This is a genomic window from Streptomyces daqingensis (assembly GCF_014645895.1).
Classification (GTDB): Bacteria; Actinomycetota; Actinomycetes; order Streptomycetales; family Streptomycetaceae; genus Streptomyces; species Streptomyces daqingensis.
The window spans coordinates 271,557-386,899 of record NZ_BMMP01000003.1 but is presented as its reverse complement, the minus strand read 5'-3'; the positions used below and the strand labels follow the sequence as shown (position 1 = coordinate 386,899).

99 protein-coding genes and 2 pseudogenes (2 of these 101 cut by a window edge) are annotated in these 115,343 nt (G+C 71.4%); 48 read left to right on the top strand and 53 right to left on the bottom strand.

The features are described from left to right. The 4 genes in view from IEY56_RS06720 to argC are tightly spaced (at most 49 nt apart) and all read right to left on the bottom strand, a layout consistent with a single transcriptional unit that may run on beyond the window. Nucleotides 1–1,175: the 5' portion of an acetylornithine transaminase gene (locus IEY56_RS06720; RefSeq protein ID WP_189036135.1), read on the bottom strand. Its footprint begins 88 nt before the window's first position; only the first 1,175 of its 1,263 coding nucleotides appear in the window; the start codon lies at nt 1,173–1,175; the stop codon falls past the left edge of the window. After that, nucleotides 1,172–2,131, bottom strand: coding sequence for an acetylglutamate kinase (gene argB, locus IEY56_RS06715; protein WP_189036134.1), 960 nt, complete (start codon nt 2,129–2,131; stop codon nt 1,172–1,174). Before argB ends, IEY56_RS06720 begins: the two co-directional genes overlap by 4 nt. Continuing rightward, nucleotides 2,128–3,279 (bottom strand): bifunctional glutamate N-acetyltransferase/amino-acid acetyltransferase ArgJ, encoded by a 1,152-nt coding sequence (argJ, locus tag IEY56_RS06710; RefSeq protein ID WP_189036133.1) that lies wholly within the window; start codon nt 3,277–3,279, stop codon nt 2,128–2,130. Before argJ ends, argB begins: the two co-directional genes overlap by 4 nt. Before the next feature lie 49 nt (nt 3,280–3,328). Further along, complete coding sequence (gene argC / locus IEY56_RS06705) at nt 3,329–4,357, bottom strand: N-acetyl-gamma-glutamyl-phosphate reductase (RefSeq protein WP_189036132.1); 1,029 nt, start codon at nt 4,355–4,357, stop codon at nt 3,329–3,331. A gap of 157 nt (nt 4,358–4,514) precedes the next feature. Here argC and IEY56_RS06700 point away from each other — a divergent pair, with 157 nt between their 5' ends. The 3 genes from IEY56_RS06700 (at nt 4,515) to IEY56_RS06690 (ending at nt 6,923) form a co-directional block, all read left to right on the top strand. Then, nucleotides 4,515–5,174, top strand: coding sequence for a HEAT repeat domain-containing protein (locus IEY56_RS06700; RefSeq protein ID WP_189036131.1), 660 nt, complete (start codon nt 4,515–4,517; stop codon nt 5,172–5,174). Nucleotides 5,175–5,190: 16 nt separating this feature from the next. Next, nucleotides 5,191–6,201: a HEAT repeat domain-containing protein gene (locus IEY56_RS06695; protein WP_189036130.1), complete on the top strand. Its 1,011-nt coding sequence runs from the start codon at nt 5,191–5,193 to the stop codon at nt 6,199–6,201. A gap of 203 nt (nt 6,202–6,404) precedes the next feature. Beyond that, entirely contained in the window at nt 6,405–6,923 is a 519-nt protein-coding gene (locus IEY56_RS06690) for a hypothetical protein (protein WP_189036129.1), read from the top strand. A 43-nt stretch (nt 6,924–6,966) separates the two neighbouring features. On the opposite strand, the gene IEY56_RS06685 is transcribed toward IEY56_RS06690, so the two are convergent. Continuing rightward, nucleotides 6,967–7,533, bottom strand: a complete 567-nt coding sequence (locus tag IEY56_RS06685) for a histidine phosphatase family protein (RefSeq protein WP_189036128.1) — start codon at nt 7,531–7,533, stop codon at nt 6,967–6,969. Nucleotides 7,534–7,688: 155 nt separating this feature from the next. Between IEY56_RS06685 and IEY56_RS06680 the strand changes: the two genes are divergently transcribed. Then, complete coding sequence (locus IEY56_RS06680; RefSeq protein ID WP_189036127.1) at nt 7,689–8,678, top strand: hypothetical protein; 990 nt, start codon at nt 7,689–7,691, stop codon at nt 8,676–8,678. A gap of 73 nt (nt 8,679–8,751) precedes the next feature. On the opposite strand, the gene ligD is transcribed toward IEY56_RS06680, so the two are convergent. Continuing rightward, nucleotides 8,752–9,771 (bottom strand): non-homologous end-joining DNA ligase, encoded by a 1,020-nt coding sequence (gene ligD / locus IEY56_RS06675; RefSeq protein WP_189036126.1) that lies wholly within the window; start codon nt 9,769–9,771, stop codon nt 8,752–8,754. Nucleotides 9,772–10,012: 241 nt separating this feature from the next. Here ligD and IEY56_RS28810 point away from each other — a divergent pair, with 241 nt between their 5' ends. Both IEY56_RS28810 and IEY56_RS06670 read left to right on the top strand, forming a co-directional pair. Continuing rightward, nucleotides 10,013–10,141, top strand: coding sequence for an LPFR motif small protein (locus IEY56_RS28810; RefSeq protein ID WP_268241315.1), 129 nt, complete (start codon nt 10,013–10,015; stop codon nt 10,139–10,141). 238 nt (nt 10,142–10,379) lie between these two features. Next, on the top strand, nt 10,380–10,823 hold the full coding sequence (locus IEY56_RS06670; RefSeq protein ID WP_189036125.1) for a hypothetical protein: 444 nt from the start codon (nt 10,380–10,382) through the stop codon (nt 10,821–10,823). A 35-nt stretch (nt 10,824–10,858) separates the two neighbouring features. On the opposite strand, the gene IEY56_RS06665 is transcribed toward IEY56_RS06670, so the two are convergent. Next, the gene (locus tag IEY56_RS06665) at nt 10,859–11,896 is read right to left on the bottom strand and encodes a LacI family DNA-binding transcriptional regulator (protein ID WP_229711663.1); all 1,038 of its coding nucleotides are present in this window, start codon (nt 11,894–11,896) and stop codon (nt 10,859–10,861) included. A gap of 256 nt (nt 11,897–12,152) precedes the next feature. On the opposite strand from IEY56_RS06665, the gene IEY56_RS06660 reads away from it, so the two are divergent. The 4 genes from IEY56_RS06660 (at nt 12,153) to IEY56_RS06645 (ending at nt 16,617) form a co-directional block, all read left to right on the top strand. Next, on the top strand, nt 12,153–13,280 hold the full coding sequence (locus IEY56_RS06660; protein WP_189036124.1) for a mandelate racemase/muconate lactonizing enzyme family protein: 1,128 nt from the start codon (nt 12,153–12,155) through the stop codon (nt 13,278–13,280). Further along, nucleotides 13,277–14,581 (top strand): MFS transporter, encoded by a 1,305-nt coding sequence (locus IEY56_RS06655; protein ID WP_189036123.1) that lies wholly within the window; start codon nt 13,277–13,279, stop codon nt 14,579–14,581. Before IEY56_RS06660 ends, IEY56_RS06655 begins: the two co-directional genes overlap by 4 nt. Nucleotides 14,582–14,722: 141 nt before the next feature. Then, nucleotides 14,723–15,760 carry a zinc-dependent alcohol dehydrogenase gene (locus IEY56_RS06650; RefSeq protein ID WP_189036122.1) on the top strand — a complete coding sequence of 346 codons (1,038 nt, stop codon included), beginning with the start codon at nt 14,723–14,725 and terminating at the stop codon, nt 15,758–15,760. Between the two features lie 71 nt (nt 15,761–15,831). Beyond that, entirely contained in the window at nt 15,832–16,617 is a 786-nt protein-coding gene (locus IEY56_RS06645; protein WP_308424120.1) for an SDR family oxidoreductase, read from the top strand. Nucleotides 16,618–16,704: 87 nt separating this feature from the next. On the opposite strand, the gene IEY56_RS06640 is transcribed toward IEY56_RS06645, so the two are convergent. Next, nucleotides 16,705–18,201, bottom strand: coding sequence for an aminotransferase-like domain-containing protein (locus IEY56_RS06640; RefSeq protein ID WP_189036121.1), 1,497 nt, complete (start codon nt 18,199–18,201; stop codon nt 16,705–16,707). On the opposite strand from IEY56_RS06640, the gene IEY56_RS06635 reads away from it, so the two are divergent. The 3 genes from IEY56_RS06635 to IEY56_RS06625 all read left to right on the top strand — a co-directional run bounded on the left by IEY56_RS06635 (nt 18,200) and on the right by IEY56_RS06625 (nt 20,636). After that, nucleotides 18,200–19,228, top strand: a complete 1,029-nt coding sequence (locus IEY56_RS06635) for a DMT family transporter (RefSeq protein ID WP_189036120.1) — start codon at nt 18,200–18,202, stop codon at nt 19,226–19,228. The genes IEY56_RS06640 and IEY56_RS06635 overlap by 2 nt on opposite strands. A gap of 141 nt (nt 19,229–19,369) precedes the next feature. Next, entirely contained in the window at nt 19,370–19,561 is a 192-nt protein-coding gene (locus IEY56_RS06630) for a DUF1918 domain-containing protein (protein ID WP_189036119.1), read from the top strand. Between the two features lie 241 nt (nt 19,562–19,802). Then, a complete protein-coding gene (locus IEY56_RS06625; RefSeq protein ID WP_189036118.1) occupies nt 19,803–20,636 on the top strand; it encodes an eCIS core domain-containing protein in 834 nt (277 codons plus the stop codon). Between the two features lie 253 nt (nt 20,637–20,889). Here IEY56_RS06625 and IEY56_RS06620 read toward each other — a convergent pair whose 3' ends face one another. Beyond that, nucleotides 20,890–22,218 (bottom strand): COG1470 family protein, encoded by a 1,329-nt coding sequence (locus IEY56_RS06620; protein WP_189036117.1) that lies wholly within the window; start codon nt 22,216–22,218, stop codon nt 20,890–20,892. A gap of 221 nt (nt 22,219–22,439) precedes the next feature. Here IEY56_RS06620 and IEY56_RS06615 point away from each other — a divergent pair, with 221 nt between their 5' ends. The 4 genes from IEY56_RS06615 (at nt 22,440) to IEY56_RS06600 (ending at nt 29,053) form a co-directional block, all read left to right on the top strand. Further along, nucleotides 22,440–23,081, top strand: a complete 642-nt coding sequence (locus IEY56_RS06615) for a helix-turn-helix transcriptional regulator (protein WP_078895817.1) — start codon at nt 22,440–22,442, stop codon at nt 23,079–23,081. A 371-nt stretch (nt 23,082–23,452) separates the two neighbouring features. Continuing rightward, nucleotides 23,453–26,143: a VWA domain-containing protein gene (locus IEY56_RS06610; protein WP_229711662.1), complete on the top strand. Its 2,691-nt coding sequence runs from the start codon at nt 23,453–23,455 to the stop codon at nt 26,141–26,143. A 52-nt stretch (nt 26,144–26,195) separates the two neighbouring features. Continuing rightward, entirely contained in the window at nt 26,196–26,960 is a 765-nt protein-coding gene (locus tag IEY56_RS06605; RefSeq protein ID WP_189036116.1) for a Pvc16 family protein, read from the top strand. Continuing rightward, a complete protein-coding gene (locus tag IEY56_RS06600) occupies nt 26,957–29,053 on the top strand; it encodes an ATP-binding protein (RefSeq protein ID WP_189036115.1) in 2,097 nt (698 codons plus the stop codon). Before IEY56_RS06605 ends, IEY56_RS06600 begins: the two co-directional genes overlap by 4 nt. Nucleotides 29,054–29,097: 44 nt before the next feature. Here IEY56_RS06600 and IEY56_RS06595 read toward each other — a convergent pair whose 3' ends face one another. Both IEY56_RS06595 and IEY56_RS28305 read right to left on the bottom strand, forming a co-directional pair. Next, a complete protein-coding gene (locus IEY56_RS06595) occupies nt 29,098–29,454 on the bottom strand; it encodes a hypothetical protein (protein WP_189036114.1) in 357 nt (118 codons plus the stop codon). Between the two features lie 14 nt (nt 29,455–29,468). Beyond that, entirely contained in the window at nt 29,469–33,050 is a 3,582-nt protein-coding gene (locus tag IEY56_RS28305; protein WP_229711661.1) for a phage tail protein, read from the bottom strand. Nucleotides 33,051–33,321: 271 nt separating this feature from the next. Here IEY56_RS28305 and IEY56_RS06585 point away from each other — a divergent pair, with 271 nt between their 5' ends. The 13 genes from IEY56_RS06585 to IEY56_RS06525 all read left to right on the top strand — a co-directional run bounded on the left by IEY56_RS06585 (nt 33,322) and on the right by IEY56_RS06525 (nt 45,884). Continuing rightward, a complete protein-coding gene (locus IEY56_RS06585) occupies nt 33,322–34,860 on the top strand; it encodes a phage tail sheath family protein (protein WP_189036113.1) in 1,539 nt (512 codons plus the stop codon). A gap of 154 nt (nt 34,861–35,014) precedes the next feature. Beyond that, nucleotides 35,015–35,458 (top strand): phage tail protein, encoded by a 444-nt coding sequence (locus tag IEY56_RS06580; RefSeq protein WP_189036112.1) that lies wholly within the window; start codon nt 35,015–35,017, stop codon nt 35,456–35,458. Beyond that, nucleotides 35,458–35,919, top strand: coding sequence for a hypothetical protein (locus IEY56_RS06575; RefSeq protein ID WP_189036111.1), 462 nt, complete (start codon nt 35,458–35,460; stop codon nt 35,917–35,919). Before IEY56_RS06580 ends, IEY56_RS06575 begins: the two co-directional genes overlap by 1 nt. Beyond that, nucleotides 35,916–36,056, top strand: a complete 141-nt coding sequence (locus tag IEY56_RS06570) for a DUF6760 family protein (RefSeq protein ID WP_175439794.1) — start codon at nt 35,916–35,918, stop codon at nt 36,054–36,056. Before IEY56_RS06575 ends, IEY56_RS06570 begins: the two co-directional genes overlap by 4 nt. Before the next feature lie 178 nt (nt 36,057–36,234). Beyond that, nucleotides 36,235–37,887, top strand: coding sequence for a hypothetical protein (locus tag IEY56_RS06565; RefSeq protein WP_229711660.1), 1,653 nt, complete (start codon nt 36,235–36,237; stop codon nt 37,885–37,887). Between the two features lie 114 nt (nt 37,888–38,001). Continuing rightward, nucleotides 38,002–38,433 carry a phage tail protein gene (locus IEY56_RS06560; RefSeq protein ID WP_045865548.1) on the top strand — a complete coding sequence of 144 codons (432 nt, stop codon included), beginning with the start codon at nt 38,002–38,004 and terminating at the stop codon, nt 38,431–38,433. A 3-nt stretch (nt 38,434–38,436) separates the two neighbouring features. Continuing rightward, entirely contained in the window at nt 38,437–39,339 is a 903-nt protein-coding gene (locus IEY56_RS06555) for a CIS tube protein (RefSeq protein WP_229711659.1), read from the top strand. Between the two features lie 9 nt (nt 39,340–39,348). Further along, nucleotides 39,349–41,292: a VgrG-related protein gene (locus IEY56_RS06550; RefSeq protein ID WP_189036109.1), complete on the top strand. Its 1,944-nt coding sequence runs from the start codon at nt 39,349–39,351 to the stop codon at nt 41,290–41,292. A 92-nt stretch (nt 41,293–41,384) separates the two neighbouring features. Next, a complete protein-coding gene (locus tag IEY56_RS06545; RefSeq protein ID WP_045865545.1) occupies nt 41,385–41,660 on the top strand; it encodes a PAAR domain-containing protein in 276 nt (91 codons plus the stop codon). 1 nt (nt 41,661) lies between these two features. Further along, nucleotides 41,662–42,072 carry a GPW/gp25 family protein gene (locus tag IEY56_RS06540; RefSeq protein WP_189036108.1) on the top strand — a complete coding sequence of 137 codons (411 nt, stop codon included), beginning with the start codon at nt 41,662–41,664 and terminating at the stop codon, nt 42,070–42,072. Further along, nucleotides 42,069–44,063, top strand: a complete 1,995-nt coding sequence (locus IEY56_RS06535) for a putative baseplate assembly protein (RefSeq protein WP_189036107.1) — start codon at nt 42,069–42,071, stop codon at nt 44,061–44,063. The genes IEY56_RS06540 and IEY56_RS06535 overlap by 4 nt, the downstream gene beginning before the upstream one ends. A 1-nt stretch (nt 44,064) precedes the next feature. Then, the gene (locus tag IEY56_RS06530) at nt 44,065–44,622 is read left to right on the top strand and encodes a phage tail protein (RefSeq protein WP_189036106.1); all 558 of its coding nucleotides are present in this window, start codon (nt 44,065–44,067) and stop codon (nt 44,620–44,622) included. 710 nt (nt 44,623–45,332) lie between these two features. Further along, nucleotides 45,333–45,884: an NADase-type glycan-binding domain-containing protein gene (locus IEY56_RS06525; RefSeq protein ID WP_189036105.1), complete on the top strand. Its 552-nt coding sequence runs from the start codon at nt 45,333–45,335 to the stop codon at nt 45,882–45,884. Nucleotides 45,885–45,922: 38 nt separating this feature from the next. On the opposite strand, the gene IEY56_RS06520 is transcribed toward IEY56_RS06525, so the two are convergent. Then, complete coding sequence (locus tag IEY56_RS06520) at nt 45,923–47,185, bottom strand: glycoside hydrolase family 10-like protein (RefSeq protein WP_189036104.1); 1,263 nt, start codon at nt 47,183–47,185, stop codon at nt 45,923–45,925. Between the two features lie 258 nt (nt 47,186–47,443). On the opposite strand from IEY56_RS06520, the gene IEY56_RS06515 reads away from it, so the two are divergent. Then, entirely contained in the window at nt 47,444–48,304 is an 861-nt protein-coding gene (locus IEY56_RS06515; protein WP_189036103.1) for a 3-hydroxybutyryl-CoA dehydrogenase, read from the top strand. On the opposite strand, the gene IEY56_RS06510 is transcribed toward IEY56_RS06515, so the two are convergent. The 8 genes from IEY56_RS06510 to infC all read right to left on the bottom strand — a co-directional run bounded on the left by IEY56_RS06510 (nt 48,295) and on the right by infC (nt 57,901). After that, entirely contained in the window at nt 48,295–49,671 is a 1,377-nt protein-coding gene (locus IEY56_RS06510) for a PP2C family protein-serine/threonine phosphatase (RefSeq protein ID WP_189036102.1), read from the bottom strand. The genes IEY56_RS06515 and IEY56_RS06510 overlap by 10 nt on opposite strands. 470 nt (nt 49,672–50,141) lie before the next feature. Then, on the bottom strand, nt 50,142–52,706 hold the full coding sequence (gene pheT / locus IEY56_RS06505; RefSeq protein ID WP_189036101.1) for a phenylalanine--tRNA ligase subunit beta: 2,565 nt from the start codon (nt 52,704–52,706) through the stop codon (nt 50,142–50,144). Beyond that, entirely contained in the window at nt 52,706–53,860 is a 1,155-nt protein-coding gene (gene pheS, locus IEY56_RS06500; protein ID WP_189036100.1) for a phenylalanine--tRNA ligase subunit alpha, read from the bottom strand. Before pheS ends, pheT begins: the two co-directional genes overlap by 1 nt. 171 nt (nt 53,861–54,031) lie before the next feature. Next, a complete protein-coding gene (locus IEY56_RS06495) occupies nt 54,032–55,252 on the bottom strand; it encodes a sensor histidine kinase (protein WP_189036099.1) in 1,221 nt (406 codons plus the stop codon). Between the two features lie 159 nt (nt 55,253–55,411). Beyond that, complete coding sequence (locus IEY56_RS06490; protein WP_189036098.1) at nt 55,412–56,305, bottom strand: TrmH family RNA methyltransferase; 894 nt, start codon at nt 56,303–56,305, stop codon at nt 55,412–55,414. Nucleotides 56,306–56,462: 157 nt separating this feature from the next. Then, nucleotides 56,463–56,846: a 50S ribosomal protein L20 gene (gene rplT, locus IEY56_RS06485; RefSeq protein WP_189036097.1), complete on the bottom strand. Its 384-nt coding sequence runs from the start codon at nt 56,844–56,846 to the stop codon at nt 56,463–56,465. Between the two features lie 81 nt (nt 56,847–56,927). Further along, complete coding sequence (rpmI, locus tag IEY56_RS06480) at nt 56,928–57,122, bottom strand: 50S ribosomal protein L35 (protein ID WP_045865535.1); 195 nt, start codon at nt 57,120–57,122, stop codon at nt 56,928–56,930. A gap of 107 nt (nt 57,123–57,229) precedes the next feature. Continuing rightward, a complete protein-coding gene (gene infC, locus IEY56_RS06475; RefSeq protein WP_189036251.1) occupies nt 57,230–57,901 on the bottom strand; it encodes a translation initiation factor IF-3 in 672 nt (223 codons plus the stop codon). A gap of 272 nt (nt 57,902–58,173) precedes the next feature. On the opposite strand from infC, the gene IEY56_RS06470 reads away from it, so the two are divergent. Further along, nucleotides 58,174–58,572, top strand: a complete 399-nt coding sequence (locus tag IEY56_RS06470; RefSeq protein WP_189036096.1) for a DUF1844 domain-containing protein — start codon at nt 58,174–58,176, stop codon at nt 58,570–58,572. Nucleotides 58,573–58,607: 35 nt separating this feature from the next. Here IEY56_RS06470 and IEY56_RS06465 read toward each other — a convergent pair whose 3' ends face one another. From IEY56_RS06465 to IEY56_RS28300, 4 genes are all read right to left on the bottom strand, one after another. Next, nucleotides 58,608–59,345: an MIP family channel protein gene (locus IEY56_RS06465; protein ID WP_229711658.1), complete on the bottom strand. Its 738-nt coding sequence runs from the start codon at nt 59,343–59,345 to the stop codon at nt 58,608–58,610. A gap of 110 nt (nt 59,346–59,455) precedes the next feature. Beyond that, on the bottom strand, nt 59,456–60,202 hold the full coding sequence (locus IEY56_RS06460) for an SseB family protein (protein WP_189036095.1): 747 nt from the start codon (nt 60,200–60,202) through the stop codon (nt 59,456–59,458). Nucleotides 60,203–60,284: 82 nt separating this feature from the next. Further along, nucleotides 60,285–61,439: a type VII secretion-associated serine protease mycosin gene (mycP, locus tag IEY56_RS06455; protein ID WP_189036249.1), complete on the bottom strand. Its 1,155-nt coding sequence runs from the start codon at nt 61,437–61,439 to the stop codon at nt 60,285–60,287. A 182-nt stretch (nt 61,440–61,621) separates the two neighbouring features. Continuing rightward, a complete protein-coding gene (locus tag IEY56_RS28300) occupies nt 61,622–62,758 on the bottom strand; it encodes a hypothetical protein (RefSeq protein WP_229711657.1) in 1,137 nt (378 codons plus the stop codon). A gap of 452 nt (nt 62,759–63,210) precedes the next feature. Here IEY56_RS28300 and IEY56_RS06445 point away from each other — a divergent pair, with 452 nt between their 5' ends. Further along, on the top strand, nt 63,211–64,425 hold the full coding sequence (locus IEY56_RS06445; protein ID WP_189036094.1) for an amino acid deaminase/aldolase: 1,215 nt from the start codon (nt 63,211–63,213) through the stop codon (nt 64,423–64,425). An 87-nt stretch (nt 64,426–64,512) separates the two neighbouring features. On the opposite strand, the gene IEY56_RS06440 is transcribed toward IEY56_RS06445, so the two are convergent. The 4 genes from IEY56_RS06440 to IEY56_RS06425 form a co-directional block, all read right to left on the bottom strand. Beyond that, on the bottom strand, nt 64,513–65,355 hold the full coding sequence (locus IEY56_RS06440; protein WP_229711686.1) for a DUF2510 domain-containing protein: 843 nt from the start codon (nt 65,353–65,355) through the stop codon (nt 64,513–64,515). A gap of 120 nt (nt 65,356–65,475) precedes the next feature. Further along, nucleotides 65,476–66,282, bottom strand: a complete 807-nt coding sequence (locus IEY56_RS06435; protein ID WP_189036092.1) for a 3-oxoacyl-ACP reductase — start codon at nt 66,280–66,282, stop codon at nt 65,476–65,478. Continuing rightward, nucleotides 66,279–67,664 (bottom strand): aldehyde dehydrogenase family protein, encoded by a 1,386-nt coding sequence (locus tag IEY56_RS06430; RefSeq protein WP_189036091.1) that lies wholly within the window; start codon nt 67,662–67,664, stop codon nt 66,279–66,281. Before IEY56_RS06430 ends, IEY56_RS06435 begins: the two co-directional genes overlap by 4 nt. Nucleotides 67,665–67,674: 10 nt before the next feature. Continuing rightward, on the bottom strand, nt 67,675–69,042 hold the full coding sequence (locus IEY56_RS06425) for a glutamine synthetase family protein (RefSeq protein WP_189036090.1): 1,368 nt from the start codon (nt 69,040–69,042) through the stop codon (nt 67,675–67,677). 85 nt (nt 69,043–69,127) lie between these two features. Here IEY56_RS06425 and IEY56_RS06420 point away from each other — a divergent pair, with 85 nt between their 5' ends. The 3 genes from IEY56_RS06420 to IEY56_RS06410 all read left to right on the top strand — a co-directional run bounded on the left by IEY56_RS06420 (nt 69,128) and on the right by IEY56_RS06410 (nt 72,460). Continuing rightward, nucleotides 69,128–69,904 carry a FadR/GntR family transcriptional regulator gene (locus IEY56_RS06420; RefSeq protein WP_189036089.1) on the top strand — a complete coding sequence of 259 codons (777 nt, stop codon included), beginning with the start codon at nt 69,128–69,130 and terminating at the stop codon, nt 69,902–69,904. A 162-nt stretch (nt 69,905–70,066) separates the two neighbouring features. Next, complete coding sequence (eat, locus tag IEY56_RS06415) at nt 70,067–71,578, top strand: ethanolamine permease (protein ID WP_189036088.1); 1,512 nt, start codon at nt 70,067–70,069, stop codon at nt 71,576–71,578. 141 nt (nt 71,579–71,719) lie between these two features. After that, complete coding sequence (locus IEY56_RS06410) at nt 71,720–72,460, top strand: gamma-glutamyl-gamma-aminobutyrate hydrolase family protein (protein WP_189036087.1); 741 nt, start codon at nt 71,720–71,722, stop codon at nt 72,458–72,460. 64 nt (nt 72,461–72,524) lie between these two features. On the opposite strand, the gene IEY56_RS06405 is transcribed toward IEY56_RS06410, so the two are convergent. After that, nucleotides 72,525–73,751 (bottom strand): MFS transporter, encoded by a 1,227-nt coding sequence (locus tag IEY56_RS06405; protein WP_189036086.1) that lies wholly within the window; start codon nt 73,749–73,751, stop codon nt 72,525–72,527. Nucleotides 73,752–73,804: 53 nt separating this feature from the next. Here IEY56_RS06405 and IEY56_RS06400 point away from each other — a divergent pair, with 53 nt between their 5' ends. Beyond that, on the top strand, nt 73,805–74,551 hold the full coding sequence (locus tag IEY56_RS06400; RefSeq protein ID WP_189036085.1) for an AraC family transcriptional regulator: 747 nt from the start codon (nt 73,805–73,807) through the stop codon (nt 74,549–74,551). A 71-nt stretch (nt 74,552–74,622) separates the two neighbouring features. Here the strand turns inward: IEY56_RS06400 and IEY56_RS06395 are convergent, their stop codons facing one another. Further along, entirely contained in the window at nt 74,623–75,369 is a 747-nt protein-coding gene (locus IEY56_RS06395) for a helical backbone metal receptor (RefSeq protein WP_189036084.1), read from the bottom strand. Between the two features lie 391 nt (nt 75,370–75,760). Here IEY56_RS06395 and IEY56_RS06390 point away from each other — a divergent pair, with 391 nt between their 5' ends. Together IEY56_RS06390 and IEY56_RS06385 are read left to right on the top strand one after the other, a co-directional pair. Continuing rightward, nucleotides 75,761–76,690, top strand: coding sequence for a 5'-3' exonuclease (locus tag IEY56_RS06390; protein WP_189036247.1), 930 nt, complete (start codon nt 75,761–75,763; stop codon nt 76,688–76,690). A gap of 77 nt (nt 76,691–76,767) precedes the next feature. Further along, nucleotides 76,768–77,625, top strand: a complete 858-nt coding sequence (locus IEY56_RS06385; RefSeq protein ID WP_189036083.1) for a siderophore-interacting protein — start codon at nt 76,768–76,770, stop codon at nt 77,623–77,625. Between the two features lie 114 nt (nt 77,626–77,739). On the opposite strand, the gene IEY56_RS06380 is transcribed toward IEY56_RS06385, so the two are convergent. From IEY56_RS06380 to IEY56_RS06325, 12 genes are all read right to left on the bottom strand, one after another. Then, a complete protein-coding gene (locus IEY56_RS06380) occupies nt 77,740–78,924 on the bottom strand; it encodes a phosphatidylinositol-specific phospholipase C1-like protein (RefSeq protein ID WP_229711656.1) in 1,185 nt (394 codons plus the stop codon). Nucleotides 78,925–79,239: 315 nt separating this feature from the next. Continuing rightward, the gene (locus tag IEY56_RS06375; RefSeq protein WP_189036082.1) at nt 79,240–82,050 is read right to left on the bottom strand and encodes a DEAD/DEAH box helicase; all 2,811 of its coding nucleotides are present in this window, start codon (nt 82,048–82,050) and stop codon (nt 79,240–79,242) included. A 45-nt stretch (nt 82,051–82,095) separates the two neighbouring features. Then, nucleotides 82,096–82,989, bottom strand: a complete 894-nt coding sequence (locus IEY56_RS06370; protein WP_189036081.1) for a diacylglycerol kinase — start codon at nt 82,987–82,989, stop codon at nt 82,096–82,098. A 17-nt stretch (nt 82,990–83,006) separates the two neighbouring features. Then, on the bottom strand, nt 83,007–83,996 hold the full coding sequence (gene tatC / locus IEY56_RS06365; RefSeq protein WP_189036080.1) for a twin-arginine translocase subunit TatC: 990 nt from the start codon (nt 83,994–83,996) through the stop codon (nt 83,007–83,009). Between the two features lie 68 nt (nt 83,997–84,064). After that, on the bottom strand, nt 84,065–84,352 hold the full coding sequence (gene tatA / locus IEY56_RS06360) for a Sec-independent protein translocase subunit TatA (protein WP_045865516.1): 288 nt from the start codon (nt 84,350–84,352) through the stop codon (nt 84,065–84,067). 223 nt (nt 84,353–84,575) lie between these two features. Then, nucleotides 84,576–84,851 (bottom strand): hypothetical protein, encoded by a 276-nt coding sequence (locus tag IEY56_RS06355; protein ID WP_229711655.1) that lies wholly within the window; start codon nt 84,849–84,851, stop codon nt 84,576–84,578. A 104-nt stretch (nt 84,852–84,955) separates the two neighbouring features. Then, nucleotides 84,956–85,918 (bottom strand): helix-turn-helix transcriptional regulator, encoded by a 963-nt coding sequence (locus IEY56_RS06350; RefSeq protein WP_045865514.1) that lies wholly within the window; start codon nt 85,916–85,918, stop codon nt 84,956–84,958. Nucleotides 85,919–85,934: 16 nt separating this feature from the next. Further along, the gene (locus IEY56_RS06345) at nt 85,935–86,909 is read right to left on the bottom strand and encodes a helix-turn-helix transcriptional regulator (protein ID WP_189036079.1); all 975 of its coding nucleotides are present in this window, start codon (nt 86,907–86,909) and stop codon (nt 85,935–85,937) included. Nucleotides 86,910–87,070: 161 nt separating this feature from the next. Continuing rightward, a complete protein-coding gene (locus IEY56_RS06340; RefSeq protein ID WP_045865512.1) occupies nt 87,071–87,445 on the bottom strand; it encodes an FKBP-type peptidyl-prolyl cis-trans isomerase in 375 nt (124 codons plus the stop codon). A 62-nt stretch (nt 87,446–87,507) separates the two neighbouring features. After that, nucleotides 87,508–88,470 carry an FKBP-type peptidyl-prolyl cis-trans isomerase gene (locus tag IEY56_RS06335; RefSeq protein ID WP_189036078.1) on the bottom strand — a complete coding sequence of 321 codons (963 nt, stop codon included), beginning with the start codon at nt 88,468–88,470 and terminating at the stop codon, nt 87,508–87,510. Nucleotides 88,471–88,558: 88 nt separating this feature from the next. Then, nucleotides 88,559–89,920 carry a Pup--protein ligase gene (gene pafA / locus IEY56_RS06330; RefSeq protein ID WP_189036077.1) on the bottom strand — a complete coding sequence of 454 codons (1,362 nt, stop codon included), beginning with the start codon at nt 89,918–89,920 and terminating at the stop codon, nt 88,559–88,561. Nucleotides 89,921–89,929: 9 nt separating this feature from the next. Next, nucleotides 89,930–91,237: an MFS transporter gene (locus IEY56_RS06325; RefSeq protein ID WP_189036076.1), complete on the bottom strand. Its 1,308-nt coding sequence runs from the start codon at nt 91,235–91,237 to the stop codon at nt 89,930–89,932. 124 nt (nt 91,238–91,361) lie between these two features. Between IEY56_RS06325 and IEY56_RS06320 the strand changes: the two genes are divergently transcribed. Further along, nucleotides 91,362–92,465, top strand: coding sequence for a LacI family DNA-binding transcriptional regulator (locus tag IEY56_RS06320; RefSeq protein ID WP_189036075.1), 1,104 nt, complete (start codon nt 91,362–91,364; stop codon nt 92,463–92,465). 144 nt (nt 92,466–92,609) lie between these two features. Here IEY56_RS06320 and prcA read toward each other — a convergent pair whose 3' ends face one another. The 5 genes from prcA to arc form a co-directional block, all read right to left on the bottom strand. Further along, on the bottom strand, nt 92,610–93,386 hold the full coding sequence (gene prcA / locus IEY56_RS06315; protein WP_189036074.1) for a proteasome subunit alpha: 777 nt from the start codon (nt 93,384–93,386) through the stop codon (nt 92,610–92,612). 53 nt (nt 93,387–93,439) lie between these two features. Then, entirely contained in the window at nt 93,440–94,285 is an 846-nt protein-coding gene (prcB, locus tag IEY56_RS06310; protein WP_189036073.1) for a proteasome subunit beta, read from the bottom strand. A gap of 132 nt (nt 94,286–94,417) precedes the next feature. Next, complete coding sequence (locus tag IEY56_RS06305) at nt 94,418–94,636, bottom strand: ubiquitin-like protein Pup (RefSeq protein WP_045865506.1); 219 nt, start codon at nt 94,634–94,636, stop codon at nt 94,418–94,420. Between the two features lie 141 nt (nt 94,637–94,777). Further along, nucleotides 94,778–96,289: a depupylase/deamidase Dop gene (dop, locus tag IEY56_RS06300; protein WP_189036072.1), complete on the bottom strand. Its 1,512-nt coding sequence runs from the start codon at nt 96,287–96,289 to the stop codon at nt 94,778–94,780. 259 nt (nt 96,290–96,548) lie between these two features. Continuing rightward, nucleotides 96,549–98,315, bottom strand: a complete 1,767-nt coding sequence (arc, locus tag IEY56_RS06295; RefSeq protein ID WP_189036071.1) for a proteasome ATPase — start codon at nt 98,313–98,315, stop codon at nt 96,549–96,551. 243 nt (nt 98,316–98,558) lie between these two features. Between arc and IEY56_RS06290 the strand changes: the two genes are divergently transcribed. Next, a complete protein-coding gene (locus tag IEY56_RS06290) occupies nt 98,559–98,858 on the top strand; it encodes a ferredoxin (protein ID WP_189036070.1) in 300 nt (99 codons plus the stop codon). Between the two features lie 55 nt (nt 98,859–98,913). On the opposite strand, the gene IEY56_RS06285 is transcribed toward IEY56_RS06290, so the two are convergent. The 3 genes from IEY56_RS06285 to IEY56_RS06275 all read right to left on the bottom strand — a co-directional run bounded on the left by IEY56_RS06285 (nt 98,914) and on the right by IEY56_RS06275 (nt 102,219). Then, complete coding sequence (locus IEY56_RS06285) at nt 98,914–99,483, bottom strand: hypothetical protein (RefSeq protein ID WP_189036069.1); 570 nt, start codon at nt 99,481–99,483, stop codon at nt 98,914–98,916. 181 nt (nt 99,484–99,664) lie between these two features. Then, nucleotides 99,665–100,597: a tRNA (adenine-N1)-methyltransferase gene (locus IEY56_RS06280; protein ID WP_189036068.1), complete on the bottom strand. Its 933-nt coding sequence runs from the start codon at nt 100,595–100,597 to the stop codon at nt 99,665–99,667. A 32-nt stretch (nt 100,598–100,629) separates the two neighbouring features. Further along, on the bottom strand, nt 100,630–102,219 hold the full coding sequence (locus IEY56_RS06275) for a site-2 protease family protein (RefSeq protein WP_189036067.1): 1,590 nt from the start codon (nt 102,217–102,219) through the stop codon (nt 100,630–100,632). A gap of 122 nt (nt 102,220–102,341) precedes the next feature. Here IEY56_RS06275 and IEY56_RS06270 point away from each other — a divergent pair, with 122 nt between their 5' ends. Then, a complete protein-coding gene (locus IEY56_RS06270; protein ID WP_189036066.1) occupies nt 102,342–103,271 on the top strand; it encodes a RecB family exonuclease in 930 nt (309 codons plus the stop codon). A 45-nt stretch (nt 103,272–103,316) separates the two neighbouring features. After that, on the top strand, nt 103,317–103,985 hold the full coding sequence (locus IEY56_RS06265; RefSeq protein WP_045865498.1) for a response regulator: 669 nt from the start codon (nt 103,317–103,319) through the stop codon (nt 103,983–103,985). Between the two features lie 91 nt (nt 103,986–104,076). Here IEY56_RS06265 and IEY56_RS06260 read toward each other — a convergent pair whose 3' ends face one another. The 3 genes from IEY56_RS06260 to metH form a co-directional block, all read right to left on the bottom strand. Continuing rightward, nucleotides 104,077–105,669 carry an ABC transporter substrate-binding protein gene (locus tag IEY56_RS06260; RefSeq protein WP_189036065.1) on the bottom strand — a complete coding sequence of 531 codons (1,593 nt, stop codon included), beginning with the start codon at nt 105,667–105,669 and terminating at the stop codon, nt 104,077–104,079. A gap of 342 nt (nt 105,670–106,011) precedes the next feature. After that, on the bottom strand, nt 106,012–106,713 hold the full coding sequence (locus IEY56_RS06255) for an HAD family hydrolase (RefSeq protein WP_189036064.1): 702 nt from the start codon (nt 106,711–106,713) through the stop codon (nt 106,012–106,014). Between the two features lie 105 nt (nt 106,714–106,818). Then, nucleotides 106,819–110,346 carry a methionine synthase gene (gene metH, locus IEY56_RS06250; RefSeq protein WP_189036063.1) on the bottom strand — a complete coding sequence of 1,176 codons (3,528 nt, stop codon included), beginning with the start codon at nt 110,344–110,346 and terminating at the stop codon, nt 106,819–106,821. A 277-nt stretch (nt 110,347–110,623) separates the two neighbouring features. On the opposite strand from metH, the pseudogene IEY56_RS06245 reads away from it, so the two are divergent. The 5 genes and pseudogenes from IEY56_RS06245 to IEY56_RS06230 form a co-directional block, all read left to right on the top strand. Beyond that, a pseudogene (locus IEY56_RS06245) lies at nt 110,624–111,295 on the top strand (IclR family transcriptional regulator); the annotation flags it as partial. Nucleotides 111,296–111,388: 93 nt separating this feature from the next. Next, a pseudogene (locus IEY56_RS29045) lies at nt 111,389–111,472 on the top strand (IclR family transcriptional regulator); the annotation flags it as partial. A 242-nt stretch (nt 111,473–111,714) separates the two neighbouring features. Then, a complete protein-coding gene (locus IEY56_RS06240; RefSeq protein ID WP_189036061.1) occupies nt 111,715–112,470 on the top strand; it encodes an MIP/aquaporin family protein in 756 nt (251 codons plus the stop codon). A 113-nt stretch (nt 112,471–112,583) separates the two neighbouring features. Next, entirely contained in the window at nt 112,584–114,134 is a 1,551-nt protein-coding gene (gene glpK / locus IEY56_RS06235) for a glycerol kinase GlpK (RefSeq protein WP_189036060.1), read from the top strand. Nucleotides 114,135–114,139: 5 nt separating this feature from the next. Then, on the top strand, nt 114,140–115,343 hold the 5' portion of the coding sequence (locus IEY56_RS06230) for a glycerol-3-phosphate dehydrogenase/oxidase (protein WP_189036059.1). It continues 413 nt past the right edge of the window; 1,204 of the gene's 1,617 nt are visible here — the first part of the coding sequence; the start codon lies at nt 114,140–114,142; its stop codon lies beyond the right edge, outside the window.

Here is a 115,343-nt window from a genome sequence, read left to right as displayed (position 1 = left end):
AGCGGCGGAGCGAGCCGTACGACGTCCGGCGCGACCGCGTTGACCAGGAATCCCGCATCCTGAGCCGCTTGTTGCACTCCGGGTGCGACGGGCTCGGTGAGCACGATACCCAGCAGCAGTCCCGCCCCGCGGACCCGCTCTACGAGCGGGTGCCCGAGCGACCAGATCGCGTCACGCAGCCGTGCCCCCAACCGCAGTGCGTGTGCTGGGAGTTCGTCCTCGGCGAGGGTGTCGAGCACGGCGAGGGCGGCGGCGCATGCGACGGGGTTGCCGCCGAAGGTGGAGCCGTGCTGACCCGGGGTCAGCAGCTGCGCCGCCTCCCCGAAGAGCATCGTCGCCCCCAGGGGCAGCCCGCCGCCGAGGCCCTTGGCGAGGGTGATGACGTCCGGTTCCACGCCCTGGGCCTGGCACGCGAACCAGTGGCCGGTACGTCCGATACCTGTCTGGATCTCGTCCACGACGAGGAGCGTGCCGGTCTCGCGGGTGATGTCGCGGGCCGCCGCGAGATAGCCCTCGGGCGGGACGACGACGCCGTTCTCGCCCTGCACCGGTTCCAGCACGAGGAGGGCCGTGTCCGTGGTGACGGCGGCGCGGAGGGCGTCCACGTCCCCGTAGGGAACGTGCGTGACGTCGCCGGGCAGCGGCTCGAACGGCTGCTGCTTCGCGGGCTGCCCCGTCAGCGCCAGGGCGCCCATCGTGCGGCCGTGGAAGCCGCCTTCGGCCGCGACCATGTGCGTACGGCCTGTCCGCCGCCCCGCCTTGACGGCCGCTTCGACGGCCTCCGCACCCGAGTTGCAGAAGTAGACGCGCCCGTCCCTGCCCGCCAGTTCGAGGAGCCGCTCGGCCAGCGCCACCGGGGGCTCGGCGACGAAGAGGTTCGAGACGTGCCCGAGGGTGGCGATCTGCTCGGACACGGCCCGAACGACGGCCGGGTGCGCGGTGCCGAGCGCGTTGACGGCGATACCGCCGACGAAGTCGGTGTAGGCCTTGCCCTCGGCGTCCCAGAACGTGGCGCCCCGCCCGTGGGTGAGGGGCACGCGCGGGGTGCCGTAGTTGTCCAGCAGCGAGGACTGCCAGCGCCTGGTGAGCGCGGAGTTGGCGGTGCCGTCCGCGCCGTCGCGGACCGCGCCCGCCGCTGCGGTGGTGGTGCTTCCCGCTCCGCTCGCGGTGCTCATGGTGTGGGCTTCCCTTCGCGCTTGTCCGGTACGACCATCGTCCCGATGCCCTCGTCGGTGAAGATCTCCAGCAGGATCGAGTGCTGCACGCGGCCGTCCAGCACCCGGGCCGTGCGGACGCCGTTGCGTACGGCGTGCAGGCAGCCCTCCATCTTGGGGACCATGCCGCTCGCCAGCCCCGGGAGCAGCTCTTCCAGCTCGGCGGCCGTGAGTTCGCTGACGACCTCGTCGCTGTTCGGCCAGTCCGCGTACAGGCCCTCGACGTCGGTGAGCACCATCAGCGTCTCCGCGCCGAGAGCGGCGGCGAGCGCGGCGGCCGCCGTGTCGGCGTTGACGTTGTAGACGCCTCCGCCGGGGCCGCCGTCCTCGTCGTCGGTGCTGCGGGCGATGGAGGAGATGACGGGGATGCGGCCGTCGTCGAGCAGGGCCTGGATCGCGCCGGTCTCGATGCTCGCGATGTCGCCGACGCGGCCGATGTCGACCGGGTGCCCGTCGACCGTGGCGTAGCGCTTCGTCGCCGCCATGATGTGCGCGTCCTCGCCGGTCATCCCCACCGCCAGGGGACCGTGCTGGTTGAGCAGGTTGACCAGCTCGCGCTGCACCTGGCCCGCGAGGACCATCCGTACGACGTCCATCGTCTCGGGCGTCGTCACGCGCAGTCCCGCCTTGAACTCCGATTCCAGGCCCAGCTTTTCGAGCTGGGCGCTGATCTGGGGTCCTCCGCCGTGCACCACGACGGGGCGCAGCCCGGCCTGCCGCAGGAAGACGACGTCCTGGGCGAAGGCGGCCTTGAGCTCCTCGTCGACCATCGCGTTGCCGCCGAACTTGATGACGACGGTCCTGCCGTTGTGCCGGGTGAGCCAGGGAAGCGCCTCGATGAGGGTGCGGGCCTTGGGGAGGGCGGTGTGCTTGCGTGCGGCGGGGACGGACGCGGCGGGTGTCGTCGGTGTGCTCATGAGCTGTAGGCGCTGTTCTCGTGCACGTAGTCGGCGGTCAGGTCGTTCGTCCAGATCACGGCGGACGAGGAGCCGGCGGCGAGGTCGGCGGTGATGGCGACCTCGCGGTAGCGCATGTCGACCTTGTCCCGGTCCTCCCCCACGGCGCCGTTCTTGCAGACCCACACGCCGTTGATGGCGACGTTCAGCCGGTCGGGGTCGAAGACGGCGTCGGTGGTGCCGATCGCGGAGAGCACCCGGCCCCAGTTGGGGTCCTCGCCGTGCACGGCGCACTTGAGCAGGTTGTTGCGGGCGACGGACCGCCCGGCCAGTACCGCGTCCTCCTCGCTCGCCGCGCCGACGACCTCGATGCGGATGTCCTTCGAGGCGCCTTCCGCGTCGCGGACGAGCTGCTGGGCGAGGTCGGCGCAGACGGCGCGGACCCCTTCGGTGAACTCCGCCTCGTCCGGGACTGCTTGGGACGCACCCGAGGCGAGCAGCAGCACAGTGTCGTTGGTGGACATGCAGCCGTCGGAGTCGACGCGGTCGAAGGTCGTACGCGTCGACTCCCGCAGGGCCCTGTCGAGCACGGGGGCTTCGAGGTCGGCGTCCGTGGTGAGGACGACCAGCATGGTGGCGAGTCCGGGGGCGAGCATTCCCGCGCCCTTGGCCATGCCGCCGACCGTCCAGCCGTCGCCCTCGTGCACCGCCGTCTTGTGGACCGTGTCGGTGGTCTTGATGGCGATGGCCGCCTTCTCACCGCCGTGGGGACTCAGCTGCCCGGCGGCCTCGGCGACGCCCGGCAGCAGCCGGTCCATGGGGAGACGCGTGCCGATCAGACCGGTCGAGGCGACGGCGATCTCGCCCGCGCTGTCCTCCAGCGCCAGGGCCGCCGCCTCCGCTGTCGCGTGGGTGTCCTGGAAGCCCTCGGGGCCGGTGCAGGCGTTCGCGCCACCGGAGTTGAGGACGACGGCGCCCACCTGCCCGCCCTTGAGCACCTGCTCGGACCAGAGCACCGGCGCCGCCTTGACGCGGTTGGAGGTGAAGACGCCCGCCGCCGCGCGGCGCGGTCCCGCGTTGACGACGAGCGCCAGGTCCAGGCCGCCGCTGTCCTTGATGCCGGCGGCGACACCGGCCGCGGTGAAACCTTTCGCCGCTGTCACACTCACTCTGCTTCTCCGTTCGCTTCGCCGCCGGCCGTACGGTCGCCCCGGGCGTTCACGGGGCGAGCCCGGCAGCGGGCAGCCCGAGCGCCTCCGGGAGTCCGAGGGCGATGTTCATGCTCTGCACCGCGCCGCCAGCGGTGCCCTTGGTGAGGTTGTCGACCGCGGCGACGACCACGATCCGGCCGGCGTCCGCGTCGACGGCGGTCTGGAGGTGGACGTTGTTCGAGCCGGTCACCGCGCCCGTGGCGGGCCAGTGGCCCTCGGGAAGCACCGTGACGAACGGCTCGTCCTGGTACGCCTTCTCGTACACGGCGCGTACGGGCTCGTCCCCGGCTCCCGGGAGCGCCTTCGCGCTGCACGTGGCGAGGATGCCGCGGGGCATGGGCGCGAGCGTGGGCGTGAAGGAGACGCTCACGGGACCCCCTGCCGCCGCGCTGAGGTTCTGGACCATCTCCGGTGTGTGGCGGTGCACGCCGCCCACTCCGTAGGGACTCATCGAGCCCATCACCTCGCTGCCCAGCAGGTGCGGCTTGAGCGCCTTGCCGGCGCCGGAGGTCCCCGTCGCCGCCACGACGACCGCTTCCGGCTCGGCGAGCCCGGCCGCGTAGGCGGGGGCGAGGGCGAGCGAGACGGCCGTCGGATAGCAGCCCGGGACGGCGATACGGGTGGCTCCCCGCAACGCGTCGCGCGCTCCGGGCAGTTCGGGGAGCCCGTACGGCCATGTCCCCGCGTGGGGCGTGCCGTAGAAGCGTTGCCAGGCGGAGGCGTCGGAGAGGCGGAAGTCCGCGCCGCAGTCCACGACGAGGACGTCCTCGTCCAGTGCCTCGGCGACAGCGCCCGACTGGCCGTGGGGCAGTGCGAGAAAGACGACGTCGTGCCCTTCGAGCACGGAGGGCGTGGTCTCCTCCAGCACGCGGTCCGCGTACGGCGTCAGGTGCGGCTGGAGCGAACCCAGCCGCGAGCCCGCGTTGGAACCGGCCGTGAGCGCTCCCACCTCGACCTCGGGATGAGCGGCCAGCAGGCGCAGGATCTCCCCGCCCGCATATCCGCTCGCCCCCGCGACCGCTGCTCGCACTGCCATCTGACCTCCTCCTCGATAGCATGACTATACGCAGTACGGCAGTTTTATGCAAAGAGGGGGTAAGAGGTCCCCGCGCGGGCGGGGGCGGCGGTCGCGCGGTGGCCGCTTGACCTTGACACCGTGGCAAGGCATTCACTGACGGTCAGGAGGTGCCTCGATGACGATCTCGGAATGGGACGCGGACGCGGTACGGGCGCTGCGAGGGCTGGAGGACGACCGGCCGTCCGTACGGCTGCGGGCCGCTCTGGCCGCCGGCACCGCGCCCGACGCGCGCTTCGTCGGCAAGCTCGTCGAGCGGTGCGCGGTCGAGCCGGAGTTCTTCGTCCGCGACATGCTGACCTGGGCGCTCACCCGCCACTCCGTCGGACTGACGCTCCCGGCGCTGCTGCGCGAAGTCCGTTCGGGGTCCGGTCAGGCACGCAGCCAGGCCCTGCACACGCTGTCCAAGATCGAAGACCCGCGGGCCTGGCCGGCTATCACGCAGGCCCTGCTGACCGACGCCGACGAGGAGGTGGCGCGCAGCGCCTGGCGGGCGGCGGCCGTGCTCGTCCCGGACGGCGAGCGGTCCGCGCTGGCCGCGGTGCTGGTGGGGCAACTCGGGCGCGGCGGGCGGGAGATGCAGCTGAGTCTCAGCCGGGCACTCGTGTCGCTGGGTGATGTGATCGAGCCGGCGCTCGAAGCCACGGCGGCGGCGCCGGATCCGCGGGTGCGCGCCCACGCGCTCGCCACACAGCGGCTCCTGTGGGAGCCGGACGCCGGGTTCGAGTCCGCGGTCGAGGAGGCCAAGCGCATCGTGGCCCTCGGTGGGTCCGGTTGAGGAGGGACGGCAGGACGTGCTGATCGGTGAGGTGGCGCGACGGTCCGGGGTCAGTGCCCGCATGCTCAGGCACTACGAGTCGCTCGGCCTGGTACGGCCCTCGGGCCGCACGGGCTCCGGCTACCGGGAGTACTCCGAGGACGACATCAGGCGGATCTTCCACGTGGAGAGCCTGCGGACGCTGGGATTGTCGCTGCGCGAGATCGCTCGCGCGCTGGAGGACCCCGGCTTCACGCCTTCGGCGCTCGTCGGCGACCTCGTCCGCCGGACGCGCGAGCGCATCGCCGCCGAGACCGAACTGCTCACGCGGCTGCGCCGGATCGACGCCGCGGAACCGGGCGGCTGGGACGACGTTCTGCGCACCGTTTCGCTCCTCCAGGCGCTGGGATCGGAGAGCGCCGGCATGCGGCAGCGCGCTGCCCTGTCCGCGGACGAACCTCCCGTGCCCGTCGAAGCCCTGGCCGAGGCGGCGCTGCGCGAGACGGACCCGAACGTCGCCGGAGCCCTCAGATGGGCGCTGGCGCGTTCCGGCGGCCGGGGCGCGGAGCTGCTGGCGGAGGGCCTCGGCTCGACTGCGGCGGCGGTGCGGGAGCGCGCCGTACGGGCCCTGGCCGAGATTCCCGGCGAGGAGGCGGCCGGGCGGCTGCGTGACGCCCTCGCGAGCCCGGACACGCAGGTCCGCGGGCAGGCTGCCCTGGCGCTCGGGTCGCGCGGGGAGGCGGACGGGATCCCGGTACTGATCGACATGATCGCGGAGGGAAGGAACGACACCGACGCGGCCGATGCCCTGAGCGTCCTGGCCGGCGTGGACGCCACGGCGGAGGAGATCGCGGGCCGGCTCGCCGGGCGCCTCGCCGGCGCCTCCGTCGGAGCGGCGGCCCGCGGACGGCTGACCCAGGCGCTCGCGGACATCCCCGGCCCGACGGCCTCCCGCGCGCTGGTGGAGCTGTCGCACGACGAGGACCGCGCCGTCGCGCTGACAGCCGCATACCTGCTCCAGCTGCGCGGCCACGACGGCGGTTCCTGACCGGGCCGGGAGGCCGGTCAGGCGGTGAGCGGGCGCGCTCGGACGTGCGAAGCGGGCAACGAGCGCGGTCCGAACGTTGCCGGAGACCGGACATGCCCCTCCCGCCGGGGACAACGAGGATTCTGCTTGCGACAGAACGGGACGTAACGGCGGCAGCAGAGCCGGCCGCGCTGCAGGTCCCGGCCGAGTAGAAGCGAAGTGAAGTGGCACGTCACAAGAGCGCGAACCCGAGCGGCGCCGCGTCGCACCGTCTCCCCCGGATCCGTTCCACGGACTACGAGGACGCGCCGTCCCGCCGGATCGACCAGGCGCCGCTCACCCGCCTCCTAACCTCGTGGGAGACCGGAGGGGCCGCGGGCCCGGCGGCAGCCGACGAGGCCGCACGGCTGCTGGCCGACGACGAGGAGGACGGCCCCATACACCTCGTGCGGGTCCTCGCCGCGATCGAATCGGCGGCCCGCCGGACCGGCGGCAGCCTCTCCCACCTCACCGACACCCGGGACGTGACGGCCGCCTGCGGCGGAACGCTCCACCACCTCGTCGAAGTGCTCCACGCCGGCGGGCTGCGCGCGGCCACCTCCGCGGCCCGCGCCCTCGACGCCCGCTCCCGGTACCTGGTGCTGACCGCGCTGCGCCCGCACTGGCACGGACCGCTGCACGCCATCACCGGACGGCTCCGCGACAGGGACGTCATGCCTCCCAGGAGCCCCTGGCGGGCGTGACCCGGCAGGCGGCGCCCCACCGCTCCGGCTTCCGCCCCCGGACTCAGGACTGGAGGCTCAGGCTCCACTCGCCCGCACGGCCCGAGAGCGTCGCGGCGGCGAGCGGCTTCACGTCGACGTGCCAGAACGAGTGCGGCGGCGCCTTCAGGGCGTAGCACAGCGCGGCACGCAGCACGCCCGGCTCGACGACCGCGACCACCCAGCCGTCGCCGACCGGGCGGGTGTCGATCCACGCGCCGATGCGCTGGATGAAGGCGACGAGCGACTCGCCGCCGTGCGGTGTCATGCGGGGGTCGGTCATCCATGCGTTCACGGCCCGGGGTTCGCGGGCGGTGACCTGCTGGAGCGTGGAACCGTTCCACCGGCCCATGTCGCAGTCGCGCAGCGCGGGCTGGGCGAGAGGCGCCAGGCCGAGGGAGACCGCGGTCTCCCGGCAGCGGGTCGACGGCGAGCAGTACCGCAGCTCGGCGGCGGCCAGGTAGGACAGCGCCGGCTTCGCCCTGCGCACCTCGTGCCACCCCGCCGGGTCGAGCGGGCGGCTGTCCGCGAACCGCGCGTCGAGCACCGACGCACTGCGGCTTGCGGCCAGCAGTGTGAGGCGAAGGGACATCCGGCGATCGTAGAGCGAGCGGCGGCCTTGTTCGACAGATCGTCCACAGGGAGCACGAGTGCGCTGGTCGGCGCCCCGTGGGACGGCGCGCACTTCAGGTGGTGAAATCGAGGTGAGCGTCGCGAAACAGGATGTACCGGTCACGGGAGGCCCGTGTGGACCTGGACGAGGTAGCGGACGAGCTGTACGGGCTGCTTCCGGAGGAGTTCACCGCGGCCCGGGACGACCGCGCGCGGCAGGCACGGGCCGCGGGGCAGCGGGACCTGGCCGGTGAGATCCGCGGCCTGCGGCGCCCCACCCTCGCCGCGTGGGCGAGCAACCTCCTCGTGCGCGAGCAGCAGGAGGACGTCGCCCCGCTGCTGCGGCTCGGCGAACAGCTGCGCGACGCCCACCGCGACCTTGACGGGCAGGAACTGCGTGCCCTCTCCCACAAGCAGCACCAGCTCGTGGCCGCCCTGGCCCGGCAGGCGGCGCGGCTCGCCTCGGAGGCCGGGCAGCCCCTCGGCCCGCAGGCCCAGCAGGAGGTGGCGCGGACGCTGCAGGCGGTGCTGTCCGACCCGGGCGCCGCGCGGGAGTGGGCCGGCGGGAGACTTGCGAAGCCCCTGTCCGTCGCCGTCGGGTTCGACGCCGCCGCCGAGGCCGCGGGCCCGCAGAGCCGCACAGGGGACGGACGCGCACGCAAGCGGAAGCCCTCCTCCGCCGGAACCGCGTCGTCCTCCGCGAAGAGCGCGCGGCGCTCGGACAGCACCGCGCCCACAGCGAAGGACAAGGGCGGGTCACGAGCGGACGAGGAGGCCCGTCAGGCCGGGGAGCGCGCCCGCCGAGAGGCCGAGGAGGCCGCCGTCCGGGCGGACGAGCTGTGGCGGGAGGCGGACGCAGCCGACGGCGACGCGGAGGCGGCACGGTCGGCGCGGGAGGAGGCCGAGGAGAGAGTGGAGCGGCTGCGCGAGGAACTCCGTGAGGCCGAACGGGAGCACACACGTTGCCGCAAGAGCGAACGGGAGGCCGGCCGGACGGCGCGGGAGGCACGCCGCCGCGCGGAGGACGCCGGGAAACGCGCGAAGCAGCTGTCCGAAGCGGCCCCCTCGGCGGGACGAGGACGCAGCGGCAAGGCCGCCTCCCGCGGCGAACACCGGGGACGCTGAGCCACACCGCACGGCGGTCCCGCTCGCGGACCGTCTCACGGGACCCGCGGTCGCCGGGACGGCCTGCCCGTCGTCACGCCTGCCGCGGCTCCTCGCGGACGACTTCCCGCGGGTCCTTGTCGTCCCGGAGGCCGAGGAAGCGCGGGTGGCGCAGCTTGCCGTCCCGCGTCCACTCGGTGAAGCCGATCTGCGCGACGAGCTCCGGCGACGCCCACCGGGCGCCCCGCTCCCGTACGGGATCCGCGAACGGCGAGCGCGCGACGGCCAGTTCGTCGAGGCGGCGGCGGAGAGAGACCAGTGTCGCGTTGTCGTAGCCGGTGCCCACTTTCCCGGCGTAGCGCAGCTTCCCCTCCTGGTGGTAGCCGATCAGCAGCGCTCCGAAGCCGACGCGGCTGCCGGAGGGTTCGGTGCAGCCGCCGATGACGAACTCCTGGCCCGCCTCGCACTTCAGCTTCAGCCAGTCCGGCGAGCGGCGGGTGACGTACCGCCCGTCGGCCACCTTGGCGATCAGCCCCTCCCAGCCGCGGCGGCATGCGTCGTCGAGGAGCTGCCGGCCGCCCTGGTTGCGGTGCGAGGTGAAGCGCAGCGGGGCCCTGAAGTGAAGGGCGCCGCGCAGCAGTTGCTTGCGTGTCCGCAGCGGGAGGGCCCTGACGTCGGCCCCGTCGAGGCGCAGCAGGTCGAAGAGGTAGTAGGTGACGGCGACGCCCGTGGCGCGGGCCTGGCGCGGGTCCGTCAGCTGCATGCGCTGCTGCAGCCGCTCGAAGGAGGTGCGGCCGCCGGCGAAGGCCACGATCTCGCCGTCGGCTGTGAAGTCGTCGCAGTCCTGCGCGGCGAGGGCGTCGACGATCTCCGGATAGCTGCCGTTGAGGGGCTTCCCGGTGCGCGACAGCAGGCGGACGTCGTCGCCCTCCCGTACGGCGAGGACGCGGATGCCGTCCAGCTTCCGTTCGAAGAGCCACCGGCCGCCTTCGAAGTCCCGCCTGTCGCTGAGGGTGGCGAGCATCGGGCGGGCCGCCAGGTCCCTGCCGGGGGGCGCGTCACGGAGGCGGGCGCGGTGCTCTTCGGGGAGGGCGTCCAGCAGGGAGTGGTCCATGGTGCGTCCTCTGTGCCGGTGGGGGGCTGAGCGCGGTGTTCCCGGAGCGTCGGGGACGTCGCGCGTACCCCCGTGAGCGGTCGCCATGCCGGGATGCGCGGGACGGGCCGGGGCCTGCGGGCCCGAGCGCTAATGAATCAAATCCGCCCCGTTTCCCCCCGGATACGCGGGGCAAGCGGGGACCACGGCAGAACACATCGCAACACACCGGCCCGCTGACGGGCCGGAACGGAGGTTCACCATGCTGAAGGCGATTGCAGACGTGCTGCGGACCATCGGCGGCGCCGTGGCCACCGTCGTGACTCTGCCCTTCCGCCTCGTGGCCAGGCTCTTCGGCGGCGCTTCCGACACCGCCCACGGCCGCCACTGACGGCCCGGCGAAGACCTGTCCGGTTCAGGACCGGACGGGCGTGTGGGGGACGGAACGACCGCGCCCGCCGCGAGGTGACGACCGCGGCGGGCGCGGCGCTGTCTCCGAACGTCGCGCTCCGGGCGCCGCCCCGGCCCGGATGCTTCCCGGGACTGGTCCCCGGTCGCTCCCGAGACGCCCCTCCCCCGCGTCTCGTACGCAGGAGGCGGGACGGCTCGCCAGGCTAGGGTCCTGCCCCATGACCGACCGAGCAACTAACCGGACCCTTACGTGCGTTGGGTTCTCCACCGCCTTCGCGCTCGGAGCGCTCCTCCTCTTCACCGTCGGACCGGACGTGGAGTACGCCGGGACCTCCGGCAGCACGGAGTACCAGCTGGAAGCCGAGTGCGCGTCCCTCGCCGCCATCGGCTGGGGCGACGGCCACCTGGATCTGGACGGGACCCGGGCCGGCTACACCTTCACGATGGACCCGGACGACTCCGACGTGCTCGGAAAGCTGGAGACGGCGCAGGAAGGCGGCAGCGCGAAGGCGAACGAGCAGATAGCCACCGACTGCGACCGCAAGCGCACCAGGAACGCCGCCCTCATGAGCGTCCTGCTGGCCCCCGCGGCCGTCTTCGCGAGCGTGAGCGCACGCGGCGCGGGGCGCCGGAAGCGGGAGGACGGTCCGTCAGCTCCCTGACGTCAGACGACGCCGTTCCTTGTGGACAGGGCCGGTCAGTCCCGTGAGGGCGGCGGCCCCACCGAAGCGCGGGTGATGACCCGGGGCTCGGCCGGAACGCGGAAGTCGCGCGGCGGCTTGCCCTCCAGCTGCTCCAGGAGGGCGTCGACCGCCGTGGCGCCGACCTCCTGCAGCGGCATGGCGAGGGTCGTGAGAGGCGGTTCGAGGTAGGCGGCCATCGGCAGCTCGTCGTAGGTGAGCACCGAGAGGTCGCCGGGGACGCTGCGGCCCGCGGCCCGTGCGGCGTGCAGGACCCCGATGGCCTGGCCGAGGGTGCTCACGTAGAGCGCGGTGAGTTCCGGGTGCTCGCCGAGGAGGGACGTCGCCGCCTTCGCCCCGCCCTCCTCGCTGAAGGTGCCGTGCGCGACGGGCGCCGCGGCGAGGCCGAGGCGCTTCGCCTCGGCGAGGAAGCCGCGCTGCCGTGCCGTCGACGAGGCGACCCGTTCGGGGCCGGCGATGTGGCCGATGTGCCGGTGGCCGTGGTCGGCGAGATGGCGCACGGCGACGGCGCTGCCCCCTGCCAGGTCGGTGGTGACGTTGCGCTTGCTGCCGCGCACCTCGCGGTTGACGAAGACGTGCGGCACGGACGCGAGCGCGGTGCCCCGCAGCCACCGTCCGCCTGAGCGGGCCGAAGCGATGAGCAGGCCGTCGACGCGGCCGGAGCTGATCAGGTCGAGCAGCATCTCGCCGGCCTTGCGTTCGGGGCCGTCCTCGACGAGGAGGACGACGTAGCCCAGTTCAAGGGCGCGCTGGTAGGCGCCGCGGATGATCCGGGAGAACACCGGGTTGGTCAGATCGGGGATCAGCAGCGCGATCGCGCGGGCCTGGGCGCGGGCCAGCGCGCGGGCGCCGGCGTGGGGCTGGTAGCCGAGCGCCGAGGCGGCGTCCCGGACGCGCTGCCGGGTCTCCTCGCGGGCGGAGAGCGTCGGGTCGCCGTTGAGGACGCGGGACGCCACGGACTTGGTCACACCCGCGCGCTCGGCGACGTCGACGAGCCGTACCCGGTCCGCACGTACCCCGGCTCGCTCCACCACTTCGCCTTCCACCGCCCGCTGTTGACTCTTCCCCGTCTCCCGGCCCCAGAGCCTACCGCGCGCGGAAAACCGGTGTTCTCCTGCGGCGTCCCGACGGACTACTCATGCGGAACCCCTTGACACGGGACGGACGGCCAGGCGTAGCGTCCCTCCGAAGAAAACCGGTTTTTCAGCCGGACACGAGTCCCTGGCGTGCGGCCGCGACTGCTTCGGCAAGGACTCCTCCCCCGCCGCGCTCGTCCCTGAGGAGGTCTCGATGGCGAGAATCGACGCCGTACACACCGGTCTGTACCGGGTACCGCTCCCGGCTGTTCTGACGGACAGCACGCACGGTGCCATGAGCGACTTCGAGCTGATCACCGTCCGCGTGCAGGACGCCGACGGCGCCGAAGGCCTCGGCTACACCTACACCGTCAACCACGGCGGCTCCGCCGTGCACGCCATGATCGAACGCGATCTCGCCCCCGTGCTGACCGGCCAGGAGGCCGACGCGGTCGAGGCGTGCTGGCAGAAGATGTGGTGGACGCTGCACTACGGCGGACGCGGCGGCCACGCCACCTCCGCGATCTCCGCACTCGACATCGCCCTGTGGGACCTGAAGGGCCGGAAGGCGGGACTGCCGCTGTGGCGGCTCTTCGGCGGGTACGACCCGGCCGTGCCGGTCTACGCCGGCGGCATCGATCTGGAGCTGCCCGTGGCCCGGCTGCTGGAGCAGGCCGACGACTTCCGGAAACAGGGCTTCCGGGCGATCAAGATGAAGGTCGGCCGTCCTCGTCTCCGCGACGACGTCCAGCGCGTCGCGGCCATGCGCGAGCACCTCGGCGAGGACTTCCCGCTGATGGTGGACGCCAACATGCGGTGGTCAGCCGACGAGGCGCTGCGGGCCGCGCGCGCCCTCGCGCCGTTCGATCTGGTGTGGATCGAGGAGCCCACCATCCCCGACGACGTGGCCGGCCACGCCCGCATCGTCAGCCAGGGCGGGCAGCCCGTCGCCACCGGCGAGAACCTACACACGCTCTACGAGTTCCAGCAGATGATCGCCGCGGGCGGCGTCACCTTCCCCGAACCGGACGTGAGCAACTGCGGCGGCTACACCGTCTTCCGCAAGATCTGCGCCCTCGCCGAGGCGGCCAATCTGCCGGTCACCTCGCACGGTGTGCACGAGCTGACCGTCCACGCGCTCGCCGCGGCCCCCCACCGCAGCTACATGGAGGCGCACGGCTTCGGCCTCGACGCCTACATGCTCAATCCGCCGCTCCTGCCGGACGATTCGGCGGGCGGTCACGTCATCGCGCCCGAACGTCCGGGCCACGGCGTGGACTTGGACTTCGACAAGCTCCAGGCGATCCGCACACCCGGCACGACGGGGACGGTGACAGCATGAGCGCCCCCGCCGAAGTGAAGGAGACCCGCACCGGGCGCACCGGGCCCGGGGTCCGCTGGAGGGTCCTGTCGGCCAACGCCGTGGTGCTGATCGTCAACTACGGAGATCGTGCGGCCCTCGGGGTCGCGGCACCCTTCATCGTCAAGGAGTTCGGCTTCAGCCCGAGCACCATGGGCATTCTGATGAGCGCCTTCGCCTTCACCTACGCGCCGGCAGCCTTCTTCGGCGGCGCACTCGCCGACCGGTACGGGCCGCGCAAGGTGATGACGGCCGCGGTGGTCTGGTGGTCTCTGTTCACCGCTGCGGCCGCACTGTGCTTCAACACTGTGACCTTCCTGCTGCAGCGCCTCCTGTTCGGCCTCGGCGAGGGCCCGCAGGGTTCGGTGACCGCGCGGACGATGAGCAACTGGTTCCCACGCCGCGAGTACGCCACCGCCGTGGGTCTCTCCTTCGCCGCCAACCCGCTGGGCGCGGCCATCGGCACTCCCGTGGTGGCGGGCCTGCTGGTCTGGAGCGGCAACAACTGGCGGGTGCCGTTCCTGGTGCTCGGGGCCGTCGGCGTGCTGGTTGCGGGGCTGTGGTGGTGGGTCGTACGCGACCGGCCCGAACAACACCCGTCGGTGCGTCAGAAGGAACTGGACCACATCGCCGGCGGCGAACTGGCCCGCCCGGACGACGCCTCCGCCGAGGCGCCTTCTGTCGGCTACTACCTGCGCCGCCCCGCTGTGCTGGCCGCCGCGCTGGCCTTCTTCGGATTCAACTGGATCACCTTCCTCTTCCTGTCCTGGTACCCCACCTACCTGGTGGAGGAGCGCGGCATCGAACTGGAGGAGCTGGCGTGGGCCGGCTCGCTGCCCTGGATCGCGGGCGCCGTGGGCACAGCACTCGGCGGCATCGTCTCCGACCGCCTCGCCAAGCGCCTCAACGCTCCCTACACGGTGCGCAAATGGGCCGCGATCCTGGGCCTCTCGGTCAGCGGGCTGCTGTGCTTCGCGCTCACCTCGGTTGCCGGCACGGTGCTGGCCGTGGGCCTGTTCACCGTCACGATGCTCCTGCTCTACACGAGCAACGCCCAGTTCTGGGCGCTGGTGCAGGAGTGCGTCCACCCGGCGCGGGTCGGCGCTGTCAGTGGATTCGTGCACTTCTGCGCCAATCTCGCCGCGATCCTCGCCCCCGCCGCCACCGGCTTCCTCGTCGAGGACCTGGGTTCCTGGAACGCCGCGTTCTCCCTTGCGGCCGGACTGGCGGTGCTCGGAGCCGTAGTGCTCGCCGTGGTACGCCGCCCGGCTCCGGCGCGGTAGCGCCGCGCGGCACATCTCCCGTCCGTCAGCAGGCCCCGCCCCGGTCCGGCGCACCGTGCCGGACCGGGCCCGCCGGACGACCGCCGCTGTCACACGACCGACCCCACCTGCACACGCCTGAGCGGAAGCGAGCGAACCCTCATGACCCACACCACTGCCGCCTTCTACACCGGCGGGCGCACCGTCACCGCGGGCGAGGCCCCGGTGGCGGCGCCCGGCCCGGGTGAAGTCACCGTCGACGTCGCCTACACCGGCATCTGCGGCACCGACCTGCACATATTCCACGGCGACATGGACTCCCGGGTCGCCCTGCCGGCGATCATCGGGCACGAGATGTCCGGGCGGATCTCCGCGACGGGCGAGGGCGTCGAGGGCTGGGCGCCCGGGGACGCCGTCACCGTGATGCCGCTGCGCTGGTGCGGCGACTGCCCGGCCTGCCACGCGGGGAACAGCCACATCTGCCACCGGCTCGACTTCGTCGGCATCGACTCGCCCGGCTCGCTGCGCGGCCGGTGGACCGTCCCGGCCGGACTCCTCGTCCGCCTCCCGCGGGACCTGCCGCTGGACCGGGCAGCTCTGGTCGAGCCCACCGCCGTGGCGGTGCACGACGTGCGACGGGGCGGGGTCGCCGCCGGGGAGAAGGTCCTGGTCGTCGGAGGCGGGCCGGTCGGGCTGCTCATCGCGTCGGTGGCCGCCGGTGCGGGCGCCGACGTGCTCCTCGCCGAACTCGACCCGCGACGCCGGGCGTTCGCCGCGGAGCTGGGCCTGCGCACCGTCGACGCGGCGGGCGACGTGGCCGCCCGCGTCCAGGAGTGGAGCGGCGGCGCCGGTGCGGACGTCGCCTTCGAGGTCTCCGGCGCGGCCGACGGCATGACCACCGCGGTGGAGGCGCTGTCCGTACGCGGACGGCTGGTGCTGGTGGCCATCCACGGCCGGCCTCGCACCGTCGACCTGCACCGCTTCTTCTGGCGGGAGCTGACCCTCGTCGGCGCCCGCCTCTACGACCGCTCCGACTTCGAGCGCGCCGTGGAGCTGGTCGCCGAAGAAGCCGTCCCGGCGGCCCGGTTGATCTCCACCGTCGTCCCGCTGGCCGAGGCGGCCTCGGGCTTCGCGGCGCTGGAGGGCGGCGGCGCGGGCGAGATGAAGGTGCTCGTCGACTGCACCGCTTCGGGCGCCTGACCGGCACCGCTCCGCCCTACCCGCACCCCACGCGAAACCGGCAACACCCCGCAAGAGAAGGAGAGTTCACTGTGCCGTCCCTCCCGCCCGCCGTTTCTCAGCTGTTCGACCTGTCCGGCTGCCGTGCCGTCGTCACCGGATGCCGCCGCGGCATCGGCCTCGCCATGGCCGAGGCCCTCGCGGAGGCCGGAGCCGACATCGTCGGTGCCAGCGCCCGGCTCGAAGCCCACGGCAGCGACGTGGAGCACGCGGTCACCCGGCACGGCCGCGCCTTCAGCGGCTACCGCGTCGACTTCGCCGACCGGCAGGCCGTCGCACGCTTCGCCGAGGACGTGGAGAGGGACCACGGTCCCGTCGACATCCTCGTCAACAACGCCGGGACGATCGCCCGCCACCCTGCTGCCGAATACCCGGACGAGGCGTGGGACCACGTCGTCCAGGTCGACCTGAACAGCCAGTTCGTGCTCAGCCGTGAACTCGGCAGGCGCATGGTGGAACGGGGCCGGGGGAAGATCGTCTTCACGGCCTCGCTGCTCAGCTTCCAGGGCGGCGTCTTCGTCCCGGCCTACGCCGCCGCCAAGTCCGGAATCGCCGGACTCACCAAGGCCCTCGCCAACGAGTGGGCGGCGTCCGGCGTCTCGGTCAACGCGATCGCGCCCGGCTACATCGTCACCGACAACACCAAGGCGCTGTACGAGGACGCCGACCGCAGCACCGCGATCTCCGACCGCATCCCCGCGGGCCGCTGGGGCCGGCCCCAGGACCTCGCCGGCGCCACCGTCTTCCTCGCCTCGCGGGCGTCGGACTACGTGCACGGCGTCGTGCTCCCCGTGGACGGCGGCTGGCTCGGCCGGTGACCTCGCAGCCGGCCGCGGGGCTGCCGTCCCGAGGCACCGCGAGGAAGGGGTCGTACGGGGAAGGAAGCGCCCAGGCAGATGGGTGCTTCACTCCCGCGCGGCCGGGCCGGCCGCACCGCTTCCGGACGGTGACGCACTGCGGCCGCCAGTCTCCTCGAAAGCGTCGCGCAGCCGCCGTACGCCCTCCACCAGGTCGGCCTCTCCGCTCGCCGGTGCGAAGCTGATCCGCAGATGCGGCGCCGGTGATTCGGCGGGGAAGTACGGGCGTCCAGCGGCGACGGACACCCCGGCCCGCAGCGCGGCACCCACGAGCGCCGCCTCGCCCGTGCCGGCGGGCAGGCGCGCCCAGAGATGGAAGCCGCCGCGGGGGGCACGGACGGGCACCAGGTCGGGCAGCCGGCGGGCCAGCGCCGTGAGCATGACCTCCCGTCTGCTCCTCAACTCCCCCGCCACCGTGCGCAGATGACGCTGCCAGGCGGGCGCTCCGACGAGTTCGAGCGCGGCCTCCTGCAACGGCCTCGAGACGAAGAAGCTGTCCACTGTCTGCACGGCCCGCAGCCGCTCCAGCACCGGCCCGCGCGCCGCGAGCGCCCCCACGCGCAGGCTCGGCGACGTGATCTTCGTCAGGGAGCGCAGATGGACGACCCGGCCGTCCGCGTCCTCCGAGCACAGCGGGGGCGGCAGCGGGCCGGCGTCCTCGTGGGCGAGGCAGCGGGCGAAGTCGTCCTCGACGACGAATGCCCCGACCTGCGCGGCGGCCGCGAGGACGGCCTCCCTCCGCTCTGCCGCCAGTACGGCGCCGGTGGGGTTCTGGAAGAGGGGCTGGCAGACGAAGACGCGCGCTCCGCTGGCGCGGAACGCCTCGGCGAGCAGCTCCGGCCGGACCCCGTCCGCGTCGACGGGCACGGGAACGGGCCGCAGCCCGGAGGCCCGCGCCGCCGCGAGCAGCCCCGGGTAGGTCGGGGACTCCACGAGGATCGCCGCCCCGGGTGCCGCGAGCCCGCGCAGGGCGGTCGTGATGGCGCTCTGGCCGGCCGAGGTGACGAGCACGTCCGCGGCCGAGACGCTTCCCGAGGGGCCGCCGATGTCCCTCGCGAACCAGTCCCGCAGCTCCTCGACACCCTCCACCGGCGGCCGGGACCACGCCCCGGGGCGCCTCCCCGCCCTCGCGAGCGCCGCCGACAGCGCGCGCTCGGGGCGCAGGTTCGCGGGCAGGTACCCGCCGCTGAGTTCGACGGCGCCGGAGGGCGGCACCGCCAGCGTCGCCAGCACTCCCCCGGCGTCCACGCTGCGCGGCACCTGGTCGGCGGAGGCGTCCGCGCTGAGCGCGACCTCCTGCCAGGAGGTGTCGCCCTTCACCGCCGGCGCCGTCCGCGACTCCGCACGGAAGGCCCCGGCGCCGGGGCGGGTGACGACGAGCCCTTCGGCGGCGAGGCGGGCGAGTGCGCGGGAGACGGTCACGGGACTCACGCGATGAGCCTCGACGAGCTCCCGGCTCGACGGCAGCTTCTCACCTGGCAAGTAGCGGTTCAGATCCGCACGGAGAGTTTTCGCCAGTTCAGCGACGCTGCTACGCTCATGCATGAGAGACAACGATAGCGCTATTGGCTCGCAGGGAGTAGCGGTTCCCCCTTGCGGAGCGGAGCCCGACGCGACGGACGCACAGTCGCAGCGCCACCCCGCGGCATCCGCACCGGCGGCCCCCGCAGCTGCCGCACCGGCAGCGCGGACCGCCCAGAGCGCACCCCGGGCGGGTGGCCGGGGGCTGCTGCTCGCCGCGCTGGGCGTCGTCTGCTTCTCCCTCACCTTCCCCGCCACCGCCTGGTCGCTGGAGGGCTTCGGTCCCTGGTCGGCGACCTTCCTGCGGCTGCTGCTGGCGGCCGTCCTCGCGAGCGTCCTGGTCGCCGCCTTCCGCGTCCCCGTGCCGGCGCGGCGCCACTGGCCGTGGCTGGCCGTCGCGGCGTCGGGCGTCATGGTGGGGTTTCCGCTGCTGACGACGCTCGCCCTGCAGACGTCCACCACCGCGCACGCCGCCGTCGTCGTCGGCCTGCTCCCGCTGACGACCGCCCTGTACTCCTCGCTGCGCACCGGGGCACGGCCCTCCCGCGTCTTCTGGGGAGCCGCCCTCGCGGGGGCGGCGGCCGTCATCGCCTTCGCCCTGCACGAGTCCGGCGGTGCCCCCACCACCGGCGACCTCTTCCTGGGCGTCGCACTGCTGCTGTGCGCCGCCGGGTACGCGGAGGGCGCGCGCCTGGTGGGCGAGCTGACCGGGACACAGGTGGTCGGGTGGTCGCTCGTGGGGTGCCTGCCGCTCGCCGTGCCGGGAGCCGCTGTCGCCCTCGCCCTGGAGCCCTCCGGCGGGCCGACCGTGCACGCGGTCCTCGGACTGCTGTGGGTGGCCGCCGGGTCGCAGCTGCTCGGGCTGACGCTCTGGTACCGCGGGCTGAGCGTCGCGGGAGTGGCCAGGGCCAGCCAGACGCAGCTCGCGCAGCCGCTGCTCACACTCGGCTGGTCGGTTCTACTGCTGGGAGAGGACCTCTCCGCGGCAGCGCCTCTGACGGCGGTGGCGGTGCTGGTCTGCATAGCCGTCGTACGCCGGAGCCGTACCTGACGGGCCTCGCGGGCCGCACCTGACGGGCCTCAGCCCGGGCGCAGTTCACCGCTCCGCCGTAGACTTATCGGTACGGAAAGGTACAAGTGCGGACTGCACGGAACCCTCCGTGCACACCCTGCGAACAGGAGGGTCCTCCTGATGCGAGCGAAGACGGGCGACAGCCTGCTGGTGCACGGACGGGTCGTGGGCGACCACGACCGCGTCGCGGAGATCGTCGAAGTACTGGGCACGGACGGCGAACCGCCCTACCGGGTGCGTTTCGACGACGGCCACGAGGCCGTCATGTCACCGGGGCCCGACACCGTGGTGCGGGAGCGCAAGAAGGCCTGACGGCCCCCTCGGACGTACGCCGGGCGGCGGTCGCGCGTGAGCGTGCGGCCGCCGCTCACGCGCAACCGGACCTCCCCGGCACCGGCGCTCCCCGCCCCAGATCGGGCCGTTTTTCCCGAAAGGGCAAGCGGAAGTGCACCTCCGGTGCCGCTGTACGTCCTTTACGCTCTGCCCCCGCCCCGTCACGCTGGGCCCCCGTAACGACGTTCGTACGCGGCGGAGTTCGAGGGGGAGCGGCACGATGCGCGCACACGAGCACGACCGGGAGCACGGCCACGAACACGACGAGGTGCTGAGCCGGGACGGCACGCCGGGTGACACGCACGCTCAGGCGGAGCTGCCGCATCTGCTGCGCGCCGCCGCCTCCGGCAGGACGGACGTCGTCGGCCGGTCCGGCATGGGAACCCTGCAACGGACGGTGGGCAACAGCGCCGTGACGTCGATGGTGCAGCGGGAGGGCGCCGGGGACGGGCGCGAGCAGGAGGAAGGCGCCGGGCAGCCCGCTGCCAGGTCCTCCGTGCACGACGTGATCTCCTCCTCCGACGGGCAGTCCCTGGACCAGGACACGCGGACCGACATGGAGGGCAGGCTCGGCGCCGACTTCTCCGACGTACGGGTCCACACCGGTTCCGCCGCGCACGACTCCGCGAAGGACGTCGGCGCCCGCGCCTACACGGTCGGCAGCAACGTCGTCTTCCAGCGCGACGCCTACGACCCCTCGTCCCACGAGGGCCGCACCACCCTCGCCCACGAGCTGACCCACGTCATCCAGCAGCGCAGCGGGCCCGTCGAAGGGACCGAGGCGCCGGGCGGCATCCGCGTGAGCGAACCGTCCGACCGGTTCGAGCAGGAGGCCAGCGCCAACGCCGAACGCGTCATGGCGCAGCCCTCACCCGCGTCCGGCACGGCTTCCGGTCCCGCGGCGGAGGCGACGTCCGCCCCCTCCCCGGCCGCCGCCGTTCAGCGACAGGCCGAGGACGAGGAGGAGGAACCGGCGGACGTGCAGGGCTCGTTCGTGCAGCGCGCCGCCGGCGACGCGAAAGCCGAAGAGGAGGAGGAGCCACCTCCCGAGTGAGCCGCCGCGCTCCTGTGGGGGCGGGCTCTGCCCACGCGGGGACCAGCAGGGCGGAGATGCACGCGGTCCGGACCCCCGGACCGCCGGGCCGCCCTGCCTGCCCCCGGCTGTCTGCGGCGCGCGAACTCGTCGGCCTCGCACGGGTCTTGAGGACGACGCCTCGTGGTGGACGCACGCCGTCCGGACGAAGGAGGCGCGTACGGCGTGCGGCCGTACGCGCCCCGGAAGTGGGAACCCCGGCCCGGCGTGCTCGTCAGCCGCCCTTCGCGTCGCTCAACGAGCCGCCGAGGAACAGCGATTCGCTGCACTGGGACGGCTTGGGCGCCTTCACTGGCTTGCCCACCTGACGGCAGGTGATGGAGATGGTGATCTTGCCGCCGGCCGAGACCTCGATCGGAGTCACGAAGTGGTAGTCGGAGTCGCGGAAGTTCTCCAGCGCGAGGTCGAGCACCTGCCCGTCCTCGCTGGAGACGACGACAGTGCCCGAGTCGCCCTGCGGGTTCTGCACGACGATGTCGGTGAGCGAGAAGACCTTGCCGCTCTCGACCGTGTACGCGGTCTTGTCCGTCGCACCGCCGCCGACGGAGTCCTTGACCTGCACACGCGCGCTCTTCGGCGCGCCGCCTCCACCACCACCGCCCGCCCCACCGGAGCCGTTCGCGCCACCGCCGTTGCGGCCGCTGCTCTGCCCGCCCGAGCCGCTCGCGCCGCTGTTCGCGCCGCCACCCGCGCCCTTCCCACCCGCGGCCGCGTTCTTCGCGCGTTCGGCCTCCGCAGAGTTGATGGCCTCCGGCGTGATGGCCTCCTTGGCCGCCGACCGCACCGTCGGCCTCAGCAGCCCGTACCAGAGCCCGGCCAGCAGCCCCACCAGCAGCACCGCGGCGATGAGCACGCGGGGCAGCCAGCGCGGCAGGATGGCCTCCTGCTCGTACGTGCCGTCCAGCACCACGGGCATGGCGGGCTCGGCGCCGTCCCCCAACGGCCGCTGGGCGACGAGGACTTGGAAGGGATGGGTGACGGGCGCGCCGCGCCACACGCGCTGCACCGGCCGCACCCTCAGCTTCGCGAACTTCGCCTCTCCCGGCGGCACGTCCAGCTGCGCCGGCTCGAAGACCAGCCGCGCGCGCTCGGTCTCCTCCCGCGCCTCCAGGTCGAAAGAGGCATGCGTGTTGCCCCTGTTGTCGACGGCGACCTCGTGACGTCCCCTCCACGCGCTGTGCGAGGCGCGGGGAACGATCTCGGAGGTGACGTCGCTGAACGGCAGTATCTCGACGGAGCGTTCGGGAACCACCGTCTGCGCAGGGTCACTTGTGGGGATGACGCGCAGGCCCAGCGGCGTCTCGCCCGGCATGACCGACGAACTGCGCGGCGGGTGCAGCGTGATCGTCGCGGTACCGGACGCGCCGGGGTAGAGCGACAGGCTCTCGGGCTCGACAGCGGCCCAGCCCGCGCAGGGCCCGACCACCTCGAAGCGGACTTCCTCGACCGTGGTGCCCGAGTTGAGCACCTGGACGGGTAGGGCCGCCTCGCTGCCGGGCTCCAGGCTGACGGTGGACTCGTCGAGGCTCGCCGAAACACTCATGGCGCGCACCGTACGTTCACACCGGCATTACGAGCAGCGGCCGGACAGGAACGCTTTCGGGCAAATGCGGGTTCTCTCTGAGCCATCGTGTTGTGCCCTCTTTCGCACCGTACGGACGGCAGGGAAGCCTTCTGCCGCACAGAACGGCAGCGACTGGAAGAGAGACCGATTGCACATAGGCAGGCGCACCGGCGCCTGACTGAGGGGGAGGGAAGCACGGGATGAACCAGCACACTTCCGTGGACCGCGTGACCGTCGACGTACGGGCCCAGGACCCGATCTCGCAGGCGGGTCTGGCCAGCCATCTGCGGACGCGGCCCGAAGTGCGGCTCGTGGACCAGGACGCGGAGGAACCGCCCGAAGTGGTGGTCGTCGTCGCGGACGCCGTCGACGAATCGGTGTTACGGGCGTTACGGCAGATCCACCGGACCAGCGCCGCGCGGGGGGTGCTGGTCACGACGCACATCGACGAGCAGCAGCTGCTCAGCGCGGCCGAATGCGGCTTCGTGGGGATCGTACGGCGGGCCGACGCCACGCCGGAGCGCCTGGTGAAGGTCATCAAGGCCGTGGCCAACGGGGAGGGCCATGTGCCGCCGGACCTGCTCGGCACGCTCCTCGAACAGGTGGGCAAGCTCCAGGGGGAGGTGCTGGGGCCGCGCGGACTGAACTTCACGGGCCTCGCCACGCGGGAGATCGAGGTGCTGCGGCTCGTCGCGGAGGGGTGCGACACGGCCGACATCGCCCTCAAGCTCGCCTATTCGGAGCGGACCATCAAGAACGTGCTGCACGCGGTGATGACGCGGCTCAACCTGCGGAACCGCTCGCACGCGGTGGCGTACGCGCTGCGGCAGGGGCTGATCTGAGCCCAGAGCTCGGCCCTGGGGCCCTGAGCACGAGGTGACGGGGAGCGTCTGTCCGCTGCGGCGGCGGGCGCTGGCCCCGGTCCCGACACGTGTGTGAGAGGCGCGAGTTACGGGACCAGGAGGGGCGGTGGAGGTACAGAGGGGGCACCCGCCGGACTCTCTGCGACACGCATCCGGCCTCGATGCACGTTCGGGCACGGGCCCGTACCCGAAGGGTTGGCTCCCTTCCGCTCTCCACCGGCGGGGCTCGCGGGCCAGGGTGAAGCGCGCATCTGCGGACCACAAGGGGGGCTTCTGTGCGGGGTGTTCAGCGCCTTCGACGACCCGGCGCGGCGGGACGGCGCACCGCGGCAGACTCCGTCAAACGGCTGTTGACCGGGACTGCCGCACTGCACATCGGCGCACTGACACTGGTACTGGTCCTGGCGATCAGCTTCCTGCCCGGTGTCGTGGCGTGGTCCAAGCCAGGCGACCGCGGTCCGAGCGTCACCCCCGACCGCGTCGAGGAATCCCTTTCGCCGGGCGAGTCGCTGACCGTCGAGAAGAAGGTGCGCACACCCGTCGTGCCCCCGCGGCCCGACGTCGTGATGCTCGTCGACGGCACGGGCAGCATGGGGCCGCCGATCGCCGACGTGCAGGAGAACCTTCGGAGCATCACCCAGTCGGTGACCGACGAGCAGCCCGACGCCCGCTTCGCCGTGGCCACTTACGGCGACGTCACCGACGGGCCCCGCGCCTACACGGTGCTTCAGGGCCTCACCGACGACATGGACGACGTCCAGAACGGCGTCGACCGCCTGGACACCGACCGCGGCTACCAGAGCAACGGCCCGGCCGAGGACTGGATCAACGCGCTGTGGCAGATCGCCCACGGCAGCGGCGGCCAGACCGAGTTCAGGGAGGGCGCCAGTCCCGTCGTCGTCCTCGTCGGCGACGCCTCCAGCCACGACCCGAGCCTCGGCCACTCCCTCGGCGACACGACAAGTGCTCTGCGCGAGGCGGGAGTTCGCGTCCTCGCCGTCGACGTGGAGACGGAGCTGGGCGACGGCCTCAACGGGAACGGCGACAACGGCAACGGGGACGAGGACAACCAGGACCCGACGCACGAGCCGAACCAGGCGACGAAGGTCGTGGAGGAGACCAACGGCGAGCTCTTCGAGGGCATCGACGGCGACAAGGTCTCCGACAAGGTCGTCGAAGGCCTCACCAACCTTCCGACGACGATCAGTTACCAGACCCTGGACTGCGATCCGTCCCTGTCGGTCACCCTCGAACCGTCGACGAGCACCGTGACCAGTGGCAAGACGGCCACGTTCACGGAGACCGTCAAGGCGGACAAGGACGCGCCGCAGGGCACCGACCTGGAGTGCACGATCCAGTTCCTCGCCGACGGAAAGCTGCCGGACGGCAGTGCACCGGACGCCGTCGTCGAAGACGCGGCCGCCCACCAGAACCGCGACCCGTATGTGGCGGGACTGGAGGGCGCAGACGCGGGACCGGGCGCGGGCGCCGACTCGGGCGGCCGAGCCATCGTCGGTGCGGCGGCGGGCGCGGTCGGCGGCGCGGACGGGACGGCCGCCGCTGGGGCTGCGGCCGGGCTCATCGCCGGCACGGGCGACTCCGAGGGCGGCCTCATCGCGGGCGCCGCGGTCGGCGGCGTCGGCGGCGCGGACGGCGGCCTCATCGCCGGAGCGGCAGCGGGCGCGATCGCCGGCACCGGCGGATGCGACGGCAGCACGGTCGGCCTGGTGGGCGGGGCGCTCGCGGGACTGACGGGCGGCGACACCCTGGGCGCGCTCGGCGGCCTGCTGGGAGGGCTGCTCGGCGGCGGGTCCGGTGACGGATGCGACGACGGGGGGCCTGGTGACCCCGGGGATCCGGGCGGGCCGGGGCCGGGACAGCCGGGCGGGCCGGAGGGAGGCGACCCCGGTGGACCGGAGGGCGGCGACCCCGGTGGGCCCGAAGGACCAGGTGATCCGGAAGGGCCCGGCGGTGGCCCCGAAGGACCCGGCGACCCCGAAGGACCCGGTGACCCGGAAGGTCCCGGCGACGTCGAAGGACCCGGTGACCCCGAAGGTCCCGGAGGCGACCCTGAAGGACCGGGCGGCCCCGGAGAGCCCGTGCCGGACTACCAGGAGGTCATCACCATCACCGTCGAGGACGTCGACGCCCCCGAGGTGACGGTGGACGACCGTACGGTGGAAGCCCCGGGCAAGTCCGGAGCCGAAATCGACTTCCCCGCCACGGCGATCGACGCCGTCGACGGCGAACTCCCCGTCAGCTGCGAGCCGGAGTCCGGCTCTCGCTTCAAGGTCGGTACGACGAAGGTCACTTGCGAGGCCACCGACTCCGCGGGGAACACCGGCAAGGACACCGCCGAGTTCACCGTGCTGGCGCCGCCCGTGCCGAACGAGGCGGACGTCGCGGTGGAGACGAGCGTCGTGCCCGCCAAGAACTACGTCGGCAGGCAGACCGTCGCCCGCTTCGTGCTCACCAACGCGGGCCCCAAGACGGCCGAGAACGTGGTCGTCACGGCCGAGTGGCCCAAGCCGGACAAGGCGAAGCGCCGTGCCCTCGGCCCCCTTACCGGCTGCACCCTCAGCTCCCCGTGCAGCATCAAGCCGGGCGCCCGGCTCGTCGTGGCACAGGCAGCCGTCTACCGCGAGGCGGAGAGCGGCGACTTGAAAGCCACCGTCAGCGGCGCCCCCAGCGATCCCGACCGGAAGGACAACAAGGACAGCGCCCATCTCCGCATCCTGCAGCCGAAGTTGACGGTGACGCCGAAGGCCGGACCGCCCGGCCAGGCCGTACTGGCTCGCGGCAAGGACTTCCCCCCGGGCAGCACGGTCAGCCTGACGTGGAAGCCCGGCATCACCGCCGCCCGCTCCCCCGTACGGGTCGGCCGGGACGGGGAGTTCGAGGCACCGGTGCTGGTACTGCGCAAGGACCAGATCGGTCCGCGAAAGCTGCGCGCCGACGTCCGTGCGCTGGCCCGACTGCAGAAGCCGTTCCTGGTCGTCCACCGGCACCTGGAACCACCGGACTTCGCGGGGAGGGGCTGAGCGCATCTCGACGGAAGGGCAGCGCGACGACGCTTAGCTGGGAGGAAGCACCGTGATCCACGAGGTCGACGAAGCGCTGCGCGCCCTGTTCCGCGCGGAGCCGCTGGAGGGCGGGCAGATCGCCGTCGTCTTCGACGCGCCCACCCGCGACTGGGCGGCGACGGTCAACGCCCCTACGGTGAACCTGTATCTGTACGACATCCGCGAGCACATGCAGCTCCGCGAACGCGGCCTGCACAACCAGTACGACGAGCAAGGCATCGTCGTGGCCCGCCGCCGCCCGCCCCGCTACTTCAAGCTGTCCTACCTGATCACGGCGTGGACGAAGCGACCGGAGGACGAACACCGTCTGCTCTCCTCGCTGTTGACATGCCTCCTCCAGTACGAGGCGCTGCCTGCCGAGCGGTTGACCGGGACCCTCGCGGAGATCGGTGTCGCCGTCCCGATGACGATTGCGCTGCCGCCGCCTTCGGACCGCTCGTTCGCGGACGTGTGGAGTGCGCTGGGCGGCGAGTTGAAGCCGTCGCTGGACCTGGTGGTGAGCGTCCCGGCCACCGCGTCCCCCGTCTATCCGGCCGGTCCGCCGGTCAGCGACGAGGGCCTGCAACTGGGCTTCTTCGACGCCCCGCCGCCCGACGAACGGCCGGGGAACGAGCCGACGGCGTACCGCACCGCACCCAACGGCGTGAAGCAGCCGATCTACGGCACGCGCCCGGGTGCGCCACCCCGCGCGGCCGACGACGGAGCAGACACTGAGCCCCGTGCGCGCACGCGTCGCGGCGGCATCGCCTCCCGCATCTCCGAGGGCGGCGAATGACGCGGGAGACTCCGCCCGGGGGCCCGGAGGGCGCCGACGGAGCCAACGGGGCCGAACTCGACGTCTCGCTGCGCCATTTGCTGGCCCGCGCCGTCATCATCGAGGAACGCGTCCGCCGGGCGGTGGAGCTCCGACGCGCCACCGACCCCCACCCGGACGACGAGTTCCGCGGCCTCTACCTCAACGACGAGGCGGTGCTCCGGCTCCTGGAAGAGGGCCGCTCCCTCCCCGCCCCTTCCGAGACCGAGCGGGACCGGCTGTCGGAGGCGGAGTCCGGCGCAGACGCCACGTCCCGACTCCACGCCCTGGCCCGGGAGTTCGCCCTGTCGGCCCTGGACGTCGACATCCTCCTCATCTCCCTCCTCCCCGACCTCGACGAGCGCTTCGAGGCCTTCTACGGCTATCTCAACGACGACGTGACGCGCCGCCGTCCCAGCGCGGGCCTCGCCCTCGGCCTCTGCGGCATGCCGCCGGCGGACTCCACCGCCCGCGCCCGTCTCCACCCGCTCTCCCCGCTGCGGGCAGGAGGGCTCCTCCTCGTCGAGGAACCCGAACGGCCGTTCCTGGCCCGCGCGTTACGCGTCCCCGACCGCGTGACGGCCCACCTCCTCGGCGACGACACCCCGGACCCGCGCATCGCCGATCTGCTGGTCCCCCGCCCGGACGTCCCCGGCGTCGGCGACCCGGCTCCCCTGGCGCGCGCCCTCGGAGACGGCGTCCGGCTGGCCTACCTCCGGGAGGACCAGGGCGGCGCGGGCACCTCACTGGCCGCCTCGGCGCTCATCCGCTCCGGCCGCACGCCCCTCGGCGTCGACCTGCACCGCCTGGCAGAGGACCCGAACACGACAGAGGCGGTACGCGTCCTGACACGTGAGGCGCGGCTGACCGGCGCGGGCCTGGTCTGCGGCCCGGTGGACGCACTCCTGCCGGAAAAGGTCGCCGCCATCCGGCAGTTGGCGGAGGCAGACGCCCCGGTGATCCTCGTGGGCCGCGCGCCCTGGGACGCATCGTGGTCGAAGCACCCCCCGCTCCTCCTCCAGGCCCCGCGAGTGGAACCGACGGCCAGAGCGGGACTCTGGAAGGCGTCGTACTCCGGGGACGTCCCGTCGGACCTGGACCTGACCCGGACCCTCTCCCCGTTCCTCCTCACTCCGGACCAGATAGCGGGCGCGGCCCGCGCCACGTCACAGACGGCAGCGCTCAGCGGCAGCGGACTCACCCCGGACCACGTCCGCGCAGGCGCCCGCGCCCAGAACGCCGCGGGCCTCGACCGCCTTGCCCGCCATATCGAACCGGCCGTCGGCTGGGACGACTTGGTGCTCCCGCCCAATCCCCTGGCTCAGCTCCGCGAGCTGACGGCCCGCGCCCGCCACCGCGACCGCGTACTCGGCGAATGGGGCATGCGCCCGGGCGGCGGCCGCGGCCGGGGCGTCACGGCACTCTTCGCGGGCGACTCGGGTACGGGAAAGACGATGTCCGCGGAGGTCATCGCGGCCGACCTGGGCCTGGACCTCTACACGGTCGATCTGTCGACGGTCATCGACAAGTACGTCGGTGAGACGGAGAAGAACCTGGAGCGCATCTTCACGGAGGCCGCCGGCATCAACGGTGTCCTGCTCTTCGACGAGGCGGACGCGATCTTCGGCAAGCGCTCCGAGGTCAAGGACGCCCACGACCGCTACGCGAACGTCGAGAGCGCGTACCTGCTGCAACGCATGGAGACGTTCGACGGGCTCGCCATCCTGGCCACGAACCTCCGCGCCAACCTGGACGACGCCTTCACCCGCCGCCTGGACCTGGTCATCGACTTCCCCCTACCGGAAGCGGCGGAGCGCCTGGTCCTCTGGCAACGCTGCCTGGCCCCGCTCCTCCCCCACGCGGAGGGCCTGGACCTCGACTTCTGCGCGGAGTCCTTCGAGCTTGCGGGCGGCAACATCAGGTCCATCGCCATCACAGCTGCGTACCTTACGGCGGAGTCCGGGTCGCCGGTGGCGATGCGGGACTTGATCCACGCGGTGCAGCGGGAGTACCAGAAACTGGGCCGCCTAACTCTTGCCTCGGAGTTCGGACCCTATCTCGCCCAGTTGAGTTGAGCGGACAAGCGCACAAGCACGCTCGTGGCAATAGATTCCGCTGCTCAGCCACTCGGGTAGTTCAAATGACTCCGAATTCCTACCTGATCCAGCGCGCCGACGAAATCATCCACGGATCTCGCAGTAAGTGTCCCTTTCCTACTCTCAAGGATTTCACAGAAGCGAGATTCCTGCTCTCCCGCAAGCGGGGCGACCCAGAAATAAAACTCCCCTTGATCGCCTGGGTCACGCACAGGAGTCAGAGTGATCAACAGCAATCCAGCCTCGACGTCCTCTGTAAGGCGAATTGAGTTTTCTCGATTCACGAAGAGCAGGTCAAGAAAGTTTAGCTTTTCGGAGATTTCAGAGGCGCTGACCCAGCCATTTCGAGTCAGGTCCTGAAAAATGATTGCCCGTGACACTGAACCTCCCCAAATTACATCGTGAACGTCACCTGACCGACGGCACGCCTCAGCTCATCTGCATATTTGTCATTTCGACCAAACATCATGCGTATGAAACCGGTCAGGTCAGCGCTACTGATAGTGCCCGCTTTATAGGCGTCGAAAACCTCGTCGAAAGACGGATCATGCAGTGTCAACACGCGCTGCTCTATCCCGGCAGCTCGGAGCACCTGTATCCCCTTTACTCCACCCTCACGAGGGCCAGTGCTCGGAACAGGCCGGCGGAAGGTGAAGTCAACTTCACCTCCCGAATATAGCCCTATAGAGCTCGTCACAACTCTGAAGTTGGGATGCCAGTCGCCTCGGACGGAGGCCTGAAGATTGCGCATCAGCGTGGCACAAAGGGGGCACGGGCTTCGGGTTACTTTGATCATCAGGCTGGCCCCCGGTTTCCCTCCGGGGGAATCACGTGAGAGAATATTAACGGCGGGGAGTAGGCGCTGCTGTTCGTCAGTGAATTTGGATATGACTTCTTCTTCCGCGTGCCAGCCACGATGGTTAGCGTCTCGGACAATCTCTGGAATCGGCTTACTTCCATTTGGATTATCCTTGAAGTACTTAGTCACGGCCTGTTTGAACTTTCGCGAGGTCGCCCGACTCTCCCCTCGGATGCTCTCGCTATAGCCATCAGATCGCCCTAGCGTTCCAATCGCGATTGTCGGGACTCGTGCGGTAATCCAGCTATACTTTCTGGCACCCTTCTTGCTTCCGAAGGCCTCTCCGTATAGATCCTTGACTCGAAATCGCGAACTCAGCGCACTTACAAGCGCCCTGAGAAACCAGAGAGTCATAACAGGTCGCGTCGGACTCGCAGTGATGTTCACGATGGACTCATCACCGGAGGGCGAATTTATCGATATAGCCTTTAGTCCGTGCTTCTTGAATTTTCTTAAGGCTCGCCCAACTACCTGCCGCGCTTCCTCAACGGAACACTCTTCAAGCTCTTGGCTCTTCAGATAAGCAGTTACGAGTGCATCTACTCGCTGGTCACGCTTACGACTTCCCTTTTCCTCCTTACCCTCCTTTCCTCTCCCCTTCAGTTTCCGCCACAGCTTTTTCCCAGCCCTGACAATCTTGTCCACGATCTTGTCGATCGCCCTGTTAACCGGCTTGGACGCCTTCTGGATAACCTGCTTGACCTTGTTGGCAAGCCCACCGATGCCGAGCAGCGAAGCCAACAACCCGATCAACAGCGGGATGCTCGCTGCTAACGCCGTCTCGACCATCTTGGGTACGCCCGCCGCGCCGCCGTTCGCTATTTCGATGACCGCGTCGAGGACCGCGTTGACGAATTCGACAATCTGGGCGCCCTGGTTCACCACGAACGAGACGATGTCGATGATTGCTTTTACTGCGCGGACGAAGGCGGAGGCCGGGTTGAGCAGGGAGACGATCCAGGTGATGCCCGCGATGATGACCGTGGGGATCAGGTAGGACTTCAGGTCCTCGAGGATCGTGGACTTCAGGTCGCCGACCTGTGCGGAGATCTCGTCGGCCGCGCCGGACGGGCCTTCCTTCGCGAGTGCCTTTGCTACCGGCACCTGGGACTCGACCGCGTCCATCGCCTTGTCGGGGACGCCCTTGCGGGTGACGCGGGCGCGGATGTTGTCCCAGGTCAGGCCCAACGTGGAGGCGATGAGCTGGATGATGCCCTTGAGGTCGAACTTCGCCGGGAGTTCGATGCCAGCCTTGACCGCCGTGCCCAGCAGCCAGGCGACAAGACCCTTTTTCAGGTGGTCGGCGATGTTGCTGATGAACAGCTCCAGGCCGGCGCCGACCGCCTTGACCAGGTTCTTCAAAAAGCCGACCGGGTCCTTGATGATTTTCATGATCGCGCTGGCGGCCTTGGCCAGGATTCCCAGCAGCAGATCCTTGAGCTCGTTGATGGTCTTGATGACGCCGACGATCGCGTCCTTGGCCTTCTCGATGAGGCCCTTGTTGGCTTCCTGGAGCTCCTTGATCCGCTCGTCGACCTTGTTGAGAGCCTCGGTGTACTTCGTCGCCAGGTCCGACACGAGCTGCTTGGACTTGTCGTTGACCTCGGACTCCAGGTCGTCGAACTTGCCGGCGAAGTCCTTGGCGGCTTCCTGCCCGTACTTCTTCAGATCCTGCGGAAGCTTGTCGACCTCCGCCTCGAGCTGCGATCGGCCCTTTTTGATGCGTGTCTTCGCCTTGCCGAGCTCGGCGCCGATCGTGTCCGCGATCGAGGAGATGACGCCCTGCATCTTGTTCACGTAGAGCTTGCGGGAGTGCTGGTAGAGCTGGTTCGCCTCGTCCGGGAGGCCGGCGAACTTGTCCTTGACCCAGCGGGCCTTGCCCGTCAAGCCGGAGTACCGCTTGTCCTTGTACTCCTTCATGCGGCGGGACTGGTCGGCCTCGAAGGCCTTGCGGGCTGCCTGCTCTCCCTTGGTGAACTGGTCGTCGACCTTCTTGTCCAGTCCGTCCAGGATTCCCTCGACGTCCTTCTTCGTCGCGTCGAAGACCTTCTGCAGCTTCGCTGTGACCTGCTCGCGCTTCTGCTCGTCCTTGGACTTGGTCTCGCTCTTCCCGCCCTCGACCTGCTTCCCGGCCTCGCCCCGCTTGGCCGTCATCGCCGCCATCGCCTTGGTGCCCTCGGCGGCGGCGCCCTCCTTGGCCGCGGCCAGCTGCTCCTTCTCAGCGCCTCGGGCCTTGTCCGGTGCCTTCGCCGAGTCCGCTTCCGCCTTCTTCTTCTCCCCCAGCGCGGCGTCGAACTCCGGCTCGTTGCCCTTCTTCAGCTGCTCCTCGGTGACTTCGGCGTCCGCCATCGCCTTGTCGTTGGCCTTCGGGCCGTCGGAGAAGTCCGTGACCTCGGGCGGCTGCTTGTCCGGGACGGCGCCCTCGGCATCGGGGGCGCCCGGGTTCGCCGGCGGTTTGTCCGGCGACATCGGCTTGACTTCTTTTTCCTTGGCCGCGGACGTGTCGGGGTCGGCCTTGGTCTCGGACTCGATGTCCTTCGCGGAGGTCTTCTTGCCGTCGGAGACCTTCCCGTCGACCTGCTCCTTGACGTTCTCGGCCTTGCCCGACTCCGAGAACTTCTCCGCCTCGTCCAGGTTCTTCGGCGCCTGGTCGGCGATGGCCTTGTTGACGGCGTCGATGAAGGCCTGCTTGTCGAACTCCCCGGGCTTCGCCTCGTCCATCTTCTCGGAGTTGGCGACCTTGCCCTGGGCTTCCTTGTCGTCGTCCGGCGCCTTCGCAGCGTCCTGCGCCGACTTCGACTCGCCCTCCGCGGGCGGATGTTGAGCGACCTTCTGCTTCTTCGCCGCCACATCCGAAGTCACCTTGTGGAAGCCCGGCGCGCTGGACGGCGGCGGCTTGACCGGTGCCGTGTAGCGCTGCGCGACGAGACGCGAGACCGCCGCGTTGCCGGCAACCCCCTGCAGGCGCTGGAGACTTCGGCGGTCCAGGCCCCTACCGGATGTCGTGGGGGCTGCCGGTGCCGCCGCCTCGGCGGTCTGCTGTACCGTCGCCGAACGCCCCGTCTCCGGCGGAGACTTGGCAGAAGCCTTCGCGGACTTCTCCGGGGCCGTCTTCACCGCGCCACCCGGCCGGCACCGCCGACCCCGTGACCCGTACGCCCCCGACCGATACACCCGGACATGGCCGCCAGCATCGCCACCGGCAGGGGCACTCAGCTCAAGCGCGCGTCACGGCAACAAGGCACCGCCCGCTGCACCTTCGGGCACGCGGTCTTGTACGCGGGGGCGGCCGAAAGCCCTTTCAGATGATCCAGGGCAAGAAGAAGAATCGCCTGCGTTTCCCGACCAAGGTCAGGACTTCGAGGTCCAGGTCAAGGAGGAGCGTGGCATGCCGTCGTACCTGTCGCCGGGCGTCTATGTCGAAGAGGTGGAGTCCGGCTCCCGCCCGATCCAAGGTGTGGGGACGTCGGTCGCCGCATTCATCGGTTTCGCGCAGAAGGGCCCGCTGAACGAGCCCACGCTCATCACCAACTGGACGCAGTTCACCACGGTGTTCGGCGATTTCGTCGAGGGGACGTACCTCGCCACGTCCGTGCACGGTTTCTTCGCCAACGGCGGCGGCATCTGCTACGTCGTACGCATCGGCGGCACCGACCAGGAGGCAGGCAAGGAGCTTCCTGCCGGCGCCCAGGCGCAGTTGGGCCCGTATGTCGTACGGACGCTCCCCGGCGTGACGGGTGAGATCACCGTCGAGGTGACCGACCCGGACGAGGAGGACCCGCCGCGGGACGTCTTCACCCTCGTCGTGAAGCGGGACGGGCGCGTCGAGGAGACGTACCCCTCCGTCACGGCAAAGCGCAGCAAGGAAAACGTCGCGACGAAGGTGAAGGCCCAGTCGTCGCTGATCTCGCTGGAGGAGCCCGGCAAGGGCGCCGCACCGGCGCGCCCGGAGGCGCAGTCGGTGACCCTGGCTGCCCCGCCGGTCGTGGGGGCCGGCGGGGCGTCCGCTCCCGACGACCTGTCGACGGACTCCTACGTGGGCGACCCCGACCAGCGCACGGGCCTCGGCGGGCTGGAGGCCGTCGACGACGTGACGATGGTCGCCGCGCCGGACCTGATGAGCGCCTACGAGCGCGGTGTGCTGAATCTGGAGACGGTGATCTCCGTCCAGCAGGGGATCATCACGCACTGCGAGGCGATGGGCGACCGCGTCGCGATCCTCGACACCCCGCCCGGTCTGAGCCCGCAGCAGGCGCGCACGTGGCGCATGGAACGCACCGGCTTCGACTCCAAGTACGCGACGATGTACTACCCGTGGATCAAGGTGTTCGACGCCGGTGCCGGACGCAACACCCTCATCCCGCCGAGCGGCCACATCGCCGGTGTGTGGGCGCGCAACGACGAGACGCGCGGCGTGCACAAGGCCCCGGCCAACGAGGTGCTGCGCGGCGCCGTCGCACTGCAGACCCAACTGACCAAGGGCGAGCACGACTTGCTCAACCCGATCGGCCTGAACTGCATACGGGCGTTCCCCGGTCGCGGCATCCGCATCTGGGGCGCCCGGACCCTCTCCAGCGACCCGGCGTGGCGGTACCTGAACGTGCGGAGGCTCTTCAACTACCTGGAGGAGTCGATCCTCGAGGGCACGCAGTGGGTCGTCTTCGAGCCCAACGACGACGCGTTGTGGGCGCGGGTGCGGCGGACGGTGTCGGCGTTCCTCGTCAACGAGTGGCGCAAGGGCGCCCTGTTCGGCCTCACTCCCGACGACGCCTTCTACGTGCGGTGCGACAACGAGACGAACCCGCCGGAGAGCATCGACAACGGCCAGGTCGTCTGCGAAGTGGGCGTCGCCCCGGTGAAGCCGGCGGAGTTCGTGGTGTTCCGGCTCGCGCAGCTCTCCGGCGGTTCCGGCGCCGTGGACGAGTGACCCGACGACGAGTGGCCGGACGAGGGACCACCGCGTCCAAGTCGGGGCACAGCGACAGCCGTTGACCGGCGCCGAGGACTGACAGCCGAGGCCGGACAGCACCACTGATCCCGCCACCAGCAACGACGTGAGCGACGCAGGCAAGGAGGCCGGCATGCCACTCCCCGATCTCGACAGTTCGGTCGGGCATTCCTTCGGACTCGAACTGGACGCCGTGCTCATCCGGCAGATCACCGAGGTCAGTGGTCTGAAGATGGAGCAGGACGTCATCGAGCTGAAGCAGAACAGCACGGACGGCAAGTACGCGATCAAGAAGCTGCCCGGGCGTCCCAAGGCCGGCGAGGTCACGCTCACCCGCGGTCTGACGGAGGACAACAGCTTCGAACGATGGATCAAGGACTCGCGGTTCGGGCGGATGCAGAGCGCCCGGCGCCACGGGGCCATCATCGTCTACGACTACGAGGGCGTGCCGATCAAGCGCTACAAGCTCATCAACGCATGGCCCAAGTCCCTTGAGATCAGCACTCTCAAGGCGGGCGACACCTCAGTGCTCACGGAGAAGCTCGTGATCACGTACGAGAACATGGAAGTCGACTGATGCGGCGTACGAACACCGCGGTCGCGCCGTCCCGGACCGACTCCCCTGAACCGGCTGCCGGCGGCTCGCCGTCGCCGCGTCCGGAAGCGCTGCGCACGGAGTTCCCCTTCGAGCTGCCGCGCGGGTACGTCGACGAGTCGGGCACCGTGCACCGTACGGGCGTGATGCGACTGGCCACCGCCCGGGACGAGTTGATCCCGCTGCGGGACGACCGGGTGCGGGAGAACTCGGCGTACCTGTCGGTGGTGCTGATCTCGCGTGTGCTGGTGCGGCTGGGCACCGTCGAGGACGTCCATCCGGGCATCGTGGAGGACCTGTTCGCCTCCGACTTGGCCTTTCTGCAGGACTTCTACCGCCGTATCAACGCCGAGGGCCACTCGCGGGCCGCCGTGACCTGCCCGTCGTGCCAGGAGAGCTTCGCGGTGGACCTCGCCGGCGGTGGTCGCCTGGGGGAATCGTGACGTACGCGGCCGACCGCATCCACGAGGAAGTCGCGTACGTCGCTTACCACTTCCACTGGTCGCTCGACCAGATCCTCGATCTGGAGCACGCCGACCGCCTGCGGTACGTGGAGCAGATCGCCCGGCTGGGCGGCTGACGGCGACGACGCGAGACGAGCGAGAGTGAGGGGGAACGAGAAAGCGATGGGACTGCTGTCCTGGCTGACCGGCCGCCGAGACGGTGCGGAGACACCGGCCGGCGCGCCGTCCGCGCGCGCGGAGACGCAGCCGCCGGCATCTGCGCCGAGCGTTCCCGCATGGGGTGAACTGCCACCAGTGCAGCGTGCGTTGACGGCTCCCGGCCTCCTCACCGACCCGGTGGGCTTTCGCGGCTCGCTGAGTGCCTGGCAGGACACCACCTTCCAGAAGCCGCTCGGCCATCTCGTCAGTCCGGAGGCGCCTTCCGGGCTCGGTCACGGGCTCACCAGCGCGTTCACCGTCAGCCGCGACGCCGAAGAGGAGCCGGGCGTCCCGGAGTTCGCCTCTCGGAGCGCCCACGGCAGCGGCGCCACCAGCCCCGTGCCGATCCAAAGAACCGCTGTCGAGACGTCGTTGGCGTCCGCCCGCCCGCTGCAGACCTCGCTGCGGGAGCTGCCGCAGCTGACGGTCGCTCCACGTCCGAGCGCCACGGCCAGTGCGAGCGCTAGCTCTGTCGACACGTCGACCTCCGCTTCCGCTCCCGTACAGCGCTCGGTCCCACCCGTGACGGCTGCCCCGACGACCGCCGCGGCCACCGACGAGGGCCCCACCGACACTCCCCCGTCCGGAGTTCCCAGGTCCCGCGGGCTGGGCCTCGGCGAGCCCCTGCACAGCCTGCCGCCTACCGCACAGAGGGCCGCGGCAGCCCATACCCCTCAGCCGGTCGCGCCTCTCAACCAGCCGACAGCACAGGCGGGTTCGCAGTCCTTACCGTCCGACGCCGAGGACACCGGCACGACGCCCCGGCCGCTGCTCGGTGACGACCCGCTGACGACGGTCTCCCGGACGGAGGAGACCTCCGCGGAGACGGGAGAGAGCCCGGCGTCGCAGGGACCGGCCCCGGCGCCTGCCGCGACGTACGACCCCGTTCCCCTTCAGCGGGCGGCCGAGGACGGTACGCCCCTGCCCAGCCTGCCGACTCGAAGTCCCGAGCAGGTCGCGCCGCTTGTCGCCCAGCGCTCCGTCCAGTTGTTCTCGGGGGCAGAGGTCCCGTCGGAGACTCCGACCGGCTACGCCCCGTCGGCTCCGCTGAACGACACCCCTCCGGCCGTCCCCGTCCGGTGGAGCGAACCCGAAACCCACACCACTGGCAGCGCCCGGACAGCGAGCCCGTTCGTCCCGGCCGGTGGTGATGCGCCGAGCGGGGTCACGCCCGTACAGCGAACCGTCACGGCCCAGCCTGAGGCCCCGGGCGCTGCCGCCGCGCACGCTCCCGTCGTCGGCCCCGTCACCACCCCGAAGCCTCCGGTCCAGCGCCTGGCCCAACGCACCCCCGTCAGCGCGCCGTTGCGCGAGCCGCGCGGCGCCTCCGTACCACCCCCCGACGCCGGTGCCGTGGCCGTAGCTGCCGGTGTGGCGCAGCGCATGGCGGACGGCTCCGTCGTCTTCCGCTCCCCGACCGTCCAGCGGGACGCCGACTCGGACGCTCCCGCCACGGACACGGCAGCCGAACCGCCGCCCCCGCCGCACGTCCCCGACGACCCCGTCGACCCGCCCCCGGAACCGGAGCCCGAGCCGGAGCCGGTGTCCGACGAGGGCCACGGCCCCGCCGCTCAGCCCGGCCGACCGGACGCTCACGGCCCCCCAGGGTCGCCGGGCGGACCGGGTGGCGCACCGAAGGTGACGGACGAGCTGGTCAGGGCGCTGTTCGCCCCGCTGAGCCGCATGCTCAAGGCGGAGTTGCGACTGGACCGTGAGCGGGCGGGCTTCCTCATCAACACACGGCACTGAACGGCACACGGCACGGACCGACGCCCGACCGACAACCGAACACCCCACCGCACCAACCGACTTACCGACTGACCGACACCGAGCCCGGGACGAGCCGGGAGAGAGGAGCTGGGCATGCCGGCCACCGACGATCCCGCGGTCAGCGTCTGCTTCGTCGTCACCATCGACGACATCGAGCTCGGTTCGTTCAACAGCTGCCAGGGCCTTGGCGCCGAGGTGGTGCTGGAGCCGCGCGAGGAGGGCGGCAACAACCACCACATCTGGCAGCTTCCCACGCGGCTGAAGTACCCCAACGTGAAGTTGTCGCGGCCCCTTACGCGCGACACGGAGAAGGTGGCCCGCTGGTTCGCGTCGATGACGACGGGCTTCAGCCGCAAGACGGCGCACATCGAGGCGCGTACGGGTGACGGTCAACCCGTCGCCCGGTGGGGGCTGTTGGAGGTGGTGCCGGTGCGCTGGACCGGGCCCGTGCTCAACGCGGAGCAGCCGAAGGTGGCCGTCGAGACGATCGAGATCGCCCACCACGGCTTCGTGATGGAGGGTTGAGCGATGAGCACGCCGGTCGCGTTCAGCGCCGCCGCTTCGGGTGGCGGTGCCGCCGCCCGGGCGGCAGGCGGCAGGCCGAAGTTGGAGCACGCGTACCTGGAGCTGCGTACGCCGCCGCCCGGGGGCAGCCTCACGCCGGGCGGTCCGTGCGGGCGCATCGACTTCCAGTTCAATCCGAAGGAGTTGAGCCTGACCAAGGCGGCGGCGTGGAAGCGCAGCCCGGCAAAGGGGGCGAAGAGCGCCGGCCCGCCGGAGTACCAGGGGCCGCAGCCCAGCAAGCTCACGGTGGAGATGTTCTTCGACGCGAGCGACACGCAGGACAGCAGCGTCGTGAAGTCGGTGGAGCAGCTCTTCGCCTGCTGCGTGCCGACGAGCGAGACGCGGCAGCAGCAGCGTTCGTCACCTCCGTGGGTCGTCTTCCACTGGGGCGGTCTCACCGGCTTCCCCGGTTACGTCAGCCAAGTGCAGGTGAAGTACACGCTGTTCACCACGTCCGGGGTGCCGATCCGGGCGGTGTGCCAGGTGACGATGGAGGAGATCACCGGTGAGACGCCCGGCCAGAACCCCACGTCGGGCTCCCTCCACGCCCGTCGGGTACACCGGGTGCAGACGGGCGACACGCTTCCGCACCTGGCCTGGCAGGAGTACGGCGATCCGACGGCGTGGCGCGTGATCGCCGAGGCCAACGGCATCGACGATCCGATGCGCCTGGCCGGTGGACGGGAGTTGCTGCTGCCGGCTCTGGACGAGCTGGACCGCCTCCAGTCCGCGCCGCACGGTCCGCAGCCGCTCCGGGAGGCCGGCCGGGAAGCCCTGCCGGGACGTCCGGGGAACCCCGCCCTGCCCTCGGGTGTCCCTCCGCGGTACTCCGGCGCGGCCCTCGGCACCGGCACCGCGGGGAGGTGAGGCGGGGTCATGGCCGGACAGAGCGTCGCGAAGTCGGTGGTGGTGGAGTTCGAAGGGCGCGCGCTGCAGCCCGCGTTGGCGAACACCCTCGTCGAGGGGTACGTCGACGACAGCCGCACGCTGCCCGACCTGTTCGTGCTCCGCTTCCGCGATCCGAGCCGGACGCTGCTGGAGAAGGCGGGCGTCAAGGTGGGTACGCCGGTGCGGCTGCTGGCCAGGGCGGGGAGCACGTCCACTCAACCGCTGCTGACGGGCACCGTCACCGCCTTGGAGCTGGAGATCGACGACACCGGGACGTTCACGGTGGTGCGCGGCCTGGACGAGTCGTACCGCCTCTTCCGCGGCCGCCAGGTCGCCAGCTACCAGAACATGACGCTCTCCGACATCTGCGCCCGCGTCGCGCAGCGTGCGGGGTTGAGGCCCGGCAAGGTCGACGTCGCCGGGCCTGTACGCGAGCACGTGGCCCAACCCAACATCTCCGACTGGGAGTTCCTGCGTGCTCTCGCCGAGGAGGCGGGTGCGCAGATGCACGTCGCCGACGGGCAGGTGCACATCACGAAGCCCGCCGAGGCGGCCGGTGCGCCGGGCGTCTCGGCGCGGGCCGCCCGCGAACCACTCGTGCTGGAGATGGGCGACAACCTGCTGCGCTGCCGGGCGGCGGTGTCCGCGGCGGAGCAGGTCTCCACCGTCGAGGTGCGGGGCTGGGACGTGAAGGCCAAGCAGGCACTGGTGGGGCGGGCGCCCGCGGGCAAGACGGGCACGCTGGAACTGGGCGTGACCGCCGCGCAGGTCACCGAACCGTTCGGTGAGGCCGGCTTCGTCGTCAGCGACGCCGCGTACGGCACGCAGGCCGAGGTGGACCAGGCGGCGAAGGCCGTCGCGGAGCGCATCGCCGGGTCCTTCGCCGAGCTGGAGGCCGTCATCCGGGGTAATCCGCAGGTGCGGGCGGGCGGAGCGGTCACGCTGGCGGGTGTCGGCGCGCCCTTCGAGGGCCGCTACACCGTCACCTCCTCCCGGCACGTCTTCGACTCCCGGCGCGGCTACGAGACGTGGGTGACGGTCTCCGGCCAGCAGGAGCGGACGCTGTTCGGCCTGACCGGCAACGACGGGCGGGGAGCAGCGGGCGGTGCACGCTGCACGGGGCTGGTGAACGGCACGGTCACCGACACCAAGGACCCGGAGGGCCTCGGCAGGGTCAAGGTCCGCTTCCCGTGGCTGTCCGACGAGTACGCGAGCGACTGGGCCCGTACGGCGCAGGCGGGCGGCACGGGCGGGGGCGAGGCGTTCATCCCGGAGGTGGACGACGAGGTGCTGGTCGGCTTCGAACAGGGCTTCCTGGACCGGCCGTTCGTCCTGGCGGCGCTCTACAACGGGCAGGACAAGCCCGGAGGAGGTGGAGGAGCGGGCGCCGGAGGCGGTGCCGGTGGCGGCGGTGTGACGGCTGCCGGGGGCCCCGGCGGCGCGGGAGGCGGTTCCGGGAACGAGGACGGCGAGTCCGTCGACCCGACCACCGGCAAGGTCAACAAGCGGGCGTTCGGCTCCAAGAGCGGCAACAAGCTGGAGGTCCTGGACGCCGCCAACGGTGCGCAGGGCGTGCGGCTGGTGACGGGCGACGGCAAGCTGAAGCTCGCTCTGGACCGCAAGGGCACGACGATCGTCCTGCACAGCGACGGAACCGTCCAGATCGACGCGAAGGAGAAGGTGTCGATCGAGGCAGGGAACGGAGTCGCTCTCGACGCGGGGGACGGCGCTCTCGAACTCTCGGGGAGCTCCGTGAAGTTGACCTCGCGCGGCGGCGTGGACGTCGACGGCGGCAGCGGCGGCGTCAAGCTCACGACCGGCGGCGCCATGGAGGTCAAGGGCGGCCGGGTGACCGTGTCCGGCGACACCCGCACCGAGGTCAAGGGCGGTCAGACCGTCACCGTCAACGCGCCCATGGTGCGCCTGAACTGAGTGCCTGAAGCGATCCTGCGAGCCCCTTCGAGCCCGGCCGAGCCGCGCGGGAGTCCCCCGGGACTCCCGCGCGGAGAACAGGAGGAGAGCCAGTGCCCCAAGCAGCACGCGTCGGCGACCCCACCGGGCACCCCGGCACCGTCGGTCCCCCCGGCGTTCCCAGCGTGCTCGTCGGCGGCAGGCCCGCCGCGACCGTGGGCACCTCGCACCAGTGCGCGTCGCCCGCCGCCCATCCGCCCGGTCCCCTTGTGGGGCCCGGGAGTTCGAGCGTCCTCATCGGAGGCAAGCCCGCGGCACGCGTCGGCGACAAGGCCGGCTGTGGCGCCGCCGTCACGTCCGGGTGCCCGACCGTCCTGATCGGAGGATGAGGTGGCGCAGCAGTTCGTCGGCCGCGGCTGGGCGTTCCCGCCCCGTACCGACGCGACCGGAAGCATCGCCCTGGTGGGGGGTGACCGGGAGATCGAGGAGGCCATCAGGATCGTGCTGGGCACCTCCCCCGGTGAGCGGCCCATGCGGCCCGAATTCGGCTGCGCGCTGGGCGAGTACGTCTTCGCTCCTGCTGACGCGGCCACCGCCGGGCAGCTGTCGTACGAGGTGCGTCTGGCGCTGGAGCGCTGGGAGCCCCGTATCGAAGTCGCGGACGTGGCCGTGCGGTTCGACGGCGCCGACGACGGCGTCCTCTACATCGACATCAGCTACGCGGTGCGCGGCACCAACGATCCGCGCAACCTCGTCTTCCCGTTCTATGTGATCCCGCAGCGCGAGGAGGGCGGAGCATGACGCTCCCCAGTCCCAACCTGGACGACCGGCGCTTCCAGACTCTGGTCGACGAGGCCAAGCGGCTGGTGCAGCAGCGCTGTCCGGAGTGGACGGACCACAACGTGTCCGATCCCGGGGTGACGCTGATCGAGGCGTTCGCGTCGATGGTCGACCAGCTCGTCTACCGCCTCAACAGGGTTCCGGACAAGAACTACCTGGCCTTCCTCGACCTGATCGGCGTGCGGCTGTATCCGCCGACGGCGGCGCGCACGGACGTGACGTTCTGGCTGTCCGCCCCGCAGCCGGAGCCGGTGCGCGTCCACGCGGGCACGGAGGTGGCGACGCTGCGCACCGAGACGGAGGAGGCGGTGGTCTTCACGACCCGGCGGGAGCTGTCGGTGGTGCCGTGCTCGTACGCGCACCTGGCGACGTCGCCCGGCTCCGGACGTGCCACGGACCGGTCGGAGGAGCTGACGCTCCAGCGGGACGTGACGTGCTTCCAGACCACGCCCGTGCCCGGCGACTGCCTGTACATCGGCCTGTCCGGTCCCGTGCCCGGCTGCGTGCTGGTGCTGCGGCTCGACTGCCGCGTGGAGGGCGTCGGCGTAGACCCGCGCCGGCCGCCGCTGCAGTGGGAGGCGTGGGACGGCGAGAACTGGGCGCCCTGCGACGTCGACAAGGACGACACGGGCGGCTTCAACAAGGCGGGCGAGGTCATCCTGCACATGCCCGCCACGCACGGCGTCACGACGGTCGCCGGACATGCGGGCGGCTGGGTCCGCTGCCGCCTCGTGGAGGCGGTCGACGGGCAGCCGACGTATCTGCAGTCGCCGACCGTGCGGGGCGTGACGGCGTTCACCATCGGCGGGACGGTCGAGGCCGCGCACGCCGAGACCGTCCACGAGGAGTCGCTGGGGCTCTCGGAGGGGGTTCCGGGGCAGCAGTTCCACGTCGCCCGGCCGCCGGTGGTGCAGGACGAGGAGCCGTTCACCGTCGAGGTGGCCGAGGGTGAGGGCTGGGTGGAGTGGACGCGTGTCGACAGCTTCGCGCACTCCACTCCCTCCGACCGGCACATCACGCTCGACCCCAACTCGGGCCGCGTGGAGTTCGGTCCGGCCCTGCGTGAACGGGACGGCAGCCTCCGGCTGAACGGGGCCGTGCCGCCCAAGGGATGCCACGTCCGGGTACGGCGTTACCGCACGGGCGGCGGGAGTTCGGGCAACGTGGCCCGCGGTGCGCTGCGGGTGCTGCGCAGTTCGCTGCCCTACGTGGCGCGGGTGGAGAACCGCCGTCCCGCCCAGGGCGGCGTCGACGGGGAGAGCATGGACAACGTCCGCGTGCGGGGCCCCATGACGCTGCGTACGCTGCACCGCGCGGTGGTCCCCGCGGACTACGAGCAGCTGGCGGCCGAAGTCGCCCCGGACGCCGCCCGCGTGTGCTGCGTCCCGGTGGGCGCCTCCGGTGCGGACGGGCAGGACGCCCGGCAGGGCGGCGACGCCTCCGGCCAACAGGGCGGCGGGGTAAGGCTGCTGGTGGTCCCGGCCGGCAGCGGCGACGCGCTGGGACGTATCGAATTCGGGCAGCTGAAGCCGCCGGAGGACACCCTCGCCACGATCGCAGCGCATCTGGAGTCGCGGCGGCCCATCGGCGCCCGGCTCATCGTGGGGCCCCCGTACTACCAGGGCGTCACGGTCGTCGCCTCCGTCCAGGCGGTGCGGGGCGCCTCCCACGAGCGGCTGCGCGACGAGGCGCTGGCGGCGCTGTACGGCTACTTCAACGCGCTCACCGGAGGTCCCGACGGGCACGGCTGGCCGTTCGGGCGTCCGGTGCACTCGGGCGAGGCCTTCGCGGTGCTCCAGCGGGTGCGCGGCGTCGACCTGGTGGAGGACGTGCGGCTCTTCCCCGCCGACCCGGTCACGGGCGAACGCGACGAGGCCACCGACAAGATCGCCCTCGACCGGCACGCCCTCGTCTTCAGCTACGAGCACCAGCTCCGCGTCCGGGAGGCCTGACATGCGCGCCTCCGTCCCCCGGCTGCCGACGCCGTACCCGCTGCTGGACCAGCTTCCCTCCCTGTACGTGGAGGACGACTTCCTCCGGCGCTTCCTCGGCGCCCTGGACGAGGTGCTGGCACCGGTGCTGCTGACGCTCGACAACCTTCCGGCACATCTGCATCCCGTGACCGCGCCGGACGACTTCCTCACATGGCTGGCGAGTTGGGTGTCGGTGGAGGTCGACGAGGAGCGTCCGATCACCCAGCGGCGTGCCGTGGTCTCCAGCGCGGTGGTCCGCCACCGGAGGCGCGGCACGACGGAAGGCCTCGCTGCCGCCCTGCGCGTCGAGACCGGCATCGAACCCGAGATCGCGGAGAGCGGCGCGTGCACCTGGTCGGCGGACCCGGACGCGGAGCTCCCCGGTGACGAAGTAGCGTGGGCGCGCGTGCGGTTGACCACCGCCGAACCCGCCCGGATGAACCGGGCGCGGCTGGAGAAGCTGATCACCGCCGAGGTTCCGGCACACGTGCGGTACGAGCTGGAGATCCTGCCCGAGACGGAGGGAGCGGGACCGTGACGACCTGTCCCGAATGCGGCCGGCACAACCCGCCGGGCACGCAGTTCTGCACGTCCTGCCAGGCGTTCCTCGGCTGGGACGACGAAGACGGCCAGGACGGCCAGGCGGGCCGGGGCGGGCAGACGGCCCGGGGCGAACCGCGGCCGCGGGAGCGGGGGCGGTCCGGCCCGTCCGGCGAGGAGCCGCCCGGCGGTTCTCCCGGCTCGCCTGATCCGGTCGCCTCTCCGCCCCGCGCCCCGGAAGCAGGGGAAGGGAGCGGACGGCCGTCCCGCGCCGGCGGGCCGGGGAGAGCCGGCACTCCGCCCGTGCCGCGGCCCGCCCCGGGTACCTCCCCGCCCGCAGCGCCCCCGCCTCCCCCGGCCCCTCCAGCCGTCCAGCCTGCCGCGGCACCGGAACCGGCGGCCGCCGCGCCCCGCCGCCCCGGCGACGAACTCTCCGGCGGGACGGGCCCCCGCCACCATGAGGAGCCGCCGCCCTCTCCCCCCGGCAGGCCTGCGCCGCAGCCGCCGCGGACCACCCGCACCTGTCCCCGCTGCCGCACGGTGAACCCCGGCGACCGCCGGCTATGTCTCGGCTGCGGCAGCGTCCTGAACCCCGCACAGACCGCGGGTGCGCCACCGGCCGCCGGGGAACTCCCGTGGTGGCGGCGGCTGTTCGGCGCGCGCTCGGAGCGCCGCCGCAAAGCGGGCAGCCGGCCGCGGCACCGCGTGATGTCCCGTCCGCGACTCGCGCTGCCGCTGGTGCTGCTGCTTCTCGCGTGCCTCGCGTGGATCTTCCGCGCGGAGCTGGCCGGGGCCTTCGACTTCGCCCGGCAGAGCACGGGCAAGCCGGAGGCGCTGCAGGTGGTCCGGCCCACCGCTTCCAGCTCCGCTAAGGGCCACGCACCAGCCGCCGCGTTCGACAAGCTCAGCAACCGCTACTGGGCCCCGGAACGGGCCGGGACGTTCACGGGACACTACGTGCGCGCGTCGTTCGAGAAGCCGGTCCGCCTGACCAAGTTGCTGGTCACACCGGGGACTTCGGCCAAGCAGGACGAGTACCTGAAGGAGGCGCGGCCCTCGCATCTCACGCTGACGCTACACAAGGAGTCCGGCGAGCGGTCCACCAAGCCGATCCGCCTCAAGGACCAGGCGGGCGACCAGAGTTTCGACGTACGCGGCTCGGACGTCGTACAGGTCACCGTCGCGGTCGAGGACGCCTACGGAGCGCGTCCGGGGCGGCGGCCCGCGATCGCCGAACTCGAGTTCTTCGGGCACCGCTGAGGCCGCCCGTCCTCAACTCACGGGCTGCAAGGGCTGTTTCAGCGGCGCCGCGCCGTGTAGTGGTCGGCCACGACGCGGTCCATCGCACCGATCTTGTCCTCGCCGACCTCCATCGCGGAGAAGAAGACGTGGCCCCGCACCTCGGGCAGCGACTTGCAGAGCGTGAGGTGCCGCGACAGCTCTGCGGGATCCTGCCAGGCCTCCGGCTGAGCCGGGTCGCCCGCCTTGTACAGCGCCTCACCGAGGTACAGGCGCGTGCCGGTGCCGCGTACGGTCTCCGCCCACCAGGGCGCCAGCTTCGCGTAGTCGGCGTCCTCGAAGCCCATGTGCCAGTAGATCTGCGGGAGGATGTAGTCGATCCAGCCCTCCCGCACCCAGCGGCGGGTGTCCGCGAAGTTGTCGTCGTAGCTCTGCACCTGCGCGGCGGTGTCCGAACCGGCGGGATCGCTCGTCCTGTTGCGCCAGACCCCGAAGGGCGAGACGCCGAAAGGAAGCCGCGGTTTGACGCGGTGCACGCGGTGGGCGAACTCCCTCACCAGCAGGTCGATGTTGTTGCGGCGCCAGGACGCGAGGTCGGGGAAGTCCTTGCCGTACTGCTCGAAGGCGTCGCTGTCGTCGAAGGTCTCGCCGGGCACCGGGTAGGGGTAGAAGTAGTCGTCCCAGTGGACGGCGTCGATGTCGTAGCGCACCACCGCGTCCAGCATGGCGTCCTGCACGAAGCGCCTGACCTGCGGCAGCCCCGGGTTGTAGTAGAGCTTGCCACCGTAGGGGACGACCCACTCCGGGTGCCTGCGCGCGGGATGCCCGGCGACGAGCTTCCCGGGATCATCGTGCAGCGCGATGCGGTACGGGTTGAACCACGCCTCGACGGCCAGATCCCGCCGGTGCGCCTCGCGGACGGCGAAACGCAGCGGGTCCCAGCCCGGCTCCTTGCCCTGGGTGCCGGTCAGCCACTGCGACCACGGTTCGTACCGCGAGGGCCACAACGCGTCAGCGGTCGGGCGGACCTGGAGGTAGACCGTGTCGAGGCGGCGGCGGCACGCCGTCTCCAGATGCCCGACCAGCTCCGCCTGCTGCTCCTTCGGGGAGAGGCCGGATTCGCTGGGCCAGTCGCGGTTGTCGACGGTCGCGATCCACATGCCGCGTACGTCCCGGTGTCCGCCTCCGTGGCGGGCACCGCCGCTGAGCCGCTTGCGGTCGTATGCAGCCGCGCGGGCGTTGGTCGAGCCGGTGACGCCCCACAGCGTCCCGGCCGCTCCCGCCGTGCCCGCGGCGAAGCTCCTCCGCGTGATCCGTCGCATGTGCTTCCCCCTGCGTCCTCGTCGCCCTGCCGTCCGGTGAGCCGCGGTCCCTGGCTCCATAGTCCCTCGCTGCGGCGGAGACCGATTCGCCGATGCTGTCGCGCTGACCGCGTACGGACAACCCCCCGCGCCCGCCGTCGCCCCCGCTCCACGAGGACCGGGCGCGGGGGGTAACGTCGGGCGGCGTACGGGGACTCTGAGGGGACGGCCGCGCATGCCCGCGCCGCCCTGGACCACAGGATCAGCGAAAGGCACGAGGTGACGGACATCGAACGCGTCGGAGTGGTGGGCTGCGGCCAGATGGGCGCCGGCATCGCCGAGGTGTGCGCGCGGGCAGGTCTGGACGTCATGGTCGCCGAGACCACGGGCGAAGCGCTGGAGCTCGGCCGCACCCGGCTTGTGAACTCCCTCGGCAAGGCCGCCCAGCGAGGCAAGATCACCGAGGAGGAGAGGGACGTCACGCTCGACCGGCTCGCCTTCACCACGGACCTCGGAGACTTCGCCGACCGCGACCTCGTCGTGGAGGCCGTGATCGAGAACGAGCAGGTGAAGACGGAGATCTTCCAGGTGCTCGACCAGGTCGTCACCCGAAGCGACGCCATCCTCGCGTCCAACACCTCCTCGATCCCGCTGGTCAAGCTCGCGGTCGCCACGTCCCGTCCGGACCAGGTCATCGGGATCCACTTCTTCAACCCCGCCCCGGTACAGCAGCTCGTGGAGATCATCCCGGCACTCACCACCGCCGAAGAAACGATCAAGCGGGCCGAGGCCGCGGTGACCGGTCTCCTCGGCAAGCACACGATCCGCGCGCAGGACCGCTCCGGCTTCGTCGTCAACGCGCTGCTCATCCCGTACCTGCTCTCGGCGATCCGCATGTTCGAGTCGGGGATCGCGAGCCGCGAGGACATCGACAACGGCATGGAGATGGGCTGCGCCCACCCGATGGGCCCCCTCAAGCTGACCGACCTCATCGGCCTGGACACCGTCGCGTCCGTCGCCTACTCCATGTACGAGGAGTTCAAGGAGCCCCTGTACGCCGCTCCCCCGCTGCTGCAGCGGATGGTGGACGCGGGACGGCTGGGACGTAAGGCCGGCGCGGGCTTCTACGCCTACAGCTGACCGCCCCCACCGACCGCGGAGGGCTCACGGCACGAGCACGGCAGCCGCACGGCGACCCGTTCCCTGCCGGGTCCCTGTGCCTGCCCGTGCACCCGGCACCGGTCGTTGCGCAGCGCGAGAAGCGCAACGTCATCCGGCAGCCGGGTGCGCGTGTGGCCGAGCAGTTCGTGCCGTACGCGGCCGACGACCTCGGCCGGAGCCGCCGGAATCGGGGGTACCGCGCGCGTCCTCTCCGTGACAGCGGCACGCAGCACCTCCGGCAGCGGGAAGAACTCCCCGGACCGGTCACGGGCGTCCTCCGCTCCGTCCGTGTAGAGGAACAGCGTCTCGCCGGGCGGGAGTTGGAGCCGCAGCGGTCGCGGTGGCCCCGGCGGCAGCGGCAGCAGCCCGAGCGGGGGCAGCGGTTCGCCTTCCGCCACGGGTTCGACGACCGGTGCCCCGTCACGCTCCTGGGAGAGCCGGTAGGGCCACGGGTGGCCGCAGTTGAGCACCGTGACGGAGCCGTCGGCGCGGACCTCCAGCAGCAGGACCGTCACGAACTCCTCGTCGGCGTCGTCGTATCCGTCGGCTGCCGCGGAAGCCGAGGCCACCGGCACCTGCGCCGGACCCGGGGCGCCCTTCCCCGGCGCGGAGAGTCCGCGGCAGTTCAGATGCCGGTCGAGGGCCCTCTCCAGACGGCGCAGCACCTGCGCCAGTTCACTCTCGTCGTGCGCCGCCTCGCGGAAGGCGCCGAGCACGGCGGCGACCGTGCTGACCGCGCCCAGCCCGTGGCCCCGTACGTCGCCGATGACGACGCGCACGCCGTGAGCGGTGGCGGCCACGTCGTACAGATCGCCGCCGACCGCCGCGCAGCGGGCGGCGGAGAGATACGCGCCCGCCAGCGTGAAACCCTCGATACGCGGGGGCAGCGGCCTTATCAGCGCCTGTTGTGCAGCGGTGGCGACTTCGCGGGTGCTCGCCAGCTCGTCGGCGAGCCGTGTCCGGCGGCGCACCGCATAGCAACTGGCCATCGCGACGCAGAGGATGGCGGCGGTCGTCGCGGCCCGGCCGCCGAACTGCTGGTCGCCCGGGCACAGTCCGAGGGGGTAGAGCGCGAGGAGCGCGCACGCGCCGCCCACCCAGATGCCCGACCGGCCCGCGCTGCCGGCGCAGGCGAGGGCGGGGGTGGCCGCCAGCAGCGCGAGGACGTGCGTCCCCTCGGGGAGGCTGCACTCCCAGAGCATGACCCCGGCGACCCACAGGGCAGGCGCGAGACGGCCCACGAGAAGCCTGACGGAGAAGTGCCGGTGGAGGCCGGACGCCTCCGCAGCAGGACCGGCACGTTCAGGAGTCCTGACGTCGTCGCTCGCTGCCCGGTGTGCGGTCATACGGCGGTCCCTCCGGCCTGTGAGGCGGTCACCCGCCTCACCCGTGCTGTCGCTCGGCTCCCCTCCCGCGCCCAGGGTGCGTCGTTTGGATCTTCGTGGTTCAGCGAGCGGCGTGCACCCTAGCTCTGCGATCAGCACGATGGTGGTCGAGGCCGGGAGGCGGAGGCCCCGGGTCCGCGATACCTCACTCGATTGAGTGAGAGTCAGGGCGTGCGGTGCGCACGGTCGTGCGAACTACGGCGGAGGCGCCCGGACTTCAGTCCGCGCGCTCACCTTGTGCGCCCTTCGACGGGCCGGCGGACTCGTGAGTTCACCGCGTGCACAGCCCCGGAGCGGGCACGGCGGGACAGCGGTGCGCCCGCAGCAGCATGCGTGACCGAACCACAGCGGCGGTGGTGCGGAGCGTCCCCTTCGGAACGTCCGCGCCACCGCCGCGTCAGGCGAGCGCCGGTATCCGGCGATCAGGGGCGTCAGCCCGCCGGAGCCTCCGGCCCCGCTTCGGCGCCCCTCAGCACCGCGCCGGTGCGTTCCACGGCCGCCGCGACGGCCGCGTCCCGGGCGGCGGAGGCCTCCTCCGCCTTGAGGGTGCGGTCGGCGGCGCGGAAGCGCAGGGCGTACGCCAGCGACTTCTTGCCCTCGCCGAGCTGCTCACCTGTGAAGACGTCGAACAGGCGCACCGACTCCAGGAGTTCGCCCGCGCCGCCGCGCAGAGCCGACTCCACCTCCGCCGCGGGCACGGACTCGTCCACGACGAGCGCCACGTCCCGCGTCGCCACCGGGAATCCGGAGACACGCGGCGCCGGGACGACGCCGCCGCCCGCCCGCCCGAGGAGGTCCAGGTCGAGCTCCATGGCGCTGGTGCGCTCCGGAAGCCCCATCGCCTTGACCACGCGCGGGTGCAGCTCGCCGGCGTGTCCCGCCAGCACCTCGGCGCCGTCGTGTGTCACGTACAGCGCGGCGCAGCGCCCCGGGTGCCAGGGGTCGTACTGCGCGTTGCGGACGGTCAACTCCACACCTGCCTCGCGGGCGACGGTACGGGCCGACTCGACGGCGTCCGCCCACTCGGCCGCACGTCCCTTGCCCCACCAGCCGCTGGTCTCGCGCTGGCCCGCCAGCACGGTGGCGACGTGCCGCGGCTGCTCGGGAAGGGCGTCCCCGAGCGCTGCGATCTCCTCGTCGCCGGGGCGTGCGTCGACGCGCAGCCGCGTGGCGCGGGTCTCGGCGCCCGTCGGCCGGAAGACGAGGCCCGTCTCGAACAGGGCGAGACCGCCCTGGCCGCCCTGGCTGCCGCGCCCCTCGTTGCGGCGCAGCGTGGCGAGGAGCCCGGGCAGCAGCGTGGTGCGCATCCCCGGTTCCTCGTCGGAGAGGGGGTTGACCAGGGTGACGGTGCGGCGGCGCGGGTCGTCCTCGGGCAGGCCGAGCTGGTCGAAGGAGGCGGCCCCCACGAAGGGGTAGTCGAGGGCCTCGACGTATCCGGCACCGGCCAGCGCGCGGCCCGTCCGCCGCAGCAGCCGCTGCCGCTCGGTGAGGCCCCGGCCGGCGGGCGGACGGGGCAGCGTGGAGGGCAGGTTCTCGTACCCCTCCAGGCGGATGACCTCTTCCGCGAGGTCGTTGGGGTCCGTCAGGTCGGACCGCCACGACGGCACGGTGACGGTCAGCTCGTCCTGCCCGTAGACGTCGCAGCCCACCTGCTGCAGCCGGCGTACGACCGCCTCCCGGCCGTAGGCGACGCCCGCGACGCGGTCCGGGTGCCCCGCGTCGATCTTGATGGTGCGCGGCCCGTGCGGAGCGGCGAACTCGGTGACGCCCGCCTCCGCGGTGCCGCCGGCCAGCAGCACCAGGAGGTCGACGGTGCGCTGCGCCGCCGCTGCCGCCGCCTCCGGGTCGACGCCGCGCTCGAAGCGGCGCGACGCCTCCGAGGAGATCTTGTGGCGGCGGCTGGTGCGCGCCACGGTGACCGGGTCGAAGTGCGCGGCCTCCACGACGACTTCGGTGGTGCCGCGCCACTCGCCTGTCGCCGGGTCCTGCTCTGGGTCGGCGATCTCGCTGTTGACGCCGCCCATCACGCCGGCGAGCCCGATCGGGCCCTGCTCGTCGGCGATGACCAGGTCCTCCGGGTCCAGCTTGCGCTTGCCGCCGTCCAGGGTCGTCAACCGCTCGCCGGGTGCGGCACGGCGGACGCTGATGTGCCCGTGCAGCCGCTCCCTGTCGTATGCGTGCAGGGGCGAACCCAGCTCCAGCATCACGTAGTTGGTGATGTCGACGGGCAGCGAGACCGGGCGCATCCCGGCCTTCTGCAGCCGCCGCTGCAGCCAGATCGGCGACCTGGCGTCGGGGCGCAGACCGGTGACCGTACGGGCCGAGAAGCGGTCGCACCCCTTCGGGTCGGCCACCTCGACGCGGAAGCCGTGCTCGTTGGGCGAGGGGACGTCCAGCAGCGCCGGGTCGCGGAGCTGCTGGCCGTACGCCGTCGCCGTCTCGCGGGCGATGCCGCGCATGGACAGGCAGTAGCCGCGGTCGGGCGTGACCGCGATGTCGAGTACCTCGTCGACGAGTTCGAGCAGCTCGATGGCGTCGGTACCCGGCTCGTACTCGGGCGGGAGGACGATGATGCCCCCGTGGTCGTCGCCCATGCCCAGCTCGGCGGCGGAGCAGATCATGCCCTCGGAGACCTTGCCGTAGGTCTTGCGGGCGCTGATGGCGAAGTCACCGGGCAGCACCGCGCCGGGCAGCACGACGACGACCTTGTCGCCGACGGCGAAGTTGGTGGCGCCGCAGACGATGTTCTGCGGCTCGCCGGTGCTGTTGGACTGCCCCACGTCCACCTGGCAGTAGCGGATGGGCTTCTTGAAGCCGGTCAGCTCCTCGATGGCGAGGACCTTGCCGACGACGAGCGGGCCCTTCAGCCCGGCGCCGAGCTTCTCGACGGTCTCGACCTCCAGGCCGGCCTCGATCAGCTTCGCCGCGACGTCCCGGCCCGTCTCGCCGGCGGGCAGCTCTACGTACTCTCGCAGCCACGAAAGCGGGGCGCGCATCAGATCTCCATCCCGAACGGCCTGGTGAAGCGCACGTCACCCTCGACCATGTCTCGCATGTCCTCGACGTTGTGGCGGAACATCATCATCCGCTCGATCCCGAATCCGAAGGCGAACCCGCTGTACTTCTCCGGGTCCACGCCGCAGGCCGTCAGGACACGGGGGTTGACCATCCCGCAGCCGCCCAGCTCGATCCAGCCCTCGCTGGAGCAGGTGCGGCACGGGCGGTCCGGGTCGCCGACGGACGCGCCGTGGCAGCGGTAGCAGACCATGTCCATCTCGGCCGAAGGCTCGGTGAACGGGAAGTAGTTGGGACGCAGCCTCGTGTGGACGCCCTCGCCGAACAGCTCGCGCACCATGTGGTCGAGGGTGCCCTTGAGGTCGGCCATCGTCAGGCCCTCGTCCACGGCGAGGAGTTCGACCTGCGTGAAGACGGGGGTGTGCGTGGCGTCCAGTTCGTCGGTGCGGAAGACGCGGCCGGGGCAGATGACGTACAGGGGCGGCCGGCGCTCCAGCATCGTGCGGATCTGCACGGGCGAGGTGTGGGTGCGCAGCACGACGCCGCTCTCCCCCTCCTCGTCCCCGGCGGACTCCCCGCCGTTCCCGGCGCCCTGGCCGGCCTTCACGAAGAAGGTGTCCTGCATGGTGCGCGCGGGATGGTCGGGGGCGATGTTGAGGGCGTCGAAGTTGAACCACTCGGCCTCGACCTCGGGTCCCTCGGCGACCTCGTACCCCATCGCGACGAAGATGTCCTCGACGCGCTCGGAGAACGTCGTCAGCGGGTGGCGGGCCCCTGCGGGCATGCGGTCGTAGGGCAGCGTGACGTCGACGGCCTCCTCGACGAGCACGCGCTCGTCGCGCTCGCGCTCGAGCTCCTCCTGCCGCTGCTTGAGCGCCTGCCCGACGGCCCCGCGGGCCTGGCCGACGCGCTTGCCGGCCTCGGCCTTGGCGTGCGGAGGCAGCGCGCCGATCTCGCGGTTGGCGAGTGCCAGCGGGGATCGGTCACCGGCGTGGGCGGCCTTCACCTCACGCAGCTCTTCGAGATCACCGGCGGCGGCGACGGCGGCGAGCGCCTCGGCCTTGGCCTGGTCGATCACTTCCGGTTTGAGCGCCTCGACCTCGACAGGGTCGTAGGACTTATTGGGTGCGGACATCATTTCCCGTGCTTCCGATTGGCTTTCGCTGCGCAGAGTGCCGACAGCCGAGTCTAGAGGGGCGGGCATGACCACTCGTACACGGATGTGATCACCGAGCTCCCTCCCCCGCTCACAGCCGGGAGGGAGCCATGCCTGCCCAAGGGGGCCGGAGAAGCCCGTGCGCGCCGCTCAGGCCATGAAGGCCGGGGCGCTCACGGGCAGGGTAAATCGGAACTCGGCGCCGCCGGCGGCCGAGCGGCCCACCGTGATCGTTCCGCCGTGCGCCTCGACGATGCCCTTGACGATGTACAGGCCCAGGCCGGTGCCGCCGCGCCTGCTGCCCCGCCAGAAGCGGGTGAAGACGCGGCTCATCGACTCCTCGGGGATGCCGGGGCCTTCGTCGCTCACGGTGACTGCCGTCCCTTGCTCGTCGCTGCGGGAACGTGCGGGTGCCACATCGATCGTGACAGTTCCCTCCCCGTGACGCACGGCGTTTTCCAGCAGGTTGCCCAGCACCTGGTCGACCTTGTCCGGGTCGGCCCACAGCCCCGGCAGCCGGTCTTCGATGCGGACGACGAAGCGGTCGGCGGAGCGTCCGGCGGCGATGTGCGCCCCGACGTGACGGCGCACCGCGGCGGCGATGTCCAGGGGCTGCCGGCGCACCTCGAGGCGCCCGGAGTCGATGCGCGATATGTCGAGCAGTTCGGCGATGAGCCGTGTGATGCGGTTGGCGTCGGCGTCGACCGTCTCCAGCATCAGCTGCTTCTGGTCGTCGGTGAAGCGCTCCCACTTGGCGAGCAGCGTCGCGGTGAAGCCCTTCACCGAGGTGAGCGGGGAGCGGAGCTCGTGGGCGACGGTGGCTATCAGCTCGGCGTGGCTGCGCTCCGCCCGCCTGCGGGCCTCCGTTCCCCGCAGGCTCACGACCAGCCGCTCCAGCGGCCCCTGGGGGCGTGCGCGTACGTACCGCGCGGCCACCAGCACCTCACGGCCGCCGGGCAGCAGCAGGTTCCGCTCGGGCTGGCGGGTGCGGGTGGCGAGGCCGCCGTAGGGGTCGGTCAGCTGCCACCAGCGCCGGCCGTCCAGGTCCTCCAGGGGCAGCGCGCTGTGCAGCGGCAGCCCGAGCGCTTCCGACGGGTCGCAGCCCGTGAGGCGTGCGGCGGCGGCGTTGAAGCAGACGACGTGCCCGGTGCTGTCGGCGACGACGAGCCCGTCGGGAAGATCGTCGGGGTGTACGGCCTGGCCCTCGCCGCAGGGGAGGCGGTTCGCGGCGGTCTCGTGGGAAGCCTGCCCGGCGGCGGGACCCGCCGGCGAGCCCGGTACCGGCTCCGTGAGGCCCCCGGTCCTCCTGCCGTGGCCGTCGGCGCCGGAGACCACCCCGCGTGCCTGGGTGCCGTACGCCCGGACGTCCATCGACGCCGCCCCCTTCTGACCACTCGCCTCCGCCCCCGGGCGAGCCACCCTACTAGGCGCTCTGCGCACTGTCCCTCCCCGAGACGTGGCGTCGAAGCCGCACGCGAGCCGGAGGGAGCGCGTCAGGCGTACGAAGCGGAGCGCACGCCCGCACTGTGTCTACGCCTGTGCCTCCTCGTGCCACGTCCCCGCCCGGCACCCGCCGGGCGAGCGCTGCGCGCGGGCGGAGGCGTAGAGGCAGACGGCGGCCGCGGTGGCGAGGTTCAGGCTCTCCGCCCGGCCGTGGAGGGGAACCCGCACCGCCGCGTCTGCCAGAGCACGCGTCTCCTCGGGCAGACCCCAGGCCTCGTTGCCGAAGACCCACGCGGTGGGGCGGCCCATCGTGCCGGCGTCGAGTTCGCCGTCGAGGTCGCGCTCCCCCGTGCCGTCGGCGGCCAGCACACGCACGCCTGCGGCCCGCAGTTTCTCCGCGGCGGTGGCGGCGGACACGCCCACTGCCACGGGCAGGTGGAAGAGCGAACCGGCCGACGCCCGCACCGCCTTGGGGTTGTAGACGTCGACGGAGGCGTCGGTGAGGACGACGGCGTCGGCTCCCGCGGCGTCGGCGCAGCGCAGCACCGTCCCCGCGTTGCCGGGGTCGCGTACGTGCGCGAGGACGGCCACGAGGCGAGGACGTGCGGCGATCAGCTCGTCCAGCGGACGGTCCACGAAACGGCAGACCCCGATGAGCCCCTGCGGGCTGACCGTCTGCGCGATGCCGTCCAGCGTCGGGGCCTCGGCGAGGTGGACGCGTGCGCCGCCGACGCGGGCCTGCTCCACGATCTCCGGATGCCGTTCGGCGGCCTCGGCGGTCGCGAACAGTTCGAGCAGCACGGGGCCTTCCCTGCTGCCCCGCTCACCGGAGGCGGCGCCCTGTGCGGCCGCCTCGCGCACGGCCTGGGGGCCCTCCGCGAGGAAGCGCCGGTCCTTGGCGCGGAAGTTGCGCCGGACCAGCCGCCGTGCGGCGGCGACGCGGGCGGAGCGAGGCGAGATCGGATCGGGGGTGGTGCCCATGGGCGGCGGCTCACTTCACGGTTCGTTGCGGCTCTGCGGGCCCGGCGGCCCGCAACGGGGACGCACGGCCGGCGGGCGGCCACGCAACAGCAGCGGACCGGCAGGCACGTGCCTGCCGGTCCGCTGCTGTGCGTCATACGCGTGCGCGGCGCGTGCTTCAGGCGGCCTTCGGAGCGTTGACGTCGCTCGGAAGGGCCTTCTGCGCCACCTCGACGAGAGCGGTGAAGGCGCCCGCGTCGTTGACCGCCAGGTCGGCGAGGATCTTGCGGTCCACCTCGATGTTGGCGGCCTTCAGCCCCTGGATGAAGCGGTTGTAGGTGATGCCGTTGGCGCGGGCGGCGGCGTTGATCCGCTGGATCCACAGCTGCCGGAAGTCGCCCTTGCGCCGCTTGCGGTCGTTGTAGTTGTAGACGTAGGAGTGGGTGACCTGCTCCTTCGCCTTCCTGTACAGCCGCGAGCGCTGGCCGCGGTAGCCGCTGGCCTGCTCCAGGATCGCCCGGCGCTTCTTGTGTGCGTTCACTGACCGCTTGACGCGTGCCACTTGATAACTCCTTGGTACACGGGGCCGGTCTGGTGGGTGGACCACCCAGCCCGAATCGATTGGGTCCCGGTCGGGCTGGCCTTACTTGCCGAGAAGCTTCTTGACCTTCTTGGCGTCGGCCGGGGCCATCTCGGTCTTGCCGGCAAGGCGGCGCGTCAGCGTGGACGGCTTGTGCTCGAGAAGGTGGCGGCGACCGGCACGCTGGCGCATCACCTTGCCGGAGCCGGTGATCTTGAAGCGCTTACGGGCACCACTGTGCGTCTTGTTCTTCGGCATGTCGCCGTTCACTCCTCGTCGGAGACGCCCCGGTCCGCCGGCGGACCGGCATACGGAAGCGTCGTGTGTCGCTGTTTCGGGTTTCCGAGGCGGGGCCCCAGGAGGGCTCACGCCTCGGCGGGCTCCTCGGCGGGCTCCTCCACAGGGCTGCTTTCCTGCTGGCGGCCGGCCTTGCGGGCGGCCTGAGCCTCACGGGCCTCGGCCATCGCCTCGGTCTTCTTCTTGTGCGGACCGAGCACCATGATCATGTTACGGCCGTCCTGCTTCGGGTTGGATTCCACGAAACCCAGGTCGGCTACGTCGTCCGCGAGGCGCTGCAGCAGCCTGAAGCCCAGCTCGGGGCGGGACTGCTCACGTCCGCGGAACATGATCGTGATCTTGACCTTGTCACCCTGCTTGAGGAACCGGACGACGTGACCCTTCTTGGTGTCGTAGTCGTGCGGGTCGATCTTCGGCCGGAGTTTCATCTCCTTGATGACCGTGTGCGCCTGGTTCTTGCGCGCTTCACGGGCCTTCATGGCCGACTCGTACTTGAACTTTCCGTAGTCCATGAGCTTGCACACGGGCGGACGTGCCGTCGCTGCCACCTCGACCAGGTCGAGGTCGTACTCCTGCGCAAGCTCCAGGGCCTTGGCAAGCGGCACGATGCCGACCTGCTCGCCACTGGGACCGACGAGTCGCACCTCGGGGACGCGAATCCGGTCGTTGATGCGGGGCTCGGCGCTGATGGGGCCTCCTCGGGTACACCACGCGGCGGTCTGGCGGACGGCCGCGCGCAGTCAGATTTCGATGACCACCGCGCCGAGACGCACAAAACGCCCCTCACGGACACAGGCGGGGCTCCTCAAAGACCGGGAGCACCGACGCGACATTCCGCGGGGGCGCAGCCTGACCGTTGACCCGCGGTCCCGGGGACCGTCAGGTGGGAGTTCGGAGCCTCCACTTGCGGGCTGAAGAGATGTTCTCCAGCCGGTCGATATCCCAGCATACCAGGGGCCGGAGGTGCTCCCCACCGGGGTCCCCGGAGGCCGGAAGCTCTAGGCTGGCACGCATGAGCGACTCCGCACCCACCGGCCCGGCCGGGTCCGCCGGCGGTTCCCCCGGTACGTCCGGCACCCCCGACTTCGACAGCATGACGCGCGACATCGCGGACGTGCCGGCGGTGGAGGTGATCACCACCGTCGCCGTCCACCTGATGAGTTCCGCGGCGGTGAATCTCGGGCTCTCCGAAGGGGGCGAGGAGCACCGCGACCTGGATGAGGCGCGGAAGCTGATCCACGCCCTCGCCGGTCTGGTCAGCGCGAGCGCCACCGAGATCGGCTCGTACCACGCCGCTCCCCTGCGTGACGGCCTGAAGTCGCTGCAGCTGGCCTTCCGTGAGGCTTCGGCCGTGCCGGACGAGCCGGGGCAGGGGCCCGGTGAGAAGTTCACGGGTCCCGTGATCGGCTGAGTCCGGCACCGGCCTGACGCCTCGGCGGCGTCCGCTCAGCGGGGGCCGCCCGAGGGCTGCAGGTTCCTGTTCATCTCGGCGCCCGCAGCGGGGTGCGTGACGTGGTGCACGACCACGGCCAGCACCCCGCCCAGGAGTGGTGCCACCAGGAACAGCCACAGCTGTGTCAGGGCGGCGCCGCCGGCGAAGATCGCCGGGCCGAGGCTGCGGGCCGGGTTGACCGAGGCGCCCGTCAGCGGGATGCCGATGAGGCTGACGACGGCCAGCGTGATGCCGATCGGAAGGCCGGCGAAGCCCGCCACGGTCACCTTGTGCGTCATGCACAGGAACACGTACACGAGCAGCGCGGTCAGCAGCAGCTCCGTGACGAAGGCTCCGCCGAGGTTGATGCGCACTGCCGAGCGGTCGCCGAAGCCGTTGGTGCCGAAGGCCTCACTCGTGCGCAGACCGGGTACCTGCTTCGCCACCAGGAAGAGCAGCGCCGCCCCTGCGATGGCGCCGGCGACCTGCGCGACCCAGTAGCGCACGGCCGTCTGCATGTCGAGGCGCTTGGCGAGGAGCATGCCCAGGGTGACGGCCGGATTGACGTGTGCACCCGAGACGGGCCCGATCGCGTAGGCGAGCGCCAGCAGCGTGAAGCCGAAGGCGAGGGCGATACCGAGGGTGCCGATGTACTCGCCCGACAGCACCGAGGCGCCGACCGCGAAGAACACGAGGACCAGGGTCCCAAGGAACTCCGCCGCAGTGGTCTGCAGCTCGGTGTCGGCCGACATGGCACTCCTGACATGTCTGAGTTGCTCCATCATGCTTCGAGTCTGTGGCGGCTCCGCCGGGCTCGCATGTCGAGCGGGTGAATGCCGCTGGAGGGGCTCGGAGAGGCCCGTCAGCGCACGAAGAAGGCACGCTCGGGCAGTGCGCTGCCCGAGGGGAGGAGCGCCAGTGCGAGACCGTGCACGAGCCGGGCACGCAGCGTCCCATCGGCGGTGAGGGCGCCGGAGAGGCGCCGTGCCGTGGCGGCCGCCTCCGCGCCGGGGGCCAGCGCGAGGGCCAGCGTGGCGTCGCAGTCCGCGCCGCCGGGCAGCAGATGCGCGCCGGCGACGTCCGGTTCCGCGGCCAGGATCGCCCGCAGCGCGGCCACGACGTCCGGGTCGCGGGCGGGGCGGAGCTCGCTGCGCCCCTCGGCGAGGGCCCGCAGCGCAGGCCCGGTGAGCTGGTAGGTGACCGGTCCGGCGAGGTCGAGGACGAGGGTGTCGGCCTCCTCCTGTGCGAGGGCCTGCAGCACCTGAGGCAGCCGGACGGCCACCGGCCGGGCGTCCTCGCGCCAGCGGCTCAGCGCGTCGGTGCTGGTGAACGCCGGCAGGGCGCGGCGTCCGCCCGCGGCGGTGAGCGTCGGCACCGCCATGTCGCTGGACTTGTCGCGGCGCAGCCCGGAGGCGTCCGTCGTGCTCTCGCCGAGGACGGCGACGACGGGTACGAGCAGGCGCGCCTTCCGGAGCGCCCGCAGGACGCCGGGTTCCGCGTCGGGGTCCGTACGGTCCGCGTGCCAGGATTCGAGGGCCGCGGCGAGCGCGGGGTCCGCCGCGCCGGTGTCGTCGGCGAAGCCGGGGTCCGGGATGTTCTTCAGCGCCACGGGCCACGAGCCTAGACCGTGGGCCCGGGGCCTCCGCCGGGCGGCCCCGGTCTCCGCGTCCCGGTCTGCGGCTCCGGGGGTGTCACTGTCCGGTCATGCGGCCGCGCAGACCGCGCAGCGTCTCCAGGTTCACGCCGCGGTGCACCGCCACCGCGCCCGCGATCAGCAGCAGGCCGACGAATCCGGTGATGGCGGCCAGCCAGCCCGCGCTGAGGCCGTCGTCCGGACCCGCGCCGAAGAACTCGTTCTGGTACGGCTGCGGGCTGGGCTGCTGCTTGCGCGGCTTGATGTTGGAGCCCATCTCGATGGCGGCCGCCGGGTCGACGACGCCCGTGCCGAGGGCGTCGCTGCGGCCGCCCTCGGGGGTGTTCTGGGCCGTGTCGGAGACGAGTTCCTTGATCTGGGCCGGGCTCAGGTCGGGGTGTGCGGCCCGTACGAGCGCGATCGCGCCGGAGGCGAAGGCCGAGGCGGCGCTCGTGCCCCAGCCCTCGTAGTAGCGGCGGTCCGGATCGGCTATCAGCACGTCCTTGCCCGGTGCCGCCACGGTCGCGTACCAGCGGCGCGTGGAGAACGCGGCCCGCGCCCCGCGCCGGTCGACCGCGGTCACGGCGATCACGCCGGGATACGCGGCCGGATAGGAGACGTGGTCGCCCTCCTCCCCGCCGTTGCCGGCGGAGGCGACGACGACGGACCCCTTCTTCAGGGCGTACCGCACGGCGGCGTCCTCGCGGGCCTCCGGGTGCGCGGAGTCGCTGTCGTCGCCGAGGGAGAGGTTGATGACGTCGGCGCCCTTGTCGGCCGCCCAGCGGATGCCCTCGGCCAATGCTCCCGCGCTCTCCTTGCGGGCCTTCTTGCGCTGCGGGTCGGCGTCCTCGAGGAGCACCCGCACAGGAAGGACCTTCGCCTCGGGTGCGACGCCAGTGACTCCCTCGCGGCCGCCGCCGCCGTGTCCGTGCCCCGCGATGAGGCTGGCCATGGCGGTGCCGTGACGGGCCCATTCGCGGTCGCCCTTCTTGGCACCGACGCGGACGAAGTCCCGGCCGGGCAGCACGTTGCCCTTCAGGTCGGGATGGTCGGCCGCCACACCGGTGTCGAGGACGGCGACGGTGATGCCCTTGCCCTTCGTCGTCTTCCAGGCGTCCGGCGCCTGGATGGCCTTCAGCCCCCACTTCTCGCGCGGCAGGTCCTCACCGGCGGCGTACGCGCTCCCGGCCGCCGGCAGCAGCGCGAGCAGCATCGCGAGCGGAAGGACGGCGGCACGGCGCACGCGGTGCCGCCGGTCGGGGCGGCGCGAGCGGGCCGGGACGGGCGGCCGCGCCTGAGCCGGTTCCGGGCGGCTCCCGCAGGAGTCTGCCGGTGCGGCTCCGGACGGGCCGCCGGTCCCCGCGGGTACATGCTGCTGTTCGCGACGGCTGTGCGTCACTGGTCGCCTCCCCCTCGCCCTGCGGCCGTGTTGCGCAGCCGGCGCTCGATACGGTCCGCGATGCCCTGTGCGTCGTGCCCGAGTCCCGCCTGCGCGGCGGCGGACGTCTCGCCCTTCTCGGTCGCCTCCGCGGCCGCCTGCGGGTCGCTGACGACGCGTCCGTCGGCGAATCCGGTGACGGCGTAGACGACGACCGGCGCGTCGGCGAGCACCCGCACCGTCCAGCTGGCGCGCTGTGCGTCGCCGAAGTCGGCGGCGACGGTGCCGCGCGCCGGGTACGGGCGCGGCATGAGGTCCGTGCGCTCGGTGAGGTTCTCGACCGCGAAGCGCTTGCGCAGGCTCCGCATGCCGCTCTGGCCGCTGCGGGTGAAGACCAGTCCGACCGTGGTGACGCTGCTGGTCGTCTCGTCGGCGTAGGTGGCGCGCAGCAGACGCTCACAGCCCACCGGCGAGAGGGCCTTCGTCAACAAGGGGTCGAACGCGTTGCGGCAGTCGGAGTCGGGTGCGACGGCGACGCGCACCCACTTGCGGTCGGCGCTGCCGGGGCCGGCGCCCAGCCCTTCGAGTACGCGCGGGAACAGCTCGTCGACGGGGGTCTCGTGCCACATCGCCCCGGCCCGCTCGAACACCTGCTCAGGAGAGGCCGGTTCGGAGGAGTCGCCGGTGAGCGTCATCCCCGCACCTGCGCCGCCCAGCAGGCCCACCCCGAGCACGAGGCAGACGGCTGCCGCGACAGTGCGGGGCGCGGGGCGGTGCGCCGAGGCGTCACGTACGGGAAGGAGCCGGGCAGTGTGCGGCCCGTATCCGGAAGCCCCGCCTTCCGCCCCGGACTCCGGCAGGGGTGCGGAGCCGAACTCCGCCCGGCCCGCGTCGGGCGGCATCGGGTTGCCCGCCGGGAGGGGGCCGGGTCCGGCGCCTCCGGCGTAGGCCCTGCGGCGCAGCGTCTCCGGGGTGAGCGGTGCGCCGGTGGGCGGCGGAGGCTGCGGGGGCGCGGACGGGGCGGGCAGGCGCAGCCTCGCGTCCTGTGCGGGAAGGGACTTCGATGCGGCGGTACGGACGTCGTCCGATTCCGGATCGTGCGGCATCTGTGCGGTGGGCTCGTCTTTCTGGGTGTGCTCCGCGGGGCCGTGCACGCCCCTCCCTGCTGCCGGCACACGGCCGGCCGCTGAACCGGCCGTGTTTCCGGGCCAGTTGGGCTGCGGCGGTGAGGAGGGCATCGGCGGGGCGCTGGGGCGCGGCGGAGCGCTGGGACGCGGCGGGGCCGCCGGGCGAGGCGGGAAGGCCGGCGGCGCCGGAACCTTGGAGTGCTCGCGCGGCGGCTCCGGGTGGGGCCTGGGTGAATCCGGGGGCTCCGTGCGGTCGGCGTCAGTGCTCATCTGCACCCCTCCCGCGCGCAGTGCCACCCCACACGAATGCCTTTCGGGGCATGCCGGTTCGTAACGGACAACACGCCGCAGGGTCGGCCTCACGCAGCGTGCGGCCGTCACTCTACGGGGCGAACTGGTGGTTCCGGCAACCCGGTCGGCGAGGCTCGGCCGCCTTTCGTCCACTGTCGCGGGCCGTCGCGCTCTGGCAAGCTGCACGGGTGTTCGACACCTCTGCCGACCTCGCCGCGGACCGGGCCCGGTACGACCGGGCCACCTCGCTTCTCGACGCGCCGTTCGCCGTCGTGGACCTCGACGCGTTCGACGCGAACGCCGACGACCTGGTGCGCCGCGGAGGCGGCAAGCCGATCCGGGTGGCCAGCAAGTCGGTGCGCTGCCGCGGGCTGCTGGAACGGGTGCTCGCCCGGGAAGGCTTCGCCGGGGTGCTCAGCTTCACGCTCGCGGAGTCGCTGTGGCTCGCCCGCTCGGGCATCGACGACGTCGTACTCGCCTACCCCTCGGCCGACAGGGCCGGTTTCGCGGAACTCGCCTCCGACCCCCGACTCGCGCAGGCCGTGACCGTCATGGTCGACGACCCCGAGCAGCTCGCGTTCGTCGACTCCGCCCGGGACGGAGGCACTCAGGAGATCCGGATCTGTCTCGAACTCGACACCTCGCTGCGGCTGCTGGGCGGCCGGATACGGATCGGGGCGCGCCGCTCCCCCGTCCGTACACCGTCCCGACTGGCGGAGCTGGCGCGGGCGGTGACCGCCAGGAAGGGTTTCCGTCTGGTCGGCCTGATGGCCTACGAAGGGCACGTCGCGGGCGTGGGCGACGCGGCCCCGGACAGCCGGCTGCGCTCGCGCGGCGTGCGCCTCATGCAGGCGGCGGCGCGACGGGAGCTTGCGGTACGGCGGGCGGCGGCGGTGGAGGCGGTGCGCCGGATCGAGCCCGGCCTGGAGTTCGTCAACGGCGGCGGGACGGGAAGCGTGCAGCACACGGCCGCCGAGGAGGCGGTGACGGAGGTCGCCGCCGGCTCCGGGCTGTTCGTTCCGCGCCTCTTCGACAACTACCGCTCCTTCACGGGCCGTCCGGCCGCGCTCTTCGCGCTGCCCGTCGTGCGGCGGCCCGGGGTGGGCGTGGTGACCGTGCTCGGCGGCGGCTACCCCGCTTCCGGCGCTCCCGGCAGGGACCGGCTGCCCCAGCCGTATCTGCCGCAGGGGCTGCGCTACGACGCCCAGGAGGGAGCAGGCGAGGTGCAGACGCCGCTGCTAGGGTCCCCTGCCGACGACCTGCTGGTCGGGGACCGCGTGTGGTTCCGGCATGCCAAGGCCGGCGAGCTGTGCGAGCGCTTCGCCGAGCTGCACCTGGTGAGCGGCGACCGCGTCACCGGTGTGCTGCCGACGTACCGGGGAGAGGGCCGCACGTTCCTCTAGCTAGCGGGCGGTGCTTCCGGCGGTGCCTGGCCGGTACGTGGCGGGGCGCGGCCCGGACCGTCCGCGCCGGCGCTGCGCCGGTGACGGTCAGACGGATTCGCCCGGGGGTCCTCCGCCCGTCCCCGCGTCCGGCCGTTCCCTGACGCCTTCGGCCAGCTTGTCCATGTCCTTCAGCGGGGGCGCGGAGCGGTGGATGTCGAAACCGCTGCGCAGCAGGAGCATCTCCCCGGATCCGGAGGGGTGCGGGAACGCCAGCGACTCGACGTACGCGTCCGGCTTGGTCCGGTTGACGATCTTCCAGCGCACCCGGTAGCCCTCCTCCCCCGCCACGGTGGTCTTCTCGGACGCCACCGCCTTGTGGGAGGTGATGCCGCCGTACGTGCCCTTGCTGTAGGCGGTCTTCGCGAAGCGGCCGATGTCGCTCTTCGCCGCGTCCTCCGCGCTGCCGGTGTCCGTGCCGGCGACGACGATGACCGCGGAGCCCCGCAGGCAGTTCTCGCCGCCGTCTCCGGGACACGTGTACTCGCCCGTGGTGACCATGGGCGCGAGAGGGTCGTGCTGCCAGCCGTCCAGCACGGGCAAGTCGACGCCGCTCGCCGGGACCTCCCCCTCCCCGCCGTCCTCCTCGGGGAGTTCGCCGCTGCCGCCGGGCCCGTCGTCGCGGGGCGGGGCTTCCGGCGGGGGCGGCCCGCCCGCCTCGTCGCCCGTACTCCGCCCGACGCCCGCGCCGAAGACGAGCACGGAGGCCACGAGCAGCGCCGCGACGAGCACGAGCCCGCCGACGATCCCCGCCACGAGGGGGCCGCGCACCGCCCCGCGGGTACGGGTCTGGCCGCTCCACGCGCTCCCGTCCCACCAGCGTTCCTGCGCGCGGGACTTGGGCTTGTACGCGCTGCCCGGGTCGGGGTACCAGCCGGGCGGTGTCGTCATGCTCACCTCTCGCACTGTAGGGCAACACGTGTGCGAGTCACATGGACTCCGCCCGGCCGGGTGGCCGCCGACGGGAAATCACCGGCTCGGGGGCCGCCCCGGGCCCTCGCCGGTGCGGGATCAGACCGGTGTCACGTACGCCCCGGAGATCCCGCCGTCCACCATGAAGTCGGTGGCGTTGACGAAGGACGAGTCGTCACTGGCCAGGAACGCCACGGCCGCGGCGATCTCCTCCGGCTCCGCGAAGCGCCCCGGCGGAACGTGGACGAGCCTGCGCTGCGCACGCTCGGGATCCTTCGCGAACAGCTCCTTCAGCAGCGGGGTGTTGACGGGGCCCGGGCAGATGGCGTTGACGCGGATCCCCTCCCGCGCGAACTGCACGCCCAGCTCCCGCGACATCGCCAGCACTCCGCCCTTGGAGGCGGTGTAGCTGATCTGCGAGGTCGCCGCACCCATCACCGCGACGAACGAGGCGGTGTTGATGATGGACCCGCGCCCCTGCTCGCGCATGTAGGGCAGCGCGGCCTTGCAGCACAGGTAGACGGACGTGAGGTTGACCTGCTGCACGCGCTGCCAGGCGTCCAGCCCGGTGGTGAGGATCGAGTCGTCGTCCGGCGGCGAGATGCCCGCGTTGTTGAAGGCGACGTCGACGCTGCCGTACGTGTCGTACGCCGTCCTGAAGAGGGCCTCGACCTGTTCGGGGTCGGTGACGTCCGTCTCGACGTACAGGCCCCCGGCCTCCTCCGCCGCCGCCTTTCCGCGCTCGGCGTCGACGTCGGCGCACACCACGCGCGCGCCCTCCGACGCGAGCCGGCGCACGGCCGCGAGGCCGATCCCGCTGCCGGCGCCCGTGACGACGGCGGTGCGGCCGACGAGGCGGCGGCACTCGGACGTTGCTCCTGCGGAGCCTGTGAGCGGATCGGTCACGGCTGCTCCTCCGTACTGATGAAGACGTTCTTGGTCTCGGTGAAGGCGGTCAGTGCGTCCGGACCGAGTTCACGGCCGAGACCCGACTGCTTGAAGCCCCCGAAGGGGGTCGTGTAGCGCACGGCGCTGTGCGAGTTGACCGACAGGTTCCCGGCGGCCACGGCACGCGAGACGCGCAGCGCGCGGCCCACGTCGCGGGTCCAGATGGAGCCTGAGAGGCCGTAGTCGGAGGCGTTGGCGATGCGCACGGCCTCGGCCTCGTCCTCGAACGGGATCGCCACCGCGACGGGGCCGAAGATCTCCTCGGCGCTGCGCCGGTCGCCCGGCGCACCCTCCAGGACCGTGGCCGGGTACCAGTAGCCCTTGCCGTCGGGCACCTCCCCGCGGATGAGCGCGGAGGCGTCCTCGGGGACGTAACCGCGCACCCGTTCACGCTGCCGCTCGGAGATGAGCGGCCCCATCTGCGTGGCGGGGTCGGCGGGGTCGCCCGCGACGAACGACTTGACGGCCGGTTCCAGCAGTTCGAGGAAGCGGTCGTACACGTCGCGCTGGACGAGGATGCGGCTGCGGGCGCAGCAGTCCTGCCCGGTGTTGTCGAGGAACGATCCCGGTGCGGCGGTGGCGGCCAGCGCGAGGTCGGCGTCCGAGAAGACGATGTTGGGGCTCTTGCCGCCCAGTTCGAGCGTCACCCGCTTCACACCCGCCGCGCACCTGGCCATGATGTCCTTGCCCACCGCCGTCGATCCCGTGAAGACGACCTTGGCGACCCCCGGGTGCTCCACCAGCGCGGTCCCCGCCACCGGTCCCTCGCCCGGCAGGACCTGGAAGAGGCCCTCGGGCAGGCCCGCCTCGAGGCCGAGTTCGGCGAGGCGCAGCGCGGTCAGCGGCGTGGTCTCGGCCGGCTTGAGGATCACGGCGTTCCCGGCTGCGAGCGCCGGAGCCGTCCCCCATGCCGCGACCGGCATCGGGAAGTTCCACGGGGCGATGACGGTCACGACGCCGAGCGGTTCGGCGAAGGTGACGCTGATGCCCCCGTCGACGGGGATCTGCCTGCCGTTGAGGCGCTCCACTCCCCCGGCGGCGTAGTCGAGCAGGTCCCGGGCGTTGCCGGCCTCCCAGCGGGCGTTGCCCACCGGGTGCCCGGCCTCCTGGACCTCCAGCTGGGCCAGTTCCTCCAGGTGCTCGTCGACGACGACCGCGAACCGGCGCAGCAGCCTCGCGCGTTCGCCCGGAGCGAGGGCCGCCCAGGCCGTCTGGGCGGACGCGGCACGGCGCACGGCCGCGTCGACGTCGGCGGGTGTCGCGGCGGAAACGGTGGTGATCAGTTCCTCGGTCGCCGGGTTGACGACCGGGAGTTCGTGCTGCTGGTGCTCGTCGTGCAAAGTCGCGTCCTTACATCCGTTCGAAGGAGCGGAACCGCTCCCAGTCCGTGACGGCCGTGTCGTAGGCCTGCTGCTCCACGTGCGCCATGTTCAGGTAGTGCGCCACCACGTCGGACCCGAACGCCTCCTGCGCGATCGTGCTCCGCTCCCACAGCTCCGAGGCCTCCCGCAGCGTGGCGGGCACGTGCTCCGCGTCGCCGGTGTAGGCGTTGCCGGTGCAGGCGTCCTGCAGCTCCAGCTTCCTGTCGACGCCGTGCAGACCGGCGGCGATCATGCCCGCCACCGCGAGGTACGGGTTGACGTCGCCGCCCGGTACCCGGTTCTCCAGCCTGTGTCCGTGGCCGTGTCCGACGATGCGCAGGGCGCAGGTGCGGTTGTCGGGGCCCCAGGCGACGGCCGTCGGGGCGAAGGAACCCGGCTGGAACCTTTTGTAGGAGTTGATGTTCGGGGCGTAGAGGAGGGTGAACTCCCGCATCGCCGCGAGCTGTCCGGCGAGGAAGTGCCGCATCGTCTCGGACATGCCGTACTCGCCCGCCTCGTCGGCGAAGACGGGCGACCCGTCCTCGTCACGCAGCGAGAGGTGGATGTGGCACGAGTTGCCTTCACGCTCGTCGAACTTGGCCATGAACGTGAGCGCCTGACCGGACTGCGCCGCGATCTCCTTGGCGCCGGTCTTGTACACGACGTGCTGGTCGCAGGTGATGAGCGCCTCGTCGTAACGGAACGCGATCTCGTGCTGGCCGAGGTTGCACTCGCCCTTGGCCGACTCGACCTTCATCCCGGCGGCGCCCATCTCGTTGCGGATACGGCGCAGCAGCGGCTCGACCCGGGCGGTCCCCAGTATCGAGTAGTCGACGTTGTACTGGTTGGCCGGCGTCAGGTCGCGGTACGCGCTGCTCCATGCCTGCTCGAAGGAGTCCTGGAAGACCATGAACTCCAGCTCCGTGCCGATGTACGCGCTCCAGCCGCGCTCGGCGAGCCGGTCGAGCTGGCGGCGCAGGATCTGCCGGGGCGACGCCACGACGGGAGAGCCGTCGTGCCACGCGAGGTCGGCGGTGACCATCGCTGTGCCCGGGTTCCACGGGACGCGGCGCAGGGTGCTCATGTCGGCGTGCATGGCGAAGTCGCCGTAGCCGTGTTCCCAGGAGGACATCGCGTAGCCGTCGACGGTGTTCAGATCCACGTCGACGGCGAGAAGGTAGTTGCAGCCCTCCGTGCCGTGGTCCATGACCTCGTCGATGAAATGGCGCGCCGCGAACCGTTTTCCCTGCAGCCGCCCTTGCATGTCGGTGAAGGCGAGCGCGACGGTGTCGATCTCCTCCCTCTCGACGAGCACTCGCAGCTCGTCGGCGGAGAGTGGGGGTGTGCGTTCTGCCACGTCCGGCCTCCTGTCGTTCCACGGGAAGTCATAAGGTAGTCCGGAAGACCATTGGTTCGGAAGGGGTTCCGATGAGGGAGAGCCGGTGACGTCCGGGGGCGGCCGCGGAGCGGGGGCCGCGGCGGACCGTCCCGAACCGGACCGGCTGGCCGCCGTGCTGCGGCCGGTGCGGGCAGGAAACGGTTTCGAGGAGGCGCTGGAGCAGATACTGCAGATCGTCCGCCTGGGCCTCGTACCGGACGGCGAGCGCCTCCCCGCCGAGCGTGAACTCGCGGAACGCCTCGGCATCAGCCGCGTGACGCTCCGCGAGGTGCTGCGCGTCCTCGCCGAGGAGGGCCTGGTCGTCAGCCGCCGCGGGCGCTACGGCGGCACGTTCGTGCACCACCCCGAACCGCCAGTCGAGGGCACCGACGCAGCGGACGAACCCCGCGCCCTGTCCGGCGCCTCCGACGTGGACGTGGCCGACGCGCTGCGCTTCCGCGAGGTCCTGGAGGCGGGCGCCGCCGAACTGTGCGCGTCGCAGGGCCTGTCGGAACCGGGGGCGGCCCGGCTGCGCGCCGCCCTCGACGACACCCGCGACGCGGCGCTCGCCGACTACCGGCGCAGCGACACCCTCTTCCACCTCACCCTGGTCGAGCTGGCGGAATGCCCGTCGCTGACGACGCAGTACGCTGCCGTGCGCGCCAAGGTCAACGACCTGCTGGGACGGATACCGCTGCTCGTGCGGAACCTGGAGCACGCGCAGCAGCAGCACGCGGCGCTCGTCGACGCCGTCCTCGCCCGGGACCCGGATCGCGCACGCGCGGTCGCCCGCGAGCACTGCGCGGGAACGGCGGCCCTGCTGCGGGGCTTCCTGGGATGAACGGCCCTGCGGCGGCGGCGAGTACGGGAGCCGTCGTGCGCTGTACGCAGGGGGCGGGCGGGGCCCGAGGTGTGACCCCGACGTAATGTGCAGGGGGTTGCGCTGGAGTCCCCGGCAGGGCAAAGGTATGTCCCCACACCAATGCCGTAGGCAGGAGCGGTCATGGCCGAAGGAACGAAACCCTCGCACCCGTCGCCGGAGACCGGCCAGGAGAGCGCCGAACAATACCTCCAGCGCCGTTCGCTGCGCCGCGGCAGCGCCGGCTGGCTGCTGCTGACCGGCCTGGGTGTCGCATACGTCGTCTCAGGCGACTACGCGGGCTGGAACTTCGGCCTCGCGGAAGGCGGGTTCGGCGGCCTCGCCATCGCCACCGTGCTGATGGGCACGATGTACACCTGCCTCGTCTTCTCGCTGGCGGAGCTCTCCTCGATCCTCCCCACCGCCGGCGGCGGTTACGGCTTCGCGCGGCGCGCGCTCGGCACCTGGGGCGGCTTCCTGACCGGCACCGCCATCCTCATCGAGTACATCCTCGCGCCGGCGGCCATCGCCGTGTTCATCGGCGGATACGTCGAGTCCCTCGGCCTCTTCGGCGTGGAGGCGGGCTGGCCCGTCTACCTCGTGTGCTTCGCGCTGTTCATCGGCATCCACATGTGGGGCGTCGGGGAGGCGCTGCGCTTCAGCTTCGTCGTCACCGGCATCGCGGTCGCGGCGCTGCTCGTCTTCTGCATCGGCGCGTTCACACACTTCGACGCGGGCTCGCTGAACGACGTCGCCGTGGACGGGTCGGCCTTCGGCTCCAACTCGTGGCTGCCGCTGGGCCTGCTGGGCATCTGGGCCGCCTTCCCGTTCGGGATGTGGTTCTTCCTCGGCGTCGAGGGCGTACCGCTCGCGGCCGAGGAGACGCGCGACCCGGTCAGGTCGATGCCGAAGGCCCTCGCGTGGTCCATCGGCATCCTGGTGCTGCTGGCCCTGCTCACGCTGCTGCCCGCGGCCGGAGCCGCCGGCTCCGACGCGATCAAGGACGCCGACAACCCGCTCGTCGCGGCGCTGGAATCGGCCTCAGGCGGCGACCCGACGACCCTCAGCAGGATCGTCAACTACGCGGGCCTGGCCGGTCTGGTGGCCTCCTTCTTCTCCCTCATCTTCGCCGGGTCGCGGCAGCTGTTCGCCCTCTCGCGCGCCGGCTACCTGCCCCGCTTCCTGTCGCTGACGAGCCGCCGCAAGGCCCCCTACCTGGGCCTGCTGGTCCCGGGCGTGATCGGCTTCTCCCTGGCGGCCTACACCGGCGACGGCGCGCGGATGCTGAACATCGCCGTCTTCGGCGCCGCGATCAGCTACGTCCTGATGACGCTCTCCCACATCGTGCTCCGCCGCCGCGAGCCCGAGCTGCCCCGCCCGTACCGCACACCCGGCGGTCTCGTGACGTCGTCCGTGGGCTTCGTGCTCGCGTGCGCCGCGGTCGTCGCCACGTTCCTGGTGGACCCGAAGGCGGCGGGCATCGCGTTCGTGCTGTACGCCGTCGCCGTCGGCTACTTCGCCTTCTACAGCCGCCACCACCTGGTGGCAGCGGCCCCGGAGGAGGAGTTCGCCGCGCTGGCGGCGGCCGAGGCGGAGCTGGAGCGGGACACCGGCCGGGGCGAGCCGGAGGCGCCGGCCGCCAAGGCCGGTCCGTAAGCTGCCAGAAGGTTCGCGGGAGCCCTCCGCGCCGGCCGTCCGGCGGCCGGGACGCGGCGGGCTCCGCGACCCCGGAACCGTCAAGACCGCCGAGGCCCCCGCACCGGGGCCGGACGCGGCCGTCCGCCGCCGGAGGCACCGATGCACACGCCGCTGATCGGCATCAGCACCTACCTGGAGAACGACGTCCGCTGGGGGGTGTGGCAGCACCGCGCCGCGGTGCTGCCCGCCGGATACCCCCGCCTCGTCCAGCGGTCGGGCGGCTGCGCGGTGATGCTGCCGCCGGACGTCCCGGAGCGTGCGGAGGCGGTCGTCTCCCGCCTGGACGGGCTCGTCGTCTCCGGCGGCCCGGACGTGGAACCGGTGCGCTACGGCGCCGCGCCCGAGCCGGAGTGCGGACCACCCGACCGGGAGCGCGACGACTGGGAGCTCGCCCTCATCGAGGCCGCCCTCGACCGGGGCCTCCCCCTGCTGGGCATCTGCCGGGGCATGCAGCTGCTGAACGTCGCGCGGGGCGGCACCCTCGTCCAGCATCTGGAGGGCCACAGGGGCGGCCCTGGAGTCTTCGCCCACCACGACGTGCGGCCGGTGGCGGGCACCCGGCTCGCCCGGGCCCTCCCGGAACCCGTCTCCGTGCCGACGTACCACCACCAGTCCCTGGGCAGCCTGGGCGACGGGCTGGTGCCGAGCGCATACGCCGAGGACGGCACCGTCGAGGCAGTCGAACTTCCCGGCAGCGAGCACCCGTTCGTCCTCGCGGTGCAGTGGCACCCGGAGGAGGGCGAGGACACCCGCGTCATGCGGGCGCTGGTGGAAGCGGCCTCCGGAGCCCCGGAACCGGCCGCGGCGGCACCCTCGGAGCCGCAGGTCTCGCGAGCCTGAGACCTGCGGCTGCGGCGTCCGAACGTGCACATCCCCGCGTCCGGGCTGACGGCGGGACGGCCCGTCACTCGCGGTCCGGCGCCGGCGCACCGTCCTCGGCACCGGTGTCCCCGGTGCGCTCCGGCGCCACCGCGAACATGCCGGGCTCCTCCAGGCGGCGCAGCAGCAGCCAGCCGAGCGCCGGCAGCACGATCAGCGGCGCGAGTGCCGTCCGGAGCGACGCGGCGTCGGCCACCGCCCCGAGGAGCGGGCTGGCGAGCCCGCCGACGCTGACGGTCAGGCCGAGGGTGACGCCGGAGGCCGTGCCCACCCGCCGGGGCAGGTAGTCCTGGCCGAGCGTGATGTGCAGGGAGAACGGCACGTAGAGGCCCGCCGAGGCGGCAGCGACGAAGACCAGGACCGGGGGGCCGGGTACGAGCACGACCCCGGCCACGGCGAGCACCGTGAGCGCGTAGGACCACTGCACGACCCGGATCCGGCCCCAGCGCTGGGCCAGCTTCCCCCCGGCCACGGTGCCCACGGCCCCTCCCAGGTACAGCACCGTCAGCGCGGCGGTGCCGACGGCTTCCCCTCCCCCCGTCCGCTGGCGCACGTACAGCGCGATGAAGGTGCTCAGGCCGACGAAGACGATCGAGCGGCACACGATCGCGCCGGTCAGCCTGAGGAACGAGGGCCAGTCGTCCGTGCCCTCGCCTCCGGCACTCCCTCCCACGGTCCGCGTCCCGCTCGCGGGTCCGGTCGCGCGCAGCGCCGCGACGCACAGCGCCGCTCCGGCCAGGGCCGGGACGACGAGGAGCGGGGAGGCGCGCAGTCCTCCCGTGGCGACGACGGCGGTGACGAGCAGCGGGGCCGCCGCGAAGCCGAGATTGCCTCCGAGGGAGAACCAGCCCATCGCGGTGTGGCTGCCCCGGCTCGCCAGACGGGCCACCCTGGCCGCCTCCGGGTGGTAGGCGGCCACGCCGATGCCGGAGACGGCCACGACGGCGAGCGTGACGGCGTAGGAGTCGCTGACGCCGGCCAGGGCCACACCCGCGCCGCCCGTCAGCGTGCTCACGGGCAGCAGCCAGCGCATTGTCCACCGGTCGGTGAGGGCCCCGAACAGCGGCTGCACCACCGAGGAGAGGAGGGAAGCGGCCAGGACGATGCCCGAGGCCGCCGCGTAGCTGTACGCCCTCTCCAGGACGAAGAACGGCACGAGGGCCGCGACAGCGCCCTGGTACACGTCCACGCAGGCGTGCCCGAGGGACAGCCGCACCACCGGCCCTGTAAGCGGGCTCTGCTTCGTTGCCATCCGTCGATCGTCCGCAGGGAGACCTCGGCCCGCTTCCGATAATCTGCCGGTTCATGCCCGAAATCCGCCACACCCCGCAGGCACCGACCCGCACGCAGACACTGGCCGCGGGTCAGAGCATCGACGCCCACCGGCACGACGACCACCAGATCATCTACGCGGGCTCGGGCGTGCTGGCGGTGACCACCGACGCGGGGACCTGGTTCGCACCCGGCACCCGGGCGATCTGGGTCCCCGCCGGATGCGTGCACGCGCACCGGGCCCACGGGCACCTGGACCTGCACCTGCTGGGCATCCCCGCCACGGTCAACCCCCTCCGTCTGGACGCGCCGGCGGTCCTCACCGTGAGCCCCCTCCTCCGGGAGCTGATCCTCGAGTGCACGCGCGACGGCGGGCTGGACGGGCCCGAGCGGCGCCGCCTGCGCGCCGTGCTGCTCGACCAGATCAAGGTGTCGCCGCAGCAGCCCCTCCCCCTCCCCGCGCCCCGGGACGCCCGCCTGCGCACCGTCTGCGGCCTCCTCCACGACAACCCGGCCGACTCCCGCACGCTCGCGGAGCTGGGGCACGCCGCGGGGGCCGGTGAGCGCACGCTCAGCCGTCTCTTCCGGCGGGAGCTGGGGATGACCTTCCCGCAGTGGCGCACCCAGCTCCGCCTCTACCACGCACTCCGGCTGCTGGCCGCGGACGAACCGGTCACCGCGGTCGCCCACCGCTGCGGCTGGGCCTCGACCAGCGCCTTCATCGACGTCTTCCGCCGCGCCTTCGGCCGCACGCCGGGCACCCACAACAGCCGCCCCTGAACGCCGCGTTCACGCACAGCCGCCGACGCCGGCCCGGCTGCGTGCAGGAAGCCAACCGGCCAACCGGCCGGTCAGCCGAGGGCTTTGCGCAGCTGCCCGGCCAGCACCGCCGGCGCCTCGGTGAGCGAGGGACCGTACCAGGTGAGGTGCCGTCCGCAGACGAGCGCGGCGGGAAGGCCGGGGAAGGCCTCCGGCCCGTCCTCGGCGTTGAAGGCGTACGGCTCGTCGGGCAGGACGACGAGGTCGGCGCGGCCCGTTTCGTTCAACTCCTGGAGAGTCACCCGCGGATACCGCTCCGGGTGCGTCTCGTAGACGTTGTGCACGCCGAGGTGGGCCAGGAGCGCACCCGCGAAGGTGTCCCGGCCGAGGACCATCCACGGCCTGCGCCAGACGGGCACGACCGCCCGCAGGTCGAACTCCGCCCGGGCGTCGTGCCAGGCGTCCTCCGCTGCCCGCAGCCACGCGGGGCGCGGCAGCCCGCAGCCGCGGGTCAGCATGCGCTCCAGTTCGGCGAACGCCTGCGGCAGCGACCGTACTTCGGTCACCAGGACCTCGATGCCGGCGGCCCGCAGCGCGTCGAGGTCGCTCTCGCGGTTCTCCTCCTCGTTGGCGACGACGAGGTCGGGCGCGAGGGAGGCGATGCGCTCCAGGTCGGGGTTCTTGGTGCCCCGGACCCGGGTGACGTCCAGGCCGGGAGGGTGGCTGCACCAGTCCGTCGCACCGGTGAGCAGATCGGGCGCCGTGACCGCCAGGGCCTCCGTGAGGGAGGGGACGAGAGAGACCACGCTCCGCACGGTGCCGGTATTCGTGTGCGCCATACCGGCACCGTACGCCCCCCGTGCGGCGGGCCCGCTCCCCCGGGACGGCGTCCGCTCCTCCGGCGGTCCTCCCCCGGCAGGCCCTCGCGCTCTTCGCGCACGACCGCTGCCGGAGGTCCGGAGGGACGTCCTCGTACGGAGAAGAGAGTAGGTGCGGGTAGGCCGATGAGTCAGGCCAATTTGCGCCACACGTACAAGTCTTGGAGGCAGGAAGGCCGGTAAGGGCCTTGCGGGAGTTCATCGGCGCCCCCACGGGCCCGCGCGCCGGCGTGACGGCGTCTTGGTCCCGGAGCCGGCGCGTCCGGCACCGGCCCTGCCGGGCTCCTGCCGGCCGCTGTCGGAGCCGTACGGCATCATCGGCCCCGTGACTACGACGACGCCGCGACGCCTGATGCTCCTGGACACCTCGTCCCTCTACTTCCGCGCCTACTTCGGGGTCCCGGAGTCGGTCAGGGCACCCGACGGGACGCCGGTCAACGCCGTGCGGGGGCTGCTCGACTTCATCGCGCGGCTCGTGGCCAACCGGCACCCGGACTCCCTGGTGGCCTGCATGGACTTCGACTGGCGCCCGGCCTGGCGGGTGGAGCTGATCCCGTCGTACAAGGCGCACAGGGTCGTCGAGGAGACGGACCAGGGCCCGGACGCGGAGGAGGTTCCCGACACTCTCAGCCCGCAGGTGCCCGTCATCGACGAGGTGCTGGACGCCATCGGCATCGCGCGGGTCGGCGCGGCCGGATTCGAGGCGGACGACGTCATCGGCACGCTCACGGCTCGCGCGCGGACGCCCGTCGACATCGTGACGGGCGACCGCGACCTGTTCCAGCTGGTCGACGACGGACGCGGCGTGCGGGTGCTGTATCCCGTGAAGGGCGTCGGCAACCTCGACGTCTACGACGGCGCGGCGCTGCGCGCCAAGTACGGCGTGGACGGCGCGGGTTACGCCGACCTCGCGCTGCTGCGCGGCGATCCGAGCGACGGCCTGCCCGGCGTCCCCGGCGTCGGGGAGAAGACGGCCGCGAAGCTGCTGGAGAGCTACGGCGACCTCGCGGGCATCATGGCCGCCGTCGACGACCCGTCGTCCCGCCTGACGCCCACGCAGCGCAGGCGTCTGGCGGAGGCGCAGCCCTACCTCGCGGTCGCGCCCAAGGTCGTGCGGGTCGCGGACGACGTCGCCCTGCCGTCCTTCGACGCCTCGCTGCCCGCCGCGCCGCGCCACCCGGACGCCCTCGTGGCGCTGGCGGAGCGGTGGGGCCTCGGCGGCTCCCTGGAGCGGCTGCTGACGGTGCTGGCCGAGCGGGACGGCGGAGCCGGGCCGAGCTGAACGGGCCGGCAACGGGCCCGAGTGGTAGCTTAGGTAACCCTAACCACTGCTCGCGCCCACCGTCTCTGGAGTTCCACGTGGCAGACCGCACGCCCAGCCGCAAGACGCACGTCCACCGGGGCCGAGTGATCCGCACCGAGCAGCTCACCCCCCACATGGTGCGCGTCGTCCTGGGCGGCCCGGGTCTGGAGGCGTTCACCGCGGGCGAGTACACGGACCACTACGTGAAGCTGCTCTTCCCGGTCCCCGGCGTCGAGTATCCGGAGCCGTTCGACATCGTCCGCATCCGCGCCGACTTCCCGCGCGACCAGTGGCCGGTCACGCGTACGTACACCGTTCGCTCGTGGGCGCCCTCGGCCCGTGAGCTGACCCTCGACTTCGTCGTGCACGGCGACGCCGGGCTGGCCGGGCCCTGGGCGCGCAACGCCGCCCCGGGCGACGAGATCCTCTTCCTCGGCCCCGGCGGCGCCTACGCCCCCGACAAGGACGCGGACTGGCACCTGCTCGCGGGCGACGAGAGCGCCCTGCCCGCGATCGCCACCGCCCTGGAGGGCATGCCCGCACACGCCCGCGTCGAGGCGCTGATCGAGGTCGCGGGCCCGCAGGAGGAGGTCAAGCTCAGCGTCCCGGACACCGCCCACGTGGTCTGGCTCCACCGGGGCACGGCCAGGGTCGGCGAGCGGCTCGTGGAGGCCGTGCGGGCGCTGGACTTCCCGACGGGCCGCGTGCACGCCTTCGTGCACGGCGAGGCAGGAGCGGTGAAGGAGCTCCGCCGACACCTGCGGCTCGAACGGGGCGTGGCGCGCGAGCAGTTGTCCATCTCCGGCTACTGGCGGCTGGGCCACGACGAGGACGGCTGGCAGTCCTCCAAGAAGGAATGGAACGCGCAGGTGGAGGCCGAGCAGGAAGCGGGCGGGGCGGCCGACGGCGCCTGACATCGCTCCGGCTCCCGATCACCGCCCGCCGCGCCCACGGCGCTCACGCCCCTGCCCCTGCCCTCCGGCAGGGGCCGGATCGCGTTCCGGCACTCAGTCCGGCGTTCCCTCCGCTCAGCGCTCGATCGGTCGCTCCGGGCACTTCCCCGGCCGCACGGTGACGGGGTTGCAGCGCACCGGACCGGCGCCGCCGGGCAGTTCCGCGACGTAGTCGCTGCCGTAGCGTGCGGCGAGCCCCGGCACGGGGAAGTCCGTCGAGACCATCTGGGCGCCCGACGCCAGAGCGTCCTCGAGCATGGCGGTGTCGCCGCTGGATGCCTGGTCGAGTGGCACGTCGGAGCGGGTACGCACGAAGTACCCCTGCTCCACCAGCTTCCGGATGTCGGCCTTGCCGGACCCGGTGGGGTCGTTGACCTTCATGAACGCGGCATCTGCACGCCCCGGTTCGGAGTCCGTGAACAGCACCCTGCCCTGCAGGCTCTCGCGGCCGCCCGCACGGTAGGCGTCCTGCAGTTCCTGGTCGTCGTTGTCCATCAGGAACATCACCTTGCCGCGGGAGGCGGCCAGCCGCGGCCAGCCGTGTTCGCGCACCGACTGCCCCAGGGTCTGTCCGGGACGCCGCACGTCGTCCGGGGTGACGGTCGCCTCGTCGGGGAAGACAGAGCGGATCTCCGCGTCCAGCGCGTCGAGCATCTCCGTGTCCCACGGAGGACTGACGGCACCGCCGCGCTCCTCCAACTCCGGGTCGGTCTCCTTCAGTTCGAGAAGCACCGGCACGGGCACGTGGCCGGGGCGCCCTTCGGACCACTTCTTCACCTGCCGCAGACAGCTGCGCAGGCTCACGCAGTTGCTGCGGTAGTCGAAATCCGCCCAGTGCTGGACCTTGAAGCCGGGCCTGCGCAACTCCGGTTCGTCCAGCGGAGGAAGCCCCGCCTCCTTCCGGATGAGGGGGTCCGCGTACAGGCCGCCGTCCGGGTCGGGGAAGACGTCCAGCTCGATCCCCCGGGCCTGCTGGCGCGAGAGCTGTACGGGCAGCGAGGCGTGACTGTAGAGCAGCGTTCCGAAGTTGGGGTCGTGCTCCCCCATCAACTTCTGCTCGGCGAAGGAGACCTCACGGTGGTAGCTGTTGTGTGTCGCCATGGCCTGGAGCTGCGTGAGCCGCAGCCTGCCCGCGGGGTCGTGCGCCTCCCCGGACGGTGAGGAGGGCGCCGGCGCCGCCGAGGTCAGCGCCGCGACGGCTGCGAGGGCGGCGGCCGTGGCGGCCCAGCGTCGGACCCCGGATCTGATCGTGGTGCGCACATCGACCTCCGTTGCGGCGGGAGACACGAGGACAGGACGGCGCCCGCAGCCCGGTCACGACAGAACCGGAGGCTTTCGCCGATCCGCGCTGTGCCGCACGGGCTCCGGCACAGCGCACCCTCGAATACCTCCGGCGTACCGTCCGCGGCGCGCCGGGGTGAACATGCCCCGGCCGGCCCCGTGCTCAACACCCGGCGCCCGTACCGCTCTTGCGCACCTCACGCCGAGCGGGCCCGGTGACCCCGTAACGCCCCCTGGCCCGCGCGGGGGCAGCCGGCCACGGCGCTCCCCGCGGCCGGCCCGCCCGCCGCGCCGTCAGCCCACGCTCGTGTACGCCACGACGCCGCGGCGCATCGCCTCGACCGCCTTGCGCGCGTTCTTCGCGACGCTGTCGCCGTCCGGCGCCGCGACGGCGATCTGGCCGAGTACGTCGATGCACTGCTTGCACCAGCGGACGAAGTCGCCCGCGGGCATGTCGGCCTCGCGGAGCACGGCGTCGAGGCCGTGCCCCTCCGCCCAGCGGTACGCGGCCCAGGCGAAGCCCAGATCCGGTTCGCGCTGGCCCACGCCCTCCGTCTGGCTGATGCGGTGCTCCTCCTCCAGAGCGTCCAGGCGGCCCCAGATACGGACCATCTCCTCCAGGGCTCCCCTGGCACCGCCGCCGGGCAGCTTGGGCGGCAGCGCGTCGTCGGCGGCACGCGACTCGTACACCAACGCCGAGACGCACCCGGCCAGTTCGGACGGCGGGAGGCCGTCCCACACTTTGTCCCGCAGGCACTCGCTCGCCAGCAGGTCCAGTTCGCCGTAGAGACGTCCCAACCGCCGCCCGTCGTCGGTCACTTCGTCGCCGCGCAGATAGCCCAGCTCCGTCAGCAGCGCGGACACGCGGTCGAAGGTGCGGGCGATGGTGTTCGTCCTGCCCTCGATCTTGCGTTCGAGCTGCCGCGTGTCCCGGCGCAGCCGGTGGTAGCGCTCCGCCCAGCGGGCGTGGTTCTCCCGCTCGTCGCAGCCGTGGCAGGGGTGGCGGCGGATCTCGGCGCGCAGCCGCGCGATCTCACCGTCGTCGGCGGCGGCCGAACGCTGCTTGCGGTGCCGGGGCGGCGCGTGGTGCCCCGCCTTCGTCCGCAGCGCCGAGGCGAGATCGCGGCGCGACTCGGGGCTGCGCGGGTTGAACGACTTGGGGATCCGCATCCGCTCCAGCGGCTCCACCGGCACCGGGAAGTCGATCGACCCGAGCCGCTTCACCTGGCGCTGCGCGGTCAGTACGAGCGGACGGGGACCGTCGTTCTGCTGCCAGCCCCTCTGGTGCGACGGGCCGCCGCGCCCCCCGCCCGTCCCCGGGTCGATCACGAGCGCGAGACCGGCGAACTTGCCGGTCGGGACGTGGATGACGTCCCCGGGCCGGAGCTTCTCCAGCGCCGCCGCGGCCTGCGCTCTGCGCTGCACGGCGCCCTGCTTCGCGAGCTCCGTCTCACGGTCCTTCAGCTGCCGGCGCAGCCGCGAGTACTCCTCGAAGTCGCCGAGGTGGCAGGTCATGGACTCGCGGTAGCCCTCCAGCCCCTCCTCGTTGCGCTGCACTTGGCGGGAGATGCCCACCACGGACCGGTCCGCCTGGAACTGCGCGAAGGAGGTCTCCAGCAGTTCGCGCGAGCGGTGCCGCCCGAACTGGCCGACGAGGTTGACGGCCATGTTGTACGAGGGCTTGAAGGAGGAGCGCAGCGGATACGTACGCGTGCCGGCCAGGCCCGCCAGCGCGGCAGGGTCCATGCCGCGCTGCCACAGCACGACGGCATGGCCCTCGATGTCGATGCCGCGCCGCCCGGCACGGCCCGTCAGCTGCGTGAACTCGCCGGGTGTGATGTCCGCGTGCTGCTCGCCGTTCCACTTGACCAGCTTCTCCAGCACCACGGAACGAGCGGGCATGTTGATGCCCAGGGCGAGCGTCTCCGTCGCGAAGACGGCCTTGACGAGGCCGCGCACGAACAGCTCCTCGACGACCTCCTTGAAGGTCGGCAGCATCCCGGCGTGGTGCGCGGCGATGCCCCGCTCCAGGCCCTCCAGCCATTCGAAGTAGCCCAGGACGTGCAGGTCGGCGTCCGGGATGTCGGCGGTACGCGCCTCGACGATCTCGCGCACCCGGGCCCGCGCCGCGTTGTCGTTGAGCCGCAGACCCGCGTACAGGCACTGCTGCACCGCCGACTCGCAGCCCGCGCGGCTGAAGATGAAGGTGATGGCGGGGAGCAGCCCCTCGGAGTCGAGCCGGTCGATGACCTCCGGCCGGCCCGGCGTCCACACCCGGGCGCGGCTCCGGCGCTCACGCTCACGGTCCGCCTCGCGGCGCGGACTGCCGCGGCGGCGGTCACGCGGCGAGGTGACCCGGCTGTTCTCCATCCGGGCCATCCGCACCAGGTCCGGGTTGACCTCCCGCTTGTCGGCCTTCTCCTCGAAGAGGTCGTACATCCGCCGTCCGGCGAGGACGTGCTGCCACAGCGGCACGGGCCGGTGCTCGGAGACGATCACCCGGGTGTCGCCGCGGACCGTGTCCAGCCAGTCGCCGAACTCCTCGGCGTTGGAGACGGTCGCCGACAGCGAGACGAGGGTGACGGACTCCGGGAGGTGGATGATGACCTCCTCCCAGACGGCACCGCGGAAGCGGTCGGAGAGGTAGTGCACCTCGTCCATCACCACGTGTCCCAGCCCCGCGAGGGCCTGGGAGCCCGCGTAGAGCATGTTCCGCAGCACCTCGGTCGTCATCACGATCACGGGTGCGTCGGCGTTGACCGAGTTGTCCCCGGTCAGCAGACCCACGCGGTCCGCGCCGTACCTCTTGACCAGGTCGTTGTACTTCTGGTTCGAGAGGGCCTTGATGGGCGTGGTGTAGAAGCACTTGCGGCCGTGGGTGAGCGCCAGGTGCACGGCGAACTCGCCGACGATCGTCTTGCCGGAACCGGTCGGTGCCGCGACCAGCACGCCTTTTCCGGCTTCGAGGGCTTGGCACGCCTCGATCTGGAAATCGTCGAGATCGAAGTCGTAGAGGTCACGGAATGGCGCGAGAGCGGTGGCCTGCTCTTGGGCGCGCTTCCGCGCCTCGGCATATCGCTCCGCGGGGGACAGGTCCTCGGTCATCGTGACTACGAGCCTACCGGCCACCCCCGACACCGCTCACGGTCGTTACTCCGCAGCGAGAAGCCGCACCGCCCCCGGCACCACCCGTGCGGTCAGCGGAAGGCGCCCGAAGGGTTCCCCGTCGGCGTACCCCGTCACGCCGTCCGCCTCCAGACGCACGCTGCGCGCCTTGTACGTCGTGACGGCCGGATGGCTGAGGTGCATCCCCTTGTAGACGCGCGGGAAGACGCGCAGCAGCGTGGCGCGGCTGCAGTCCCCGACCACGGTCACGTCGAGGAGCCCGTCGTCCATCTCCGCCCCGTGGCAGATGCGCATGCCTCCGCCGTACGAGGGGCCGTTGCCCACGGCCACGAGAGTGGCCTCGATCTCCCGCGGCTCCTCGTCGTCGAGCGTCAGCCGGTAGGGGATCGTGTGGAAGGCGGCCAGCTCGGCGAGGATCGCCAGGTCGTACTTCAGGCGTCCGGCGGGCCACCGCATCCGGTTGCCGCGGTCGTTCACCCTGGAGTCGAATCCGGAGGCGAGCACCGAGCCGAACCACCGCTCCCCCACCCGCCCCAGGTCGAGGGTCCGGTGGCGCCCGCCCTTGAGGGCCTCGGCGATGAGGCGTCCCGCCTCGGCGGGCGCACGGACGGGAAGCCCCGTGGTCCGCGCGAAGTCGTTTCCGGTCCCGACCGCGACGACGCCGAGAGGAGTGTCCGTCCCCGCGACGGCCTGGAGGGCCAGGGAGACCATTCCGTCGCCGCCGACGGCGATCAGTGCTCCGGTGCCCGCGCCGACCGCCTCGCGGGCGCGTTCAAGGGCGTCGGGGGCGTCGTTCCCGACGACCGTGCGCACGGCGAATCCGGCTTCGCGCAGCGCCTGGGCCGCCGGCTGGGCGGCCCCGGCGCCGCGTCCGCGGCCGGCCGTGGGATTGACGAAAAGGGTGATCTCGCTGGTCACGCGCGGACCCTACAGGGTCAGGTCGCGTCGTCGAAACCGTCCTGCCGCACCGGGCCTCCGGAGCCCCTGGTCTCGCCCCGCGGCCGGGTCTCTCCCTCACCGTCGGCGAGCGCACGCTGCGAGGGCACCGTCTCGCCCTCGTCCAGGGCCTCGGGCTGGTCGATCTGCGACGCCTCGTCGTCGTCCAGTCCGGCGTAGGGGTCCTTCCTGGCCCGTCGCCGGTCGTTGAGGAGGCAGATCGCCACGGCGCCGAAGTAGAGGAGGACGATCGGTGCCGCGAGGGCGCCCATCGTCAGCGGGTCGCCCGTCGGTGTCGCCACGGCGGAGAAGATCGTGATGCACAGCACCATGATCCGCCACCAGCCCAGCAGTTGGCGTCCGCCGAGGATGCCGGTGAAGTTCAGCATCACCAGCAGCAGCGGCAGCTCGAAGGCGAGACCGAAGACGACCACGAGCCGGGTGACGATGTCGAGGAAGTCGTCCAGCGGGATCAGGTTCCCGACGCCCTCGGGGCTGAAGTCCAGCAGCGTCTTGGCGGCCTTCGGCAGGATGAGGTACGCGAGGTAGGCGCCGCCGACGAAGAGCGGTACGCCGGCCGCGACGAAGCTGCGCGCGTACTTCTTCTCGTGGCTGTGGAGCCCCGGCGCGAGGAAGGCCCAGAGCTGGTACAGCCAGATCGGGGACGCCACGACGACACCGACCATGAGGCCGACCTTGAGCATGACGGTGAAGGGCGCGATGAGGCCGTTGAGGGTGATCTCCGCGCACGTCTCGCCCTCGGACGCCGCACGCCCGAAGCCCTTCTCGCAGCCCACGGACGCGGCGACGGGGTCGGTGAGGAAGGCGGCGATGGGCTCGTAGTAGACCAGCGCCACGATCGTCACCACGAGGATCGCCAGCACCGCCTTCATCAGGCGGTTGCGCAGCTCCCTCAGATGCTCCGCGAGGGGCATCCGCCCCTCGGGGTCCTTCTCCCTTTTGCCCTCTTTACGGGCTGACTTCAGCAACCCTCGTCCTCATTGTCTGAGTTGTCGGAAGTGCCTCACATGTCCGGCTCTCCGTGGCCGGACGGCATTCAGGACTGCTTCTGCTGCTGTTCGCTCGGCTCCGCGACGGGCCGTGAGCTGGCCACGTCCCCGGGTGCCGCCTGGATGGTGCGCGGAGCCGCCTGCTGGGAGTCGGCAGTGGTCCCGGCGTCGTTGTCGTCGCCGCCGTCCTTCTTCATCTGCTTGGCTTCGCTCTTGAGGATGCGGGCCGACTTGCCCAGCGAACGAGCCATGTCCGGGAGCTTCTTGGCGCCGAACAGCAGCAGGATGACCAGGACGATCAGGACGATCTCCAGGGGCTTCAAATTGCCGATCATGTGCCACTACCTTCTCGCCGGGGCCGGCGTGAGTCCTTGCCTGCCGTGTGAATCGGACGGGCTGCGTCAAGCGCGTGCTGCCAGCGATCGTAACCCTGAGGAGTGAACGACGGGCAATGCCCGTCGTTCACTCCGGATTGCGGTCCCCTTCACCGCGGACGCGGCACTAAGCAGCTTACCGTTCAAAGGTACGGGCCAGGCAGTACACGTAAGGACCACGTCCTCACGGACGCCCGGGCTCGCGCGAACCCCCTCCCACACGTCCCTCCTGGGCCGCACCTCCACCGCGGGCACCACCGGGAGCACCCGTCGCGCCCGCCCGTCCCGCCAGAGGTCCGGCCGCGCGCTCCAGCTCCTCGGCGGCCCGGGTGATCCGCTCCGAGCTGTCGCCGACGGCCCTCGTGAAACGGCGCACCTCCAGCCCGACCCGGACGGCCAGCACACCGAGCACGGCGATACCGCAGAAGGCGAGCGCGAGGAAGAACATGGGCCAGAGCATGAGGCGAGCCTAGTGGCTCCGCGCCTCCCGGAACCTCCGCCTCCCCCGCCGTACGGCGCAGCACGAGCCGGACCCGGAGCAGCGCCCGGTCCGCTCCGGCGGGCTCACTCCCCGTACGCCGCCAGGGCGAGCCTCGCCGCCTCGCGCGCACTGTCCGCCAGCTCGCGCGGCTCCACGATCCGGCCGTCCCGGCCCAGCCGGAGCGCCAGCCGCCGCAGGGACGCGGGATCGGGGGTGCGCAGCGTGACGCGCAGTCCTCCGTCGGGCAGTTCCTCGGCGCTGTCGTACGGGTAGTACTCCGCCACCCAGCGGCCGCCGGGACCTACCTCCACGACGACCTCGGGGTCCTCGGCGGACGGCTGTACGAGCCCCTCGCTCAGGTCCCGCAGCTCGACCGGCGGCGGATCGGCCGGCTCGTCCAGCAGCTTGATCTCGGCGACCCGGTCGAGCCGGAAGGTACGGCGCGCCTCGGAGAGGCGGCACCACGCCTCCAGGTAGGTGTGCCCCACGGCGAAGAGCCGGATGGGGTCGACCTCGCGCTCGGTCAGCTCGTCCCGGGCGGGCGAGTAGTAGCGCAGCCAGAGCCTGCGCCGCTCGGCGATGGCCCTGTCGACGTCGGCGAAGACGCCGCCCTCCGCCTCGAAGGTGACCGACAGCCGCGAACTCGCCCCCGCGTTCTCCCCCGCGGCCGCCTCCAGCTTCGCGGTGGCGCGCTGCAGTGCGTCCCGGTCGCTCTCGCGCAGGCCCGGCAGCGTGGCGACCGCGCGGGCGGCGACGAGCAGCGCCGTGGCCTCGTCGGATGCCAGACGGAGCGGCTGTGCCGTGTCGCTGCCCAGCGCGTCGGCGTTGCGCCACCAGATCCGCTCGCCGTCGGTGTCGATCTCCAGCAGGTCGCCGCCGCGGAAGCTGGTGCCGCACATCGGCAGCACGTCGAGGTCCGAGATCAGTTCGTCCGCGGAGATGCCGAACGCACGGGCCACGTCGTCGATCCTGGCCCCGGGGCGGTCCCGCAGGTATGTCACCAGCGACAGCATCCGCCGCGTCTGGTCGATGGCGTTCGATGCCACGGAGTCGCTCTCCCCTTCAGCCCTTGGCGACGGCGCGCAGCCGGTCGACCACTTCGGCCCGCAGTTCGGCCGGTTCCAGAACGATCACGTCGGGCCCGAACTCCACGAGCCAGGCGTCCAGCCCGTGGCCGTACGGAATCTCCAACTCCGCCCAGCCGTCGGGGAGTTCACGTACATGCGTGGCACGGGCACGCAGCGGGTACCCCGATCCGGCACGCAGCCTGATGAGCGCGGTACGCGACGCGCTCTCCCCCGCCCAGCGCTCGACGGCCTCCCGCACCGTCACCTGATCCGGTACGGGCACGGTGAAGGCTCCGGCACGCGAGCGCACGGCCCCCGTGATGCGGGAGAGCCGGAAGACGCGTTCGGCCTCCCGCTCCCTGTCGTAGCCGGCCAGGTACCAGTGGCCCCGCCAGCACTCCAGTGTCCAGGGCTCGACGTGGCGCCGCTCGGCCCGAACGGCATTGGACTTGCGGTAGTCGAAGACGACGGGACGCCGGTCGCGGCAGGCGAGCATCAGCGGCTCGAAAGCGGCCTCGCGGGCGGGGATGTGCGGCTCCAGCGTGCTGTGCGGGATGGGCGGCTCGACGCCGCCGGACCCGTCGTCCTGCTGCGGCATGCCGCCGGCTGCGTGAAGCTTCTGCAGGGCGCCGCTGGCCGCTCCGGCGAGGCGGGCCTGCTGCCACACGCGCGCCGCCAGGCCCAGAGCGGTGGCCTCCTCGGCGTCGAGCGCGATGGGCGGGAGCCTGTTGTTGTCGTGCTTGGCGCGGTAGCCGATGTCGCCGTCGAGGTTCTCCACCGTGTCGATGACGAGGCCGAGTTCACGCAGATCGTCCTTGTCGCGTTCGAACATCCGGTTGAAGGACTCGTCGCTGCCCGCCTCCATATATGCCTCGATCGAGGTACGAAGCTCGCGCTTCGTCAGCGGGCGCCGGGTTCCGAGCAGGCACAGCGCCAGATTCATCAGCCGCTCGGCCTTGGCAATCGCCATGGGCTCCTCGTGCCTCTTCTCGTACTGCTCTGTGCTGTTCAGGGATCGCCCGGTGTGATGCCGGGCACTTGACCGTACCGCTCCTCGCCTGCCCGGCCAAAGCAAAGACCGAGGACCCCGCCCCAGGGCGAGGTCCTCGGATGCCGCTCTGCGGAGCCGCCTCAGACGGAGACCAGATCGCAGACGAAGATCAGCGTCTCGTTCGGCTTGATACGGCCGCCGCCCGCGCCCTGCTCGCCGTAGGCGAGGTGGGGCGGAATCGTCAGCCGGCGGCGCCCGCCGACCTTCATGCCCTGGACGCCCCGGTCCCAGCCGGGGATGACCTGGCCGGCGCCGAGCTGGAACTGCAGCGGCTTGCCGCGGTTCCAGCTGGCGTCGAACTCCTCGCCACTGGAGAAGGAGACGCCCACGTAGTGGACGGAGACGTTGTCGCCGGCCTTGGCCTCGGGCCCGTCGCCCTCCCAGAGATCCACGATCTCCAGGTCGGCAGGCGGCGCGCCCTCGGGGAAGTCGACCTCGGGCTTCTCGATGCTCACGAAATGGCTCCTACCAACGAATCATTCGGACAACCGCGCCAGTGTTTCACGTCGCGGAGGTCTCACTTCACGCTGAGCACGTCCACCGAGAAGACGACGCCGGAGGAGAACTGCTTCTGCTGCTCCTTCGGGAACTCCTTCTTGGGCACGGAGATCACCACGCGGCTTCCGGCCTTCTTGCCGTCCAGCGCGTCGGCCCAGCCGGGGATCTTGGAGACGGGGATCTCCTGCGGCCCGCTCTGCGCCCAGGTGTCGTCCAGCTGCTTGCCGTCCTTCCACATCTTCGCGGTGAAGTTGGTGAGGACGGTGCTCTTCTTCGTGATCTTCTTGCCGTCGCCCTCGACGACGGTCTCGTCCAGGATCTCGTCCGGGGCCTTGTCGACGCCCTTGGGCATCTTGATCTCGGGAGCCTCGTTCTTCACGACCTTCGAGCTGACCTCGGGCAGGTCCGGGTTGTGCTCACCCTCGACGGGCTTGCCGTCGATCGTGCTCGGCAGGATCTTCTTCAGATCGACGACGAAGACCAGCGTCGCGTTCTTCGGGATCGTCGGCGGCTGGCCCTGCTTGCCGTAGCCCTTCGACGGCGGGACCACGATCTCGACGCGGCTGCCGACCTTCTTGCCCACCAGGGCCTCGTCCCAGCCCTTGATGACCTTCTTGGTGCCGATCTGGAAGGTGGCGGTCTGGTTGCGCTTCCAGCTGCTGTCGAACTCCTTGCCGTTCCAGAGCTGGCCGAGGTAGTGCGCGTTCAGCGAGTCGCCCTTCTCGACCTTCTGGCCCTTGCCCTCCTTGAGGACGTCGACCTTGAGGTCCTTCGGCGGCTTGCCCTTGCCCTTCTCGACCTTGGGCTTCTTGTCGGCGGCCCCGGTGACCTTCGGGACGGCTCCGTTCTCGGACTTGGAGCCGTCCTCGCTGCCGCATGCCGCGAGGGACACGGCCATGACGGATACAGCCAGCGCCGTCGCGAAACGGCGCGTGTAGGGCTTCCTGGGGTGGGGGGTTGTTCCCCCGGGAGTCTGCAGCATGTGTCCAACTCGCGGTCTAGGGGATGTCCGGACGGTCGGGGCAACCCTACGGCCCCTCCCGCCCGTCCCTGCCACCACTCGACGCGACTTACATACCGGCGATCAGTTTCTCCACCCGCTCGTCGACCGACCGGAAGGGGTCTTTGCACAACACGGTGCGCTGTGCCTGGTCGTTGAGCTTGAGATGGACCCAGTCGACGGTGAAGTCCCGCCGCTGCTCCTGCGCCCGCCTGATGAAGTCCCCGCGCAGCCGGGCCCGCGTCGTCTGCGGAGGCACCGACTTGCCCTCGAAGATCTTGAGGTCGTTGCAGATGCGGGCCGCCTGACCGTTCCGCTCCAGCAGGTAGTACAGGCCGCGACGGCGGTGGATGTCGTGGTACGCGAGGTCTATCTGCGCGATCCGGGGGTGCGACATGGTGATGTTGTTCTTGGCGCGGTAGCGCTCGATCAACTGGTACTTCATGACCCAGTCGATCTCGGTGTTGATCTTGTCGAGCTCCCCGGTGCGGATGGCGTCGAGTGATCTGCCCCACAGTTCCAGCACGCGCTCCACCCGGCCCGTGCGGATGCCGCGGCGCTCGCAGAAGTCCAGCGCCTTCTCGTAGTACTCCTGCTGCACCTCCAGCGCGGAGGCCTCGCGGCCGCTGGCCAGGCGCACCTTGCGCTGCCCGGTGATGTCGTGGCTGACCTCGCGGATGGCCCGGATCGGGTTCTCCAGGGTCAGGTCGCGCATCACGGTGCCGGCCTCGATCATCCGCAGCACGAGGTCGGTGGCGCCGACCTTCAGCAGCATCGTCGTCTCCGACATGTTCGAGTCGCCGACGATGACGTGCAGGCGGCGGTAGCGCTCGGCGTCCGCGTGCGGCTCGTCCCGGGTGTTGATGATCGGACGGGAACGGGTCGTGGCGGAGCTGACCCCCTCCCAGATGTGCTCGGCCCGCTGGCTGACGCAGTACACGGCGCCGCGCGGCGTCTGCAGTACCTTGCCCGCGCCGCACACGAGTTGGCGCGTGACGAGGAAGGGGATGAGCACGTCCGCGAGACGGGAGAACTCCCCGTGCCGCGCCACGAGGTAGTTCTCGTGGCAGCCGTAGGAGTTTCCGGCCGAGTCGGTGTTGTTCTTGAAGAGGTAGACGTCGCCCGCGATCCCCTCCTCGTGCAGGCGGCGTTCGGCGTCGACGAGGAGGCCCTCGAGGATGCGCTCGCCCGCCTTGTCGTGGGTGACCAGCTCGGTCACGTTGTCACACTCGGGGGTCGCGTACTCGGGGTGGGAGCCCACGTCCAGATAGAGGCGTGCGCCGTTGCGGAGGAAGACGTTGCTGCTGCGGCCCCATGACACGACCCGGCGGAAGAGGTACCGCGCCACCTCGTCGGGGGAGAGCCTGCGCTGTCCCCGGAACGTACACGTGACGCCGTACTCGTTCTCAAGCCCGAAGATTCGGCGGTCCATGACTGAACATTACGCCTGACGGCCTGTTCTGAAACCGGGTTCGGCGGCACCGTTCCGATCATTTTCCACCGCAGCGAGCGGCTCCTCAGCACGGCCGGGACCTGCGGCGAGGCGGGTCAGCGGTTCGCCGCGCGACGTCCCGGCGTCCACCGAAAGGGCCCGGCCGGTCAGCAGCAGCACCAGCAGCGCGGCGACGCCTCCGGCGGCGACGACCGCGAAGCCGGCGGCCGGCCCGCCGCGTTCGATCACCGGGCCCACCACGGCGGTTCCCGCCGCGGCGCCCACCCCGAAGGTGGTGACGAGCCAGGAGAAGGCTTCGGTGACGGTGCCCGCGGGAGCGTGCCGGTCCACGACGACGAACGCGCACGCGAGCGCTGGGGCGAGGAAGACCCCCGCGAGGCCCGCCAGTGCCGTCATCGCGACCACGCCGGGCACGAGAACCAGCGGCACATAGCCCAGCGCAAGAGCGAGAACCAGCCACCTCAGGCGCCGCTCGGGAGCCCCCGGCCAGTGCCGCGCTCCGTACACGACGCCGCCGACGAGCGCCCCGAATCCCAGCGCCGAGAGGAGGTAGCTGGAGATGAGCGCCTCGCCGTGGCCGTCCGCGTAGCTCACCGCCGCGACGGCGATCCCGCCGAGGGCGAACCCCACGAAGAAGAAGGCCCCCAGCAGCACGAGCAGCCCCGCCGAGCGGAGCGCCCCCAGCCAGTGCGCCTCCCGCGGCGCGGACCGCCATTCCCGCGACGGGGGCGAGACGAGGACTGAGACGGCTCCCGCCAGACCGAACACATTGATGACCAGCAGTGCGACTGCCTCGTTCCAGAACGCGACGAGCAGCGTGACGAGCAGCGGCCCCACCGCGAACATCACTTCCTGCGCCACGGCGTCCAGCGCGTACGCCCTGTGCACCTTCTCCGGCCCGTTGAGGACGCCGGGCCACAACGCGCGCAGCCCGCCCTCCAGCGGAGGCGTGGCGATCCCGGCGACGAGCACAGCCGCGACGGCCACCGCCACCTCGCCGATGCCGGCCCAGGCGAACAGCGCCATGCCCAGCGCGGAGAGCAGCGCGGCCGGGAACATCACGCGCGGCTGCCCGTAGAGGTCGACGAGGCGGCCCAGCAGCGGCTGTCCGACTGCCGTCGCCAGCCCGTAGACCGCGGAGAGGACGCCGGCGAGCGTGTAGCTGCCGCCCTCCGCGCGCGTGAAGAGGACGATGATCAGCGCGGCCGTGGCGTTGGGCAGCCGACCGACCAGAGTGCCGGTGAGCAGCCGCACCGCGTGCCGGGCTCTGAGCAGTTCGGCATAGCCCGTCGCCATCCGTGGCCCCTCTCTCCGCGTCACTCGGGAACGTTGTACGTATAACTAGCCGCGTCATACGTACCATGTCGCTGACCCGCGGTCCACCTCGGGCACATCGCCGACAGCGGGAAGGAGCGCACGGATGGCCAGCAGCAGGCGGCCCGGCACCGCTCCCCCTTCCCGTCCTGAGCCGTCCGCGGACGGTTCCCCCTCACGCGGCGGCACCCCTTCCGGCGCCCGCCCCACCAGCCGTGACGTGGCCCGCCACGCCGAGGTCTCGCAGGCCACCGTCTCCCTCGTCATGGGCGGCAAGTGGCAGGGGAGGGTCTCCCCGCGTACGGCCGAAACCGTACGGTCCGCCGCACAGGCCCTCGGGTACCGGCCCAACCTCGCGGCACGCAGCCTCCGGCTGGGGCGCACCCGCACCGCGCTGCTCGTCGTCCCCGCCCTGACCCACGACTACTTCGCCCGCGTGCACACCGGCGCGTCACGCGTCGCCGCAGAGCACGACTTCGGTGTGGTGCTCTACCCCTCCCCGGAGGGGACAGGCCCCGCCGTCGACCCCTTCGGGTCCGCCCGCGCCGCCCTCGACGGCGTGATCGCCTCCTCGATGGCCCCCGAGGCCCTCGCCGCCCTGCGCGACGGCGGTCAGCTGCCCCTGGTCATGCTCGACAGCGACCCCGGCGCCGGCCACTCCCCCGCCACCGTCAACCTCGACATCGCCGACGGCATGCGGCAGGCCGCCGCCCACCTGCTGGAGCTCGGCCACCGTCGCATCGCGCACCTGGCGGCAGAGATCGACACCTGGACGTTCGGCGTACGGGCGCGTGCGCTCCACGAGGCGCTCGCCGGAACGTCGGGAACGGTCGTCCGTACGGAACGCTCGCCCCTGAGCGTGGAGGACGCCCTGCACGCCGCCACGCGCATCCTCGAGGCCGCCCCCCGGCCCACGGCGCTGGTCTGCGACGACGACCTGCTGGCGGCCGGTGCGTGCAAGGCGGCGCGACGGCTCGGACTGCGGGTGCCGGAAGACCTGTCCGTCACCGGCATCGACGATCTGAGTCTCGCCACCGCGCTGGAACCGGAGCTGACGACTGTTCGGCTGCCCGCGGAGGAAGTCGGCGCGGAAGGCATGCGCGCTCTGCTGGCCGTCCTCGACGGGCGTACGGCCAGCACGCCCGTGCTCCCCGTCGAACTCATCCGCAGGGGCTCTACGGCCCGCCCTCCGCGCGAAGAGCGCCCCTGACCGTCAGGAGTCGCCGGGCCGCGAGGACACCCTGCGACCGGGCCTCACGCAACGCGCGGTGCACCGGCAGGTCGCAACCCGCCGGGGCACCGCGCAGATACGGATCCCGATGCGCCGGGCACAGGGGGCGCACTCTCGCTGTCGCTACTCCTCCGCGTCGCCCTCCGACGAGCTGTCCGACTCGCCGCTCCCCGACGTCGCGGAGGAACCGCCGGACGAGGAGTCCTCGCCGAGCAGCCGCCGCAGCTGCGGGCCGAGCACCCGCTTGAACTTCCGCTGCTGCACGCGGCTGCGGTCCAGCAGCGCGACCTCCAACTGGTCGGCGGTCAGCTCTCGTTCACCGCCGTTGTTGTCCCGTGCGAGGGACTCCTTGCCGAGCTTCACGGCCTCGGCCAGCGTCATGTCGTCGCGGTGGCGCTGCTCCAGGAAGCTGTTGATCTGGTCCGAGTTGCCTCCGACGGCCAGCGAACCGTGCTCGTCCACGATCGAACCGTCGTGCGGCAGCCGGTAGATCTGGTCGTCCTCGGGGGCTGGACCGACCTCCGCGACGATCAGCTCCACCTCGTACGGCTTCTCCGCGGCGCTCGAGAAGATCGTGCCGAGGGTCTGGGCGTAGACGTTCGCGAGGCCCCGCGCCGTCACATCTGCACGGTCGTAGGTGAAGCCCCGCAGGTCCGCGTACCGCACACCGCCGATACGCAGATTCTCGAACTCGTTGTACTTGCCGACCGCGGCGAAGGCGATGCGGTCGTAGATCTCGCTGATCTTGTGCAGCGACCTCGAGGGGTTCTCGGCGACGAACACGATGCCGTCGGCGTATTGCAGCACGACCACGCTGCGTCCCCGCGCGATGCCCTTGCGGGCGTACTCGGCGCGGTCCGCCATGGCCTGCTGGGGTGAGACGTAGAACGGCGTCGACACCGGCTATCCGTCCCTTCCTGTCCTGTAAGAGGGCACCGAAGGCCCCGTGGCCATTAGGAGAGCGGGGCCTTCGGCCCGTTGGGCTGCTCGAGCCTGCCCTCGTGCATCGCGCGGACGAGCCCGGAGACCTCGTCCTCGGGGAGCTTGCGGCAGCCTTCGTCGGAGATGACGGTGAGGGTCGGGTAGATCCGCCGGGCCATGTCGGGACCGCCGGTGGCCGAGTCGTCGTCCGCCGCGTCGTACAGCGCCTGCAGAGCGACGGTGGCGACCTGCTCTTCCGTCAGGTCGTCGCGGTGCAGCTTCTTCAGGGAGCCGCGCGCGAAGACGGAGCCCGAACCGACGGCGGTGAAGCCGACCTCCTCGGAACGGCCGCCCGTCACGTCGTAGGAGAAGATGCGGCCCTTCTCCCGGTCCACGTCGTACCCGGCGAAGACCGGGACCACCGCGAGGCCCTGCAACGCCATGCCCAGGTTGCTGCGGATCATCGTGGAGAGCCTGTTGGCCTTGCCCTCCAGGGAGAGCGCGGACCCCTCGACCTTCTCGAAGTGCTCCAGCTCCAGCTGGAAGAGCTTGACCATCTCCACCGCGAGGCCGGCCGTACCGGCGATACCGACCGCGGAGAACTCGTCGGCCGGAAAGACCTTCTCGATGTCCCGCTGCGCGATGACGTTGCCCATCGTCGCGCGCCGGTCGCCCGCGAGCACCACACCGCCGGCATACGTCGCCGCGACGATGGTGGTGCCGTGCGGAGCCTGTACGGCACCCTCGACAGCCGGCAGCGGCCTGTTGCCGGGCAGCACGTCCGGGGCGTGATCGGACAGGAAATCCATGAACGAGGACGAGCCGGGCGTCAGGAAGGCTGCCGGCAGACGCCCCGTGTCACGAGTGTTGGCTTCCACACGTTTCCTTCCACGAGTCGGAAGTCGAATCAGACGGATCTTGGAATGCTGATCGGACCATACCCGGAGGCTCGAATGTCATCCGTCCTGCGCCCCCGGGCTTCGGGGACGCAGGACGGTGACTCACGCGCCTTACTCTCCGCCCTTCTGAACGAAGGACCGCACGAAGTCCTCGGCGTTCTCCTCGAGGACGTCGTCGATCTCGTCCAGAACGGAGTCGACGTCCTCGGAGAGTGCCTCCTGGCGCTCCTTGAGATCCTCAGAAACCTGGGTCTCCTCGGCCTGCTCCTCGGTCTCCTCGGTCTGACGGGAGGCCTTCTGCTGCCCGCCGCCGGTGTCCTTGGTCGCCATATCCCTCACCCCGCTCGGTTCGGTGTACGCGTGACGTACAAGATCAGACCCTACAAGCAGGGACTGACATCGGCCCTTCACTTCTCCCAACGTCGGAGGACCACCCCGGTGATTCCCGTATCCGGCGCGGAATAGCCCTTTTCAGCGGCCGGAAAGCACTCTCACCAGCTCCTCCGCCGAGCCGCAGCGGTCCAGAAGCTCCTTGACGTGGTCCCGGGTACCCCGCAGCGGCTCGAGTGTGGGCACCCGCTGCAGAGAGTCACGGCCGGGCAGGTCGAAGATCACGGAGTCCCAGGAGGCGGCGGCCACGTCGTCCGCGTACTGCTCCAGGCAGCGGCCGCGGAAGTAGGCCCTGGTGTCCTCCGGGGGCTTCCCCACCGCCCGCAGGATGTCGTCCTCATCCAGGAGCCGCTGGATGCTGCCGCGGTTCGCGAGGCGGTTGTACAGGCCCTTGTCCAGGCGCACGTCCGCGTACTGCAGGTCCACGAGGTGCAGCCGGGCCGCGTCCCAGCCCAGGCCGTCGCGGCGCCTGTAGCCCTCCATGAGCTCCCGCTTGGCGACCCAGTCCAGCTCGCCCGAGAGACTCATCGGGTCCGTCTCCAGCCTGGAGAGCACGTCCTCCCAGCGGGTCAGCACGTCCTTCGTCTGCTCGTCGGCGTCGGCGCCCCAACGCTCCTCGACGTACTTGCGCGCGAGCTCGCAGTACTCCATCTGGAGCTGGACGCCCGTGAGCGTACGGCCGCTGCGGAGCGTGATCAGCTTGCGCAGGGTCGGGTCGTGCGAGACCTGGTGCAGCGTGCGTACGGGCTGGTCGACGGCGAGGTCGACGGCGATGAAGCCGTCCTCGATCATGGAGAGCACCAGCGCCGTGGTGCCGAGCTTTAGGTAGGTCGAGATCTCGGAGAGGTTGGCGTCCCCGATGATCACATGCAGGCGGCGGTACTTCTCGGCGTCCGCGTGCGGCTCGTCCCTCGTGTTGATGATGGGCCGCTTCAGCGTCGTCTCGAGGCCGACCTCCACCTCGAAGTAATCCGCGCGCTGGCTGAGCTGGAAGCCGTGCTCGCTGCCGTCCTGCCCCAGCCCCACGCGGCCGGCCCCGCAGACCACCTGGCGGGAGACGAAGAAGGGCGTCAGGTGCCGCACGATGTCGGAGAACGCCGTCTCCCGCTTCATCAGGTAGTTCTCGTGCGTGCCGTACGAGGCGCCCTTGTTGTCGGTGTTGTTCTTGTACAGATGGATCGGCTGCGTGCCGGGGACCTCGGCGGCGCGCTCCGCGGCCTCCGCCATGATCCGCTCCCCCGCCTTGTCCCACAGCACGGCGTCGAGCGGGTTGGTGATCTCGGGCGAGCTGTACTCGGGGTGGGCGTGGTCGACGTAGAGGCGCGCACCGTTGGTGAGGATCACGTTCGCCAGGCCGATGTCCTCGTCCGTGAGCTGGCTCGCGTCGGCCGACTCCCGTGCCAGGTCGAATCCCCGCGCGTCCCGCAGCGGGTTCTCCTCCTCGAAGTCCCAGCGGGCGCGGCGCGCCCGGTGCATCGCCGCGGCGTAGGCGTTGACGATCTGGGACGAGGTGAGCATGGCATTGGCGTTGGGATGGCCGGGCACGGAGATTCCGTACTCGGTCTCGATGCCCATTACTCGCCGTACGGTCATGCGGCCCTCCTTGCCCGGCGACGGCCCGCCGATGGGCCTCCGCTCAAGTCCCGCTGCGCGATCTGCCCGCGTGCGCTCGACTCCCGGGCGCCGCACGCAGCGGCACTACGCACGAGCCTAGAACGCACGGACTGAAGCCGGGACATCACTCAGCGGACTTCCTCAGTCTGCTCAAAACGATCCGGCCACGGCCGCCCCCGCCCCCCCCTGCTCTCGGCGGGGGTCCACCCGGGGCGTCCGCAGCCGGATCGCTGTCTGCTTACAAGTACTGACCGGTATTGGCCACGGTGTCGATGGATCGGCCCGTGTCCGCGCCCTGCTTTCCGGTGACGAGCGTACGGATGTAGACGATCCGCTCGCCCTTCTTGCCGGAGATGCGGGCCCAGTCGTCGGGGTTGGTGGTGTTGGGAAGGTCCTCGTTCTCCTTGAACTCGTCGACGCAGGCGGCGAGCAGATGGGCGACGCGCAGACCCTTCTGGTTCTGGTCGAGATAGGCCTTGATCGCCATCTTCTTCGCACGGCCGACGATGTTCTCGATCATGGCGCCGGAGTTGAAGTCCTTGAAGTAGAGGACTTCCTTGTCTCCGTTGGCGTACGTGACCTCCAGGAAGCGGTTCTCCTCCGACTCCGCGTACATCTGCTCCACGACGGACTGGATCATGGCGTCGACTGCGGCGTTCGAATTTCCGCCGTGCTCGGCCACGTCGTCCGCGTGCAGCGGAAGGTTCGCGGTCAGGTACTTCGAGAAGATGTCCTTCGCGGCCTCGGCGTCGGGACGCTCGATCTTGATCTTCACGTCGAGACGGCCGGGACGCAGGATCGCCGGGTCGATCATGTCCTCGCGGTTCGAGGCGCCGATGACGATGACGTTCTCCAGGCCCTCCACACCGTCGATCTCGGAGAGCAGCTGCGGGACGATCGTGTTCTCGACGTCCGAGCTGACACCCGAGCCACGGGTGCGGAAGAGGGAGTCCATCTCGTCGAAGAAGACGATGACGGGGGTGCCCTCGCTCGCCTTCTCCCTGGCCCGCTGGAAGACCAGACGGATGTGCCGCTCGGTCTCGCCCACGTACTTGTTGAGCAGCTCGGGGCCCTTGATGTTGAGGAAGTAGCTCTTACCCTGGGGCTTCCCGGTGACTTCCGCGACCTTCTTCGCCAGCGAGTTGGCGACGGCCTTGGCGATCAGCGTCTTGCCGCAGCCGGGCGGGCCGTAGAGCAGGACGCCCTTGGGCGGCCGGAGTTCGTGCTCCTTGAAGAGGTCGGGGTGCAGGTACGGGAGCTCGACCGCGTCGCGGATCTGCTCGATCTGCCCGCGCAGACCGCCGATCTTGGCGTAGTCGATGTCCGGGACCTCTTCGAGGACGAGTTCCTCGACCTCGCTCTTGGGAACGACCTCGAAGACGTAACCGGAGCGCGGCTCCAGCAGCAGCGCGTCACCGGCACGGAGCGTCGCCTCGAGCAGCGGCTCCGCGAGGCGCACCACGCGCTCCTCGTCGGTGTGGCCGACGACCAGGGCGCGCTCGCCGTCCTCGAGGACCTCCTTGAGCGTCACGATGTCGCCGGCGCTCTCGAACTTCATCGCGTCGACCACGTTGAGCGCTTCGTTGAGCATCACTTCCTGGCCGCGCCGGAGCTCTTCGAGTTCGACGCTGGGGCTGACGTTCACGCGGAGCTTGCGGCCGCCGGTGAAGATGTCCGCCGTGCCGTCGTCGTTGGCGTGCAGGAAGACACCGAAGCCGGCGGGCGGCTGTGCGAGACGGTCCACCTCTTCCTTGAGCGCCACGATCTGATCGCGCGCCTCACGGAGAGTGTTGGAGAGCCGCTCGTTCTGTGCCGAGACGCCTGCCAGGTTGGTCTGCAGCTCGACGATCCGCTCCTCAAGAATGCGAGTGTGCCGCGGAGAGTCGGCGAGCTTGCGGCGCAGGACGGCGATTTCCTGCTCGAGATACGCGACCTGGCCGGAGGGGTCTTCGGAACCCCGACCGGGCCGGATGCCGCGGTTGATGTCGTCGTCGTGGGCTGCCACGGTCCTCACCTCCTCCAGGGGGAGCTGGACGCTTCCTGACCCTACCTGTACCGGTACGGGTTGAAACCCTAGATCAGAAAGACTCTCGCGGTGTGTCTGATCTTCACCCTTGCGCGCTCCCTCACCACAGGGGGGATACCCACCCATCATCATCCGGAAGCAGCCGGTTGTAGGGTCGAGGTGGTCAACAGCCCTTGATGGGCGGCAGCTTCCCTTACGACCGCAGGAACGGCAGGCGACAGGATGAGCACCGGGAACGACGCACTCGAGGTCTGGATCGACCAGGACCTGTGCACCGGCGACGGCATCTGCGCGCAGTACGCACCAGAGGTGTTCGAGCTGGACATCGACGGCTTGGCCTACGTGAAAGACGCCCAGGACGAGCTGCTTCAGGAGAAGGGCGCCACGACGCCGGTGCCTCTTCCGCTCCTCAACGACGTCGTGGACTCCGCCAAGGAGTGCCCCGGCGACTGCATCCATGTACGCAGGGTTTCGGACAGCGTTGAGGTCTACGGGCCCGACGCCGACGACTCCGCGGAGTAACGAACCGGGTACTCGGAGTCATCCGAAGAGGGCTGGCGTCACCGGTTCGTTGCTCTCAGACGCTCTCCGGAGCTCCGGGGGCGGGCGCTGCCCTGAGGGCGAACTTCCCGTCCTTCCACTCCCACTTCACCTTCCGCTGCTTGTCGGGGCAGCAGCTGGGCACGGACGGTGACGAGTAGCCGAGGAGCTTCGCGGAGACGGTGGTGCCGCGGACCTTCAGGTCCTGGACCGTCATGCGCTCCTTGGTGCGCAGCATCGTGGCCACTATGCGCGGCGGAGCATCCGGTTCGGCCGCCGCGGCCAGTACGTACAGCGCGTTGGGCGGCGTGCCGGTGCCCGAGTGGCAGCGGACGGAGGCGACCGTCTCGCTCTGTCCGTCCCCGTCGAAGTCCGCCGAACCCTGGTCCACGACATCGACCTTGACTCCGGGGCCTCTTCCGCAGTCGACGGGATAGCGCGCCGCCTCCGGATCAGGGGCGGGGCCGGCCGCCTTGGTCGTGAGCGGGGCCTGGGCGCTGGCGCCGGCGGGCTGGATGAACGACGAAGCGCCGACGACAGCGGCGAGGGCCACAGCCGTGCTCAGCCAGTGCACCATGCGGGTACGGGTGTGCGGCAGTTCCGTCACGCCGGGTGACTCCTGTGAAGTGTGTGCCGGGGGATGCCCAGCATCGTGCCACAGGTCACACCGCATCGGAACGGCCGGGTCCGCACTTTGGCGCGGCGTTTCTGGCTGTGCGTCAACACCCGTGCCCCGCCCCCGTGTTCGCAAACCGCGGGCAGGGCGTCCAGGTGTCCGTGCCGGCGGCTCAGCTCGCGGGCGAGGAGCCGCCGGAGTCCTTCTTCGCGCCGCCGGAGGTGCTGCCGGGACCTGTGTAGTCCTCGCCGTAGGCGCCCTTGGAGGGGCGGCGGCGGCGCAGCGGCGGCTCCACGCCGTCGGCGAGGCGGCGGGCGGTGAGCAGGAAGCCCGTGTGGCCGATCATGCGGTGGTCGGGGCGTACGGCGAGACCCTCGACGTGCCAGTTGCGGACCATGGTCTCCCAGGCCTGCGGCTCGTTGAACGTGCCGTGCTCGCGGATGGATTCGACCATGCGCGCAAGCTGCGTCGTGGTAGCGACGTAGCAGCAGACGATGCCGCCGGGGACGAGCGCCTTGGAGACCGCCTCCAGGCACTCCCAGGGGGCGAGCATGTCGAGGATGACGCGGTCGACCTCGGTGTCCGAGAGGTGGTCCTGGAGGTCTCCGACGGTGAGCGTCCAGGCGGGGTGCGGCTCGCCGAAGTAGCGCTCGACGTTCTGCTTCGCGATCTCGGCGAAGTCGGCGCGGCGCTCGTAGCTGTGCAGCATGCCCTGGTCGCCGATGGCGCGCAGCAGGAAGGTGCTCAGGGAGCCGGAGCCGACACCGGCTTCGACGATGCGCGCCCCGGGGAAGATGTCGGCCATCGCGAGGACTTGGCCGGCGTCCTTGGGATAGACGACGGCGGCTCCGCGCGGCATGGACAGGACGTAGTCGGGGAGCAGGGGGCGCAGCGCGAGATAGGCGACGTTTCCCGTGGTACGGACGACACTGCCCTCGGGGGCGCCGATCAGCTCGTCGTGGGGGAAGGCTCCCTTGTGGGTGTGGAAGCTCTTGCCCTCTTCGAGCGTGAACGTGTAGTGGCGTCCTTTGGGATCGGTGAGCTGGACCTGGTCCCCGACCTTGAAGGGCCCGCGACGGCGGGCGGCACCGGTCGGTTCGGACATGCGCACAGACTAACGGGTGTGTCCTGCGGGGTTCACGCCGAGGGCTTCGCCATGGCCGCGACGAAGGCCCGCTCGACGTCGCCGGTGGCGAGGACCCCGTAGATCTCGCCGGTCTCCTCGACGACCAGGTACTCGGTGGCGGGGGTGGCCCGCAGGTACTCCAGCAGCTCCTCGCCGGCCAGCTCCGCGGGGACGCGCATGCCGTCCTTCAGCTCCTGCGCGAGTGTCGAGACGGCCACCCAGGGGCGGCGGTGCTCGGGGACCCCGGCGATGGCGGCCTCCCGTACGAGGGACAGCGGAGCGCCCAGGGCGTCGACGACGACGAGGGCCCGCGCTCCGGCCTCGTTCGCGCGGCGCAGCGCCTCGGAGAGAGGGGTGTCGGCCGTCACGGGGACGGCACGCCGGGTGAGCGCGCGGGCCCGCAGGTCCGGAAGGTGTTCGCGCAGCCGCGCCATGCGGAGGCTGTTGCCGGCGCCGGTCCAGATGATCGCCGCGAGGATGGCGGCGAGCAGCGCGTCCATGACGGAGTCGACGCCGCCGATGCTCTGCTGCGTGAAGCCGCCCGCGTACGTGGCCAGCGGCAGGCCGATCAGCACGGCGATGGCGAGGGCGCGGCCCGTCCAGGCGGCGAAGACGGTTCCGGTCATGGGGCGTCCGCTGAGCTTCCACACCAGCGCGCGCAGCATGCGTCCGCCGTCCAGCGGCAGCCCGGGGAGCAGATTGAAGGCCGCCACGATGAGGTTGGAGACCATCAGGCCGGCCAGCAGCACGCCGGGGACGGTGCCGGGCTCCACGACCTGCATCCCGCCGTAGAAGAGCGCCGCCAGCACCAGGGAGAGCAGCGGGCCGACGAACGCGAGCCAGAACTCGCGTCCGGGGTTCTCGGCCTCCTTCTCGATCTCGGAGACGCCACCGAAGAACTGGAGCTGGATGCGGCGGACGGGCAGCTTGAAGCGGAGTGCCACGACGGTGTGGGCGAGTTCGTGCACGAGGACCGAGGCGTAGAAGGCCACCGCGAAGAAGAGCGCGATGAGGTAGCGCAGGGCGCCCAGCTCAGGCAGGACGCGGTCGAGCTGGCCTCCGAAGACCCACGTGATGAGCGCCGCGACGAGGAACCAGCTCGGCGCCACGTAGACGGGGACGCCGAAGGGACGGCCCATCAGGATGCCGCCGCCGAAGGGGCCGTTGCGCCGGGCCTTGTCTGTGGCGAGGGGGGTGGGGCGCTGCGTGCCGTCGGTCTCCGGGCGCGGGCTCACGGGGGGCGGAGGCGCGTTCCCGGTGCCTGCGCCGCGCTCCGGCGCCGTGGCGTCCTGGCCGGGGGCCTGCTCCGGGCTCTGAGGGCCCTGCGCGTCCCGCGCGTCCTTCTCAGCGCCGGCAGGGGGGCCGCCGGGCCGGGAGTCACCGGGTTCGGGGCCGCCGGCTGCGGGGGCATCGCCGGGGGAAGCGCCGGTGCTGCCGTCGGCGGGGTCCCGCTGAGGCTCCGGCGTCGCGCCGCGCTCCGGCTGTCCTTCGGGGTGCGTCCGGCTGCCGGGACGGTCGGGGGCACGGTCCATGTCCGCTCCCTCCCTTTCCGGTCCGCCGGAGCCGTCGTGCGGTCCGCCGCCGTTGTCCGTGTCCGCCACGGGTTCCCCTCTGCCGCTTCCTCGCACTCCGCAGCGCTGCCGGTCCCATGATCGTGCAGTGCGGTGCGTCGTCCTCGATGGTATGCGTCCGCTGTCGGTGCGGGGCCCTAGGGTCGTACCCCATGAAGACCCGAGTCGCCTCGCCGCCCAACTCCCTTTCACCTTCCCGCGCCAGCGACTTCATGCAGTGCCCGCTGCTCTACCGCTTCCGGGTGATCGACAAACTGCCTGAGAAACCTTCAGCCGCGGCCACACGGGGAACCGTCGTCCACGCGGTGCTGGAGCGGCTCTTCGACGCGCCGGCCGAGCACCGCGACGTGCGGCGGGCCCGGTCCCTGGTCGCGGGCGAGTGGGAGCGGCTGCTGGCCAAACGCCCCGAGCTGCGGCAGCTGTTCACCCCGGAGGGCAGCGGAGCGGACGGCGCCGCCTCCGAGGAGGGAGAGGACGAGGAGATCCCGCTCGACGGGGAGCAGCTCGCCCTGTGGCTCGCCGAGGCGGAAGCGCTGGTCGAGCGGTGGTTCTCGCTGGAGGATCCGACCCGTCTGGAACCGGCGGAGCGCGAGCTGTTCGTCGAGACGAAGCTCGACTCCGGGCTGCGGCTGCGCGGCATCATCGACCGCGTCGACGTCGCTCCCACCGGGGAGGTGCGGATCGTCGACTACAAGACGGGCAAGGCGCCGCCTCCGCAGTTCGCCGACGGGCCGCTGTTCCAGATGAAGTTCTACGCGCTGGTGGTGTGGCGGCTGCGCGGCGTGGTGCCCAGGCGCCTGCAGCTCGTCTTCCTCGGCAGCGGCGACGTGCTGACGTACGACCCGGACGAGAACGACCTGCTGCGTGTCGAGCGCAAGCTGCTCGCCCTGTGGGAGGCCATCACCCGTGCGACGGAGACGGGTGACTGGCGGCCCAGGCGGGGCAAGCTGTGCGGCTGGTGCGACCACCAGGCGCACTGCCCGGAGTTCGGGGGCTCTCCCCCGCCCTACCCGCTCACCGTCCAGCCCCGGCTGCCCGAGCCGCGCACCGAAGGGTCCCAGGAGTCGCCCGCGCAGGCTTGAGCGAGAATGGGGCCACATGACCTGCCGCTTGCCGAAGGAGATTCCGTGGCTGTCCGCGTTCTGCTGGTAGACGATCAGCCGCTGCTGCGCACCGGCTTCCGGATGATCCTCGAGGCGGAGCAGGACATCGCCGTCGTCGGCGAGGCGGGCGACGGCCTCCAGGCCCTGGACCAGGTGCGGGCGCTGCAGCCGGACGTGGTGCTGATGGACATCCGCATGCCGAGGATGGACGGCGTCGAGGCGACCCGCCGCATCACAGGCCCCGCGAAGGACGGCCCCGCGAAGGTGCTGGTGCTGACCACCTTCGACCTCGACGAGTACGTGGTGGAGGCCCTGCGCGCCGGCGCCAGCGGCTTCCTGCTGAAGGACGCTCCCGCTGCCGAACTGGTGCAGGCGATCCGGGTGGTCGCCGACGGCGAGGCCATGCTGGCCCCCAGCATCACCCGCCGCCTGCTGGACAAGTACGCGGGGAAGCTCCCCTCCGGCGAGGAGCCGGTGCCCGACGCCCTCAACCAGCTGACGGACCGTGAGGTGGAGGTGCTGAAGCTGGTGGCACGCGGCCTGTCGAACTCGGAGATCGCCGCCGACCTGTTCGTCTCCGAGACGACGGTGAAGACGCACGTCGGCCACGTGCTGACGAAGCTGGGGCTCCGCGACCGCGTGCAGGCCGCCGTCTACGCGTACGAGAGCGGCCTCGTCCGTCCCGGCACGTGACCGCCGGGACGGACGAGGCCGTCTGACTGCTCCTCAGCCCCTGGGAGCCCCTCGGGGTCTCTCGGCCCCTGGGGATCCCGCTGACGAAGGCTCAGTCCGCGTCCGTGTTACGGCCCAGTTCCCACAGCTGCAGCACGGAGGAGGAGTTGAGCGCCCACTCCACGCCCGTGATGCCGTCCCGTGCGGCGATGAACTGCTTGCCCTGCCACAGCGGCAGTACCGGCACCTCTTCGGCCACGATGTCCTGCGCGCGTCCGAAGCCGTCGGCGGTACGGACCCGGTCGGCGACGCGGCGCGTCAGCGGAATCAGCTCATCGCGGATCTCCGGGTTCGTGTAGGTGCTGCCGAGGAAGTTGTTCTTCTCGAAGAACGGGGCGATGTAGTTGTCGGCGTCCGGGAAGTCGGGGAACCAGCCGTAGCCGTAGACCTCGTACTTGCCCTCCAGCGCCGCGGAGCGGTACTTCGCCCAGGGCACGCCCTTCGTCTTCACCTTGAAGAGCCCGCTGTCGTCCAGCTGCTTCTCGAGGTTGTCGAACTCCTTCTCGGTGACGCTGCCGTAGTGGTCCGTGGTGTAGGCGAGTTCCAGCTTCACCGGGATCTCGACGCCCGCCTCTTCCAGGATCTCGCGGGCGGCGTCCTTCTCCGGCTCGCCGTACTCGTTGAAGAAGGAGTTGCGGTGGCCCGTGACGCCGGAGGGGACCAGCGAGTAAAGCGGTTCGGCGGTACGCGAGTAGACGTCCCGTACGAGTTCCTTGCGGTCGATGACCTCCGCCATCGCCCGCCGCACCGAACGCCGGCCCATCGTCTCGTCCTCGGTGTTGAAGACGAGGTAGCGGATCTCCTGGCCGGGCTGCTCGACCAGGTCGACGCGGTCGTCGCCGGCCGCCTCCAGATCGGCCACCTGCTTCGGCGAGATCGTACGGTTCATCAGATCGATGTCGCCGTCGCGGAGCGCCTTCTCCATAGCCTTGGAGCTCGGGTAGAAGCGCAGTTCGATCCGCTCGTTGCGGATCTTGAGCCCGCCCTTGTAGTCCGGGTTGCGCGTGAAGACCGCCTTGCCCGCCTTGTCGTCGAGGCTCTCCAGCAGGTAGGGGCCCGATCCCGTGATCTTGAAGCTCTTGATGAAGCCGTCGTCGGGGTACGTCTCGCTGTCGACGATGGCCGCGGCCGGGGTGGCGAGCTTGTACGGGAAGGTCGCGTCCGACTTCTTCAGCCGGAACTCGATCTCGCGGGCGCTGGTGGCCTTGACCTTCTTGATGCCGCTGAGCAGCGAGACGGGGCCGTTGGCGTAACGGATGTTCAGCATCCGTCTCACCGAGTACTCGACGTCGCGGGCGTCGAGCTTGTGCCCGTTCGAGAAGGTCAGCCCCTTGCGCAGCGTGCAGGTGTAGTGAACGTTCTGCTTGTCGACGAAGCCGCAGCGCTCGGCCGCGTCGGTCACGGGGCGGGTGCCGGAGCGGGGTATTCGCAGCAGCGTCTGGAACGTGTTGCGCATGACGTTCCACGCACTGACGTCGTAGGAGGCCGCCGGGTCGAAGGGCGCCGGGGTGGAGTCGGTGACTGCGAAGGAATCCGTCGTACCCACGATGATCCCCTCCCCGTCAGCGGGCTCCACGCCGCAGCCGGCGAGCAGGGACGTCAGAAGAGCGGCTGCCGCGGGCAGCGCGATGGTTTTGCGGATCATGAACGGCGGTCCTCTCCTCCGGCCGGATTCTCCACGCGGCGGAAGGCCGGGAGGGAAAGCTGAAACATCGACAGAAAGAAATCCTCAAGGCACGTTCTGCCAACGGACTCGGGGCCCGTGGGGATCACCTCCGATCCATTGCACGGACAGCCGAAACGAACTGTCCGAACAGTCGGTCAATGTGGACACAGCGGCATTTGCGTCGCACTTCAGGGGACATGCCGCACACCGAAACCGGCGGCGGCGAACGGTGCGTGATGTATGCCACTGTCCCCTACGCGCCGCGTCAAGGGGGCCCGTTCGCGAATCACCGCTGAAAAGTTGGCAGTCGGCGAATAACGCCTAGTGGGGCACCATGACGAGCGACCGCAGAAAAGCCAGATTCACTTCCTCTAGGGACTTCACGACAGTGCGTCCCTCGGCGGCCTCGATCGGCGACACGGACGGCACGGCGACCACTTGGCACCCCGCGGCCTCCCCCGCGGCCACTCCGGTCACCGTGTCCTCGATGACGGCGCAACGGGCCGGATCGGCGCCCAGCCGCCTCGCGGCCGTCAGATACGGGTCGGGGTGCGGCTTGGTGCGCGACAGCTCGTCCCCGGCGATGGTCACGTCGAAGTGCTCCGCCCCCAGGGACTTGAGCATCTCGTCGACGATCTCGCGGTGCGACGCGGAGACCAGCGCCGTCGGGACGCCGTGCAGGCGCAGCTCCGTGAGGAGCCGCCGGGCCCCGGGTGCGAGGGGCACGCCGCGCCGGAGCCGCTCGGTGAACTTGGCGTTGAGCAGCACGGTCAGCTCATCCACCGTGATGTCGGCCTCCGTGGCTTCGATGAGGAAGCCGGCGCTGCGGGTCATGGGGCCGCCGACCACGACCTGCCGCCACTCGTCCTTCAGGACGTGTCCCAGTTCCGCGAATGCCTCACTCTCGGCGTCCCACCAGAAGTCCTCCGTGTCGACAAGGGTGCCGTCCATGTCGAGGAGCACTGCCTGCAGGGACGAGCCTTCGGCCGTCAGAGTGCCGAGCGCGGGGGTGGAACTGGTCATCCGCATACACCTCCGTAAGGGACAACAAGGCCGGTCGGCCGCTCAGGGGAGCGGACGACCGGCCTCTACCGGACCGACCATTCTACGATGGTTCGCTCATACCCGTTATCGGGCGTTGAAGTACTTGGCCTCCGGGTGGTGAATGACGATGGCGTCCGTGGACTGCTCGGGGTGCAGCTGGAACTCCTCGGAGAGCTCCACCCCGATGCGCTCCGGCTGCAGCAGATCGGCGATCTTCGCCCTGTCCTCGAGGTTCGGGCAGGCCCCGTAGCCGAGGGAGAAGCGCGCCCCGCGGTACTTCAGGTCGAACATGTCCGTCATCGCCTCCGGGTCCTCCCCCGCGTATCCCAGCTCGGAGCGGACCCGGGCGTGCCAGTACTCCGCCAGGGCCTCGGCGAGCTGTACGGAGAGGCCGTGCAGCTCCAGGTAGTCCCGGTAGGCGTCGGAGGCGAACAGCTCCGCCGTCTTCTCGCCGATCTTGGATCCCACGGTGACGACCTGGAGCCCGACGACGTCCTGCTCGCCGGAGTCCTCGGGGCGGAAGAAGTCCGCCAAGCACAGCCGCCGCCCACGCCGCTGGCGGGGGAAGGTGAAGCGGGTGCGCTCGCTGCCGTCCTCGTTCAGCAGGATCAGGTCGTCGCCCTTGGAGACGCAGGGGTAGTAGCCGTAGACGACGGCCGCCTCGAGCAGGTTCTCGGTGTGCAGCTTCTCCAGCAGGCCCCGCAGCCGGGGACGCCCCTCTGACTCGACCAGCTCCTCATAGCTGGGGCCGTCGCCCTTGCGGGACTCCTTCAGCCCCCACTGGCCCTTGAAGAGGGCGCCCTCGTCGATCCAGGACGCGTAGTCCTTGAGGCCGATGCCCTTCACGACGCGGCTCCCCCAGAACGGCGGGGACGGCAGCGGGTTGTCGGTGGCGACGTCGGAGCGCACGGAGCCGTCGTTGACCTCGGCCTCCGGCACCTGGCCCTCCTCGGACGAGGGCCGCTTCGGCACGCGCCGCTGCTTCAGCGGCGGCAGCTCCGCACCGGGGACGCCGCGCTTGATGCCGATGAGGGCGTCCATCAGCCGCAGGCCTTCGAACGCGTCGCGTGCGTAGCGGACTTCGCCCTCGTAGATCTCGTGCAGGTCCTGCTCCACGTAGGCGCGAGTCAGGGCCGCACCGCCGAGGATGACGGGGAAGTCGGCGGACATCTTGCGCTGGTTCAGCTCCTCCAGGTTCTCTTTCATGATCACCGTGGACTTCACCAGGAGGCCGGACATGCCGATGACGTCGGCCTTGTTCTCCTCGGCGGCGTCGAGGATCGCGCTGACGGGCTGCTTGATGCCCAGGTTGACGACGTTGTAGCCGTTGTTGGAGAGGATGATGTCGACGAGGTTCTTGCCGATGTCGTGCACGTCGCCGCGGACGGTGGCCAGCACGATCGTGCCCTTGCCGTCGTCGTCGGACTTCTCCATGTGCGGCTCGAGATGGGCGACGGCGGTCTTCATCACCTCCGCCGACTGGAGCACGAACGGCAGCTGCATCTGGCCGGAGCCGAAGAGCTCGCCGACCACCTTCATGCCCGCGAGCAGCGTGTCGTTGACGATGTCCAGCGCGGGACGCTCCTGCAGCGCCTCGTCGAGGTCGGCCTCCAGGCCGTTGCGCTCGCCGTCGATGATGCGCCGCTGCAACCGCTCGTCCAGGGGCAGGGCGGCCAGTTCCTCGGCCTTGCCGGCCTTCATCGCCTTGGTGTCGACGCCCTCGAAGAGCTCCAGCAGGTGCTGCAGCGGGTCGTAGCCCTCGCGGCGGCGGTCGTAGATGAGGTCCAGGGCCGTGTTGACCTGCTCCTCCTCGAGCCGCGCGATCGGGAGGATCTTGCTGGCGTGCACGATCGCGGAGTCCAGGCCGGCCTTCACGCACTCGTCGAGGAAGACGGAGTTGAGGACGATCCGCGCCGCCGGGTTGAGCCCGAAGGAGATGTTGGACAGGCCGAGTGTCGTCTGCACGTCCGGGTGGCGCCGCTTGAGCTCCCGGATGGCCTCGATGGTGTTGATGCCGTCCTTGCGGGACTCCTCCTGCCCGGTGCAGATGGTGAACGTCAGGCAGTCGATGAGGATGCTCGACTCGGGGATGTTCCAGTTGGTGGTGAGGTCCTCGATGATCCGTTCGGCAATGGCGACCTTGTGCTCGGCCGTGCGGGCCTGGCCCTCCTCGTCGATGGTCAGGGCCATCAGGGCGGCGCCGTGCTCCCTGGCCAGCGCGGAGACGCGGGCGAAGCGGGACTCGGGCCCGTCGCCATCCTCGTAGTTGACGGAGTTGATCACCGCCCGGCCGCCGAGCTTCTCCAGGCCGGCCTTGATGACGTCCACCTCGGTGGAGTCCAGGACGATGGGCAGGGTCGAGGACGTGGCGAAGCGCCCCGCCAGCTCCTTCATGTCGGCGACCCCGTCACGGCCCACGTAGTCGACGCACAGGTCGAGCATGTGGGCGCCCTCGCGGATCTGGTCGCGCGCCATCTCGACGCAGTCGTCCCAGCGGGCGTCCAGCATGGCCTCGCGGAATTTCTTCGACCCGTTGGCGTTCGTGCGCTCGCCGATCGCGAGGTACGCGGTGTCCTGCCGGAAGGGAACCAGCTGGTACAGCGACGAGGCGCCGGGTTCGGGGGCCGGGGTGCGCGTGGCCGGTTCCTTGCCCCGCACGCGCTCCACGAGCCGGCGCAGGTGCTCCGGGGTCGTACCGCAGCAGCCGCCGACCAGGGAGAGGCCGTAGTCGCGGACGAAGCCCTCGTGGGCGTCGCACAGCTCCTCGGGGGTCAGCGGGTAGTGGGCTCCGTTCTTGCCGAGTACGGGGAGGCCGGCGTTGGGCATGCAGGAGATCGGCACCTGGGCGTGCTGCGCGAGGTAGCGCAGGTGCTCGCTCATCTCGGCGGGACCCGTGGCGCAGTTGAGGCCGATCATGTCGATGCCGAGCGGTTCGAGGGCGTTGAGGGCCGCCCCGATCTCCGAGCCCAGCAGCATCGTGCCGGTGGTCTCGACCGTCACCGAGCAGATCAGCGGCAGCTCGTGCGCGCCGACCGCGTCCATGGCGCGGCGGGCCCCGATGACGGCGGCCTTCGTCTGGAGCAGGTCCTGCGTGGTCTCCACCAGCAGCGCGTCCGCGCCGCCGGCGATCATGCCCTCCGCGTTGCGCTGGTAGGCGTCGCGGAGCGTGGCGTACGGGGCGTGGCCGAGAGTGGGCAGCTTGGTGCCGGGGCCCATGGAGCCGAGCACCCAGCGGGGGCGGCCGTCCTCCGCCTCGAACTCGTCGGCGACGTCCCGGGCGAGTCGGGCGCCCGTCTCGGACAGCTCGTGGACGCGCTCGACGATGTCGTACTCGCCGAGCGCCGCGTGGTTGGCGCCGAAGGTGTTGGTCTCGACGCAGTCGACGCCGGCGGCGAAGTACTCCTCGTGGACCGAGCGGACGATGTCGGGCCGTGTGACGTTCAGGATCTCGTTGCAGCCTTCGAGCTGCTGGAAGTCGTCGAGGCTGGGGTCCTGCGCCTGGATCATCGTGCCCATCGCGCCGTCAGCGACGATCACGCGCTCCTTGAGCGCCTTTCGCAGGGCGGCTGCCCGGGGGAAGGCAGATGTGGGCGTACTGCTCGGCGAGGCCATGAAGGGTTCTCCCTAGGATGCGACGGCTGTCGGCTATGCGGCCGTCCCGGAGAGGACAGCGCACCTGATCAGGGTATCGGGCGAGCACAAGAGCGCAGTCGGACATTCCACACAGCGGACGGCCGGAGCGGCGGAACCGGACCTGTGTACCCGGAGTTACCCCGAACGGAGGAGCGCCGGAGACCGGGCTACCGCCGCAGGGGATCAAGCGCTACCGTTCGGCATTGTCGAACTCGTACTAGAGCGGCTCGCGGAGAGCAGGTCAGGGAGGTGCCCGATGGCCCGGACCATCCAGTCGCTCGAACGTGCGGCAGCCGTGCTGCGCGTCCTGGCGGGCGGGGAGCGCCGGCTGGGCCTCTCCGACATCGCCGCGTCCATGGAGCTGCCCAAGGCCACCGCGCACGGCCTGCTGCGCACCCTCCAGCAGGAGGGCTTCGTCGAGCAGGACGGGGCGACGGGCAAGTACCAGCTCGGCGCGGAACTGCTCCGGCTGGGCACCAGCTACCTCGACGTCCACGAGCTGCGCTCGCGGGCCCTGGTCTGGGCCGACGACCTGGCGCGTTCCAGCGGTGAGAGCGTCTACCTCGGCGTCCTGCACAAGCGGGGCGTGCTGATCGTGCACCACGTCTTCCGGCCCGACAACAGCCGCCAGGTGCTGGAGGTCGGCGTGATGCAGCCGCTGCACAGCACCGCCCTCGGCAAGGTCCTTGCCGCCTACGACCCGGTGGCGCACAACGAGGCGGTGGACGGCGAGCGGCAGCGCTTCACGGAGCGCACTGTCACCGCCCTCGACGGGTTCGAGGAAGTCCTCGACCTGACGCGCGCCCGCGGCTGGGCGGCCGACGTCGAGGAGACGTGGGAGGGCCTCGCCTCGATCGCGGCTCCCATCCGGGACAGGCGGCGGATGCCGGTGGGCGCGGTAGGCGTCACCGGGGCCGTGGAGCGGCTGTGCGAGGAGGTGCCTGTCGGGGGGCCGGCGGGCGGGGCGGGCCCGGCGGCCGCGCCCGGCCCGGGCAGCTCCGGGGGCGGGGCCGGCGGGGAGGCCGAACTGCGTCCACTGCTGGTCGCGGCCGTGCGGGACTGCGCGCGGGCGGTCTCTCGGGACCTGGGGGCCGCGCGGTTCTGAGCACGGCGCAGGCACCGGAGACGTGCTGCCGCACGGGCGGGGGCGCGCTCCCGCGGCGTGTGCGGAGAGCCGCGCGCGGCCGGCTCGCCGCCTCCGCGCGGAGATGCTCCGAAGAGACCTGAGTCACACCTCTTGACGGGACCCTCACCAGGGACAAAACTGCCCAGTCGGCGGTCGGCATTGTCGAACACCGGACGGGACCGGCCCGCCCTCCCCATCTGGACAAGACAAAGGAGTCGCGGGTGTCCAGCTCCGACATCTTCTTCGGTGAAGTCATAGGCACGGCCTTGCTCATCCTGCTCGGTGGCGGCGTGTGCGCCGCCGTGACCTTCAAGCGCTCGAAGGCGCACAACTCCGGCTGGATCGTCATCACCTTCGGCTGGGGTATGGCCGTTCTGACCGGCGGTTACGTGGCCGCGGGCGTCTCCGGCGCACACCTGAACCCGGCGGTCACCCTGGCCCTGGCCATCGAGGGCACGACGAAGTGGGCCGACGTCCCGCTCTACTTCGCCTCCGAACTGCTCGGCGCGATGATCGGCGCCGTGCTGGTGTGGCTGGCGTACTACGGCCAGTTCCACGCCGACCTCAAGGAGCCGGCGATGTCGGAGCGCAAGGGCGAGAATCCCGGCCCCGTGCACGGCGTCTTCTTCACCTCCCCCGAGATCCGCAACGTCGCGCAGAACCTGGCGACGGAGATCATCGGCACGTTCGTGCTGATCATCGCGATCCTCACGCAGGGCCTCAACGACAAGGTCGGCCTCTCCGGCATCGGGGTGCTGCTCGTGGCGCTGGTCGTCCTCGGCATCGGCCTGTCGCTCGGCGGCCCGACGGGGTACGCCATCAACCCCGTCCGCGACTTCGGCCCCCGCATCGTCCACGCGCTGCTCCCCCTGCCCAACAAGGGCGGCTCCGACTGGTCCTACTCCTGGATCCCGGTCGTCGGCCCCCTCGTCGGCGCGGCGCTCGCCGCAGGCGTCTACCAGCTGGCCTTCGCCTGAGCCCCACGCCCGCTCCGCTCGGCGCCCGCTCCGTGGCCCGGCCTCGTCCGCGCGGGCCGGCTGCCACGGAGAGGGCTTGAGCCCTTCCCACCGAACAACTTGGAGAGCAGGACATGAGCGACACCGACAACCAGTCCACCGGCGCCTCCTCCCACGGCGAGGGCCCCTTCATCGCCGCCATCGACCAGGGCACCACCTCCAGCCGCTGCATCGTCTTCGACAAGGACGGCCGCATCGTCTCGGTCGACCAGAAGGAGCACGAGCAGATCTTCCCGAAGCCCGGCTGGGTCGAGCACGACGCCTCGGAGATCTGGACGAACGTCCAGGAAGTGGTGATCGGCGCCCTGGACAAGGCCGGCATCACGAAGGCCGACGTGAAGGCCCTGGGCATCACCAACCAGCGTGAGACGACGCTGCTGTGGGACAAGGCCACCGGCGAGCCCGTGCACAACGCTCTGGTCTGGCAGGACACCCGCACCGACGCCCTGTGCCGCGAGCTCGGCCGCAACGTGGGCCAGGACCGCTTCCGCCGCGAGACCGGCCTGCCGCTGGCCTCCTACTTCGCGGGCCCGAAGATCCGCTGGCTGCTCGACAACGTCGACGGCCTGCGCGAGCGCGCCGACCGCGGCGAACTGCTCTTCGGCACCATGGACTCCTGGGTCATCTGGAACCTCACCGGCGGTCCCGACGGCGGCCGTCACGTCACCGACGTGACCAACGCGTCCCGCACCATGCTGATGAACCTGCGGACCATGGCCTGGGACGAGAAGATCTGCGAGTCCATGGGCGTCCCCATGTCGGTGCTCCCCGAGATCCGCTCCTCCGCCGAGGTGTACGGGGAGGCGACCGGCGCGCTCGCCGGCGTCCCCGTCGCGTCCGCCCTGGGCGACCAGCAGGCGGCCCTGTTCGGGCAGACCTGCTACTCCGAGGGCGAGGCGAAGTCCACGTACGGGACGGGCACCTTCCTGCTGCTCAACACCGGCCACGAGGCCGTCAACTCCTACAACGGGCTGCTGACGACGGTCGGTTACCAGATCGGCGACGAGCGCCCCGTCTACGCCCTGGAAGGCGCCATCGCCGTCACCGGTTCGCTGGTGCAGTGGATGCGCGACCAGATGGGCCTGATCAACTCCGCGGCCGAGATCGAGACGCTCGCCAGCTCCGTCGACGACAACGGCGGCGCGTACTTCGTGCCGGCCTTCTCGGGTCTCTTCGCCCCGTACTGGCGGGACGACGCCCGCGGCGTCATCGCCGGCCTGACCCGGTACGTCACCAAGGCGCACCTGGCCCGTGCCGTGCTGGAGGCGACCGCCTGGCAGACCCGCGAGATCGTCGACGCGATGGCGAAGGACTCCGGCGTGGAGCTGACCGCGCTGAAGGTCGACGGCGGCATGACCTCCAACAACCTGCTCATGCAGACCATGTCGGACTTCCTCGACGCACCCGTCGTCCGTCCGATGGTCGCCGAGACCACCTGCCTCGGCGCGGCCTACGCGGCAGGGCTCGCCGTCGGATTCTGGTCCGACACCGACGAGTTGCGCGCCAACTGGAAGAGGGCGGCCGAGTGGACGCCCAGCATGGACGCGGCCGACCGCGACCGCGAGTACAAGAACTGGCTCAAGGCCGTCCAGCGGACCATGGGCTGGATCGAAGAGGAGAACTGAACGACATGAACACCCTGCAGAGCGTCCCCACCCTCGGGACGCGCCCGGCTGCCGGCGGCAATCCGAGCCGCGCCGAGACCAGGGGGCTGCTCGCCAACGCGACGTACGACCTGCTCGTGATCGGCGGCGGCATCCTGGGCACCTCGGTGGCATGGCACGCCGCGCAGTCGGGTCTGCGGGTGGCGATGGTGGACGCCGGCGACTTCGCCGGCGCCACCTCCTCCGCCTCCTCCAAGCTGGTCCACGGCGGCCTGCGTTACCTGCAGACCGGCGCGGTGAAGCTGGTGGCGGAGAATCACTTCGAGCGCCGTGTCCTCGCGAAGGACGTCGCCCCGCACCTGGTCAACCCGCTCACCTTCTACTTGCCCGTCTACAAGGGCGGTCCGCACGGTGCGGCGAAGCTGGGTGCGGGAGTCTTCGCCTACAGCGCGCTCTCGGCGTTCGGCGACGGCGTGGGGCGCCTCATCTCCCCCTCGCGTGCCGCCGCGGACAATCCGGGGCTGCGCACGGACGGCCTCAGGGCGGTCGCGCTCTACCGCGACCACCAGATGAACGACTCCCGCATGGCCGTGATGACGGTGCGCGCCGCCGTCGACTCCGGTGCCGTGGTGCTCAACCACGCCGAGGTCGTCGGGCTGCGCCGCACCTGCGGCCGCGTCACCGGCGCCGAGCTGCGCGACCGCACGGACGGCAGCGAGTTCGGGGTGGACGCCCGCCTGGTGCTCAACGCGACCGGCCCCTGGGTGGACCACCTGCGCAGGCTGGAGGACAAGGGCGCCGCGCCGAGCGTCCGGCTGTCCAAGGGCGCGCATCTGGTGCTGCGGCGCAGGTCGCCGTGGCGGGCCGCCATGGCCACGCCCATCGACAAGTACCGCATCACCTTCGCCCTCCCCTGGGAGGACCAGCTGCTGCTGGGCACCACCGACGAGGCGTACGAGGGCGACCCCGCGGACGTGTCGGCCACCGAGGCCGACATCGATCAGATCCTCGACGAGGCGGCGTTCTCCGTACGGGACGAGCACCTCTCCCGCGACCTGATCACGTACGCCTTCGCGGGGCTGCGCGTGCTGCCGGGCGGGCCCGGCGGCGTGACGGCCGCCAAGCGGGAGACCGTGGTGAGCGAGGGCATCGGCGGGATGCTCTCCGTCGCCGGCGGCAAGTGGACGACGTACAGGCACATCGGGCGCGCGGTGATGAACAAGCTGGCCA

Bases quoted from the DNA above. Each gene is read 5' to 3' on its own strand.
- argB (WP_189036134.1), bottom strand. From the start codon at position 2,131: ATGAGCACACCGACGACACCCGCCGCGTCCGTCCCCGCCGCACGCAAG.
- argC (WP_189036132.1), bottom strand. From the start codon at position 4,357: ATGGCAGTGCGAGCAGCGGTCGCGGGGGCGAGCGGATATGCGGGCGGG.
- IEY56_RS06700 (WP_189036131.1), top strand. From the start codon at position 4,515: ATGACGATCTCGGAATGGGACGCGGACGCGGTACGGGCGCTGCGAGGG.
- IEY56_RS06685 (WP_189036128.1), bottom strand. From the start codon at position 7,533: ATGTCCCTTCGCCTCACACTGCTGGCCGCAAGCCGCAGTGCGTCGGTG.
- ligD (WP_189036126.1), bottom strand. From the start codon at position 9,771: ATGGACCACTCCCTGCTGGACGCCCTCCCCGAAGAGCACCGCGCCCGC.
- IEY56_RS28810 (WP_268241315.1), top strand. From the start codon at position 10,013: ATGCTGAAGGCGATTGCAGACGTGCTGCGGACCATCGGCGGCGCCGTG.
- IEY56_RS06670 (WP_189036125.1), top strand. From the start codon at position 10,380: ATGACCGACCGAGCAACTAACCGGACCCTTACGTGCGTTGGGTTCTCC.
- IEY56_RS06660 (WP_189036124.1), top strand. From the start codon at position 12,153: ATGGCGAGAATCGACGCCGTACACACCGGTCTGTACCGGGTACCGCTC.
- IEY56_RS06655 (WP_189036123.1), top strand. From the start codon at position 13,277: ATGAGCGCCCCCGCCGAAGTGAAGGAGACCCGCACCGGGCGCACCGGG.
- IEY56_RS06650 (WP_189036122.1), top strand. From the start codon at position 14,723: ATGACCCACACCACTGCCGCCTTCTACACCGGCGGGCGCACCGTCACC.
- IEY56_RS06635 (WP_189036120.1), top strand. From the start codon at position 18,200: ATGAGAGACAACGATAGCGCTATTGGCTCGCAGGGAGTAGCGGTTCCC.
- IEY56_RS06640 (WP_189036121.1), bottom strand. From the start codon at position 18,201: ATGCATGAGCGTAGCAGCGTCGCTGAACTGGCGAAAACTCTCCGTGCG.
- IEY56_RS06630 (WP_189036119.1), top strand. From the start codon at position 19,370: ATGCGAGCGAAGACGGGCGACAGCCTGCTGGTGCACGGACGGGTCGTG.
- IEY56_RS06625 (WP_189036118.1), top strand. From the start codon at position 19,803: ATGCGCGCACACGAGCACGACCGGGAGCACGGCCACGAACACGACGAG.
- IEY56_RS06620 (WP_189036117.1), bottom strand. From the start codon at position 22,218: ATGAGTGTTTCGGCGAGCCTCGACGAGTCCACCGTCAGCCTGGAGCCC.
- IEY56_RS06615 (WP_078895817.1), top strand. From the start codon at position 22,440: ATGAACCAGCACACTTCCGTGGACCGCGTGACCGTCGACGTACGGGCC.
- IEY56_RS06600 (WP_189036115.1), top strand. From the start codon at position 26,957: ATGACGCGGGAGACTCCGCCCGGGGGCCCGGAGGGCGCCGACGGAGCC.
- IEY56_RS06585 (WP_189036113.1), top strand. From the start codon at position 33,322: ATGCCGTCGTACCTGTCGCCGGGCGTCTATGTCGAAGAGGTGGAGTCC.
- IEY56_RS06580 (WP_189036112.1), top strand. From the start codon at position 35,015: ATGCCACTCCCCGATCTCGACAGTTCGGTCGGGCATTCCTTCGGACTC.
- IEY56_RS06575 (WP_189036111.1), top strand. From the start codon at position 35,458: ATGCGGCGTACGAACACCGCGGTCGCGCCGTCCCGGACCGACTCCCCT.
- IEY56_RS06560 (WP_045865548.1), top strand. From the start codon at position 38,002: ATGCCGGCCACCGACGATCCCGCGGTCAGCGTCTGCTTCGTCGTCACC.
- IEY56_RS06555 (WP_229711659.1), top strand. From the start codon at position 38,437: ATGAGCACGCCGGTCGCGTTCAGCGCCGCCGCTTCGGGTGGCGGTGCC.
- IEY56_RS06550 (WP_189036109.1), top strand. From the start codon at position 39,349: ATGGCCGGACAGAGCGTCGCGAAGTCGGTGGTGGTGGAGTTCGAAGGG.
- IEY56_RS06535 (WP_189036107.1), top strand. From the start codon at position 42,069: ATGACGCTCCCCAGTCCCAACCTGGACGACCGGCGCTTCCAGACTCTG.
- IEY56_RS06530 (WP_189036106.1), top strand. From the start codon at position 44,065: ATGCGCGCCTCCGTCCCCCGGCTGCCGACGCCGTACCCGCTGCTGGAC.
- IEY56_RS06525 (WP_189036105.1), top strand. From the start codon at position 45,333: ATGTCCCGTCCGCGACTCGCGCTGCCGCTGGTGCTGCTGCTTCTCGCG.
- IEY56_RS06520 (WP_189036104.1), bottom strand. From the start codon at position 47,185: ATGCGACGGATCACGCGGAGGAGCTTCGCCGCGGGCACGGCGGGAGCG.
- IEY56_RS06510 (WP_189036102.1), bottom strand. From the start codon at position 49,671: ATGACCGCACACCGGGCAGCGAGCGACGACGTCAGGACTCCTGAACGT.
- pheT (WP_189036101.1), bottom strand. From the start codon at position 52,706: ATGCGCGCCCCGCTTTCGTGGCTGCGAGAGTACGTAGAGCTGCCCGCC.
- pheS (WP_189036100.1), bottom strand. From the start codon at position 53,860: ATGTCCGCACCCAATAAGTCCTACGACCCTGTCGAGGTCGAGGCGCTC.
- IEY56_RS06495 (WP_189036099.1), bottom strand. From the start codon at position 55,252: ATGGACGTCCGGGCGTACGGCACCCAGGCACGCGGGGTGGTCTCCGGC.
- IEY56_RS06490 (WP_189036098.1), bottom strand. From the start codon at position 56,305: ATGGGCACCACCCCCGATCCGATCTCGCCTCGCTCCGCCCGCGTCGCC.
- rpmI (WP_045865535.1), bottom strand. From the start codon at position 57,122: ATGCCGAAGAACAAGACGCACAGTGGTGCCCGTAAGCGCTTCAAGATC.
- IEY56_RS06470 (WP_189036096.1), top strand. From the start codon at position 58,174: ATGAGCGACTCCGCACCCACCGGCCCGGCCGGGTCCGCCGGCGGTTCC.
- IEY56_RS06465 (WP_229711658.1), bottom strand. From the start codon at position 59,345: ATGTCGGCCGACACCGAGCTGCAGACCACTGCGGCGGAGTTCCTTGGG.
- mycP (WP_189036249.1), bottom strand. From the start codon at position 61,439: ATGCTGCTCGCGCTGCTGCCGGCGGCCGGGAGCGCGTACGCCGCCGGT.
- IEY56_RS06440 (WP_229711686.1), bottom strand. From the start codon at position 65,355: ATGACGACACCGCCCGGCTGGTACCCCGACCCGGGCAGCGCGTACAAG.
- eat (WP_189036088.1), top strand. From the start codon at position 70,067: ATGGCCGAAGGAACGAAACCCTCGCACCCGTCGCCGGAGACCGGCCAG.
- IEY56_RS06410 (WP_189036087.1), top strand. From the start codon at position 71,720: ATGCACACGCCGCTGATCGGCATCAGCACCTACCTGGAGAACGACGTC.
- IEY56_RS06405 (WP_189036086.1), bottom strand. From the start codon at position 73,751: ATGGCAACGAAGCAGAGCCCGCTTACAGGGCCGGTGGTGCGGCTGTCC.
- IEY56_RS06400 (WP_189036085.1), top strand. From the start codon at position 73,805: ATGCCCGAAATCCGCCACACCCCGCAGGCACCGACCCGCACGCAGACA.
- IEY56_RS06395 (WP_189036084.1), bottom strand. From the start codon at position 75,369: ATGGCGCACACGAATACCGGCACCGTGCGGAGCGTGGTCTCTCTCGTC.
- IEY56_RS06390 (WP_189036247.1), top strand. From the start codon at position 75,761: ATGCTCCTGGACACCTCGTCCCTCTACTTCCGCGCCTACTTCGGGGTC.
- IEY56_RS06375 (WP_189036082.1), bottom strand. From the start codon at position 82,050: ATGACCGAGGACCTGTCCCCCGCGGAGCGATATGCCGAGGCGCGGAAG.
- tatA (WP_045865516.1), bottom strand. From the start codon at position 84,352: ATGATCGGCAATTTGAAGCCCCTGGAGATCGTCCTGATCGTCCTGGTC.
- IEY56_RS06355 (WP_229711655.1), bottom strand. From the start codon at position 84,851: ATGCTCTGGCCCATGTTCTTCCTCGCGCTCGCCTTCTGCGGTATCGCC.
- IEY56_RS06345 (WP_189036079.1), bottom strand. From the start codon at position 86,909: ATGGCGATTGCCAAGGCCGAGCGGCTGATGAATCTGGCGCTGTGCCTG.
- IEY56_RS06335 (WP_189036078.1), bottom strand. From the start codon at position 88,470: ATGCTGCAGACTCCCGGGGGAACAACCCCCCACCCCAGGAAGCCCTAC.
- pafA (WP_189036077.1), bottom strand. From the start codon at position 89,920: ATGGACCGCCGAATCTTCGGGCTTGAGAACGAGTACGGCGTCACGTGT.
- IEY56_RS06325 (WP_189036076.1), bottom strand. From the start codon at position 91,237: ATGGCGACGGGCTATGCCGAACTGCTCAGAGCCCGGCACGCGGTGCGG.
- IEY56_RS06320 (WP_189036075.1), top strand. From the start codon at position 91,362: ATGGCCAGCAGCAGGCGGCCCGGCACCGCTCCCCCTTCCCGTCCTGAG.
- IEY56_RS06305 (WP_045865506.1), bottom strand. From the start codon at position 94,636: ATGGCGACCAAGGACACCGGCGGCGGGCAGCAGAAGGCCTCCCGTCAG.
- dop (WP_189036072.1), bottom strand. From the start codon at position 96,289: ATGACCGTACGGCGAGTAATGGGCATCGAGACCGAGTACGGAATCTCC.
- IEY56_RS06290 (WP_189036070.1), top strand. From the start codon at position 98,559: ATGAGCACCGGGAACGACGCACTCGAGGTCTGGATCGACCAGGACCTG.
- IEY56_RS06280 (WP_189036068.1), bottom strand. From the start codon at position 100,597: ATGTCCGAACCGACCGGTGCCGCCCGCCGTCGCGGGCCCTTCAAGGTC.
- IEY56_RS06270 (WP_189036066.1), top strand. From the start codon at position 102,342: ATGAAGACCCGAGTCGCCTCGCCGCCCAACTCCCTTTCACCTTCCCGC.
- IEY56_RS06260 (WP_189036065.1), bottom strand. From the start codon at position 105,669: ATGATCCGCAAAACCATCGCGCTGCCCGCGGCAGCCGCTCTTCTGACG.
- IEY56_RS06255 (WP_189036064.1), bottom strand. From the start codon at position 106,713: ATGACCAGTTCCACCCCCGCGCTCGGCACTCTGACGGCCGAAGGCTCG.
- metH (WP_189036063.1), bottom strand. From the start codon at position 110,346: ATGGCCTCGCCGAGCAGTACGCCCACATCTGCCTTCCCCCGGGCAGCC.
- glpK (WP_189036060.1), top strand. From the start codon at position 112,584: ATGAGCGACACCGACAACCAGTCCACCGGCGCCTCCTCCCACGGCGAG.